At 70.1% G+C, this 115,343-nt stretch carries 84 protein-coding genes (1 of these 84 running past the window's edge); 47 read left to right on the plus strand and 37 right to left on the minus strand.

Going from position 1 to position 115,343, the window contains the following annotated elements:
* Positions 1-211: 211 nt before the first annotated feature.
* Together AB7V09_RS05850 and AB7V09_RS05855 are read left to right on the plus strand one after the other, a co-directional pair.
* The gene (locus AB7V09_RS05850; RefSeq protein WP_009407412.1) at positions 212-4,039 is read left to right on the plus strand and encodes a multifunctional oxoglutarate decarboxylase/oxoglutarate dehydrogenase thiamine pyrophosphate-binding subunit/dihydrolipoyllysine-residue succinyltransferase subunit; all 3,828 of its coding nucleotides are present in this window, start codon (positions 212-214) and stop codon (positions 4,037-4,039) included.
* 130 nt (positions 4,040-4,169) lie between these two features.
* Positions 4,170-4,763, plus strand: a complete 594-nt coding sequence (locus AB7V09_RS05855) for a GDSL-type esterase/lipase family protein (protein WP_003785741.1) — start codon at positions 4,170-4,172, stop codon at positions 4,761-4,763.
* Positions 4,764-4,781: 18 nt separating this feature from the next.
* On the opposite strand, the gene AB7V09_RS05860 is transcribed toward AB7V09_RS05855, so the two are convergent.
* The 4 genes from AB7V09_RS05860 to AB7V09_RS05875 all read right to left on the minus strand — a co-directional run bounded on the left by AB7V09_RS05860 (position 4,782) and on the right by AB7V09_RS05875 (position 7,146).
* Positions 4,782-5,516, minus strand: a complete 735-nt coding sequence (locus AB7V09_RS05860; RefSeq protein WP_009407393.1) for a YczE/YyaS/YitT family protein — start codon at positions 5,514-5,516, stop codon at positions 4,782-4,784.
* A 293-nt stretch (positions 5,517-5,809) separates the two neighbouring features.
* A complete protein-coding gene (locus tag AB7V09_RS05865; RefSeq protein WP_370538935.1) occupies positions 5,810-5,884 on the minus strand; it encodes a 50S ribosomal protein bL37 in 75 nt (24 codons plus the stop codon).
* A gap of 159 nt (positions 5,885-6,043) precedes the next feature.
* The gene (rsrA, locus tag AB7V09_RS05870) at positions 6,044-6,481 is read right to left on the minus strand and encodes a mycothiol system anti-sigma-R factor (RefSeq protein ID WP_419143205.1); all 438 of its coding nucleotides are present in this window, start codon (positions 6,479-6,481) and stop codon (positions 6,044-6,046) included.
* Positions 6,478-7,146, minus strand: a complete 669-nt coding sequence (locus AB7V09_RS05875; RefSeq protein WP_010613374.1) for a sigma-70 family RNA polymerase sigma factor — start codon at positions 7,144-7,146, stop codon at positions 6,478-6,480. Before AB7V09_RS05875 ends, rsrA begins: the two co-directional genes overlap by 4 nt.
* A gap of 368 nt (positions 7,147-7,514) precedes the next feature.
* Between AB7V09_RS05875 and AB7V09_RS05880 the strand changes: the two genes are divergently transcribed.
* The 5 genes from AB7V09_RS05880 (at position 7,515) to AB7V09_RS05900 (ending at position 14,094) form a co-directional block, all read left to right on the plus strand.
* Entirely contained in the window at positions 7,515-8,015 is a 501-nt protein-coding gene (locus tag AB7V09_RS05880; RefSeq protein ID WP_070510923.1) for a DoxX family protein, read from the plus strand.
* Positions 8,016-8,237: 222 nt separating this feature from the next.
* Positions 8,238-10,514 (plus strand): NADP-dependent isocitrate dehydrogenase, encoded by a 2,277-nt coding sequence (locus AB7V09_RS05885; protein ID WP_419143206.1) that lies wholly within the window; start codon positions 8,238-8,240, stop codon positions 10,512-10,514.
* Positions 10,511-11,983: a 3-phosphoshikimate 1-carboxyvinyltransferase gene (gene aroA / locus AB7V09_RS05890; RefSeq protein WP_419143207.1), complete on the plus strand. Its 1,473-nt coding sequence runs from the start codon at positions 10,511-10,513 to the stop codon at positions 11,981-11,983. The genes AB7V09_RS05885 and aroA overlap by 4 nt, the downstream gene beginning before the upstream one ends.
* Complete coding sequence (gene rsgA, locus AB7V09_RS05895) at positions 11,983-13,101, plus strand: ribosome small subunit-dependent GTPase A (RefSeq protein WP_419143208.1); 1,119 nt, start codon at positions 11,983-11,985, stop codon at positions 13,099-13,101. Before aroA ends, rsgA begins: the two co-directional genes overlap by 1 nt.
* Before the next feature lie 261 nt (positions 13,102-13,362).
* A complete protein-coding gene (locus tag AB7V09_RS05900; RefSeq protein WP_185988689.1) occupies positions 13,363-14,094 on the plus strand; it encodes a helix-turn-helix transcriptional regulator in 732 nt (243 codons plus the stop codon).
* A 128-nt stretch (positions 14,095-14,222) separates the two neighbouring features.
* Here the strand turns inward: AB7V09_RS05900 and AB7V09_RS05905 are convergent, their stop codons facing one another.
* From AB7V09_RS05905 to AB7V09_RS05915, 3 genes are read right to left on the minus strand one after another with little or no spacing between them, the layout of a single operon-like run.
* On the minus strand, positions 14,223-15,905 hold the full coding sequence (locus AB7V09_RS05905; protein ID WP_419143209.1) for a multicopper oxidase domain-containing protein: 1,683 nt from the start codon (positions 15,903-15,905) through the stop codon (positions 14,223-14,225).
* Positions 15,902-17,305: a hypothetical protein gene (locus tag AB7V09_RS05910; protein WP_419143210.1), complete on the minus strand. Its 1,404-nt coding sequence runs from the start codon at positions 17,303-17,305 to the stop codon at positions 15,902-15,904. Before AB7V09_RS05910 ends, AB7V09_RS05905 begins: the two co-directional genes overlap by 4 nt.
* On the minus strand, positions 17,302-18,483 hold the full coding sequence (locus tag AB7V09_RS05915; RefSeq protein ID WP_419143211.1) for a hypothetical protein: 1,182 nt from the start codon (positions 18,481-18,483) through the stop codon (positions 17,302-17,304). The genes AB7V09_RS05910 and AB7V09_RS05915 overlap by 4 nt, the downstream gene beginning before the upstream one ends.
* A gap of 236 nt (positions 18,484-18,719) precedes the next feature.
* On the opposite strand from AB7V09_RS05915, the gene AB7V09_RS05920 reads away from it, so the two are divergent.
* From AB7V09_RS05920 to AB7V09_RS05930, 3 genes are all read left to right on the plus strand, one after another.
* Positions 18,720-19,016, plus strand: coding sequence for a DUF2249 domain-containing protein (locus AB7V09_RS05920; RefSeq protein WP_003785642.1), 297 nt, complete (start codon positions 18,720-18,722; stop codon positions 19,014-19,016).
* Positions 19,017-19,143: 127 nt separating this feature from the next.
* The gene (moaA, locus tag AB7V09_RS05925) at positions 19,144-20,334 is read left to right on the plus strand and encodes a GTP 3',8-cyclase MoaA (RefSeq protein WP_314919631.1); all 1,191 of its coding nucleotides are present in this window, start codon (positions 19,144-19,146) and stop codon (positions 20,332-20,334) included.
* A 22-nt stretch (positions 20,335-20,356) separates the two neighbouring features.
* The gene (locus AB7V09_RS05930) at positions 20,357-20,668 is read left to right on the plus strand and encodes a MoaD/ThiS family protein (RefSeq protein WP_075414629.1); all 312 of its coding nucleotides are present in this window, start codon (positions 20,357-20,359) and stop codon (positions 20,666-20,668) included.
* 87 nt (positions 20,669-20,755) lie between these two features.
* Here the strand turns inward: AB7V09_RS05930 and AB7V09_RS05935 are convergent, their stop codons facing one another.
* A complete protein-coding gene (locus AB7V09_RS05935; RefSeq protein ID WP_256699545.1) occupies positions 20,756-21,223 on the minus strand; it encodes a molybdenum cofactor biosynthesis protein MoaE in 468 nt (155 codons plus the stop codon).
* Positions 21,224-21,400: 177 nt separating this feature from the next.
* Here AB7V09_RS05935 and glp point away from each other — a divergent pair, with 177 nt between their 5' ends.
* The 3 genes from glp to mobA all read left to right on the plus strand — a co-directional run bounded on the left by glp (position 21,401) and on the right by mobA (position 23,999).
* Positions 21,401-22,738, plus strand: a complete 1,338-nt coding sequence (glp, locus tag AB7V09_RS05940; protein WP_279012584.1) for a gephyrin-like molybdotransferase Glp — start codon at positions 21,401-21,403, stop codon at positions 22,736-22,738.
* 87 nt (positions 22,739-22,825) lie between these two features.
* Positions 22,826-23,347, plus strand: coding sequence for a cyclic pyranopterin monophosphate synthase MoaC (gene moaC, locus AB7V09_RS05945; RefSeq protein ID WP_419143212.1), 522 nt, complete (start codon positions 22,826-22,828; stop codon positions 23,345-23,347).
* A gap of 19 nt (positions 23,348-23,366) precedes the next feature.
* Positions 23,367-23,999 (plus strand): molybdenum cofactor guanylyltransferase, encoded by a 633-nt coding sequence (mobA, locus tag AB7V09_RS05950; protein WP_419143276.1) that lies wholly within the window; start codon positions 23,367-23,369, stop codon positions 23,997-23,999.
* A 43-nt stretch (positions 24,000-24,042) separates the two neighbouring features.
* On the opposite strand, the gene AB7V09_RS05955 is transcribed toward mobA, so the two are convergent.
* Positions 24,043-24,576, minus strand: a complete 534-nt coding sequence (locus tag AB7V09_RS05955; protein ID WP_043538155.1) for a MogA/MoaB family molybdenum cofactor biosynthesis protein — start codon at positions 24,574-24,576, stop codon at positions 24,043-24,045.
* Between the two features lie 319 nt (positions 24,577-24,895).
* Here AB7V09_RS05955 and AB7V09_RS05960 point away from each other — a divergent pair, with 319 nt between their 5' ends.
* From AB7V09_RS05960 to moeB, 8 genes are all read left to right on the plus strand, one after another.
* Entirely contained in the window at positions 24,896-26,224 is a 1,329-nt protein-coding gene (locus AB7V09_RS05960) for an MFS transporter (protein WP_419143213.1), read from the plus strand.
* A 208-nt stretch (positions 26,225-26,432) separates the two neighbouring features.
* Entirely contained in the window at positions 26,433-30,209 is a 3,777-nt protein-coding gene (locus tag AB7V09_RS05965; protein WP_419143214.1) for a nitrate reductase subunit alpha, read from the plus strand.
* A complete protein-coding gene (gene narH, locus AB7V09_RS05970) occupies positions 30,209-31,888 on the plus strand; it encodes a nitrate reductase subunit beta (RefSeq protein ID WP_060957523.1) in 1,680 nt (559 codons plus the stop codon). Before AB7V09_RS05965 ends, narH begins: the two co-directional genes overlap by 1 nt.
* A gap of 1 nt (position 31,889) precedes the next feature.
* Positions 31,890-32,657, plus strand: coding sequence for a nitrate reductase molybdenum cofactor assembly chaperone (gene narJ / locus AB7V09_RS05975; RefSeq protein ID WP_314156806.1), 768 nt, complete (start codon positions 31,890-31,892; stop codon positions 32,655-32,657).
* On the plus strand, positions 32,654-33,442 hold the full coding sequence (gene narI, locus AB7V09_RS05980) for a respiratory nitrate reductase subunit gamma (protein ID WP_419143215.1): 789 nt from the start codon (positions 32,654-32,656) through the stop codon (positions 33,440-33,442). Before narJ ends, narI begins: the two co-directional genes overlap by 4 nt.
* 31 nt (positions 33,443-33,473) lie before the next feature.
* Positions 33,474-34,445, plus strand: a complete 972-nt coding sequence (gene modA, locus AB7V09_RS05985) for a molybdate ABC transporter substrate-binding protein (RefSeq protein ID WP_419143216.1) — start codon at positions 33,474-33,476, stop codon at positions 34,443-34,445.
* Positions 34,446-34,487: 42 nt separating this feature from the next.
* A complete protein-coding gene (locus AB7V09_RS05990) occupies positions 34,488-36,626 on the plus strand; it encodes an ABC transporter permease (RefSeq protein WP_419143217.1) in 2,139 nt (712 codons plus the stop codon).
* Between the two features lie 42 nt (positions 36,627-36,668).
* Positions 36,669-37,916 (plus strand): molybdopterin-synthase adenylyltransferase MoeB, encoded by a 1,248-nt coding sequence (moeB, locus tag AB7V09_RS05995; RefSeq protein ID WP_419143218.1) that lies wholly within the window; start codon positions 36,669-36,671, stop codon positions 37,914-37,916.
* Positions 37,917-38,204: 288 nt separating this feature from the next.
* On the opposite strand, the gene AB7V09_RS06000 is transcribed toward moeB, so the two are convergent.
* The gene (locus tag AB7V09_RS06000; RefSeq protein WP_419143219.1) at positions 38,205-39,320 is read right to left on the minus strand and encodes a FecCD family ABC transporter permease; all 1,116 of its coding nucleotides are present in this window, start codon (positions 39,318-39,320) and stop codon (positions 38,205-38,207) included.
* Positions 39,317-40,312, minus strand: a complete 996-nt coding sequence (locus AB7V09_RS06005; RefSeq protein ID WP_419143277.1) for a FecCD family ABC transporter permease — start codon at positions 40,310-40,312, stop codon at positions 39,317-39,319. Before AB7V09_RS06005 ends, AB7V09_RS06000 begins: the two co-directional genes overlap by 4 nt.
* 176 nt (positions 40,313-40,488) lie before the next feature.
* Here AB7V09_RS06005 and AB7V09_RS06010 point away from each other — a divergent pair, with 176 nt between their 5' ends.
* The 4 genes from AB7V09_RS06010 (at position 40,489) to AB7V09_RS06025 (ending at position 44,330) form a co-directional block, all read left to right on the plus strand.
* Positions 40,489-41,556, plus strand: a complete 1,068-nt coding sequence (locus AB7V09_RS06010; RefSeq protein WP_419143220.1) for an ABC transporter substrate-binding protein — start codon at positions 40,489-40,491, stop codon at positions 41,554-41,556.
* A 3-nt stretch (positions 41,557-41,559) separates the two neighbouring features.
* Complete coding sequence (locus AB7V09_RS06015; protein ID WP_419143221.1) at positions 41,560-42,426, plus strand: ABC transporter ATP-binding protein; 867 nt, start codon at positions 41,560-41,562, stop codon at positions 42,424-42,426.
* Positions 42,427-42,709: 283 nt separating this feature from the next.
* Positions 42,710-43,732: a zinc-dependent alcohol dehydrogenase family protein gene (locus AB7V09_RS06020; RefSeq protein WP_051349190.1), complete on the plus strand. Its 1,023-nt coding sequence runs from the start codon at positions 42,710-42,712 to the stop codon at positions 43,730-43,732.
* Positions 43,733-43,778: 46 nt separating this feature from the next.
* Entirely contained in the window at positions 43,779-44,330 is a 552-nt protein-coding gene (locus AB7V09_RS06025; RefSeq protein ID WP_419143222.1) for an NAD(P)H-dependent oxidoreductase, read from the plus strand.
* Between the two features lie 82 nt (positions 44,331-44,412).
* Here AB7V09_RS06025 and AB7V09_RS06030 read toward each other — a convergent pair whose 3' ends face one another.
* Together AB7V09_RS06030 and AB7V09_RS06035 are read right to left on the minus strand one after the other, a co-directional pair.
* Positions 44,413-44,907, minus strand: coding sequence for a GNAT family N-acetyltransferase (locus AB7V09_RS06030; RefSeq protein ID WP_419143223.1), 495 nt, complete (start codon positions 44,905-44,907; stop codon positions 44,413-44,415).
* A gap of 93 nt (positions 44,908-45,000) precedes the next feature.
* Positions 45,001-46,323: an NAD(P)H-dependent oxidoreductase gene (locus tag AB7V09_RS06035; RefSeq protein WP_419143224.1), complete on the minus strand. Its 1,323-nt coding sequence runs from the start codon at positions 46,321-46,323 to the stop codon at positions 45,001-45,003.
* Between the two features lie 271 nt (positions 46,324-46,594).
* On the opposite strand from AB7V09_RS06035, the gene hisN reads away from it, so the two are divergent.
* The 6 genes from hisN (at position 46,595) to AB7V09_RS06065 (ending at position 59,374) form a co-directional block, all read left to right on the plus strand.
* Positions 46,595-47,488, plus strand: coding sequence for a histidinol-phosphatase (hisN, locus tag AB7V09_RS06040; RefSeq protein ID WP_003786930.1), 894 nt, complete (start codon positions 46,595-46,597; stop codon positions 47,486-47,488).
* 401 nt (positions 47,489-47,889) lie between these two features.
* Entirely contained in the window at positions 47,890-48,726 is an 837-nt protein-coding gene (locus AB7V09_RS06045) for an undecaprenyl-diphosphate phosphatase (protein WP_003786934.1), read from the plus strand.
* A 295-nt stretch (positions 48,727-49,021) separates the two neighbouring features.
* Positions 49,022-51,391 (plus strand): tetratricopeptide repeat protein, encoded by a 2,370-nt coding sequence (locus AB7V09_RS06050; protein ID WP_419143225.1) that lies wholly within the window; start codon positions 49,022-49,024, stop codon positions 51,389-51,391.
* Between the two features lie 42 nt (positions 51,392-51,433).
* Positions 51,434-54,544: a tetratricopeptide repeat protein gene (locus AB7V09_RS06055; RefSeq protein WP_419143226.1), complete on the plus strand. Its 3,111-nt coding sequence runs from the start codon at positions 51,434-51,436 to the stop codon at positions 54,542-54,544.
* Between the two features lie 52 nt (positions 54,545-54,596).
* Positions 54,597-55,922 carry a metallophosphoesterase family protein gene (locus AB7V09_RS06060; RefSeq protein ID WP_419143227.1) on the plus strand — a complete coding sequence of 442 codons (1,326 nt, stop codon included), beginning with the start codon at positions 54,597-54,599 and terminating at the stop codon, positions 55,920-55,922.
* Positions 55,919-59,374: an AAA family ATPase gene (locus tag AB7V09_RS06065; RefSeq protein WP_419143228.1), complete on the plus strand. Its 3,456-nt coding sequence runs from the start codon at positions 55,919-55,921 to the stop codon at positions 59,372-59,374. Before AB7V09_RS06060 ends, AB7V09_RS06065 begins: the two co-directional genes overlap by 4 nt.
* Before the next feature lie 66 nt (positions 59,375-59,440).
* Here AB7V09_RS06065 and AB7V09_RS06070 read toward each other — a convergent pair whose 3' ends face one another.
* The 4 genes from AB7V09_RS06070 to AB7V09_RS06085 form a co-directional block, all read right to left on the minus strand.
* Entirely contained in the window at positions 59,441-62,062 is a 2,622-nt protein-coding gene (locus AB7V09_RS06070) for a hypothetical protein (protein WP_419143229.1), read from the minus strand.
* A gap of 367 nt (positions 62,063-62,429) precedes the next feature.
* Complete coding sequence (locus AB7V09_RS06075; protein WP_419143230.1) at positions 62,430-63,488, minus strand: hypothetical protein; 1,059 nt, start codon at positions 63,486-63,488, stop codon at positions 62,430-62,432.
* A gap of 102 nt (positions 63,489-63,590) precedes the next feature.
* The gene (locus AB7V09_RS06080; RefSeq protein ID WP_419143231.1) at positions 63,591-65,804 is read right to left on the minus strand and encodes a beta-galactosidase; all 2,214 of its coding nucleotides are present in this window, start codon (positions 65,802-65,804) and stop codon (positions 63,591-63,593) included.
* A gap of 71 nt (positions 65,805-65,875) precedes the next feature.
* Entirely contained in the window at positions 65,876-68,308 is a 2,433-nt protein-coding gene (locus AB7V09_RS06085; protein WP_419143232.1) for an exo-alpha-sialidase, read from the minus strand.
* Positions 68,309-68,456: 148 nt separating this feature from the next.
* On the opposite strand from AB7V09_RS06085, the gene AB7V09_RS06090 reads away from it, so the two are divergent.
* The gene (locus AB7V09_RS06090) at positions 68,457-69,413 is read left to right on the plus strand and encodes a DUF4862 family protein (RefSeq protein WP_419143233.1); all 957 of its coding nucleotides are present in this window, start codon (positions 68,457-68,459) and stop codon (positions 69,411-69,413) included.
* 125 nt (positions 69,414-69,538) lie between these two features.
* Here the strand turns inward: AB7V09_RS06090 and AB7V09_RS06095 are convergent, their stop codons facing one another.
* Positions 69,539-73,492: a DNA-directed RNA polymerase subunit beta' gene (locus tag AB7V09_RS06095; RefSeq protein WP_009407052.1), complete on the minus strand. Its 3,954-nt coding sequence runs from the start codon at positions 73,490-73,492 to the stop codon at positions 69,539-69,541.
* A gap of 180 nt (positions 73,493-73,672) precedes the next feature.
* Positions 73,673-77,194, minus strand: a complete 3,522-nt coding sequence (gene rpoB / locus AB7V09_RS06100; RefSeq protein ID WP_009407433.1) for a DNA-directed RNA polymerase subunit beta — start codon at positions 77,192-77,194, stop codon at positions 73,673-73,675.
* A gap of 745 nt (positions 77,195-77,939) precedes the next feature.
* On the opposite strand from rpoB, the gene AB7V09_RS06105 reads away from it, so the two are divergent.
* The gene (locus AB7V09_RS06105; RefSeq protein WP_419143234.1) at positions 77,940-79,061 is read left to right on the plus strand and encodes a hypothetical protein; all 1,122 of its coding nucleotides are present in this window, start codon (positions 77,940-77,942) and stop codon (positions 79,059-79,061) included.
* Positions 79,062-79,390: 329 nt separating this feature from the next.
* Here AB7V09_RS06105 and rplL read toward each other — a convergent pair whose 3' ends face one another.
* From rplL to AB7V09_RS06130, 5 genes are all read right to left on the minus strand, one after another.
* Positions 79,391-79,780: a 50S ribosomal protein L7/L12 gene (rplL, locus tag AB7V09_RS06110; protein WP_009747839.1), complete on the minus strand. Its 390-nt coding sequence runs from the start codon at positions 79,778-79,780 to the stop codon at positions 79,391-79,393.
* A gap of 63 nt (positions 79,781-79,843) precedes the next feature.
* Positions 79,844-80,365 (minus strand): 50S ribosomal protein L10, encoded by a 522-nt coding sequence (gene rplJ, locus AB7V09_RS06115; RefSeq protein WP_009407225.1) that lies wholly within the window; start codon positions 80,363-80,365, stop codon positions 79,844-79,846.
* A 346-nt stretch (positions 80,366-80,711) separates the two neighbouring features.
* On the minus strand, positions 80,712-81,194 hold the full coding sequence (locus AB7V09_RS06120) for a DUF6912 family protein (protein ID WP_009407045.1): 483 nt from the start codon (positions 81,192-81,194) through the stop codon (positions 80,712-80,714).
* An 84-nt stretch (positions 81,195-81,278) separates the two neighbouring features.
* Positions 81,279-83,162, minus strand: coding sequence for an AAA family ATPase (locus AB7V09_RS06125; RefSeq protein WP_419143235.1), 1,884 nt, complete (start codon positions 83,160-83,162; stop codon positions 81,279-81,281).
* Positions 83,159-83,839, minus strand: a complete 681-nt coding sequence (locus tag AB7V09_RS06130) for a hypothetical protein (RefSeq protein ID WP_314156356.1) — start codon at positions 83,837-83,839, stop codon at positions 83,159-83,161. Before AB7V09_RS06130 ends, AB7V09_RS06125 begins: the two co-directional genes overlap by 4 nt.
* 200 nt (positions 83,840-84,039) lie before the next feature.
* Here AB7V09_RS06130 and AB7V09_RS06135 point away from each other — a divergent pair, with 200 nt between their 5' ends.
* Complete coding sequence (locus AB7V09_RS06135; protein ID WP_003786975.1) at positions 84,040-84,264, plus strand: helix-turn-helix domain-containing protein; 225 nt, start codon at positions 84,040-84,042, stop codon at positions 84,262-84,264.
* Positions 84,265-84,287: 23 nt separating this feature from the next.
* On the opposite strand, the gene AB7V09_RS06140 is transcribed toward AB7V09_RS06135, so the two are convergent.
* Positions 84,288-84,836, minus strand: a complete 549-nt coding sequence (locus AB7V09_RS06140; RefSeq protein WP_419143236.1) for a Fis family transcriptional regulator — start codon at positions 84,834-84,836, stop codon at positions 84,288-84,290.
* A 180-nt stretch (positions 84,837-85,016) separates the two neighbouring features.
* On the opposite strand from AB7V09_RS06140, the gene AB7V09_RS06145 reads away from it, so the two are divergent.
* A complete protein-coding gene (locus AB7V09_RS06145; protein ID WP_419143237.1) occupies positions 85,017-85,862 on the plus strand; it encodes a LysM peptidoglycan-binding domain-containing protein in 846 nt (281 codons plus the stop codon).
* A gap of 109 nt (positions 85,863-85,971) precedes the next feature.
* On the plus strand, positions 85,972-86,487 hold the full coding sequence (locus AB7V09_RS06150; protein WP_043538165.1) for an Rv3235 family protein: 516 nt from the start codon (positions 85,972-85,974) through the stop codon (positions 86,485-86,487).
* Between the two features lie 71 nt (positions 86,488-86,558).
* Here AB7V09_RS06150 and secA read toward each other — a convergent pair whose 3' ends face one another.
* Positions 86,559-89,390, minus strand: a complete 2,832-nt coding sequence (gene secA / locus AB7V09_RS06155) for a preprotein translocase subunit SecA (RefSeq protein WP_009406964.1) — start codon at positions 89,388-89,390, stop codon at positions 86,559-86,561.
* A 330-nt stretch (positions 89,391-89,720) separates the two neighbouring features.
* On the opposite strand from secA, the gene AB7V09_RS06160 reads away from it, so the two are divergent.
* Both AB7V09_RS06160 and hpf read left to right on the plus strand, forming a co-directional pair.
* A complete protein-coding gene (locus AB7V09_RS06160) occupies positions 89,721-90,650 on the plus strand; it encodes a ComF family protein (protein WP_419143238.1) in 930 nt (309 codons plus the stop codon).
* Positions 90,651-90,866: 216 nt separating this feature from the next.
* Entirely contained in the window at positions 90,867-91,517 is a 651-nt protein-coding gene (gene hpf, locus AB7V09_RS06165) for a ribosome hibernation-promoting factor, HPF/YfiA family (protein WP_009747781.1), read from the plus strand.
* A gap of 116 nt (positions 91,518-91,633) precedes the next feature.
* On the opposite strand, the gene AB7V09_RS06170 is transcribed toward hpf, so the two are convergent.
* Genes AB7V09_RS06170 through mtrA form a run of 3 tightly spaced genes read right to left on the minus strand, consistent with a single transcriptional unit; the run spans position 91,634 to position 96,025 of the window.
* On the minus strand, positions 91,634-93,430 hold the full coding sequence (locus AB7V09_RS06170; RefSeq protein WP_419143239.1) for a GerMN domain-containing protein: 1,797 nt from the start codon (positions 93,428-93,430) through the stop codon (positions 91,634-91,636).
* The gene (gene mtrB / locus AB7V09_RS06175; protein WP_419143240.1) at positions 93,427-95,310 is read right to left on the minus strand and encodes an MtrAB system histidine kinase MtrB; all 1,884 of its coding nucleotides are present in this window, start codon (positions 95,308-95,310) and stop codon (positions 93,427-93,429) included. Before mtrB ends, AB7V09_RS06170 begins: the two co-directional genes overlap by 4 nt.
* A gap of 34 nt (positions 95,311-95,344) precedes the next feature.
* On the minus strand, positions 95,345-96,025 hold the full coding sequence (mtrA, locus tag AB7V09_RS06180) for an MtrAB system response regulator MtrA (RefSeq protein ID WP_003786992.1): 681 nt from the start codon (positions 96,023-96,025) through the stop codon (positions 95,345-95,347).
* Between the two features lie 268 nt (positions 96,026-96,293).
* Here mtrA and AB7V09_RS06185 point away from each other — a divergent pair, with 268 nt between their 5' ends.
* From AB7V09_RS06185 to AB7V09_RS06205, 5 genes are all read left to right on the plus strand, one after another.
* On the plus strand, positions 96,294-97,613 hold the full coding sequence (locus tag AB7V09_RS06185; protein ID WP_419143241.1) for a hypothetical protein: 1,320 nt from the start codon (positions 96,294-96,296) through the stop codon (positions 97,611-97,613).
* Positions 97,614-97,620: 7 nt separating this feature from the next.
* Complete coding sequence (locus AB7V09_RS06190) at positions 97,621-98,307, plus strand: DUF4129 domain-containing protein (RefSeq protein WP_075414595.1); 687 nt, start codon at positions 97,621-97,623, stop codon at positions 98,305-98,307.
* Positions 98,304-99,515, plus strand: a complete 1,212-nt coding sequence (locus AB7V09_RS06195) for a DUF4350 domain-containing protein (RefSeq protein WP_419143242.1) — start codon at positions 98,304-98,306, stop codon at positions 99,513-99,515. Before AB7V09_RS06190 ends, AB7V09_RS06195 begins: the two co-directional genes overlap by 4 nt.
* Complete coding sequence (locus AB7V09_RS06200) at positions 99,512-100,615, plus strand: AAA family ATPase (protein WP_419143243.1); 1,104 nt, start codon at positions 99,512-99,514, stop codon at positions 100,613-100,615. The genes AB7V09_RS06195 and AB7V09_RS06200 overlap by 4 nt, the downstream gene beginning before the upstream one ends.
* A 65-nt stretch (positions 100,616-100,680) precedes the next feature.
* Positions 100,681-101,973: a DUF58 domain-containing protein gene (locus AB7V09_RS06205; RefSeq protein WP_314920024.1), complete on the plus strand. Its 1,293-nt coding sequence runs from the start codon at positions 100,681-100,683 to the stop codon at positions 101,971-101,973.
* 23 nt (positions 101,974-101,996) lie between these two features.
* Here AB7V09_RS06205 and AB7V09_RS06210 read toward each other — a convergent pair whose 3' ends face one another.
* Entirely contained in the window at positions 101,997-102,992 is a 996-nt protein-coding gene (locus AB7V09_RS06210) for a stage II sporulation protein M (protein ID WP_419143244.1), read from the minus strand.
* A gap of 14 nt (positions 102,993-103,006) precedes the next feature.
* Between AB7V09_RS06210 and AB7V09_RS06215 the strand changes: the two genes are divergently transcribed.
* Positions 103,007-103,888, plus strand: coding sequence for an RDD family protein (locus tag AB7V09_RS06215; RefSeq protein WP_075414590.1), 882 nt, complete (start codon positions 103,007-103,009; stop codon positions 103,886-103,888).
* A 57-nt stretch (positions 103,889-103,945) separates the two neighbouring features.
* Here AB7V09_RS06215 and AB7V09_RS06220 read toward each other — a convergent pair whose 3' ends face one another.
* Together AB7V09_RS06220 and AB7V09_RS06225 are read right to left on the minus strand one after the other, a co-directional pair.
* Positions 103,946-104,185, minus strand: a complete 240-nt coding sequence (locus tag AB7V09_RS06220) for a Trm112 family protein (RefSeq protein WP_043538168.1) — start codon at positions 104,183-104,185, stop codon at positions 103,946-103,948.
* Positions 104,182-104,616, minus strand: coding sequence for a DUF3499 domain-containing protein (locus AB7V09_RS06225; RefSeq protein ID WP_003787014.1), 435 nt, complete (start codon positions 104,614-104,616; stop codon positions 104,182-104,184). The genes AB7V09_RS06220 and AB7V09_RS06225 overlap by 4 nt, the downstream gene beginning before the upstream one ends.
* Before the next feature lie 60 nt (positions 104,617-104,676).
* Here AB7V09_RS06225 and AB7V09_RS06230 point away from each other — a divergent pair, with 60 nt between their 5' ends.
* Entirely contained in the window at positions 104,677-105,153 is a 477-nt protein-coding gene (locus AB7V09_RS06230) for a metallopeptidase family protein (protein WP_279012739.1), read from the plus strand.
* A gap of 31 nt (positions 105,154-105,184) precedes the next feature.
* Here AB7V09_RS06230 and AB7V09_RS06235 read toward each other — a convergent pair whose 3' ends face one another.
* Genes AB7V09_RS06235 through AB7V09_RS06245 form a run of 3 tightly spaced genes read right to left on the minus strand, consistent with a single transcriptional unit; the run spans position 105,185 to position 111,506 of the window.
* The gene (locus AB7V09_RS06235; protein ID WP_419143245.1) at positions 105,185-107,116 is read right to left on the minus strand and encodes a DUF5719 family protein; all 1,932 of its coding nucleotides are present in this window, start codon (positions 107,114-107,116) and stop codon (positions 105,185-105,187) included.
* Positions 107,113-111,189, minus strand: a complete 4,077-nt coding sequence (locus AB7V09_RS06240; RefSeq protein WP_419143246.1) for a glycosyltransferase family 2 protein — start codon at positions 111,187-111,189, stop codon at positions 107,113-107,115. Before AB7V09_RS06240 ends, AB7V09_RS06235 begins: the two co-directional genes overlap by 4 nt.
* Positions 111,186-111,506 (minus strand): WhiB family transcriptional regulator, encoded by a 321-nt coding sequence (locus tag AB7V09_RS06245; RefSeq protein WP_003787027.1) that lies wholly within the window; start codon positions 111,504-111,506, stop codon positions 111,186-111,188. The genes AB7V09_RS06240 and AB7V09_RS06245 overlap by 4 nt, the downstream gene beginning before the upstream one ends.
* Before the next feature lie 328 nt (positions 111,507-111,834).
* On the opposite strand from AB7V09_RS06245, the gene AB7V09_RS06250 reads away from it, so the two are divergent.
* Positions 111,835-112,626 (plus strand): TIGR03089 family protein, encoded by a 792-nt coding sequence (locus AB7V09_RS06250; RefSeq protein ID WP_419143247.1) that lies wholly within the window; start codon positions 111,835-111,837, stop codon positions 112,624-112,626.
* Positions 112,627-112,659: 33 nt separating this feature from the next.
* Here the strand turns inward: AB7V09_RS06250 and manA are convergent, their stop codons facing one another.
* Together manA and AB7V09_RS06260 are read right to left on the minus strand one after the other, a co-directional pair.
* The gene (manA, locus tag AB7V09_RS06255) at positions 112,660-113,850 is read right to left on the minus strand and encodes a mannose-6-phosphate isomerase, class I (RefSeq protein ID WP_271288394.1); all 1,191 of its coding nucleotides are present in this window, start codon (positions 113,848-113,850) and stop codon (positions 112,660-112,662) included.
* A gap of 32 nt (positions 113,851-113,882) precedes the next feature.
* Positions 113,883-114,464 carry a dTDP-4-dehydrorhamnose 3,5-epimerase family protein gene (locus tag AB7V09_RS06260; protein ID WP_101558646.1) on the minus strand — a complete coding sequence of 194 codons (582 nt, stop codon included), beginning with the start codon at positions 114,462-114,464 and terminating at the stop codon, positions 113,883-113,885.
* A 203-nt stretch (positions 114,465-114,667) separates the two neighbouring features.
* Here AB7V09_RS06260 and rfbA point away from each other — a divergent pair, with 203 nt between their 5' ends.
* Positions 114,668-115,343 carry the 5' portion of a glucose-1-phosphate thymidylyltransferase RfbA gene (gene rfbA / locus AB7V09_RS06265; RefSeq protein ID WP_279012744.1) on the plus strand. It continues 197 nt past the right edge of the window, so only the first 676 of its 873 coding nucleotides appear in the window; the start codon lies at positions 114,668-114,670; its stop codon lies beyond the right edge, outside the window.

The raw sequence follows: 115,343 nt of genomic DNA on the forward strand, positions 1-115,343 counted from the left end.
ACGACATCTCCACCATCCCAGTTGAGCCTCCTAGGTACCTCAGGGGCTCGCCATGCCCCGGACACGCATGTGTCTTTGGTCCCGTGTTTGCTCGCATGAGACGCCCTTCACCTTCTAGGATGTCCTGTGAACACCGCCGTTCCTCCCCCGGGGTCCCGCTGAGGCTCCCAGTGTCGGAACGGGAGACTGACGAGCTCCGAGGAGACCCGACGTGCCCACGCAGGACCAGATCAGCCCAGGCTTCGGTGCCAACGAGTGGATGGTGGAGGAGATGCGGGCCGCCTGGTCGGCGGATCCCTCCTCCGTGAGTCCCCAGTGGCGCGAGCTCTTCGAGACCGATCCGAGTGCTGGTCTGCACCAACCGGGCCCTGCCTCCTCCAACGGCTCTGCGTCGTCGGCCGCCGGTGGGCCGCGCCGGGCCACCATCACGCCCCAGGCCGCCTCCTCCCTGCGCCGCTCCTCCGCCGTCCAGGACGTCACGCGCTCCGACCTGCCGCCGGCCCCGCCGTCGGACACCGCGCCCCCGACCTCCCCCTACGCCCAGCGCCAGGCCGGCCACCCCGCTCACGACCAGGACGGTGACGCCTACGAGGACCGCACTACCAGACTCAAGGGTGCGGCGGCCCGCACCGCCAAGAACATGGACGACTCCCTGTCCATGCCCACGGCCACCTCCGCCCGCGCCGTGCCCGCCAAGGTCCTCATTGAGAACCGGGCCGTCATCAACACCCACCTGGCCCGTACCCGCGGCGGCAAGGTCTCCTTCACCCACCTCATCGGCTGGGCGGTGGTCGAGTCCCTGACCGAGATGCCCTCGATGAACGTCTCCTACGGGGTCGACGAGGCGGGCAAGCCGGTCCTGCACGAGCCGGCCCACGTGGCCTTCGGCCTGGCCATCGACGTGCCCGGCTCCGACGGGCAGCGCCGCCTGCTGGTGCCCTCCATCAAGCAGGCCGACCTCATGGACCTGTCCCAGTTCGTGGAGGCTTACGAGGCCCTCGTGGCCAAGGCCCGCGAGAACAAGCTGGACCTTGACGACTTCCGCGGCACCACCGTGACCCTGACCAACCCCGGCATGATCGGCACCCTGCACTCGGTGCCGCGCCTCATGCCCGGCCAGGGGCTCATCGTGGGGGTCGGCGCCATGGACTACCCGGCCGCCTTCGCCGGTGCCAGCCCCGACACCCTGGCCCGCCAGGCCATCGGCAAGGTCGTCACCCTGACCTCCACCTACGACCACCGCGTCATCCAGGGAGCCGCCTCCGGCGAGTTCCTGCGCCTGGTGGAGCGCAAGCTCCTGGGACTGGACGGCTTCTGGAACCGGGCCTTCGAGTCCCTGCGCATTCCCCTCGAGCCGGTCAAGTGGGTGCGTGACACCACCTATGACCCCGAGCTGGAGACCGGCAAGCCGGCGCGCGTGGCCGAGCTCATCCACGCCTACCGCCAGCGTGGCCATCTGGCGGCCGACAACGACCCGCTCACCTACCGACTGCGCCGCCACCCCGACCTGGACATCACCTCCTACGGGCTGAGCCTGTGGGACCTGGACCGCTCCTTCCCCACTCGGGGCCTGGGCGGGCGCGACCGGGCCACCCTGCGCGAGATCCTCAGGATGCTGCGCGACGCCTACTGCCGCACCGTGGGCGTGGAGTACATGCACATCCAGGACCCTGCCCAGCGCGCCTGGTGGCAGGAGCGCCTCGAGCGCGACTGGGAGGACATCGCCGACGAGGAGCGCCGTCGGATCCTCACCAAGCTGGAGCAGGCCGAGGCCTTCGAGACCTTCCTGCAGACCAAGTACGTGGGCCAGAAGCGCTTCAGCCTCGAGGGCGGGGAGTCCCTCATCGTGGCCCTGGACCGCCTGCTCGACGCCGCCGCCCACGACGGCCTCGACGAGGTCGTCATCGGCATGGCCCACCGCGGCCGCCTCAACGTGCTCACCAACATCGCCGGCAAGTCCTACGGCCAGGTCTTCGACGAGTTCGAGGGCAATGGCGTCATCGAGGGCGCCGGCACCGGCGACGTCAAGTACCACCTGGGCACCGTGGGCGTCTTCTCCGGGACCGACGGCGTGTCCACCCGGGTCTCCCTGGCCGCCAACCCCTCCCACCTGGAGACGGTCGACGGCGTCGTCGAGGGCATCGTGCGCGCCAAGCAGGACCGCATCGGTCTGGGCGAGAAGGGTTACACGGTCATGCCGGTCCTCGTCCACGGCGACGCCGCCTTCGCCGGCCAGGGCGTGGTCTACGAGACCCTCAACATGAGCCAGCTGCCCGCCTACCGCACCGGCGGTACCGTCCACATCGTCGTCAACAACCAGATCGGCTTCACCACCGGCTCGGCTTCGGCCCGTTCCACCATCTACGCCACCGACCTGGCCAAGGGCCTGCAGGTGCCGATCTTCCACGTCAACGCCGACGACCCCGAGACGGTGGCCCGCACCGCCCGCCACGCCTACGAGTACCGACGCACCTTCCACAAGGACGTCATCATCGACCTCATCTGCTACCGGCGGCGCGGCCACAACGAGGGCGACGACCCCTCGATGACCCAGCCGCTCATGTACCGGCTCATCGACTCCCTGGACTCCACGCGCGGCGTCTACACCGCCGCCCTCGTGGGTCGCGGCGACATCACCCCGCAGGAGGCCCAGGAGATCGCCAAGAGCTACCAGGACGAGCTGGAGCGGGTCTTCGCCGAGGCCCGCGTCCAGGTCACCGGGGGCACGGGCTCCGACGGCGCCGGGGAGGCGGCCGACACCGCCACGCAGGATCTGTCGGACCCCACGAAGGTGGGCGTGCCCCTCTCCTCCCTGGAGATCCCCTACTCCCAGCGGGCGGGCACCGGCATGATGCTGGGCTGGACCTCGGCCGTGCCCCGCGACGTCGTCGAGCGCATCGGCGACGCCCAGGTCGCCTGGCCCGAGTCCTTCACCGTCCACCCCAAGCTCCAGGCGATGCTCTCCAAGCGCCGCGAGGCCACGCGCGAGGGCGGCATCGACTGGGGGCTCGGGGAGCTCATCGCCCTGGGGAGCCTGCTCATGGAGGGCGTGCCGATCCGCCTGGCCGGCGAGGACGCCCGCCGCGCCACCTTCGCCCAGCGCCACGCCGTCCTGCACGACCACACCTCCGGGCAGGAGTGGACGCCCCTGAGCTTCCTGACCCCGGACCAGGCGCCCCTGGAGATCTACGACTCCCTGCTCAGCGAGTACGCCGCCCTGGCCTTCGAATACGGCTACTCCGTGGAGCGCCCCGAGGGACTGACCATGTGGGAGGCCCAGTTCGGCGACTTCGCCAACGGCGCCCAGTCCGTCATCGACGAGTACGTCACCTCCGCCGCCCAGAAGTGGGGGCAGCGTTCCGGTCTGGTCATGCTGCTCCCTCACGGCCAGGAGGGGCAGGGACCCGACCACTCCTCGGCCCGCATCGAGCGCTACCTGCAGATGTGCGCCCAGGACAACATGCTGGTGGCCCAGCCCTCCACGCCCGCCAGCTACTTCCACCTGCTGCGCGAGCACACCTACACCCGCCCGCGCCGCCCACTCATCGTCTTCACCCCCAAGCAGCTGCTGCGTCTGAAGGCCGCCTGCTCCCCGGTGGAGGACTTCACCTCCGGCACCTTCCAGCCGGTCATCGGGGAGACCGACGACGCCGTCCTGGCCACTGCGCGCAAGCAGGGCGTGGACCGGGTGCTGCTGTGCTCGGGGCGCGTCTACTACGACCTGCTGGCTCACCGGACCAAGACCGGGGACACGAGCACGGCCATCGTCCGCCTCGAGCAGCTCTACCCGCTGGAGAGCTCGGACATCGCCGAGGCGCTGGCCCCCTTCAGCGGAGCCGAGCTCGTGTGGGTCCAGGACGAGCCCGCCAACCAGGGCATGTGGCCCTACCTGGCGCTCAACCTGCCGACGGATCTGACCGGTGGCGTCCTGCCCACGCTGGTCTCCCGGCCGGAGGCCGCCGCCCCAGCGGTGGGCACCGCCGGCGTCCACCGCGCCCAGCAGGAGGAGATCCTCCGCCAGGCCTTCGCCCGCCACTGAAAGAAGACCGGTTCACCGGCCCGTCCTGGGGCAGCCCCGCCGAAATGCCGTCAGCCTCCACCGTTACAACGCAAGGTCACGATAATGTCAAGACAGCATGAGGGATCATGAGGCATGAGGAGGCGCTGTCATGCGTGAGACGAGGCTGAGCTTCATCGGTGACGAGCTGGTGGCCGGTCATGGTGACGGGCGCGCCCTGGGATGGACGGGCCGGGTCATGGCCCGCACGCCCCGGGACGCCGACATCCTGTGGACCTCCCTGGCGGTTCCCGGTGAGACGACGGCGCAGATGTCCGACCGCTGGGGCCCCGAGGTGGCCCGCCGCTCCACACACACCGGCATCAACCGGCTCGTCGTGGGGCTAGGCGTGGCCGACGTGCTCGCCGGCATCTCCTACGCCCGCTCACGCCTGGCCCTGGCCAATATCCTCGACACCGCCGCCTCCGACCACCGCGAGTGCTTCGTCGTCGGGCCCCCTCCCCTACCGGAGGCCGACCCCGATGCCACCGCCCAGCTGTCCCAGGCCGCCGAGGAGGTGTGCCTGCGGCGCAACGTGCCCTACGTGGACGCCTTCGAGCCGCTGCGCAACCACGAGCAGTGGACGGCGGACGTCGCCGCCGCCGGCGGCACGCACCCGGGCCAGGCCGGCTACGGTCTGCTGGCCTGGCTGGTGCTGCACCGCGGCTGGTACGAGTGGCTCGGCGTCGAGCGCCCCGAGTCCTGAGGCCTCGATACCCGCCGGTCAGGCAGGCGCTGGGGAGCCTTCGTCAGACGACGACTCGGCGACGGCGAAGATGTCGCCGCTGATCCCCACCAGGCGGTTGGAGACGTGGTTGTTGAAGAAACCGACGATGGGGCCGATGAAGAAGCCCATGATGACCGTACCCAGGGCGACGATGCCCAGCGAGAGGTCGAACCTGATCAGGAGCAGGGCCAGGAAGATTGTGACGATGTCCTGAACCAGCCGGTAGACGCGGTAGCTGTAGCGCGGGAAGTGCCGCCTGAGCGAGGGCGCGATCCCGTCATAAGGGCACTGGCCCAGGTCGCAGGTGATGTACATGGAGACTCCCAGGCAGAACAGCGGCAGCCCGATCGCCAGGTGGAGCAGCATGCTGCCGAAGGAGTACTCGACATGGAAGAAGCTGCGGTAGATCGGGCGGAAGTAGTCCACGAGGACACCCACGACGGTGAAGTTGATGACTGTCCCCAGGCCGAAGATGGACCGGTCGAAGGGGAAGACGAGGATCAGCATAATGATGTTGACGATCGGGACGATCGCCGCGAAGGAGATCCCAGAGACGTGGGAGATGCCCTGGAGGAAGGCGGTGAACGGGTCGACGCCGCTCTTGCCCTCCAGGCAGATCGCGATCCCGACCGCCGTGATCACCTCCCCCAGGAAGCACACGAGGATGCGCCGCAGGAGCGAGTTGTCAGAGAGTGTCCACTGGTCTGGTGCTGTCAGGTTCCTCAGGTTCATGTCACACCGCCGTCGTTGAGGAGGAGCCGGCAAGGCCATACCTACGAGACACCACCGGGTTCCTTGGTGAGAGGCTGGACAGTGCCCCTCACCACGAATCAGGCCGTGTTCCGCGGCTCACACCTCAGCGTCTCATCACCGTCAAGGCCGAAGGACCCAGGCTGCGAGCGCGAACCGGCGCCTGACCAGGACAGTTGCGGGACGGCTTAAGAACGACGTCGGCCGGTCACCGCTGTGGTGACCGGCCGACGTCTGCTATGTCTCAGGGCGTTGCGCCTGGCGCGCTACCCGGCTCAGGCGTTGGGACGCTTGCCGTGGTTGGCGCTGGACTTGGCGCGTGCACGACGCTTACGACCGCGCTTGCTCATCACTGCCTCCTCGTGTCTTGACTCGCCCCACGAGGGGGCACGGAACGCCGCTGATTCTCGCACACGGCGGCGCGCCTGGGCCAGTCTGGCGCCGCCGACCAGCCGGTGAAGGCGACCACACGTCGGCGCACGTCGCAGCCGGGGCCCCGGCCGCCTTCCTCAGTCGTGCTCGAAGCGGACGGTCCGGGAGGACTCGACCCGGGACTCCACGACGCGCACGACCCGCCCGGAGGCGGAGGCCTGGGTCCGAGTCGTGGTCGACGTCGTCGTCACGCTCACCGCGGTGGCGCGCAGGGCCGACAGGCGCCCCAGGACCCGGGCGCGCAGCTCGGGAGGGGCCTGCTCGGCACACCGCGAGCGCAGGATCTCCCGCAGGTGGGTCTCGGCGTCGGCGAGGCGGGAGCAGTGCGAGCAGGTGGCCACGTGCTGGGCGAGGCGCTCGGCCAGGTCGGCGGTGCACTCGCGGTCGAGGAAGGCCTCCAGGTGGGCGCGGGCCTCGGCGCAGGAGCAGTCCTGGGAGCCGTCCGCGCTCTTGGGGTCCTTGGTGGGCCCGACGCTGTTGTCGCCGGGGGTTCCCGGTTCCATGCGGTCTGTCATTTCTCCTCCTCCCCGTATCCGTACTCTCGGGCGTAGTCGGCCAGTAGCTCGCGCAGCTGGCGGCGACCTCGGTGCAGCCGGGACATGACGGTCCCGATGGGCGTATCCATGATCTCGGCGATCTCCTTGTAGGAGAAGCCCTCCACGTCCGCCAGGTAGACGGCCAGGCGTCGGTCCTCGGTGAGCTGGCCCAGGGCGTCCTTGATGTCGGAGTCCGGCAGGGCGTCCAGGGCGAGGTTCTCCGCGCTGGGCAGCCCCACCGAGTCGTGGGAGGCGGCCCGGTGCAGCTGCCAGTCCTCGACCGTCTCCGCGTCGGACTGGAGCGGCTCGCGCTGCTTCTTGCGGTAGGAGTTGATGAAGGTGTTGGTCAGGATCCGGTAGAGCCAAGCCTTGAGGTTGGTGCCGGGCCGGTACTGGTGGAAGGAGCCGAAGGCCTTGGCGTAGGCGTCCTGCACGAGGTCCTCGGCATCGGCCCGGTTACGGGTCATGCGCAGGGCGGCGCCGTAGAGCTGGTCGAGGTAGGGCAGGGCCTCGGCCTCGAAACGGGCGGCCCGGGCGGCCTCGTCCTCATCGGCCGGCGCCCGGTCCAGATCGCGCGCGCCATCGTCAGGATCGATCACCTCATCCAGGGTGATCTCATCAGTGTGGTCGTCGATGTCCGTCATCAGCCACGAGCCTAACGCGCCCGGGGAGTCTTCGGCCCAACCGACGCCACGAGCCTTGGTCATCATCTGAGTCATCGTCTCGGTCGTCGCCTCCGTCATCGTGGCGGGTCGTCCCGGCAGATCCCGGTGCAGGCGGCGACGGTCCTGTCGGCCGGGCCGCTCTCGGCGGCCGCGCGGCCCGTTCGGCGGTGCGCCCCGCAGGCGGGCGGTCCGGCTCGTCGGCGACACGATCGGCTGCTGGATGCTCATGTCCCGGCCAACACGATGGCGCCCCGATTTCATTCCCCGTCCGCCCTGAGCGAGGCACGCACCACCTTCGAGCAGCGATATCGCTGGCCCGAGCCGCCCTCGTAGGTCAGGATGGGGGCATGAACATTCTGCGCTCCTTCGCCCGCCCCATGCTCGCCGCGCCCTTCATCGTCGATGGACTCGACGCCCTGGTGCGCCCCTCGCGCCACGTGGAGAAGTTTGAGAAGGTCGCCCCGACGCTGGAGCGGGTCGGTCTGCCGCCCGTGCTGGCGTCCGACGCCCGACTGCTCACCCGCGCCTCGGGTGCCGTGAGCCTCGTGGCCGGGCTGGGGCTGGCCACCGGCCGGGCACCCCGCACGAACGCCACCATCCTGGCGGCCCTCAATGTGCCCCTCACCGTGGTCAACAACCCCGTCTGGGCGGTCAAGGGGACGCAGGCCCGCAAGGAGGCCCTCTCCGGGCTGCTGCGCGGGGCCGCCCTGGGGGCCGGGCTCGCGCTGGCCGCCGTCGACCGTCAGGGCAGGCCGTCCCTGGCCTGGCAGGTGCGCAACGCCCGTCAGCAGCGCGAGGCGATGCAGGCCGCCAACGAGGCAGTTCAGCAGCGCTACGTGACTGCCTGAGTCACTCTGGTCGACCCCGGATCGTCACCCGTTGGCTCCGAGCTCGGGTCCGACGTCAGCTCGTCACCGTCACCTTCCGGAGCGCCCCGACACATGTCACCTGGGCGTCACAGGCGGCGGCTACTCTCGCCCCGGTCCACTTCCGACCGGTCGCGGTGCCCTGACACCCCGCACCACTGACCACCACGCGCAGACACGTCATCGACACGCTAGGGAGCACTCATGACCGTCCAGTCCGCCCAGCCGGCTCAGGCAAGCCAGTCGCCCCAGTCGGAGCAGGCCGCCCAGCCCGACATCATCTACACCTGGACCGATGAGGCCCCGATGCTGGCGACCCATTCCTTCCTGCCGATCGTGCGCGGCTTCGCCCAGCGGGCGGGCGTGAGCGTGGGCACCGCGGACATCTCACTGGCGGGACGCATCCTGGCGGCATTCTCCCTGGCCGACGACGACCTGACCCGCCTGGGTGAGCTCACCCAGTCCCCGGCGGCCACGATCATCAAGCTGCCCAACATCTCGGCCTCCCTGCCCCAGCTCAAGGCCGCCATCGCCGAGCTTCAGGCCCTGGGCCACGAGATCCCCGACTACCCCGACTCCCCGGCCACGCCCGCCGAGCACGAGGCGCGCGCCGCCTACGACGCCGTCAAGGGCAGCGCCGTCAACCCCGTCCTGCGCGAGGGCAACTCGGACCGGCGAGCCCCGGCGGCCGTCAAGGCCTACGCCCGCTCCCACCCGCACTCGATGGGGGCCTGGTCGCCCCAGTCGCGCACCCGCGTGGCCACGATGGGGGCCGGGGACTTCCGGCGCAATGAGCGCAGCGTCGTCGTGCCCGAGGCCGGCACCCTGCAGATCCGGTTGCGCCCGGCCGACGGCGGCGAGCCGATCGTCCTGCGGGAGTCACTGCCGGTGACGGCCGGGGAGGTCGTGGACGCCACCTTCATGAGTGCCGCCGCGCTGGACGAGTTCCTCGCCGGGCAGGTGGCCGCCGCCAAGGACGAGGACCTGCTGCTGTCGGTGCACCTCAAAGCCACGATGATGAAGGTTTCCGACCCGATCATCTTCGGTCACGCGGTGCGCGCCGCCCTGCCGGGGGTCTTCTCCACCTATGGGCGGATCCTGGCCGATGCGGGCCTGCGCGCCGAGGACGGGCTAGCCTCGATCCTGGCGGGCCTGGACTCGCTGCCCCAGGGCGAGGAGATCCGCGCCGCCATCGAGGCCGAGCTGGCCGCCGGACCGCGCCTGTCCATGGTGGACTCCGATCGCGGCATCACGAACCTGCACGTGCCCAGTGACGTCATCATCGACGCCTCCATGCCCGCCATGATCCGGGCCGGCGGCCACCTGTGGGGGCCGGATGGCCAGACCGCGGACACGCTCGCCATCATCCCGGACTCCTCCTACGCCGGGGTCTACCAGGCCGTCATCGATGACTGCCGCGCCCACGGGGCCCTGGACCCGGCCACCATGGGCTCGGTGCCCAATGTGGGTCTCATGGCCCGCAAGGCCGAGGAGTACGGCAGCCACGACAAGACCTTCCTCATCCCGGCCGACGGCACCGTGGAGGTCGTCGTGGTCGAGGGGGCGGGCGCCGAGCCTGGTGCGGTACTGCTGTCCCACGAGGTGGCCACCGGCGACATCTGGCGGGCCTGCACCACGCAGGACGCCCCCGTGCGCGACTGGGTGCACCTGGCGGTCACGCGGGCCCGGGCCACCGGCGCCCCGGCCGTCTTCTGGCTGGACCCCGAGCGCGGGCACGACGCCGTCCTCATCGACCTGGTGAACCGCTACCTGGCCGATGAGGACACCGAGGGCCTGGACATCCGCGTCCTGGACCCGGTGGCGGCCACGCGCCTGTCCCTGGAGCGCGCCCGCCGCGGCGAGGACACGATCTCGGTGACCGGCAACGTGCTGCGCGACTACAACACCGACCTCTTCCCCATCCTCGAGCTGGGCACGAGCGCCAAGATGCTCTCGGTGGTGCCGCTGATGAACGGCGGCGGCCTCTATGAGACCGGGGCCGGGGGCTCGGCCCCCAAGCACGTGCGCCAGCTGCTCGAGGAGGACTACCTGCGCTGGGACTCCCTGGGTGAGTTCCTGGCCCTGGCCGAGGCCTTCCACCACGTGGCCCAGGTCAGCGGCAACGAGCGCGCCGAGGTCCTGGCCGGCGCCCTGGAGGCCGCCACGGCCCGCCTTCTGGAGGAGAACCGCTCCCCGGCACGCCGCCTGGGGCAGGTCGACAACCGCGGCTCGCACGCCTGGCTGGCCCTGTACTGGGCCCGCGAGCTGGCCGCGCAGGAGACCAGTCCCGAGCTCGCCGCCGCCTTCTCCCCGATCGCCCAGCAGCTCGAGGCCTTCAATGACACGATCCAGGCCGAGCTCTTGGCCGTCCAGGGCTCCCCGGTGGACATCGGCGGCTACTACCGCCCCGATGCGGCCCTGACCGACGCCGCCATGCGACCCTCGACCACCCTCAACGCGGTCATCGAGGCCATCGCATGACCGATGCCCCCGGCGCCGGCGACCCTGGCGTCCCTGCGGCCCTCTCGGCTGGCTCGGCCGGATCCGCCGGGCCGTGGCGGGCGCCGGTGGCGGCGGGGGCGCTGGAGGCCGTCGTGGAGCTGCCGGGGTCGAAGTCACTGAGTGCGCGGGCCCTGCTGCTGGCCGCGCTCGCCGACGCACCGACGACGCTCACCGGGCTTCTGCGTTCGCGCGACACCGAGCTCATGCTCGCCGCCCTGAGCGTGCTCGGCGCCCGCTTCGAGGACCTCGACGAGACCGGCACGCGGCTGCGCGTCACGCCGGCTCCCCTGCCGCTGCACGTGCAGGCCGGGCCCGATGGCGTCGGACGCATCGACGTCGGCCTGGCTGGGACCGTCATGCGCTTCGTTCCCGCCCTGGCCGCGCTGGCCGACGCCCCGGTCGTCTTCGACGGGGACGAGGCCGCCCGGCGCCGCCCCATGGCGCCTCTGCTCGACGCGCTGGCCGCCCTGGGCGCGGAGGTCACCCACCTCGGCGAGCCCGGCTTCCTGCCCTTCCGAGTCGGCCCCGGCGACGGCGCCCTCCTGCGAGCCGAGGGCGCCCGCGTGGCGGTCGATGGCTCGGCCTCCTCCCAGTTCGTCTCCGCCCTCCTGCTCCTGGGCACCATCCTGCCCGGCGGCCTGGAGCTCACCCCCACCGGGCCGGTGCCCTCACTGACGCACGTGGGCATGACGGTGGCGACGCTGCGCGAGCGGGGCATCGCCGTGGACGAGCCCGCCCCCGGGGCCGGTGACGGCGAGCGCACCTGGCGGGTCCACCCCGGTCGCCCCCGCGGCGGGGAGGTGGCCATCGAACCGGACCTGTCCAACGCCGGCCCCTTCCTGGCGGCCGCCCTCGTGGCCGGGGGCCGGGTCAGCGTCCCCCACTGGCCGGCGGCCACGCCCCAGGCCGGTGACGCCTGGCGCAAGCTCCTCCCCCGCCTGGGCGGGAAGGTGACACTCACCGACGGACTGCTCACGGCCCACGGCACCGGGCGGCTGACCGGGATCCACGCGGACCTGTCCGACGTTGGCGAGCTGGCCCCCACGGTAGCGGCCCTGGCCGCCCTCGCCGGGGCGCAGGGCCACACCAGCACCCTCACCGGCATCGCGCACCTGCGCGGGCACGAGACCGACCGCCTGGCGGCCCTGGCCACCCAGATCCGCCTCCTCGGCGGGGACGCCGAGGAGAGCGACGACGGGCTCATCATTCGCCCCGCACCGCTGCACGGCGCCGCCCTGCGCTCCTACGCCGACCACCGGATGGCGACCTTCGCCGCCATCATCGGCCTGGGCGTGGACGGGGTGAGCCTGGACGACGTCGAGTGCACCTCCAAGACGCTGCCCGGCTTCACGGACCTGTGGGCCGCCATGCTCGCCACCTCCGGTGAGGGCGGTGCCGGACCCACCGCATCGCACCGCGAGCCCGCAACCCCGGGAGATGGCGCCTGATGGCCCGCCGCGACATCGGCACCGACGACCCGCGCGTGAGGGTCCGCCCCGGCCGGGGCTCGCGCCCGCGCACCAAGCAGCGCCCCAGCCACGCCGACGCGGCCCTGGGCATGGTCACCCGCATCGACCGCGGTCACTACCGGATCCGCCTGGACGACCCAAGCCTCACCGAGGACTCCAGCGGCAACATCACCGCCATGAAGGCCCGCGAGCTGGGGCGGGGCAAGGTCGTCGTCGGCGACCGGGTCGCCGTCGTCGGGGACACCAGCGGCCGCAAGGGCACCCTGGCGCGCATGGTCCGCATCGAGGAGCGCACCACCCTGCTGCGCCGCAGCGCCGAGGACGGGGACGCCGCCGGCACCGAGAGGGCGATCGTCGCCAACGCCGCCAAGCTCGTCATCGTCACCGCCGTGGCCGACCCCGAGCCGCGCCCACGCATGATCGACCGATACCTCGTGGCCGCCTACGACGCCGGCATGGAGCCGCTCATCGTGCTCACCAAGACCGACCTGGCCGACGCCGCTCCGCTGGCGGAGCTCTACAGCCCCCTGGGCGTGCGCTGCCTGGCTACGCAGCTGCACCCCCAAGCCCCCGAGACCGGCCCCTCCCAGGCCTGCGGCGAGCGGCCCGACGACGGCGTCGAGGAGGTCCGCCAAGCGCTCGACGACGCCGTCTCAGTGCTCGTGGGCCACTCCGGGGTCGGCAAGTCCACGCTCATCAACGCACTCGTGCCCGGCGCCGACCGCGCCACCGGACACGTCAACGAGGTCACCGGCCGGGGCCGCCACACCTCCACCAGTCTTCAGGCCCTCGAGCTGCCCGGGGGCGGCTGGGTCATCGACACCCCCGGCGTGCGTTCTTTCGGGGTTTCCCACGTCGGCAGCGCCGACGTCCTGAGGGGCTTTCCGGACCTGGCCCGCGTGGCCGAGGACTGTCCGCGGGGCTGCACCCACGAGGAGGGCGTCGTCGACTGCGCCCTGGATGCGTGGGCGAGCGCGGCGGACGGGCCCGACGCCTCGGGAGCCTCGGCAGCCCGCGAGGAGCGGCGCGCGAGGGTGGAGTCCTTCCGCCGACTGCTGGCCCCCTCACTGGAGGCCGAGGACCCCACCCGCCCCTGAAGCACTCCCGATGGCGCGCGCAGAGCCCTTCCGGGCACGTCACAGTTTCGTCGACAGTAGGCCCTATAACCCTGAGAGCCGTTTGCCCTGGAACAGGGCGACGACCCGGCAAAAACGGCGTCAATACTGACTTTTTTCACGTTCCGCCAGAACCACTATTGGACACGGTGTGCTAAAAGTCACATCACGTAGCCGTTGCAGGATTCAACTACACACCGATTTTGACGGTTCCCACAAGCGAAAGCGCGTTAGTCTCAGGACATGCACAACCGTCCGACCCCTTCGCTTCCACGTCCCGCCCTGGGCGACCTGTCCGCACGCGCCAACCTCTCTGCGGCGCGCCGGCGCGTCCTGGAGGTCGTGGAGGCTTCTAACGACGCGATGACGGCCGTTCAGGTCGCCAGCGCACTCAACCTGCACCACAACACCGTCCGTGAGCACCTCGACGCCCTGGTTGACGCCGGGTTCGTCACGGTGTCCACCAAGCCGACGGGCAAGCGGGGCCGCCCGGCCCTGCGCTACGCCTCAACGGCACCCGACCCCCAGCAGATGGTCGACGCCTACCTGCTGCTGCTCGACGCGATCGCCGACACCCTGGGCGAGGGCGAGGACGCCCGCGCCACCGCTCTGGAGATCGGTCGCCGGTGGGCCGAGCTGACCCCCGGCACCATCGCTGAGCCCACGGTCGACGGCGAGCAGGTGGACCGGGTCACCGCCCTCATCCCCTACCTGGCGGTCATGGGCTTCGCCCCGGAGGTTTCCGGAGACAGCGTCGTCCTGCGCTCCTGCCCGCTCATCACCCGCAACCACCAGCCGCGCGACCTGGTGTGCACCATGCACGAGGGTTTCCTCCGGGCCGTCGTCGGCCCCGACCCGGCCGCCTACGAGCGTCTCAAGTTCCTGCCCAACGGTCCTGACGGCTGCCAGATCAGCTCGGCTCAGCCCGTCGACGAGGAGCCGGATCTCAAGATCGTCCACGCCGACGTCGCCTGAGCACGCGGCTCCAACAGCATCACTCGTCCACCACTTCTAGATCGCAAGGCTTCGGCCCCGGGCACAGTCGCCCGGGGCCGAAGCGGCATTCGGTGGTGCTGCGAGCCCTGGTCTGAGGCTCCCGCGGTTCAGGCGGTGACCTCCAGGACGCCGTGAGCTCCCTTCTCCATGTCGGCGAAGGAGTGCGTCACGAACACGTAGTGTCCCGGCTCGGAGGCGACGCACTCGACGAACCCGCCCTGAGCCGGCTGCAGGCCGAGGGCCTGGGAGCCGCCGGACCAGGCGGCCCCGATCCGGTTCGGGCCGCCCAGGGTCCAGGCCCCCTCGAAGAAGACCTGATCGAACTGTAGGCCGACGGCGTGGAACGACGTCGGAAGAGAGGGGCCGGCGGCCATGACCCAGAAGCGCACGCGCTCCCCGACCTTGGCCTTGAGCGGCTGCTGGTGGTATTGGAAGGCCACCCCGTTGAAGGTCATGAGGTCGGGGGTCTTGGCGGCGATCTTCTCCGTGTTGGGCTCGCCGCCCTCGGGGCCGAGGTAGACCTCGGAGGCGACGATGACGTACTCGCGGTCCACGGCCGTCAGCCCGGGTGGGTCGATGATGACGGCCCCGTGCATGCCGGCAGCCAGGTGCAGGCTCATCGGCGAGGTGGAGCAGTGGTAGAGCCAGATCCCCGAGTGCTGGGCCTTGAAGGTGTAGACGAGGGACTCCCCGGGGTTGATCGAGCGCATCGCCTGATCGGGCGGGGTGATCCCCGCGTGGAAGTCCAGGGAGTGGCTCATCGTGCCGTCGTTGACCAGGGTGATCTCGAAGGTGTCCCCCACCTTGCCGCGCAGGACGGGGCCGGGGACCTGCCCGTTGAAGGTCAGGCGCCGCTGGGTGACGCCGGCGCCGACCGGCATGACCTGCTCCTTGACGGTGAAGGTGTGCCGGTGGGTCATGGGGCCGCCGTCGGGACTGGTGGGGGCCGGTGGCAGGGCGGCGTCGAAGGCCTTGAAACCGGCGGGCAGCTGGGCCGAGTAGTCGGGAACCGCGTCCTTGCCGGAGCCGGCCGGCTTGCTCTGGCCACCGCCGTGCTGGTGGGCGCCGGCGGCCGCCCCGCCCGCGGTGACGTGGAAGACCATGCCCTGGGCGCGGTGGCCGGCGATGGAGCACCAGCCCTCGATCGGACCCGCGACGATGCCGGCGTCGAGGGTGCCCTTGGCTCTGGCGGCGATGCGCCCGGTGGTCTGGCCGGTGGCCAGGACGAGGTCGTGGACCTGATCGGCGGTGTTGTCCAGGGTAATGACGAGCCGGTCGCCGGGGGTGACATCGACCGTGTCCGGCACGAACCGCAGGCCCTCCACCGTGATGGTGGCGTTGACGGTGTTGCCGGTGGGCGTGACGTCCTGGGTGGTTCCGCCCTGACCCCGGTTGCCGATGACGCTGCCGACGACGACGGCCGCTCCGGCAGTGAGCAGCCCCATGAGAACGCCGCGGCGGTCGGCGGACTGGAGCAGGCCGCCCGAGGACGGTGCGGCAGTCCCGTCTCCCGCCGTCGGGCCGGCTCCGCCGGTCAGGGGGCGGCGGTTGCGGTCGATGGCGGGGGCGGTACCGGCCGTCACCGCTCGGCGGTGGGCGCCCTCGGGCTTGTTAGCGCCCGTCGCCGCGCGCCCAGCAGTGTCGCCGGGGGCCTGAGCCGCACTGTCGGCGCCGCTGCGCTCGGTCTCCTGGGAGGCAGCGTCCTGAGAAGGGGCGTTCTCGGAGCCAGCAGTCTCAGGAGCGGCGGCCTCATCAGGGGATGGTGCCTGTGCGTCGGGCGTCTTCGTCATCGGGTTCCCCTTCGGGGCTGGGCGGACCGGTGGCCCGCGGGGTCGGAGGTGGGGTCGGCGTCGGCCGGGGTGCGTGGGGTACGCGGCGGGCGCTTGCGCTGGGAGACCTCGCGCAGGCTGAGGATCATGCCCGCCAGCAGGTAGGAGGTCACCAGCGCGGCCAGGGCGCCGGCGACGACGCGCACCTGCCAGGGCGCCCCCGGGTAGAGCGCCAGCAGGAGGCAGACGTTGGCTGCAGTGACCCGGTAGGCGGCGAAGCGGTCCATGATCGCGTTGGTGGCCCGGGTGGCCGCGGGGCCGCCGCCGAGCATCACCGGAGTGAGGTAGCTCAGGGCCGCCACGAGGATCTGCAGGGCGAAGCCCGCCGCCAGGGGCAGGCGCAGGGAGTGGATGACCCCACGGGCAGCGGCGGCGTCGTCGGCCAGCGCCATGCGGGCCCCCAGGACGGCGACGCAGCCGACGAACCAGGCCACCGAGGCCGTGGCGGAGGCCGTGGCGAAGGAGGTCGGCGGGACCCGGCGGGCGGTGCGGTACGCGGGCACGAGGACTGCGCAGGCACCACCGAGGTAGACCAGCGTGCCCAGGCCCGCCAGGGGCGGCCACAGCCCGCAGGCGGCCACCAGCGCGGTGCCGCCCACGAGATAGGGCAGGCCGCGAGTGGTCCAGCGCGGCGCGACCGGCTCCATGGGAGTGCGCAGCATCGTGGGCCACAGGACCGTGAGCGTGCCCAGGACCGTGGTACCCACGAAGCCCAGCAGCATGGTGGTCGTGTGCGCCAGGTAGAAGCCGTCGGCCAGGGCGGAGCGCCCGTGGGCGTTGGACCAGGAGATGAGGAAGCCCAGCAGCGCACCGGTGGCCAGCAGGACCAGGGCGACGGCGTAGTGGAGGGCCAGGGAGGCCAGGCGCGGGGCGATGGCCCTGCGGTACTGCACGGTGATGGCCACGACGCCCGCAATGGCCTGGGCCATGACGATACCCGCCCCGACGAGCGCCACCGCCTGCTGGCCCATGGTGATGCCGGTGAGCACGACGGCGGTGCCGAGGCTGTGGGCGTAAAGGCGCGCGTCCAGGAGGGCGGCGCCGCCCAGGGCCGGGCGGTGCAGGAGGGTGTCGGCGAAGTGGGCGGACCAGATGGTGATGGCGCTGCCGATCCCGCCCAGGAGCAGGGCATGCAGGGGCAGCCAGGTTCCCCAGGAGACCAGCGGGCCCACGATGGTCAGGGCCGCCAGGACCGCGGCAATGAGCAGCCAGGCCATGACCAGGGCGTTGCGACGTACCTGGGTGGTGCGCCGGGAGGGCTTCTTGCCGGGACGGCCCGGGCCGCTTGCTCGTCCGGGGCCGGGAAGCGAGCCGGGCCGGGGGGCGGACCCGGTACCGGGAGAACCGATGGACAGGCTCATGCGCGGCTCCCTCCCGCCTGCGACGTCGTCGATCCGGATGCCGCGGCCGCATCCGGAGGTCCGACCCGGACCGGCTTGCGGATGCTGCCGGAGGTCAGGACGCGCCCCAGGGTGAGGACCATGAAGACGAGGATCGCGGCCACTCCCACGGCACCGCCGACCTTCCAGACCGCGGAGGCCTCCGCCAGCAGGCCGACGACGCGCACCACCAGGCCGGCGTGCAGCAGAACGTAGGGCAGCCACATGAGCCGGTGGTAGGGCAGGGCCCGGTGGACGATCGCGGGGATGATGACCGGCGCGTGGGCCAGGATCATGGAGAAGGCGAAGCCCACCGTGATGCAGTGGATGACGATCTCGTAGGCGGCCCCGTTCAGGCCCTGCAGGCCCCACAGCGACCAGACCGCCCCGGCGAGGGCGAGCCACACGTAGCCGGCGAGCATGGAGGCCGCCATGAAGCGCACCCCGCCGCGCAGACGGACCGTGCGCCGGGCGACGTCGTAGTAGGCCATGACGACGGCCAGTCCCAGCAGGGCCGGGCCGACCACGAGGTGGGAGCCCGGTGCGATGAGCAGCAGGCAGGCGCCCAGGACCGCCGCGCCGGAGAGCGCCTCGACGACGGTCTCCACCATCTCGTCGAGGAAGGCGATGCGGGCCAGCTCCAGGCGCTCGCCGATGATGGTGAGCGTGGGGAAGAGCAGCCACAGCGGGACGACGTCCTCCATGCCGCGCCCACCCAGCCACAGGACGTCCCCCAGCAGGAGGGCCGCCCCGCCCATGGCCTCGACATCGACGGCGGCACTGGGGGCGCGGCGGTGAACCCGCAGGTAGATGGCGCACAGGACGCCGGCGGCACCGGCCATGAGTCCCCGGCCGACGACGTCGGGGGCGCCGGCCAGGAGGGCCAGGCAGCCCGCGGCACTTCCCAGGGGGGCGAGGAAGGCCCAGGGGGTGCGGGCGGCGACCGCCCGTTCCAGGGCGATGACGGTCCCCAGGAAGCCGACGAGCATGAGGGGGCCGTGGAGCGCCGCCAGCTCGGCCCCATTGACGGGGGCCGGCAGGTTGAGGCGCAGGAGGGCGGCGTTGAGTCCCATGAGGATGCAGGCGGCGCCCAGGGCCAGGGCCACCAGGCGCGGCGCCACGCGGCTGGTCAGCGCCCGGCTGAGTCGGTCCGTCTCCACGCCCCAACCGTATCCAACGGCGCCGCAAACCCACGCACCACGCACTCACATCGACAGAAACTTCATAGACGACACGGCTCCGCGTCACTTATGAAGCTTCGGTAGGTTTGTGTGGGGCTGGCCGCGCCAGCGGAGGTGGACAGCCGTTCCACTGGAGGTGGACGGTCGTTCCAGCCGGCCCCGCGGTGGTAGTAAGGTCACGCCCACCAGTACGAAACACTCCGAAGGAGAGCCCTATGAGCGAGAGCCCCGAGCTGCTGCCCGTCACTGAGAAGAAGTCCAGCTGCGGCTGCCACGAGCACAGCGACGAGCGCCTCACCCTGGACGCGCGCGCCATCCCGCACCGTCTGCGCCACGCCGCGGTCATCGGCGCCGCCTCCTCCCTGAACCCCGGCGAGGGCTTCGACCTGGTGGCCCCGCACGTGCCCACCCCGCTGCTGGCCCAGATCGACCAGCTGCCCTTCACCTTCCAGCACACGCTGCTGGAGCAGTCCGAGGGCTTCGCCCGCGTCGAGATCCTGCGCACCGCCTGATCCGCGCCTGAGCGCGACCGGTCGGCCGGAGGCACACGCGGCCCCGAACCCCTGGCTCCGGCCACGGGCTCGGGGCCTCAGCGGGCCTGACTCCGTGCCGCCGGCGCGCTCCCGATATGCTCAACGCATGACGCCTGCACCGCTCGATGCCGCGGTCGTCGGCCCGAGCAGGAGCCGTGGAACCTCCGCGGACCTGCCCATGCCGACGACCCGGCCGGTGCTACCCGAGCTGTCCGAACGTCCCGGCCCGCCGGCCCCGGCTGCCGACGGCGTCCCCCAGCAGCTGGTCGACCGCTACGGGCGCACCGTGCGCGACCTGCGCCTGTCCATCACGGACCGCTGCAACCTGCGTTGCACCTACTGCATGCCCGCGCAGGGTCTCCAGTGGTTGCCCACCCCGGATCTGCTGACCACCGCCGAGCTCACCCGCCTGGGGCGCATCGCCGTCGAGCGCCTGGGAGTCGAGCGCATCCGCCTGACCGGTGGCGAGCCGCTCATGCGGCGCGACCTGGAGGAGATCGTCGAAGCACTGTCCGCGTTGCGGACCTTGGCCGGAGCCAAGCCGGACATCGCCCTGACTACCAACGGCCTGGGCCTGGAGAAGCGAGCCGCCGGGCTGCGGGCGGCGGGCCTGGACCGCGTCAACATCTCCATCGACTCCCTGGACCCGCAGGACTACGCCGCCATCACTCGCCGCGACCGGCTCGCCGACGTCCTGACCGGGATCGCCGGCGCCCAGGAGGCCGGCCTGGACCCCATCAAGGTCAATGCCGTGGCCGTGCCCGCCACCGTGGAGGAACGCGCGCCACGTCTCCTGGCCGAGTGCCTGCGCCGTGGCTGGCAGCTGCGGTTCATCGAGCACATGCCGCTGGGACCGCGCGAGACCTGGAGCAGCCAGGACGTCGTCGGCGTCGATCAGATCCTGGAGGTGCTGCGGGAGGCCGGATTCACCCTCACCGAGGTGGGCCGCCCGGACCGTCGTCCGGCGGCGCTGTGGCGCGTCGCCGCCGGAAGCGCGTTGGGCCAGGAGCATCCGGCCGGGACGGTGGGCGTCATCGCCTCGGTCACCGCCCCCTTCTGCTCAGACTGCGACCGCACCCGCATCACGGCCGACGGACGCCTCATGACCTGCCTGTTCTCCAGCACCGAGACCGACCTGCGCGGCCCCATGCGCGCCGGGGCCGACGACGACGAGCTCATCCGCATCTGGGCCGGCGCCACCTGGGGGAAGCCCCGCGCGCACGGCTCGGACAGTCCCCATACCGAGAGCGACGGCTTCGCTCGCCCGCAGCGCACTATGTCGGCCATCGGTGGCTGACCCGATTCCTCAGGAGCCCCCTATGACGAACCCCTCCCCCGAGCTGTCGCCCCAGGCGGGCGCGCACGCCGGTCAGGCGCAGATCTCCGTGACCCTGCGCTACTTCGCCGCGGCCACTGAGGCCGCCGGGCGCCCCGAGGAGCGCCTGGACCTGCCCGCCGGCACGACACTGGCGGCTCTACGCGAGCAGCTCTCCGGTAGAGGCCTGGAGATGGCGCGGGTCATCCCGATCTGCAGTTTCCTCGTCAACTCGGTCTCCACCCCGGCGGACTCGCTCACGCCCCTGGCCGACGGCGACGCCGTCGACGTGCTCCCGCCCTTCGCCGGCGGGTGACGACCGCATCGAGCCGGGCGGTTGTCGCACATCCCGACCGTTCTTCCGGCCGGCTGCCCGAGACGTTCCAGGCTCGGCGACAAGACGTCAGGCGATGTTGCTCCACTGGCTCGAGCCGTCGGTGAAGGTCTGGCGCTTCCACACGGGCAGGCGCTCCTTGACCTCCTCGACGATCTGGCTGCACACGGCGAAGGCCTCGGCGCGGTGGTCGGAGCTGACGGCGACCGCGAGCGCCACCTCCCCGACGCTCAGGTCGCCGACGCGGTGGACGACCCCCAGGGCCCGCACCCGCCCCTGTTGGGCCACGTCCTGGGCGATCTGCTCGACGATCTGGCCGGCCGTGGGGTGGCAGGAGTAGCCGATGCCGGTGACGGCGCGCTCGGCGTCGTGGTTGCGGACCACGCCCTCGAAGGTGACGACGGCGCCGGCGGCGGCGTCCTGAACAGCGTCGGCGAGTTCGGTGACGCTGATGGGGGCCTCGGTGACCTCGGCGCGGACCACGCGGGCCGTGGGAGCCGGGAGCGGCCGGCTGGGCTGGTCGGGACTGGGCGTCACGGGGTCTCCTCGATCGGGGCGGCGGGCTGGGAGTGATCGGATGGTCGGCCGCGAGCATACCCATGTGGGCTTCCCCGGCTGAACGGGCATGATAGGCCCCGGATGCTCGGGCACCGGCCCCGCGACCGCCCGCCCCGAGTCGCAGCCCACAGGGCGCTCGCCGAAGGAAGGACCGCTATGGCGCAGATGATTCCGCTGGAGGACTACGTCTCCCAGGTGCTGGAGGCCCTCTCTCCCCTGGAGGGCGACCGTGTGCCACTGGGGCGGGCGCACCGCCGGGTGCTGGCCGAGGACGTGACCGCCGCCGTCCCGGTGCCGCCGTGGACGAACTCGGCGATGGACGGCTACGCGGTGCGCGCGAAGGACACGACCGGCGCCTGCCCGCTCACGCCCGTGGCGCTGCCGGTGAGCGGGGACGTTCCGGCCGGCGCCGCACCGCGGCCCCTCGCGGAGGGAACCGCCCAGCGGATCATGACTGGGGCGATGCTGCCTGAGGGCGCGGACGCCGTGGTCAAGGTGGAGGACACCGACCAGGCTCCCGGCCCGCACCCGATTCCCGAGCGCGTCGAGATCCGCGCGGCAGCGACCCCGGGCCTCAGCGTGCGCCGCGCCGGGGAGGACGTGGCCGCGGGTGATCCGGTCATGGCGGCGGGGACGAGGCTGTCGGCGGCGGCCATCTCCGCCCTGGCCTCCGTGGGGCTCGGCTCAGTGCTGGTGCGGCCGCAGGTGCGCGTGGCGGTGGTGTCCACCGGGGCCGAGCTGCGTGACGCCGGCCAGGCGCTGGAGCCCGGGACGATTCCCGACTCCAACTCCCTGCTGCTGGCCGGGCTGGTCGCCGAACACGGGGCCGTGTGCACGAGCGTGGCCCGCAGCGGCGACACGGCCGAGGCCCTGGCCGAGGTGCTGCGGCAGGCCGCGGCCGGCGCCGACCTCATCGTCACCTCCGGGGGCGTGTCTGCGGGGGCCTTCGATCCTCTGACGATGCTGGCGCAGGCGCAGCGGGGCGAGGAGGCCCCAGTGCACCTGGACTTCGTCAAGGTGGCCATGCAGCCGGGCAAGCCCCAGGGGCACGGCTGGGTCCTGGCCGACGACGGCCGGCGGGTGCCGATCATCTGCCTGCCGGGCAACCCGGTGAGTGTCCTGGTCTCCTTCACCACAATCGTGGCCCCGGCGCTGGCCCGCCTGGCCGGGCAGGACGCAGAGGATGGCGGCGCAGAGCCGCTTCCGGGGCGGCCTGTCCTGACGGCGCGCGCGGCGGTGGGCTGGCGGACCCCGCCGAGGCGGCGCCAGCACGTTCCGGTGCGCTTCACCGAGGCCCCCACCGGCTCCGGAGTCCGTTCCGACCTCGGTGACGGCGCGGGCCTCCCCTGGGTCACGCCCACCCACCGGCTGGGCTCCGGCTCGCACCTGGTGGCATCGCTGCCGGCCGCGCAGGCACTGGCGGTGGTGGTCGCCGAGGTCGAGGCGGTCGAGGTCGGCGACGAGCTGCCCCTCATCCCGCTGTCCGCCTCGTAGCGCCCGCCGGCCGCCCCTGAAGGCCACCGGTGCAAGCGACGAGCCACATCCACGACGCACGATCCCACCCCCAGTGAAGGAGCCCCTATGACGACCCGCCCCGAGATCACCCTCACCCACCTGGACGAGGCGGGCGCCGCCTACATGGTGGATGTCACCGCCAAGACCCCGACCGTGCGCGAGGCCCGCGCCACCGCCTTCGTGGCCTGCTCGGAGGCGATCGTCGACGCCCTGCGCGGCGGCTCTGTCCCCAAGGGCGACGTGCTCGCCGTGGCCCGCGTGGCCGGGATCGCGGCAACGAAGAAGGTCCCCGAGCTCCTCCCCCTGGCGCATGTCATCGGCGTACACGGGGCGCGCGTGGACCTGGAGATCGTCGACGGCGGCGTGCACATTGAGACCACGGTGCGCACGGCCGACCGCACGGGCGTGGAGATGGAGGCCCTCACTGCCGCCACCGTGGCGGGACTGGCGATCGTCGACATGGTCAAGGGAGTGGACCGGGGCGTCGAGCTGAGAGAGGCCAAGGTGGTCGCCAAGTCCGGGGGACGCTCAGGGGACTGGGTGCGCGGTGACCGCGGTGACCGCGGTGACCGCGGTGACGCCGCCTGAGCAGACGGTCGGCGCCATCATGAGCACCACGGATGCGGCCGAGGTCGCCGACGTCGTCGTGCTGGCCGGCGGGACCGGCGCTCGGTTGGACGGAGCCTCCAAGCCCGACGTCGTCGCCCGGGGACTGCGCCTGCTCGACCACGTGCTGGCCGGCCTGGAGCAGCTTCGCGAACAGGGCCTTCCGCTCGGGCGCGTGTGCGTTGTCGCCCCGGCAGAGGTCGCTCTGCCCGGAGGCGTCCTACGGGCGCTGGAGGACCCTCCCCTGGGAGGACCCGTCGCCGGGATCGGAGCCGGGCTGGATGTCCTAGGACGGAGCGCCCCGGTTGCGGGACTCACCGGGATTCTCACCTGCGACGCGCCCTTGTCCTGGAGGGCGCTGCCGGCCCTGCACCGGGCGCTGGCGCAGGCCGGGCCGGAGCTGGACGGCGTCTGCGCCCGCGACGGCGAGCACACCCAGTACCTGCTGGGCCTCTACCGTCGCCGAGCACTGGCCGCGGCCGTCGCCCCGGACGGCGCGCCTCTGCGGGACACGGCTGTGCGCCGGGCCCTCGGGACGCTCCGCGTCAGGGCCATCCCCACGGCTCGCGATGTCGTGCGGGATCTGGACACCTGGGCCGAGGTCCATTCCTGGGACTCGGGCCGCTCCGAGTAGCAGCCCGGCTCAATCCGAATCGCTCAGTAGTGCTCGAGCGTGCTCAGTGGTCGCCGCCGCCGAGCTGCTCCAGGACATGGGGCACCAGGGGGCCGACGACGGCGACGGTGTCCTTGACCCCGCCGCGTGAGCCGGGGGCGTTGACGACCAGGGCGCCGTCGTCGCCGCGAGAGGTCACGCCTACCAGCCCGCGGGACAGTCCCGCCAGCGGTGTCTTGGTCAGCCCGTGGGCGCGGATCTGCGCCTCGATGCCCTCGATGCGGGTCTCCAGCAGTGGTGCCGTCGCCTCCGGGGTGAGGTCCCGAGGGGTCACCCCGGTACCGCCGGTGGTCAGGACCACCCGGGCGCCGCCGGCCACCGCCCGCCTGATCGCCTCACGCACCGGCTCAACACCGTCGGGCACGAGGTCCACCTTCTCGACGACGACGTCGTGCTCAGCCAGGAGGCGCTGGGCCAGCGGGCCGGAGAGGTCCTCTCTCTCACCGCTGACGCAGCGGTCGGAGACGGTGATGACGGCGCCCTTGACGGGCTCGGGCAGGGCCGCCAGGCCCTTCTGGACGATGGGGGTCTCACTCATGGACCCACCGTAGTCCGCATACACCCCGCGCGACTCCTCCGTCTCCCACCCGGAGTTTCAAGGGCAACACGTCCCGATCCAACCGGCAACCTCAATTAGGCAACTAATAATGAACCTAATTCACCGCCCTTAGTCACCTCTGAGATGTCGGTTTCGCCTCGTATTGCTCAGACATTCGTCCCTTGCATGAAGATCTGACCAGTTCATTGCATCATTGAGCGCGGTGTGAGTCCGCAGGCTTTCACCGACTCTCTCCAAACAGTCTCAGGTCCAGGGCGCTGTCGCCCAGCGGACCGAGCCCCACAACAGCAGGAGCCCTATGTCCACGCTCGACACCTCCGGTCGTGTCCTCACAGGCTGGAACCCCGAGGAGCCGGAGAACTGGTCCGCGAAGATCGCCTGGACCACCCTGGCCATCACCACCTTCTCCCTCATGCTCGGCTTCACCGTCTGGTTTCTGCCCAGCGCGGTGGCCCCCAGGCTCAACGACATCGGCTTCCACCTGACCAAGAACCAGATCTACTGGATCACCTCGATGCCGGGCCTGTCCTGCGCCGCCCTGCGCCTGATCTACATGTTCCTGCCCGCCACCATCGGCGCCCGCAAGATGATCGGCTGGTCCTCGCTGCTCTACATCCTGCCGATGCTCGGCTGGTTCGTCGCGGTGCAGAACCACAACACCTCCTTCGGTGTCCTGCTCGCCCTGTCCTTCGCCTGCGGTATCGGGGCCGCCACCTTCTCCGGCTACATGCCCTCGACCGGCTTCTACTTCCCCAAGCGTCTGGCCGGCACCGCCCTGGGCCTGCAGGGAGGCCTGGGCAACATGGGCATGAGCATCATCCAGCTCGCCGCCCCCTTCCTCATGAGCATCAGCCTGTTCGGGCTGACCTGGGTCGCCCCCCACCACGAGGGCGCCCCCTTGGTCGTCAACGCCACCGTCTTCTTCCTGCCCTGGTCCCTCATCGCGGCCTTCCTGACCTTCCGTTACATCAAGGACGTCCCGCTCAAGGCCAACATCAAGGAGCAGATGGACATCTTCGGCAACCTGGACACCTGGCTCATGACGGTCCTGTACATCATGACCTTCGGCGTCTTCTCAGGCTTCGCCGCCCAGACCGCCAACATCATCAACAACAACTACGGCGCCGCCTCCGACCTGGCCGACCACTTTGCCAAGGGCGACCTGCCCCAGGGAGCCTCCTACGCCTTCATCGGCACCCTCATCGGCTCCTTCCTGCGCTTCGCCTGGGGCCCTTTGTGCGACCGCTTCGGCGGAGCCATTTGGACCTTCGTCTCCGCCATCGGTATGGCCATCACGATGGCCTGGTGCGGCTACCTGGTGGCCGCCGCGGACGACCCGGCCGACTTCACCATCTTCATGGTGGCGCTGCTGGCGATGTTCTTCTTCGCCGGCGTCGGTAACGCCTCGACCTTCAAGCAGATGCCGATGATCATGCCCAAGCGCCAGGCCGGCGGCGCCATCGGCTTCACCGCCGCCGTGGCCTCCCTCGGCCCCTTCCTGGTCGGCATCGCCCTGACCCTCATGCCGACGCACGTCTTCTTCTACAGCTGCGCCGTCTTCTGCGTCCTGTGCGCCGTCATCTGCTGGGTCCGCTACGCCAAGCCGGGCGCCAAGCGTCCGGGCTGATCCGCCCCTCCGGCCCCGGTCGGGATCACCCCGCCGGGGCCACCATCCGCAACCGACTGACCAGCTCGACGGCGGACGCGACCAGCATCGTGGTCGCGTCCGCCGGGAGCAGCCGGAGCCACTCAGGGCCCACGCCCACGGGCTCCTGGCCACCATTCGTCACCAACCACCGCAACAACCATCAGCTTTACGGACCGAAGGACCATTGATGAGCACCACCGGCTCCCAGACCACCGGCCCCGGGATCGTTCCTGGACCCGACCAGCAGGTCGAGAACGCACCCGGACTGCTCACGCTGGGCTCGTACCTGCGTCGAGGACAAGCCTCTGCCGACGCCCGCCGCCTGTTCCTCACCGGAGGGCGCGAGGCCGACACCTTCTACCGCCACCGGTGGAGCCACGACAAGATGGTCCACTCCACCCACGGGGTCAACTGCACCGGGTCGTGCGCCTGGGAGGTCTACGTCTCCGACGGCATCATCACCTGGGAGAAGCAGATCACCGACTACCCCACCACGGGGCCGGACATGCCCGAGTACGAGCCCCGCGGCTGCCCGCGTGGCGCGGCCTTCTCCTGGTACACCTACTCCCCCACGCGCATCCGTTACCCCTACGTGCGCTCGGTCCTGCTGGATGCCTTCCGCGCCGCGAAGGCCGACAACGACGGCGACCCGGTCGCCGCCTGGGCGCAGGTCACCGGTGACCCCGCCACCGCCAAGGCATACAAGTCCGCCCGAGGCAAGGGCGGCATGGTCCGCGTGGGCTGGGACGAGGCCATGGAGATCGTCGCGGCCGCCTACGTCCACACCATCCGCGCCTGGGGTCCGGACCGGATCGCCGGCTTCAGCGTCATCCCGGCCATGTCCCAGGTCTCCTACGGAGCCGGCGGCCGCCTCCACGAGCTCATCGGCGGCACGATGCTCTCCTTCTACGACTGGTACGCCGACCTGCCGCCGGCCTCACCCCAGGTCTTCGGGGACCAGACCGACGTCCCCGAGGCCGGCGACTGGTACAACGCCCAGTACCTCATGATGTGGGGCTCCAACCTGCCGCTGACCCGCACCCCGGACGCCCACTTCATGACCGAGGCCCGCTACCACGGGCAGAAGGTCGTGGCCGTCTCCCCCGACTACGCCGACAACACCAAGTTCGCCGACCAGTGGCTGCGCGTGGCCCCGGGCACCGACGGCGCCCTGGCCCAGGCAATGGGTCACGTCATCCTCTCGGAGTTCCACGTCAAGCGCGAGGAGTCCTTCTTCCTGGACTACATGCGCCGTCACACCGACTCCCCCTTCCTCATCAGTCTGGACCCCTCCCCCGACGGCACCGGATACGTGCCCGGGCGCTTCGTGACGGCCTCCGACGTCAACGGCGTAGCCACCGGCGCCCCGAAGAACGAGTTCCGCCCCCTCGTGTGGGACCGCGAGCGGGGCCCGGCCGACCCCGGCGGCACCCTGGCCGACCGCTTCACCCCCGAGGGTGAGGGCAAGTGGAACCTGCTCATGGAGGGTGTCGACCCGGTCATGAGCATCCTGGACCTGCACGGCCAGGGCCCCCAGGTTCAGGCCGCCGAGGTGCTCCTGCCCCGCTTCGACCTGCCCGGCTCATCCACCCCCGAGGGCTCCGTGGGCGGTGGCGTCGTGCGCCGCGGCGTGCCGGTCACCCGCATCGGGGACCGCATGGTCACCACCGTCTACGACCTGCTCCTGGCCCAGTACGCCGTCGAGCGCCCGTCCATGCCGGGCGAGTGGCCCGCGGACTACCAGGACGCCACCGTCCCGGGCACTCCCGCCTGGGCCAGCGAGATCACCGGCGTTCCCGGCCCCGCCATCATCCAGGTGGCGCGCGACTTCGCACTCAACGCCGTGGAGTCCGGCGGCCGCTCCCAGATCGTCATGGGCGCGGGCATCAACCACTACTACCACGCCGACCAGATCTACCGGACGATCCTGGCGCTGACCTCGATGTGCGCCACCCAGGGCGTCAACGGCGGCGGCTGGGCCCATTACGTGGGTCAGGAGAAGGTCCGCCCGCTCAGCGGCTTCCAGCAGTACGCCTTCGCCCTGGACTGGCACCGCCCGGCCCGGCAGATGATCTCCACGGGCTTCTGGTACCTCACCACCGACCAGTGGCGCTACGACACCACCTCCGCCGAGCGCCTGGCCTCCCCGCTGGGGTCCGGTACCCTGGCGGGCAAGACCACGACCGACGCCATGGTCGAGGCCATGAAGCGCGGGTGGACGCCGTCCTACCCGACCTTCAACCGCAGCCCGCTGCTCCTGGGACAGCAGGCCGCCGAGGCGGGCATGGACCCCAAGGACTACATCGTTGAGCAGCTGCGCTCCGGTGAGCTGCGCTTCGCCTGCGAGGACCCCGACGCCCCCGAGAACTTCCCGCGCATCCTGTGCTCGTGGCGCACGAACCTGCTGGGCAGCTCGGCCAAGGGCACGGAGTTCTTCCTGCGCCACATGGTGGGTGCGGATAACGACGTCAACGCCGTCGAGACCCCGGCCGAGCAGCGGCCCGCCTCGGTGACCTGGCGCGACGAGGCCCCCGTGGGCAAGCTCGACCTCATGTGGACCGCGGACTTCCGCAACACCTCCACCACCCTGCACTCCGACGTCGTCCTGCCGGCGGCCACCTGGTACGAGAAGCACGACATCTCCTCGACCGACATGCACCCCTTCGTGCACTCCTTCAACGCGGCCATCGACCCACCCTGGGAGGCGCGCACCGACTTCCAGGTCTTCCAGACCCTGGCCGGGCTCATCTCCGCCTGGGCGCCGCGCTACCTGGGCACCCAGACCGACGTCGTCGCCGCGCCCCTGACGCACGACACCCCCGACGCCCTGACGATGGCGCACGGTGACGTGTCCTCCCTGCCCCAGGAGTGGGTGCCGGGAGTGACGATGCCCAAGCTGGTGCCCACCGAGCGCGACTACACCCAGATCCGGGCCAAGTTCGATGCCCTGGGCCCCCTGGCCGAGAAGCTGGGGCTGCCCTGCAAGGGCATCATGCTCAAGCCGGGTCCGGAGGTGGAGCGCCTGGCCCGCAACCACGGGGTCTCCTCCGACGGCGTGGCCGCCGGCCGGCCGCTGCTCGACACCGACATCCGCGCCGCCGACGCCATCTTCACACTGTCGGGCACCACCAACGGGCGCATCGCCACCGAGGGCTGGGACACGCTGTCCAAGCGCACCGGCACCACGTTGGTCGAGCTCAGCGAGGAGGAGGCAGGCAAGCACATCTCCTTCGCCGACACCCAGGTCAAGCCCCAGGGAGTCATCACCTCCCCGGAGTGGTCCGGCTCCGAGCACGGCGGACGGCGCTACTCGGCCTTCGTGGTCAACGTGGAGCACGCCAAGCCCTGGCACACCCTGACCGGGCGCATGCACTACTACCTCGACCACGACTGGATGCGAGACATGGGCGAGTCCCTGCCGGTCTTCCGGCCGCCACTGGACTTCCACGCCCTGTACGGGGAGGCCGCACCGGGCTCGGTGTCCACGAGCCAGGCGGGCACGGCGGAGGTCGCGGTGCGCTACATCACCGCGCACAACAAGTGGGCGATCCACTCGCAGTACTTCGACAACCTGCACATGCTCACGCTGGGACGCGGGGGTCAGACCATCTGGATGAGCCCCCAGGACGCCGACAAGATCGGCGTCAAGGATAACGAGTGGGTTGAGGCCTACAACCGCAACGGCATCGTGGCGGCGCGCGCCATCGTCTCCCACCGCATCCCCGAGGGCATGGTCTTCATGCACCACGCCCAGGAGCGCACCATGAACACCCCGCTGACTGAGACCAGCGGCAGGCGAGGCGGGACGCACAACTCCCTGACCCGGATCGTGCTCAAGCCCAGCCACTTCGCAGGCGGCTACGGGCAGCTGTCCTACGCCTTCAACTACATCGGCCCCACGGGCAACAACCGCGACGAGGTCACGCTTATCCGTCGCCGCAGCAACCAGGAGGTGACTTTCTGATGAAGGTCATGGCCCAGATCGCAATGGTGATGAACCTCGACAAGTGCATCGGCTGCCACACCTGTTCAGTGACCTGCAAGCAGGCCTGGACCAACCGCGAGGGCACCGAGTACATGTGGTTCAACAACGTCGAGACCCGCCCTGGTGTCGGCTATCCCAAGGGTTGGGAGGACCAGGACACCTGGCGCGGCGGCTGGGAGCGCACGGCCTCGGGTCGCCTGCGGCCCCGCTCGGGCGGGCGCCTGCGCCGATTGGTCAACATCTTCGCCAACCCGGAGATGCCCACGGTCGAGGACTACTACGAGCCGTGGACCTACGAGTACGACAAGCTGCTCTCGGCCCCCAAGGACTCCCCGGCGATTCCGGTGGCGCGCGCCAAGAGCCAGCTGACCGGCGAGTACATGCCCACCATCAAGTGGGGTCCCAACTGGGATGACGACCTGGGCGGCTCCATGGAGACCCTCCAGCAGGACCCGATCATCGAGGCGATGAGCACGAAGGTGCGCACCGACATCGAGTCGGCCTTCATGTTCTACCTGCCTCGCATCTGCGAGCACTGCCTCAACCCCACCTGCGTGTCCGCCTGCCCGTCGGGCGCCATGTACAAGCGCACCGAGGACGGCATCGTCCTGGTGGACCAGGACGCCTGCCGCGGCTGGCGCATGTGTGTGTCCTCCTGCCCTTACAAGAAGGTCTACTTCAACCACGCCACCGGCAAGGCCGAGAAGTGCACCCTGTGCTACCCGCGCCTGGAGATCGGCCAGCCCACCGTGTGCTCGGAGACCTGCGTGGGCCGCCTGCGCTACCTGGGCGTCCTCCTCTACGACGCCGATCGCGTCTCGCAGGCCGCCGCCGTCAAGGACCCGCAGGACCTGTACATGGCCCAGCGCGAGATCCTCCTCAACCCCCACGACCCGGAGGTCGTGGCGGGCGCGCGCGCCGAGGGCGTGCCGGACAACTGGATCGAGGCGGCTCAGGCCTCCCCCATCTGGGACCTCATCGACACCTACGAGGTGGCCCTGCCCCTGCACCCCGAGTACCGCACCATGCCGATGGTCTGGTACATCCCGCCGCTCTCCCCGGTCGTCGACGAGGTCGCGGCCGCAGGCCTGGACGGTGAGAACTACAAGGTGCTGCTCACGGCCGTCTCCGACATGCGCATTCCGCTGGAGTACCTGGCGGGCCTGTTCACGGCCGGTGACACCAACACGGTCGAGCTCGTGCTGCGGCGCCTGGCCGCGATGCGCTCCCACATGCGCGACGTGCGCCTGGGCCGCGAGCCCGACCCGGCCATCGCCGCCGCCGTGGGCCTGGACGGCAAGAAGCTGGAGGCCATGTACCGCCTGCTGGCCATCGCCAAGTACGACGACCGCTACGTCATCCCCACCGCCAAGCCCGAGGTCCCCCGCGGCATGGAGTCCATGGGCAACGACGTCATGACCCTTCTGGGTGAGGGGGCCCCGGCCGGCTGCCACCCCGACGTCGCCTCCTTCCACGGCCAGGGCGGCGGCGCCATGAACGGCGGCCCGGTGAGCCTGCCACTGCCGACCGTGCGCCGCGAGCCGGTGCCGGCCGCCGGCCCGGGCATGCCGCAGGTCGGTGTTCCTGAGCCGGTGGGTCAGGCCCCGGCGGCCGACTCCTCGACCGGCCCCGCGGTCGCAGCCCCCAGGGACCTCTGAGATGGTCTCCTTCGTCCGCGCCCCCCGGGTTCTTGAGAAACCCGCCGAGGTGCAGCTGACACCCTCCCAGCGAGCCACCGTGCACATGGCGGCCTCGCTGCTGCTGGACTACCCGGCCGAGGGGACTCTGGAGACGCGCCTGAACGCCGTCGAGGCCGAGCTGGCCACACTGCCGGCGGAGGTGGCCGTCCTCCTGGAGGAGTTCATCGCTCAGGCGCGGCGCCGCGGCGAGCGGGCCATGGCCGAGCACTACGTGGAGGTCTTCGACCGCCGTCGGCGCTGTTGCCTGTACCTGACGTACTACACGGTGGGCGACACCCGGCACCGGGGCGCCGCGCTGCTGGCCTTCAAGCAGGCGCTGGCGGCGGCCGGCTACGAGATGGCTGCCGACGAGCTGCCCGACTACCTGCCGGTGGTCCTCGAGCTGTCCGCGCGCAGCGGCGACGAGGTGGCCAGTGCGCTCCTGTCCTCCCACCGCGAGGGCATCGAGGTGCTGCGCAGCGCCCTGGCCGACGCCGCCTCCCCCTACGCGGGGCTGGTGGAGGCCGTCTCGATGACTCTGCCGCAGATCGACGAGGCCACCGCCGAGCGCGTGCGCGCCCTCGTGGCGGCCGGACCACCCACCGAGACCGTCGGTGTCACCAATACCCTGCCCTTCCCGACCATTCCCGTGCGCAACCCGAGCCTGTCCGGTGCACCCGCCGTGCCGGGCTCGGCACCAGTCGCCGATCCTTCCCCCTTCACGAGCAGCCAGGAGAGCATGACATGAGCCCGATTCAGCAGAACCTCATGTGGGTGGCCCTGCCCTACGCCAGCCTGGTGCTGCTGGTGGCAGGCATGATCTGGCGGTGGCGCACCGACCAGTTCGGCTGGACCTCCCGCTCCTCGCAGTGGAACGAGTCCCGCATCCTGCGCCTGGCCTCCCCCCTGTTCCACCTGGGCTTCCTCATGGTGATGGGCGGTCACGTCGTCGGGCTGCTGGTGCCCAAGGACGTCACCGAGATGCTGGGCGTCTCCCAGCACATGTACCACCTGGGCGCCACCTACCTGGGAACCTTGGCGGCCATCCTGACGATCGTGGGCCTGGTCGGGCTGATCTACCGGCGCATCGTCGTCAAGAGCGTGCGCCTGGCCACCACCCGCAACGACCTGGTCATGTACTGCTTCCTCATCGTGCCGATCCTGCTGGGCTCGGCGGCCACGGTCCTCAACCAGCTCGCCGACGCCCACGGCTACGACTACCGCGAGACGATCAGCCCCTGGCTGCGCTCGGTACTGGTGCTCCAGCCGCGCCCCGAGCTCATGGCCGACGTGCCGGTCTCCTTCAAGCTCCACGTCATCGCGGGCTTCCTGCTCCTGGCGATCTGGCCCTTCACCCGCCTGGTCCACGTGGTCTCCGCGCCCGTGGGCTACGTGACCCGCCCCTATGTGGTCTACCGTTCGCGTGAGGGGGCCACCTCCACCGCTCAGACCTCACGCGGCTGGACCCCGGTGCGGACCCAGGGCACCGGCAACCAAGGAACCAACGACGTCACCCCTTCTCAGGGCGCCTGATCCCGGCTGCCCTACCCCGAAAGGACAACGTATGGGTATCACTCGTCGCGCGGCCATCGCCGCCGTCAGCCTGCTCTCCGCCGTCTCTCTGGCCGCCTGCGGCGGCTCCGCCTCCAACAGCTCCACCGGCGCCGCTTCGAGCGCCGCCTCCGCAAGCGGCTCAAGTGCCCCACAGAAGGCCACCGGCGAACTCAAGGTCCTGGCCGCCGCCTCCCTCAAGGCGTCTTTCACGGAGATCGGGACCCAGTTGGAGAAGGACAACCCCGGCCTCCACGTCACCTTCGACTTCCAGGGCTCCCAGACCCTCGTCAGCTCGCTGTCCGAGGGCAACGAGGCCGACATCCTGGCCACGGCCGACGAGCCCACCATGAATAAGGCCGTGGAGCAGAAGCTGGTCGGTGAGCGCACCGAGTTCGCCACCAACGTCCCGACTCTCATCGTCCCCAAGGGCAATCCCGCCAACGTCAAGGGCATCGACTCCTCCCTCGACAACGCCAAGCTCGTGGTCTGCGTGGATACCGCCCCGTGCGGCCATGCCGCCAAGGAGCTGGCCAAGGCCTACAACGTCACCCTCAACCCGGTCTCCGAGGAGCAGAAGGTGACGGACGTGCGTACCAAGGTCGAGTCCGGTGAGGCCGACGCGGGCGTGGTCTACAAGACTGATGCCGTGGCCGCCAAGGACAAGGTCGATGAGATCACCATCGACAACAAGGGCGTCGTGAACCACTACCCGGTCGCCCAGACCGCCAAGCCCTCCAACCCCGAGGCCGCTCAGGTCTTCATCAACGCCATCACCAGTAAGTCCGGTCAGGACATCCTGGCCAAGTACGGCTTCGGGAAGCCCGGCGACGCCACTAGTGCGAGTGCCGGGGCGAGCCCCAGCGCCGGGGGCGCCGCTACGGCCAGTACCGCGGCCAGCGCCGCCCCGTCCCAGGCCGCGACCGCTGAGGGGTCCTCCGCCCCGGAGGCGAACAAGCCCACCGCGCAGACGACTGCTCCGTGATGGAGTACAGGCCTGACTCGCCGGCCTGGTACACATGATTCTGTGAACCAGATGTCCCCCACTGAGCGCTTCGCGCAGCAGTCAGCACAGCGGCCCGCCCACGCCCTCCTGGGGCGTGGGCGGGCCGCTCGTTCCCCCCTGCCGGTGCTCGTCACCGCCCTGGCGATCCTGGGAGGTTGCGCGATCGTCCTGCCCCTGGTGGGCATGGGGACGCGTGTGTCCTGGGGGCAGCTGCCCCAGCTGTTGGCGACGCCGTCGGCGCAGGCCGCCCTGTGGCTCTCGATCCGCACCTGCTTGATTGCCACGCTGGTCTGCGTGGTACTGGGCATACCGCTGGCACTGCTCCTGTCCCGCAGCTGGCCGGGGGTGAGGTTCGCACGGGTTCTCGCGATTCTGCCGATGACGATGCCGCCGGTGGTGGCCGGTATCGCGCTGCTGGCGACCTTCGGACGTCGGGGCGTGTTCGGTGCCTACCTGGAGGCGTGGGATACTCCGATCGCCTTCACGACGACCGCCGTCGTGCTCGCTCAGGTGTTCGTTGCCATGCCTTACCTGGTAGTCACTCTGGAGGCGGCATTGCGCAGCCGCGACACTCATGCCGAGACCACGGCTCGCACACTGGGGGCGGGGCCCTGGCGGGTGCTGACACAGGTCACGCTGCCGTTGGCGGCGCCTGCGATGGCCCGGGGCACCGCTCTGGCTCTGGGCCGGAGCCTGGGAGAGTTCGGGGCGACCATTGCCTTCGCGGGTTCCCGAGAGGGCGTCACCCGCACCATGCCGCTGGCCATCTACCTGGAGAAGGAGAGCGACACGGCCACGGCCCTGGCCCTCGCAGTGGTGCTCATCGGGTTGTCGTTCATCATCGTCGGGGCCACGACCGTGGACTGGTCCGGTCTGATCGGTGCACTGCTGACTGCTCGCCAGAAGCGGGGCGGGCAGGAGGTCGTCCCGCCGTCCGAGCTCTCCTCTGACGAGGAGTCCGACGGCGACGTGCCCTCTTCCGCGGGTACCGCGTCCGCCAAGGCGCCCCAGGAGAGCATCGGGCGCGGCCAGGACCTGCACGTCGCCTTCGAGCTGCCGCAGCGCGATGTCGTGGTCGACCTGGAGGTGGAGGCGGGGCGCACGACGGCGCTCGTCGGTCCCAATGGCTCGGGCAAGTCAACGGTCTGCTCTGTGGTGGCCGGCCTGCTGGACGCCGAGAACGGTCAGGTGGTGCTCGGCGGGCGAGTCCTGGACGGCACCGGGGGCTTCGTGCGGGCGGGGCGGCGCCGGGTGGCGCTGCTCAGCCAGGAGCCGGGCGTCTTCACCCACATGTCCGTGCTGGGCAACGTGGTCTTCGCGCTGCGCTGCCAGGGGGTGAGCCAGGCGGAGGCGACGCGTCGGGCCAGAGCCGAACTGGCTGCCGTCGGGGCCGAACACCTGGCCTCCCGCCCGGGAGGAACGCTCTCGGGAGGGCAGGCGGCCCGCGTGGCCTTGGCCCGGGCGCTGGCGACGGGGCCCCGCCTGCTGGTCCTGGATGAGCCGATGGCCGCCCTGGACGTGACCGCCCGCCAGGAGATGCGCCGCCTGGTGGCACGCCGATGCGCCGAGGAGGGGCTGACACTGCTGCTGGTGACCCATGACGTCCTGGACCTGACGGCGCTGGCCGAGGACGTCGTCGTCCTGGACCGGGGCCGAGTGGTGGAGCAGGGGCCGACGGCGCGGGTCCTGTCCGCGCCGCGTTCGGACTTCGTCGCCCACCTGACGGGGACGGCCGTGCTCACTGGGGTCGTTGACGGCGCCGCCGAGGCTCCGGGGCTGCGGCTGCCGTCGGGGCGGGTCGTTCATGGCCGCCCCCGGGAGGACGCCGCTGACGGGCATGTCGGCGAGCAGGTTCACAGGGACGACCGCGACGAGGTGCTGCGCCCCGGAGCGCCGGGGATTGCGCTGGTGCCGCCCGACGCCGTCGCCCTCTACCGACAGGCGCCGCACGGCAGTCCCCGCAACGTCCTGACCGGCCGGGTGACGGGGCTGGAGCGCTCGGGGGCGCTGGTGAGTGTGCGCCTGGAGCTCGAGGAGGGGCAGCGGCTGTCGGCGGCGGTCACCGCGGGTGCCGTTGCCGAGCTCGGCATCACCGAGGGCCGGGAGGTCTGCTGCGTCATCAAGGCGGTGCAGGTGCGTATCCTGGCTCGCCGGGGTTAAGGACTTGCAGCACTGAGACGTTGAGAGAAGGACCGGGTGTAGATGAGGGAGGGCGACGTGAGCGCTGTTGAGGGAAGCGAGCGCGATGGGGTCTGTGGATCGGTGATTGCTGAGGAGCGTCTGCGGCCGCTGAGCCGCGATGAGCTGGAGCGCTACCACCGCAATGCGCTCGTGCCGCAGGTGGGGCTCGTGGGGCAGCAGCGCATCCGCGCGTCCCGGGTCCTGCTCATCGGTGCCGGTGGGCTCGGGGCGCCGGCGGCCCTGTACCTGGCGGCCGCCGGGGTGGGGACGATCGGGCTCATTGACGACGACGAGGTCGACGTGTCCAACCTGCAACGTCAGGTCATCCACGCCACAGCCGCGGTGGGGCGTCCGAAGGTGGACTCGGCGGCCGAGGCGATCAGGGCGCTCAATCCTGACGTTGAGGTCGTTGCCCACCGGAGGCGGTTGACGGCCGATAACGCCCGGGGCCTTCTGGGCGGCTGGGACGTGGTCATTGACGGCACGGACAACTTCCCCACGCGGTATCTGGTCAATGACGCCGCCGTCATGCTGGGGCTGCCGCTGGTGCACGGGGCGGTACTGGGGTTCAACGGGCAGGTGGGGGTTTTCGATGCGCGCCGGGGCCCGTGCTACCGGTGCTTGCATCCTGCCCCGCCGCCCGCAGGTTCGGTGCCCTCCTGCGCGGAGGCGGGGGTGCTGGGGGTGCTGCCCGGCATCATCGGGACGATGCAGGCCGCTGAGGCGCTCAAGCTGGTGATCGGTGGCGGGCAGCCGCTGCTGGGCAGGTTGGCGTTGCTCGACGCCTGGGGGGCGCACCTGCGGGAGATTCCGGTGGCGAAGAACCCGGACTGCCCGGTGTGCGGTGAGAACCCGAGTATCACCGGGCTGGTCACGGAGGCTGATGCCTGCGTGATTCCCCGGACTCCCAAGGCCGACACGCAGCCGCAGGAGCCCGGCTCCGGGGGTGAGGCCTTGGGGGCAGGAGTGGGGGGTGTCTCTGCAGCCGAGCTGAGGAGGCTCCTGGAGGGCGATGTGCCGCCGGCGCTGCTGGATGTGCGTGAGGACATCGAGGTGGCGCTCGAGCCGATGGAGGGCGCGCTGCACATTCCGTTGCGTGAGGTCGTGGCACGGATGGACGAGCTCGACCCGGGCCGGCTGACGGTGGTGGTGTGCGCCGCTGGGGTGCGCTCGGCCCGCGCCATCGAGGCACTGAAGGCTGCGGGCTACCCCGGCCGGCTCCTCAACCTTGAGGGCGGCATGAGGGCCTGGGTCTCTCGCCGACCTTGACCGCGGCATCAGCGGGCCTTGGTGTCACGATTGGCGACTTTTAGGCTGTCCATCGGCTGACGCGCCCGGGCCTGTAGGGCTCTGACCTGCGCATACGTGTCAGAGCTCGACTGTCATCGACCAAACGTGCTCTTAAAAGTCGCCGATTGTGACACCGCTTGTGGAGTGAGCCTGGCGGTCTGTGGTGTGAGCGCGTGCTGGGGGTTAGTGGCACTGGGCTTCTTCGGCGTCGTCGGTGAGGTAGGTGACGATACGGACCAAGTCGTACTCTGCCTCTCTGCCACAACCTCAGCCGGCCCGTTCCGCACGCCCCAAAGGAGCCATGAGCAGCCAGACGAGGTAGAGCCCGCCCAGCGCCGCACTGACCAGGCCCACCGGAATCTGGAAGGGACTGAGCAGCCGCTGCGCCAGGAAATCAGCCCCGCCCAACAGCAGCGCCCCCATGGCCGCCGACGCGATCAGCGTCATCCCCGCCGACCGGCTCAGCCGACGCGCCAGCTGCGGTGCGGCCAGGGCGATGAAACCGATCGGGCCCGCCGTTGCGACGCAGATCGCCGCCAGCATGACGCCGTAGCCGAGCATCGCGCCGCGCACTCTGCCGACCCGCAGTCCCAGGCTGGTTGCGGCGTCGTCGCCCATCTCCAGCAGACTCGCAGGCCGCACGAGCCACACCACCTGAATCAGCAGCACCGCGGCAGCCAGAGCCAGGGGCTTGACCTGTCCCCAGGAAATCGCGTTGAAGGAACCGTACTGCCAGGCCTTGGCGGTCTCGGCGCTGGGAAGACTGGCTTGGGAGATGAGGTAGCTGTTGGCCGCCGAGAGCATCTCGGAGATGGCGACCCCGGTCAGGATCAGGTTGTCGCCGCCCACGCCACCGCGCCGCGAGATGAGAGCGACCACCGTCGCGGTCGCAAATCCTCCGAGGACCGCCCCCACCGAGACCTGGAGATCACTCGCCGACGCCGCCAGCAGAAGCATGAGCAACCCGCCGCTGGAGGCGCCGGTCGTGAACCCCACAATGTCGGGGCTGCCCAGGGGATTTCGTGACAGGCTCTGGAAGACCGCACCCGACAGCGCCAGCATCGCCCCCACCAGCGCCGCCGCGACCGCGCGCGGAAGCCGCTGGTTGAGCACGAAGAAGCGATCCATCCTGCTTCCAGATCCCGTCAGCAGTGTGTGCAGCGCGTCGGCCCCGGAGATGTTGTAAGCACCGAACAGCACCGAGACAGCCACCACGGCCAGCGCCGCAGCAAGCGCCAGCACCGTCACCACAGCGGCCCGCCGGTGGACGAGGAAAGCCCTGCGACGTCCAACGGGGCATCGCAGCTGAGAGGCCGGGGCCCCGAGGCGGGGCCCTTCGGTCTCCGACTCCGAGCTACCGGCCACGTCCCGAACCCGCTTCACCGCCCTGTCACCCCCATCCGCTGGATGACCATGACCAGCAGCACCGGACCGCCGATGAATGCGGTCACGACCCCCGCCTCCATCTCACCGGAGTCCAGGATGACCCGCCCGACGACGTCGGCGGCCAGCAGCAGGACCGGTCCGGCGACGAGGGAGACCGCCAGCAGCCTGCGCTGGTCAGCCCCTAGGGCCAGCCGCAGCACCTGCGGGACCACCAGCCCAACGAAGGAGATCGGCCCGACCGCCGCCGTCGACGCCCCACACAGCAGAGTGATCGAGGTCAGTGCCAGCGCCCGAGCGCGCCTCGGGCTGACACCCAGCGCCTTGGCCTGCTCCTCCCCCAACGCCAGGGCGTTGAGCGTAAGCCCCGAGGCCAGGGCCAGCACCAGCCCGACGGCGAGGAAGGGCGCCACCCACACCAGCAACGCGGCATCCCGGTCCGCCAGCGAACCCAGAACCCAGAAACGATAGGAGTCGAAGGTGACGGAGTCATACATCGTGATGGTCCCGGTGATCGACCGCAGACTCGCCCCCAGGGCCACCCCGGCCAGCACGAGCCTGGCAGGTCCGGCGTCGGCGCTGCGCACCGACATGAGATGGACGAGAAAGGCGGCCAGGGCGGCCCCTGCGAAGGCGAACCAGAGGAAGTCACTCACATCTGTCAGCCCCAGCAGAGACATCGACAGGACCACCGACAGGGACGCACCTGCATTGACACCGAGGATGCTCGGCTCGGCCAGGGGATTGCGGGTCAGCCCCTGCATGACGACTCCCGCCACGGCCAGCGAGGCTCCCACCATGACCGCCAGGACGGTCCGCGGCATCCGCAGCTGCCAGACAATGACCGAGGCGACCGTTGTCCTCCCCGGCACGAAGGCACCGGCCACTTCCTCCAGCGTCAGACTGTGCGACCCAACGGCCAGGCTCACCAGGCACAGAAGCACCGACAGTACCCCGAGAACAAGGACGGTCCCACCCACCGGGACCGCCACTGACGTAGGGGCGGACGTCCCGGCAGACTTCTCACCAGAGCCACGGCGGCGCTCCCACCACCGGGCGATCACGCCAGAGCTCCCGGCTGCGACTGACGAGCGACCTCCGCCACGTCCCCACCTTTCCTCAGGATGATTCTTGATAAAAACGCTATGACTTAGGTTAGCCTAAGCCCATGACATCCCACTACAGCCGCCGCAGCGCTCTCGTCTTCGCAGGGTTGGTCACCGCCATCCCCGTCCTCGCCGCTTGCTCCAGCAAGAAGGCGGACTCCAGCGCCTCCTCGACCGCCAAGGCCAAGCCCACCTCATCGGTGCCCACCGGCATGCCCGAGGGCAAGGGCTCAGGCAAGGCCGACGACGTCTTCCCCCGCAAGGTCGTCCACTTCAAGGGCACCACCGAGATCAAGAAGGCCCCCACCAAGGTCGTCATCCTGTCCACCGGGCAGCTCGACGTCGCCCTGACCCTGGGCATCGTGCCGATCGGCTCAACCAAGGGCGACGGCGCCGCAACGGTCCCGGAGTACCTCAAGAAGGCCTTCCCCAAGCAGGCCGACAAGCTGGGCGCGATCAAGGACGTCGGCTCGCGCAAGTCCCCCAGTGTCGAGGACATCGGCAACCTGTCCCCGGACCTCATCCTTGTCAACCAGGCGGGCAAGGACGATATCGACACCCTCTACAAGTCCCTGTCCGAGGTGGCGCCCACCGTCGTCACCCAGGGCAAGAGTGAGGCGTGGAAGCAGGACTTCCTCCTCGTGGCCGACGCCCTGGGCAAGCCGGAGACCGCCAAGAAGTGGATGGAGACCTATCAGGTCGACGCCGAGAAGGCCGGCTCCGCCATTGACGGCAACCCCACCGTCTCCCTGCTGCGCAAGACCAGCGACAAGCTCCGCACCTTCGGGGCGGTCTCGCTGGCCGGCTCGGTCCTGTCCGATATGGGCGTCGCCCGCCCCAGCACCCAGACCTTCACCGACAACGGCAACAAGGACATCAGCTCCGAGACGCTGGCTGAGGCAGAAGCCGACTGGATCCTCTACGGGGCGCAGAAGACCCCGAAGGACGAGAAGGACAAGGACAAGAACAACACCGAGCTGACCGCCATGCCCCTGTGGACGGGGCTCAAGGCCGTCAACGACAAGCACGCCGTGCGGGTCGACGACGACGCCTTCTTCCTCAACGCCGGCCCCACCGCGGCACGGCTCGTCATGACCACGGTGGCGGACACGCTGCCGAAGAAGAAGTAGTCCGTGCCCGCTCCGGTCTCATCGGAGGCTCCTTCAGACGCCCAGGCCCCCACCACGGGCCTGGGCGTTCGGGGCATCTCCCTGGCCTACTATCCCAGCCATCCGGTCATCGAGGACCTGAGCACGGCCATCACCCCGGGCGCGGTGACAATGATCGTGGGCCCAAATGCCTGCGGGAAGTCCACACTGCTGCGCGCCATGAGCCGGGTCCTCTCCCCGAGCTCCGGGCAGGTGGTCCTCGACGGCCGCGACATCGCCACCCTGGCCCCCAAGAAGCTGGCCCGGCGAGTGGGCATGCTGGCCCAGTCCTCCATCGCCCCGCCCGGGATCACCGTCCACGAGCTGGTGGCGCGCGGGCGCTACCCGTATCAGTCGCTCCTGCGTCAGTGGTCGGCCGACGACGACGCGGCCGTCACCGAGGCCATGGAGCGCACCGACGTCGTTGGCCTGGCCAACCGGCACGTGTCCGCACTCTCCGGCGGGCAGCGTCAGCGGGTGTGGGTGGCGATGGCCCTGGCCCAGCGCACCGACATCCTCCTGCTCGACGAGCCGACCACCTACCTGGACCTGGCCCACCAGGTGGACCTCCTCGAGCTGTGCCGGGACCTGAACGCCGAGCTGGGCACCACGATCGTGGCGGTGCTCCACGATCTCAACCAGGCCTGTCGTTACGGGGACGAGGTGATCGCCATGCGCGCCGGCAGCATCCTGGCCCATGGCCGCCCCGAGGATGTCGTCACCGCGGAGATGGTTGAGGAGGTCTTCGGCCTGAAGGTCCAGGTCATTGCCGACCCACTCACCGGGACCCCGCTGGTTCTGCCTCTTCCGCGCAAGACCCGGGACACGGCGTCGGGCAGCAAGGCCGGGTAGGGAACGGCGCTGCCCGCGCCCCGGCTTCGGCCGAGCGCGATCATCTGCGACCGCCTGCGAGCCTGAATGCCCGCTCGCCGGCACCGGTCTTCGCCTGCTCTCGGGCCGATACACACCAACCTCACCTACCAGGACCGGTCCCCCACGGCCCCGCAGGGTTGCCCTGACACAACCTGCTGGGCGGTGGACCCGCACCAAGGCCCGCACCTAGTCTTCACATATCAACCAGAACTGATGTGAGAACATACCTGTGACTGCTTCTGCTCCCACCCTGCCCACCACCATGCGCGGCGTCGTCATGCACGCCGCCGGTGACGTCCGTGTCGAGGACCGCGATGTCCCCCACGTCATCGAGCCCACCGACGCCGTTATCAAGCTCGAGGCCGCCTGCGTGTGCGGCTCGGACCTGTGGCGTTACCGGGGTATCTCCCCGGTGGAGGAGGCACGCCCCATGGGCCACGAGTACGTGGGCACCGTCGTCGAGGTCGGCGACGACGTCACCAGCGTCAAGGTCGGCGACTTCGTCGTCGGTTCCTTCTGCATCAGCGACAACACCTGCGAGATCTGCGAGGACGGCTTCCAGTCCCGCTGCGCCAACGGTGGCTTCATGGGCGACACCCAGGCCGAGTACACCCGTGTCCCCCAGGCCGACGGCACTCTCGTCGTCGTTCCCGGCGGCAAGCCCGATGACCCCGAGATCATCGCCTCACTGCTGGCCGCCTCCGACGTCCTGGGAACCGGCTGGTTCGGGGCCGTCGCAGCCCAGGCCGGCCCCGGCAAGACCATCGCGGTGGTCGGCGACGGCGCCGTGGGCCTGTCCGCCGTCCTGGCCGCCAAGGCCTTGGGGGCTGAGAAGGTCATCGCGTTCTCCCGTCACGAGGACCGGGCGGCGCTCGCCCGCGAGTTCGGCGCCGACATCGTCATCGCCGAGCGCGGCGACGAGGGCGCCGCGAAGGTCAAGGAGGTCACCGGCGGCTACGGTGCTCACGGCGTCGTCGAGGCCGTGGGCAACCAGACCTCGATGATGCAGGCCATCGCCTCCTGCCGCCCCGGCGGGCACCTGGGCTACGTGGGCGTCGCCCACGGCGTCTCCCTGCCCGGCGACCAGCTCTTCTTCGCCGAGATCCACATGCTGGGCGGCCCCGCACCCGTGCGCCGCTTCCTGCCCGACCTCATCGACCGCATCCTCAAGCGCGAGATCAACCCCGGCAAGGTCTTCACCCTGCGCCTGCCTCTGGAGGAGGCCGCAGAGGCCTACAAGGCCATGGACGAGCGCCGCGCCATCAAGGTGCTCCTGGAGCCCTGAGCCGATCCGCACACCCCACCATCATCGTCTGACAACAGGAGCATTCATGAAGACCCTCGTTCTCGTCTTCCACCCCGACATGTCCACCTCGCGCGCCAACCGACCCCTGGCGGCCAAGGCCGAGGCCCTCGGTAACGACGTCACCGTGCGCTACATGTACGACCTCTACCCCGACCATAAGGTCGACGTCGCCGCCGAGCAGACGGCCCTGGAGGCCGCCGACAGGGTCGTCCTCCAGTTCCCCATGTACTGGTACTCCACCCCCGCCCTGCTCAAGCAGTGGCAGGACGACGTGCTCCTCTACGGCTGGGCCTACGGCTCAACCGGTAAGGCCCTGGCCGGCAAGGAGCTGCTGGTGGCTGTGAGCACCGGTGGCCCCGGCGACGCCTACAGCCACGAGTCCTCTTACGGCTACACGCTCACCGAGCTGCTGCGGCCCCTCCAGGCGACGGCGAACATGGTCCAGATGACCTACCTCGAGCCCTTTACCACCACCGGGACCCTCACCATCACCGATGAGGCCCTGGCTCAGCGGGCTGAGGACTACGCCGCCACCCTGCAGTCCACGGACCTGCCGGTTCTGGACCTCCGCGGCTGAGTCCGCCAGCAGGCAGCGTCCACATGCCCGGGGGCCCAGGCCGGTTCGCCGGTCTGGGCCCCCGGGGCGTCTCACGGGTGTCTCAGTCGCCGTCGGCCAGGTCCTTGAAGTAGCGCGCCACCGGCCAGCGCTGGAAGCCGAGTCCCTCGTAGGTGGCGCGGGCCGGGGCGTGCCCCAGGTCCCCGCCGGTCTCCACCATCACCATGGCCATCCCGGCGGCCCGGGCCCGCTCCATGGAGTGGTTCATGAGGGCACGGCCAATGCCGTGACGCTGGTAGTCGGGGTCGACCACGACGATATAGACCTCCCCCATCCTGTCCTCGGGATGCAGACGGGTGCACACCCAGCCCACCGGGCGACCGTCGAGGACGGCGACGTCGACGCCGTCGGGCTCGCCGTCGAGGACCTCGGCAAGATCGGAGAACTGTCGCTGCCGCCAGCCCTCGGGGTAGAAGGAGCGGTAGACGAAGGCGGGCACGTCCTGCTCCATGAGTGGGAAGACTGGAGCCCAGGCGCGCAGGGACAGGTCCAGCAGCACCTGACGCTGCTCCGGCCGGTACGCAACGATCTCAACCATGCCGAGATCCTACGGCGCTCCCCATAGTTACACCGGGTCCCCGCCGGTCATTACGCCGACGGGGACCCAGTAGCTCAGGACCGCTGAAGGACCTCAGCCGAAGATGTCGAGCAGCGGGAGCTCGGGGGTCTGAAGGACCGCGGCGTAGTCCTGCGCCCGGCGGGCGATGGCCTCATCAGTGATCTCCAGGGCGCCCACCGACAGGAAGGGCACCGCGTACTTGGTGCCGATGACTCGCGAGGTTCCCTGCATGGGCCGCAGGAACTCGTGGATCGTGTAGATGTGTGCACCCTCGCGGCCGTAGGCGCTGCCGGCGCCGCCGACGCTGACGGCCAGGAGCAGCTCCTTGCCGTGCAGGGCCGTGCCGGTCGAGCCGTAGGCCCAGCCGAAGGTGAGGACGTCGTCGAGCCACTTCTTGAGCAGGGGCGGGCAGGAGAGCCAGTACATGGGGTACTGCAGCACGATGCGGTCGGCGCCCAGCAGAGCCGCCTGCTCGGTGGCCACATCGATGTTGAAGTCGGGGTAGAGGTCGTACATGTAGCGCACGGTGATGTTGCCGCCGAGCGACTCCGCCGCGGCCCCGAGGGCCTTGTTGACCCGGGACTCGGAGATGTTGGGGTGGAAGACGAGAACGAGAGTGTTCACGGAGGACTCCCTGGTGTCGTTGGACTGTGAAGCGGGGGATGGCCCCCGTGAGGCGCCGGGGCTCCCGGCGCCGGACAGGACGTCGCTCAGGCTGGAGAAGCCGCCGATGATGACCTCCAGCTTGGGAGCCATCGCACCGCGATCCAGCCAGGACTCCTTGGGGCGGAAGGGGACGCGATCGGCGTCGTCGCCACTGTGCAGCTCATTGGGTCCGCCCATGCCCAGGGCGGCGTTCGAGTCGCCGAAGCGCTCGTCCCACATGCGGGTGGCGACGTCGATGCCGCGCTTGCTCCGGCCCGGCTGACGGTCGGACTCGACGGTCTCGGCCATGGCGACCGCCTGCTGGTGGGCGGTCAGAACCGTCGAGAGGGTGTAGTTGAGCGCCAGGTAGGCGTCCTCGCTGCGCAGACCCCCGGAGACGAGGGCGTTGTGGGCGCGCTTGGCCACGGACATGAAGGGCACGTAGGCCCAGGCCAGGTTGATGAGAGTGTGGTCCAGGCCGGGATGGGCGTCGAGCACGTCCCACAGCGAGTCGGAGAGCCGGCGCAGGTAGTCCTGCCAGCTCAGGCCGGTGGGGGGCAGTGTGGCGTCGGCGGACACACGCTCCAGGCAAGCCACGAGCAGGTCGTCGCGCGAGCTGACGGTGCGTCCCAGATCAGCAGTACTCACCCCGAGCCGACGCGCCACCTTGCCCATCGTGAACCGGTCCACACCGATCTCAAGGGCCGCTGTGACGACGTCATCCCTGGTAAAACCGGCATTATGCTGCATTGAGCCTCCCGGGTTGGGTCATACTCGTCAGCGTAACGAACCAATAACGGCCCGCCAAATCGAAGGCTCCTATCCTCACGATGACCGACGCCGTTCTTCCGCAATATAACGGGAAATAAACCACCTCTCCCCCACACCTCTCTCGCACCTCTGACGTCACCTGGAATCTCACGGCGAGGTAACGGCTCGACGCACGCCGGGCGGCCTGCCGGGTGGCGCGCCCGACGACGGTGGGGTCTCGCCGAGCCCGCTCCCCCGTTACCGTGGTGCCATGAGCGAGACTCCCCGCCCACAGCGCCCCGTCTTTCCGGAACCGCCCGCGGCGCCCTCACCGGCAGCGGCGCAGCCCGCGCTGACGGCTCCTCCGGCCAAGCAGCGGCGCTGGCGCGATGACCTGCACCTGGCGCACACGATCGCCAACAAGGTGGACAGCCTCACCCTGGCCCGCTTCGACGCCGGCAACTTCACCGTGGAGACCAAGTCGGACCTCACGCCGGTCACCGAGGCCGACAAGGAGGCCGAGCGCGTCATCCGCGAGCAGCTGGGGCGGGCGCGCGGGCGCGACTCCGTCCTGGGTGAGGAGCTGCCCACCACCGGGCACTCCTCGCGCCAGTGGGTCATCGACCCGATCGACGGGACCAAGAACTTCGTGCGGGGCGTGCCGGTGTGGGCCACGCTCATCGGCCTCATCGAGGACGGCCAGTGCGTCGTCGGGCTGGTCTCGGCCCCCGCGCTGGGGAGGCGCTGGTGGGCCGTGTCCGGCGGCGGGGCATGGACCGGGCGGTCCCTGAGCTCGGCGCGGCGGCTGTCGGTGTCGGGCGTCGACGACCTCACCCGGGCCTCGATGTCCTACTCCTCGCTGTCGGGGTGGGCTCAGACCAAGCGGCTGCGCGGGATGCTGGGGCTCATGCAGTCGTGCTGGCGCACCCGTGCCTACGGGGACTTCTGGTCCTACATGCTCGTGGCCGAGGGCGCCGTGGACCTGGCCGCCGAGCCCGAACTCGAGCTCTATGACATGGCGGCGCTCGTGCCGGTGGTCACCGAGGCGGGCGGGCGCTTCACCTCCCTGGACGGCGAGCCCGGGCCCTTCGGGGGCAACGCGGTGGCCACGAACTCGCTGCTGCACGACGTCGCCCTGCACCACCTGAGCGCCGAGACGGACTGAGCAGGCCCGCTTGAGCCGCAACCCCATCTGCTGGACATCAGTGCGCCCCGAAGTTATAAAAGATCTAAAAGATCTAAAACGCGCAAAAGTGAGCCAAGACACTTTGGGTAAGGGGTAGCCCACACTGTACGAGGGCGGGGCGCTACTGGACACCGCATGGCGGAAGCAGCCGCTCCTCGGGGCCACACGCCGAGGTCGCACGGGCTGGACTTGTCACGCATCCAACGTTATAAAAGGGATACAAACTGATATGCGGCCGCAGAGTTGGGCCTTTGCCCCGGTGTCGCCGCGCGGCTGAACCGCCACCGCTGCGGCGGGTACCACAGTGACCCGGCCGTTTCCCCACCCCGTGCGCCGGTAACCTGCCGTGAGTCCACCATCCATCCACCCCAGGAGTCCCTTTGAACTGGCTGCACGCCATCCTCCTCGGCATCGTCGAGGGCATCACCGAGTTCCTCCCGGTGTCCTCCACCGGTCACCTCAACATCGTCGAGAAGCTCCTCGGCTACGAGATCAACTCCGCCGGCATGACCGCCTTCACCGCCGTCATCCAGGTCGGTGCGATCATCGCCGCCATCATCTACTTCTGGGCCGACATCGTCCGCATCGTCACCGCCTGGTTCAGGGGACTGAGCAACCAGCAGGCCCGCCAGGACCCCGACTACACGCTCGGCTGGGGCATCATCCTGGGATCGATCCCGGTGGCCGCCGTCGGACTGCTGTTCAAGGACTTCATCGAGGGGCCGGTCCGCTCCCTGTGGGTGATCGCCGGAGCCCTCATCATCTGGTCGGGGGCCATGTGGCTGGCCGACCACCAGCAGAACCTCACCAAGGGCATGAAGGACGTGACCGTCAAGGACGCCCTCATCATTGGCGCATTCCAGGCCCTGGCCCCGGTGTTCCCCGGCATCTCCCGCTCCGGGGCGACGATCTCCGCCGGCCTGTTCCTCAAGTTCGACCGGGTCACGGCCACGCGCCTGTCCTTCTACATGGGCATCCCATCCCTGGTCGCGGCCGGACTGCTGGAGGCCGCAACGGAGGCCAGCACCATCAGCAACACCGTGGGCTGGACGCCCACCATTGTCGCGACCGTCGTCTCCGGCGTCGTCGCCTACGCGACCATCGCCTGGCTGCTGCGCTTCGTGTCCTCCAACAAGTTCACATCCTTCCTCGTATACCGCGTGCTGCTGGGCCTCATCATCATCGCCCTGGTAGCCGCCGGCACCATCGCCGCCTGACGGAGTTCTTGCCGCCGATCTCAATTCACCTTCGCCGGCATTCTTCACGTGGGGCAACGGATCTTTCCGTTGCCCCACGTGTTTTCTGTGCTCCTCAGCGTCGGGCTCCGGCGCCGTACGAATCCTGTTCCGGCATCGTCGTCCGCTTGTACGATAAGCGCCATGGCCACCCCTGGGGTACGCGCAGACTCACGAGCCACTGAGGACGACGACGAAGGACATCGGGGAGGTCCACAGCATGACCACACGCCACCCGTCCGTTTCTCCCACGCGAATTCGCTTCGGATGTCGCCCGATGGTTGCCGCAGGTTTCGTCAAGCGGCAGGGGCAGGATGAGCTCTTCGACGCCGTCTTCACTCACTCCGAGCCTCGCACGGTTCTGATGGGGATGCGGGGAAGCGGCAAGACTCAGCTAGCCGCTGCGGTTGCGGCCAGGTGCGAGGAGGACGGCTGGCCCCTTGTCGCCTGGATTCATGCGGCCTCACGTAAGGAGATCCTTGCCGGTCTTTACGAGCTCGCACTGCGGATCGGTATCGACGCGCCGAAGAACATCCCTCTGGAGGTCATTGTTCAGCGCCTCCTGGATCGGCTGCGCTCAGCAGAGGCGGCGGACCGTCTCTTCGTTTTCGACAACGTGGAGAATCCGGACCACCTGAGAGACCTCATCCCCAAGGGAACTGGAGTCCGGACCCTCATCACCACCACGCGCCACCTCGACTGGGACGGCCTGGGGTGGCTGCGGTTGGCGGTGGGCGCCTTCGAACGGGAGCAGTCGATCACCCTCCTGTGCGAGCGCACCGGCGACACTCACCGCGAAGCTGCTGACCGGATCGCGGATGCGCTCGGCGACGTGCCCGTCGCCATCACCCAAGCCGCCGCGACAGCACAACAGGGTGGATACTCCCTATCCGGCTACATCGACAGGCTCAGTCATCACCCGCTCGAGTCAAGCATCAGTCGCCTCAAGGGTGCCGACTACCCCGACGCCGTCGGCATCGCACTGCTCATGGCATATGAACAGGTCTTGGAGCAGCTCAGAACCACGCACCCTCAGCGGGAGAGGATCGCCGTGTCACTCCTCGACGCGCTGTCCCTCCTGGCTGCTTCCGGACTGCCGACTCACTGGCTTTTGAGGCTCGACGGCGACTCCGACGCAGTACGTGACACTCTGTCTGTTCTGAAGAGTGCTTCCGTCATCCAAGAATCCAGCGACGGCACCAAGACCATTATTCACAGGCTCCAGGGACACGTGTACCGGGAGACCTACCTGAATGACCAGAAGAAGCTCGATGAGGCGAGTGCGCGCACAGCAGCACTTCTCAGCGGGATTGACGTAGACCGCCTAGAGAATCCTGAACAGCGGCGACACGAGACCCAACATCTCATCGAGCAGCTGCTCTCAGTCACATCACAGGACTACTCTCATTCACTGTTTTCTGAGCCACAGGTGTCTTCAAAGCTCGCCGAGACACTGCACGACGCGACCAGCCTTGGGATGTCGCAGCCGGCCCTTTGCCTCACTGACTCCGTGACCCGGGCCTGCGACGCCTTGGGCCCCCACCACCCCGACACCCTGGCTTCACGCAACAGCCTCGCCGGCGCCTACCGGCCGAGCGGCCGGCTCGACAAGGCCATCGCCCTGTACGAGCAGACCCTTGAGGACTCCATCCGCGGCCTGGGCACCGACCATCCCAGCACCCTGACCTCACGTTTCAACCTCGCCGGCGCCTACAGAGCGAGCGGCAGGCTCGAGGAGGCCATCACCCTGTACGAACAGACCCTCGAGGACCGCACCCGCATCCTGGGCCCCGACCATCGCAGCACCCTCATGTCACGCGACGAACTGGCCGGAGCCTACCGGGAGGCGGGCAGATTCGACGAGGCCATCACCCTGAAGAAGCAGATCCTCGCAGACGCCATGCGCATCATGGGTCCCGACAGCCCCGGCGCCTCGGCCGTACGTCTCAACCTCGCCGCTACCTACCGGGATGCGGGCAGGCTCGACGAAGCCATCACCCTGTACCAGGAGAACCTCGACAACGTCACTCGCACCCTGGGCCTCGACCATCTTGAAACCTTGGCCTCACGCCACCGCCTCGCTGGCGCCTACCGGGACGCGGGCAGACTCGACGAAGCCACCCCCCTGTACAAGGAGAACCTCGAGGAATTCACCCGTCTCGCAGGTCCCGACCACCCCCACACCCTCACCGCACGCAACCGACTCGCCGGCATCTACCGGGATGCGGACAGACTCGACGAGGCCATTCCCCTGTTCGAGCAGAACCTCGCCGACGTCGCCCGCACCCTGGGCCTCGACCACCCTGGAATCTTGGCTTCACGCCACAGCCTCGCCGGCGCCTACCAGGCAGCCGGCAGGCTCGAAGAGGCCATCCCCCTGTTCGAGCAGAACCTCGCCGACTTCATCCGCATCCTGGGTCCCGACCGCCCCGACACCTCCACCTCACGTAGCACCCTCGCCGGCGCCTACCAGGCAGCCGGCAGGCTCGAAGAGGCCACCCCCCTGTTCGAGCAGACCCTCAAAGACCGCACCCGCACCCTGGGACCCGCTCACCCTGTCACTCTCACCGCGCGCAATAACCTCGCCGGCGCCTATCGCGCCGCTGGAAGAATGGAGGATGCGGAGAAGCTCTTCGGGACGCCGTAAGAATTCTGCTTCGACGCCACTGACCGCCTGTACGATAGCGGCATGGCCGACCCCCTCTCCTTCGCCGTCCTATCCATGACCACCAGCCTTGCCGGGCTGGTGATGCGTGGAGCCGCTGTGGCCGTTGATCCTTCGTGGGGCAGCGCGGCGTCGCTGCCTGGCGAGGCTCTCAACGCGTGGCGCAGCCTGAGACGTCTGCAACAGGGGCGAGGTGGGCAGGAGAATCCGCTGGAGGCGTCCATCAAGTCTCGACTTCAGAAGCAGGTGGATGCCGCCAGCGAACGGTACGAACGGACCAGCGTCACTCAATCTGCCCTGGCTGGAGCCGTCACCGAGATGGAGGTGGCGCTCAAGGAGATCAGCGGGGACGACGCCGCAGTTCTGGAGGCGGTGCGGCACCCGGACAACTTCGAGACCTACCTCCGACGGCGTGCGGCCGGCCGCCGCCAGAACGTCGAGGCAGCAGCCGAGCCCTTCTTCGACGACCTGACCCGCATCGTCGCCGACGAGTTCATCCGTCTCACGCCAGGCTCACGGGGCTTCGACATCGCCGCACTCAAGCAGCTGCTCGCAGGCCAGGAACAACTACGTGCCGGCCAGGAGCAACTGCTGGAGGGGCAGGCAGAGACTCACGAACTGCTGGGGACGATGGCGACGGATATCAAGGATATCCATAGCGCGATCCCGCAGAGCCAACCTGCCTCACCCACGCGGATTCGCTTCGGTAGCCGCCCCAGGGTCACTGCAGGCTTCGTCAAACGGGAGGGGCAGGACGAGCTCTTCGAAGCCGTCTTCACCCACGCCGAGCCTCGTACAGTACTGACGGGGATGCGAGGAAGCGGCAAGACTCAGCTGGCAGCCGCAGTTGCCGCCAAGTGTGAAGACGAGGGCTGGTCTATCGTCGCATGGATCAATGCAGGCTCACGTAAGGAACTCATTGCCGATCTCTACGAGCTCGCACTGCGCATCGGTATCGATGCACCGAAGGATATCCCTCCGGAGACTATTATTCGACGCTTCTTGGATCAGCTACACTCAGCAGATGCGGAGGACCGCCTTGTCGTCTTCGACAACGTGGAGAACCTCGACGACTTGAAGGATCTCACTCCCGAGGGCAAAGGCATCCGGGCGATCATCACCACAACGCGCCACCTTGACTGGGAAAGTTTGGGGTGGTTGCCAATAACGATCGGCATCTTCGAACGGGAGCAGTCAATCACCCTCCTCTGCAAACGCAGTGGCGACACTGATCGCGATGCGGCAGACCAGATCGCAGAGGCGCTTGGCGACCTACCTGTCGCCGTAACCCAAGCCGCGGCAACAGCCATGTGGGGACACTACTCCCTTTCAGAGTATTTCATAAGATTGAGCACCCACTCGCTCGAGTCAAGCATCAGTCGCCTCGAGGGCGATGACTACCCAGACGCCGTCGGTATTACGCTATTCATGGCGCACGAGCAGGCTTTGGAGAAACTCAAGAACAAGCGCCCTCGACAGGAAAATATCGCCATATCGATCCTCGACGCAATATCCCTCCTCGCCCCTTCCGGAGTACCAACTCACTGGCTTCTAAACCTCGACAATGACTCCGACGCAGTCCGAGACACCTTATCCTTCCTGAAGGGCAGTTCAATCCTGCAAGAATCTACTGACGGCGACAAGACCATCATTCACCGCCTCCAAAGGCAGGTTTACCGCGAAACCCACCTGAACAACCAGAAGAAATTCTGCGAAGCGTACACGCATACAACAACCCTTCTCAACGAGATCAACGTGGATCGGCTAGAAAATTTTGAACAGCAGCGACAAGAAACACGAAATCTCGTCGAACAAATAGGTGCCGTCACATCTCAAGACCACTCTCGCCCATTATTCTCCGATCCGATTTTTGTTTCAATTCTTGCAACGACACTATGGCATGCAACCGATCTTGGAATGCCGCACCTGGCCCTCACCCTCGCCGAGTCTGCCACGCAGGCAGGCGAAGCCTTGGGGCCCGACCACCCCAAAACCTTCACTTTACGGCACAACCTCGCCTACGCCTACCAGACAGCTGGCAGGCTCGATGAGGCCATCTCTCTCTTCGAGCAGACCCTCGACGACTTCACCCGCATCTTAGGACCGGACAACCCCGGTACCTTGGCCACACGCAACAACCTCGCCAACGCCTACCGGGCCGCTGGCAGGCTCGATGAGGCCATCACCCTGCACCAACAGACTCTTATCGACCGCACCCGCATCCTAGGGCCCGACCACCCCGACACCCTCACCACACGCAACAACCTCGCCTACGCCCACCAGGACGCTGGCAGGCTCGACGAGGCCATCGCCCTGTTCGAGCAGACCCTCAAAGACCGCACCCGCACCCTAGGACCCGATCATCCCGACACCCTGGCCTCACGCCACAACCTCGCCTGCGCCTACCAGACAGCGGGCAGGCTCGACGAGGCCATCACCCTGCACGAGCAGAACCTCGCCGACGTCGCCCGCATCCTAGGACCCAACCACCCCCACACCCTGACCGTACGCGACGCCCTCATCGACACCTACGTGACCACGGGCAGGCTCAATGAGGCCATCACCCTGCACGAGCAGAACCTCGAAGAAACCACCCACACCCACATCTCAAACCCCGGCACCCTCACTGGCAGCAACAAACTCGCCCGCACATACTTAACAGCGGGCAGATTCCAGGAGGCCATTGCCCTGTTCGAGTATAACCTCGATAGCAGCATCCGCACCCTAGGACCCGACCACCCCCACACCCTCACTGTCTGCAGTAACCTCGGCAATGCTTACCGGAGCGCGGGCAGGCTCGACGACGCCATCACCCTGCACCAACAGACTCTTATCGACCGCACCCGCATCCTAGGCCGAAACCACCATAGCACCCGCATTTCTCGCAAAATCCTTGCCTATACTTTCCAAAAAGCCGGAAAACTCGGGGAAGCCATAGCCCTATACGAAGAGATCTTCGAAGAATACGAGGCCTCCCTGGGTCCCAATCACTTTCAGACCCGAACCTTACGTGAAAAACTTGCCAGCCTTTACCACGATTTTGGCCTCTTCGAAGAAGCCAAGCAACTTCTCGAGGAACCATCAGAATCGGGAGATGCCGCACAGGACGCCACCGACCAAAAGACCGACGACTGAACCGCCGCAGGGCGCCGTCATTGATGTCGGTGGTCTGTGAGACAGTGTCGGCATGCGGATCCTCCACACCTCCGACTGGCACCTGGGGCGTACCTTCCATGGGCGCGTGCTCGATGACGTGCACGCCGCCTTCGCCGATCACCTCGTCGAGCTCGTCGCCGCCGAATCAGTCGATGCCGTCCTCGTCGCCGGGGACGTCTACGACCGCGCCATCCCGCCCAATGACGCCGTCGCCCTCCTCGATGAGACGCTGCGCCGCCTGACCGAGCGCACCCGGGTGGTCCTGACCCCCGGCAACCACGACTCCGCCCGCCGACTCGGCTTCGCCGCCGATCTCATGCGCGAGGGCCTCATCATCCGGGCCCGCACCGCTGGCCTCGACCGCGGCATCATCCTGCCCGATGCCGACGGCAACGATGCCGCCATCGTCCACGCCTTGCCCTACCTCGACCCCGATGCCGCCCGTGAGATCCTCCCGCCCCTCCTCGCCGAGCGCCTCGGCGAGGAGCTCCCCGCGAAGCACACAGCAGGAGAAGACCAGGCCGAGAGCGGGGATACCGCCTCCCAGCCCGACCCGCCGGAGCGCCCGCGCCTGCCTCGCTCCCATGAGGCCGTTGTCTCCGCCGCCCTGCGCCTCGTCGCGGCGGACCTGGACCGCCTGCGCTCAGCCCGCAACCGGCTCCTGCCGAGCCTGCTCATGGCCCACGCCTTCGTCGTCGGAGGTGAGGCCTGCGAGTCCGAGCGGGACATTCGCGTCGGCGGCGTCGACTCCGTGCCCTCCGGCGTCTTCACCACCCTGGGCGGCTCGCCCCTGGCCGAGCGCAGCGGCGGCCTCGACTACGTGGCCCTCGGCCACCTCCACCGGCCCCAGGAACTCACCCGGCCAGCCGGCCCGCGCCTGGTCTACTCCGGCTCGCCCCTGCCCTTCTCCTTCGACGAGGCCGAAGGCGCCCGCAACGCCGCCACCAAGTCGTCCGTCCTGCTGGACCTCAGCGCCGACGGCGTCACCGGTCTGGAGCGTATCCCCACCCCGGTCCTGCACCAGGTGCGCACCCTGACCGGCACCATGCCCGAGCTCCTCTCCCCCGCCTTCGACGACGCCACCGGCGCCTGGGTACGCGTCATCCTCCAGGGCGAGCGGCCACCCGGCGCCCTGGCCACCCTCAAGGAGAGATTCCCCAGCCTCCTGGCCTTCCAGCACGAGGCCCCCACGCGCACCGCCCGCGAGCGCATCGCCGTCACCGCCGCGGCCGACCCGCTGCGCATTACCGAGGACTTCTTCGACGACGTCTGCGGGCGCGCCCCCGAGCCCTCCGAGCGCAGCGTCCTGCGCAGCGCGTACGAGTCCGCCCTGGCGAGTGCGAGGAGCGAGCGATGAGGATCCACTCCCTGACCATGACCGGCATCGGCCCCTACGCGGGGCGGGAGCACATCGACTTCGACGCGGTGGGAGCCTCGGGCCGATTCCTGCTCACCGGCCCCACCGGCTCGGGCAAGACCACCATCATCGACGCGATCGTCTTCGCCCTCTACGGGGACGTGGCCGACTCGGCCGACTCCTCCAAGGAGCGCATCCGCTCCACCCTCGTGGGCCCGCACACCGAGAGCGTCATCGAGCTCGTCTTCTCCACCGGCGCCGGCGTCTACCGGGTGCGCCGCACCCCCACCTACGAGCGGGCCAAGCGGCGCGGGCAGGGCACCACCACCCAGAACGGCACCGTCAAGCTCTGGCACCTGGCCGAGGTCGGCGGGGAACCGCTCGACGAGCCCGTCACCCGCGTGGGCGACGCCGACGCGGAGATCACGCGCGCCGTGGGCTTAAGCCGGGAGCAGTTCACGCAGACGGTCGTCCTTCCGCAGGGTAAGTTCGCCCGGTTCCTGCGCGCCGACTCCTCCGAGCGCCAGCACCTCCTCAAGGACGTCTTCGGCACCGGCATCTACGACGCCATCCAGGACGCCCTCATCCAGGCCTCCCGGGACGGGGCCCGGCGGGTCGAGCAGGCCGCAGCCGACCTGCGCGGGCAGGTCACCTCCCTGGGACGGCACCCCCTCCTCACCGAGGCCCCCTCCCCCACTGAGGCCACAGGTACCGGTGAGGAGACCGCCGACGCCAATCAGGCGGTTCACTCGGAGGCCTCGTCACCGGAGAACTCGTCACAGGAGGCCCCGTCCGGGGGAACCCAGGAGGCGCTGCCGCTGCCCATGGATGACACCGACCGCGCGGAGCCTCAGGAGGCCGACGCCGGCCTGGCTCCAACACCGGCCCAGGCCTTGGAGGCGGCGATGGCGGGCGCCGCCCCGGACCTGGCGGCTCTTCGCCGCATCAGCGCTGAGGCGCTCAAGGCCTCCCGCAACCGGGTCGCGTTGGCCGACGCCCGCTCTGAGGCCGCGGGGGCGGCCCTCACCCGGGCGCAGTCGGCGCGCGAGGAAGCCCAGAGCCTCCACGACCTCCTGGAGCGGCGCCGGGCCCTCATTGAGGAGAAGGAGCGGCTGGCTGAGCGCGCTGAGCAAGAAGCCGACGACGCCCAGCGACTCCAGGACGCCGAGCGCGCCTCCCGGGTGCGGCCCTACCTGGTCGCCGAGCAGGCCGCCCATCACCGCGCCCAGCAGGCCGTCGCTGCACTGGCCGCCCGCGCCGACCAGAGCGGCCTGGCCCACCTGGCCGAGCGGGCCGGAGTCACCAGTGCCGACAGCGCAGAGGAGGCCACCGGCAGCGACGCTGACGGTCTCGATGCGGCGGTGACGCCCGCCGCCCTCGTCGAGCCCCTGGTCCGTGAGGCGCAGCGCCAGCTCGCCGCCCTCGAGGCCGAACCCAGCGAGGCCAGGACCGGCACAACCGCAGCGGACGCGGCCCCGCATGACTCCGACGCCGCAGAGACCCCCGTGGCGGCCAAAGCGTCCGAGAAGACCCAAGCCGAGGCCCTGAGCCCCCGCAATCTCGACGACCTGGCGCACCACTGCCGTCGCGAGCACGGGCAGCTCGAGGCCCTCGTGAACCTCGAGGCCGGCCTCCCCGAGCGCGAAAGCGCCTCGCAGCAGCGGGAGGCGGAACTACAGCGCGCCGCCGCCGACCTGGAGCAGCGCGCGGAGAAGCTCGCCGAGCGCCCCACGCAGCGCACCGCCCTGGTGGAGAACCTGGAGGCGGCGCGCGCCGCCCACGAGCGCCTCGACGGCCTTCAAGACCGCCGCACCCGGGCCGAGGAGCACCACCGGGCGGCCCTGGCCGTCGAGCAGCTCAGCGCCCGGCTCACCCAGCGAGACGCCGCCTGTGCTCAGGCAGCGGCGCTCGCGCGGGAGGCGACCGAACGGGTACGCGCCACCCGCCTGGCCTGGATCTCCGGGACCGCCGGGGCGCTCGCCGGTGAGCTCACCGAAGGCGAGCCCTGCCCCGTGTGCGGCTCAACCACCCACCCCTCCCCCGCCACCGCCGGCACCGATGGCGCCACCCGTCAGCAGGTCGAGGCCGCCGAGGAGCAGCAGCGGCAGGCCGACGAGGCGCTCAACAGCGCCGTCCGGGAACGGGACACCTGTGCCACCCGGCTTGAGGAGGCCCAGCGTGCCAGTGACGGCATGGATGCGCCCGCCGCCAAGGAGGCGCTGGAGGCTGCCGCCACCGCCCTGGCCACGGCGCAGGCAACAGCCGACGGTGTCGAGGACCTGGCCGGGCGCCTCGAGGCCTTCGATGCCGGCACCGAGCAGGAGCGCGCCGCGCTCGATGCCGCCCGCTCCACCCAGGAGTCCGCCCGCAGCCGCCTGGAAGCCGAGCGCGAGGTCCTCGCCCAGGACCAGCGGCGCTGCCTCGAGGCGCGCGGGGCCTGGCCGAGCGTCACCGCCCGCGCCGCGGCCCTCCTCGTGCGGGCCAAGGAGGCCGAGGACGCCTCACAGGACATCGACACAGCCCGCACCGCCCTGGCCCAGGCCCGCAGCGCCCTGGCCGACCTGGCCGCCGCACTGACGGAGGAGGGCTTCACCAGTGCGGCCCAGGCAACGGCGGCACTCATGGAGCGCGGTGCCATCGAGGCCCTGGCGGCCAGCGTGCGCGCCGCCGCCACCGCCCGGGAGCGGGTCCGCCTGGGGCTCGAGGACCCGCAGATCGCCGCCCTGAGCGGCCAGGAGGAGGACCTCCTCGAGGCCGCCACCGCCGAGCTCGCCCAGGCGGACGCCACCGCCAGGCAGGCCGCATCCGCTCAAGCGCGCACCGCCGAGTCCCACGAGCACCTGCGCCGGGCCATCGACGGCGTCGAGCAGGCGGCCACCGCCTATGAGGAGGCGGCCGGCTCCAGCGCCGACCTCATCCGGGTGGCGAACCTCGCCCGCGGGGAGAACCAGGCCGGCACGCCCCTGGCCACCTGGGTGCTGCAGGCCCGCTTCGAGGAGGTCCTCGTCTTCGCCAACGAGCGCCTGTCCCAGATGTCCTCCGGACGCTACGAGCTCATCCGGGTCGCCGAGGAGACCAGCCAACGCCGGCGCCGCAAAGGACTGGGCCTAGCCGTCGTCGACCACCTCGGTGACGAGCGCACCCGCGACCCCCGGACCCTCTCGGGCGGGGAGACCTTCTACGTCTCCCTGTCACTGGCCCTCGCCCTGGCCGACGTCGTCTCGGCCGAGTCCGGGGGCGTGAGCCTGGAGACCCTCTTCATCGACGAGGGCTTCGGCACCCTGGACGCCGACACCCTCCAGGCGGTCATGGCCCAGATCGACCACCTGCGCGCCGGCGGGCGCACCGTCGGCATCGTCTCCCACGTGGCCGAGCTGCGCGACCAGATCGCCGAGCGCATCGCAGTGCGGCGCGTCGCCTCGGGCGGCTCCACCCTGAAGGTGACCGCCTGAGACGACGCGCCGCGAACGCATCCTGCTGGCCGGTGCCGACCCAGCGGCCGGCACCGGCCAGTGGCCCTAGAAGACGCTGCTGCTGGACTCGATGGTGATGGTGGGATCGCCGCCGCCCTCCGGCAGCTCCACCTTCCCGGAGAAGGTGAACTTCGCCTTGCGGGGGCTGGGGTTCTTGTCGAAGGTCGTCGGCTTAGGAGATCCGGAGATGCTGATCTCGTCGGAGGTGAAGGACAGGTCATTGCTGATGTCCTTGGAGAACTCCACCTTCGTGGCGTCCTTCTCCACCGACAACGAGGTCATGTCCGTGGTGAGCTGGAAGGGGCAGGGCTTGTCCGAGTTCGTCGGGACGGTCGCGCAGGTCTTCGTCTGCTCCTTGACCTTCGCCAACGCCTTGGTCTTGAGCTCGTCAGTGGGAGTGGCATTCACCGTCTGGGTGCCCACCGACTCCGCCTCCGCGCTCGCACCCTCACCCGTAGGAATCAGCGTGAAGGACGTCTCCTTGGCAGTGAGGTACTTGCTGACAGAGTCCGGCGCCGCCACCGGGTAGACACCGGGGTAGGCGACCTGGGTCGAGCGATACCCACTCAACCCGTCTTTATCCTTGGCCATGTCGATGGCAACCCCTGCGACCTTCAGCCCCGGGAGCGCGGAGGAGCTGAAGTCCGCGGAGACCACGAGGGGCTTATCCACCTTCCAGCTGTCCAGCCCGAAAGAGCCCGACGTCTTCGAGGCGGTGAAGTCGTACTCGAAGGCCTTCCCATCCAGGGACAGGTGAGCCTTGATCGTGGCGGTGTCACCAGTGATGGTGGGCTCCTCGATCTTGGTGACCTTGATCCTCGCTTTGGCGGCCTTGAGGGCGTCGTCGGTCAACAGCTTGCGCTGGTCGTTGGGGACACCGGGGTCCACCATCTTGGTGGCCTCAGTGGCCTTCCCCTCCGACAGGAGCGTCAGGTAGCTCTCGACCGCCTTGTCGGGGCCACGCATGCCGTTGACGACGTTGAGCGCGACGACGCCGGCCACCACCAGTGCCACCACGACTCCGAAGGCAGACAGTCCCAGAATGACCTTCTTGCGCGAGGCCGCACTCATCGGGGCGGGCTCGGGCAGCTGGCCCGAAGCAGGCGCACCTGCGGCCGCACCGCCGAAGCCGGGAGCCGGGGCCTGTGAGGCCGGCGTGGTCTCCACCCACTGGCCGGTCGCCGGGTCCATGGAGAAAACGGCACCGGTGGCCGGATCCGTGGCGATGCTGGCCCCGGTGGCCGGGTCGGTGCTGTACGCCCACTGCTGGGCCGACGACGTCGGAGCCACGCCGGAGGTGCCCGCACGCCAGGCCGCACTGGCCTTCTTCCCACCGGCCAGCTGCAGCACTGCCGGGAAGGAGGAGTAGGCCCATAGGGGGAGCATCTCCGCCAGCACCGAGATGATCGCCGCGACGACCCCAACCAGGAGGAAGGTCAGGGCGTTGGGCTGCAGGCTCACAGACATGTAGTGGCCGGATCCACCGCCCGAGGAACGCATCGGGGTGTCAGCGCCTGAGAAACGCAACGGAAGCAGCCCGTAGAAGACGATCGCCCCCAGGGCCAGCGCCACGAGCGGAAGCAGCCAGACGCGCTGCCACTCGGTCCGCCCCGTGCGGGAACGCCTGACGCCCACGCGCAGCGCCGCCGCCACGATGGCCACGATCATGGCCGCGAACAGCAGGATCGACCAGCTGCCGAACCAGGTCCAGGCGTAGGCGTCGCCGCCGTCCTTACCGCCCAAGGACGGCAGGAAGTAGGCCAGGGCCGCTGCGGCCTCACTCTTGTCCAGGGTGATACCTCCCAGGGATCCCATGCCCAGGGCAAGCAGCACCAGGTTCGGCAGGAGCACCGGCAACAGAAGAATCGAGGCGAAACCCGACCCCTGGATCAGTACCGCAGCGATGTAGGCGACGATGATGAAGATCCCCAGGACCACGCCCAGTGCGGTGCTCAAGGCGCCCAGCTCACGGCTGATCTGCACCACCGGGCTCGGCAGGCGCTCGAGCAGCGACCCGCCGCTGCGAGCCACCACCAGCGCCACGAAGACCACCACAGTCACCAACAGGATCGTCATCAGCGCGGAGGAGGACACCGTCATGACCTTCAGCCCCATCATCGTGGCGGTCATGGAGAACGGTGCCGTCACCAAGCAGGCCACCAGGGCCACAGCCAGAGCCTCGGCTCCGGCCCGCGCCATGGTCGGGACCAGCGGGGCTGCCGACCCGTCAACCGCGGCTCGGCGGCGCGCCAGCCAGAAGACCCCGATGCCGGCGGCGGTCAGCGCCCCCATGGGCAGCAGCGTGAAGGTCAGGGTGACGGTCTCGTAAGAGTTCGACCCTGACATGACGAACTGCCCGCCCAGGCTCCAGCCCATGAGCAGCGGCAGCGTGGAGAAGGTCGTCGGGAACATCTTCGTCGAGTCCATGGTCGACATGGCCACCATCGTGAGGATCGCGCTGATGGCTGCGGATCCGAGCACGATCGCCAGGCTCAGGGCCGTGGAGGTCAGGCCCGGGCCGCGGAACCAGGCGGTGAAGGTCTGCGCCAGGGGCGAGGCCTGAGCCACCTGCCCGGGCTGCACGAACCCGCCCTGGACCTGAGGTGCCGGCGCACCAGGTGCGGAGCCGGCGGCGACCGGGACGCCCATCGTGTTCGGGGCGGCCACAGCTTCTCCTCCAGGGGCGGGCACCGGAGGCGGCGGAGGAGCCTCGGCGGCGTTGGGCACCTGGGGCGCGGGGGCGCTCGGCGGAGGAGGCACAGGTACAGCGGGAAAGCTGCCGGTCTCCGGCCCCGACGTCATCGGGGGCGCGGGGACAGGAGCCTCACCAGTGCCATGCGAAGGATCAGGAGGAAAACTGCTGGTAGACACAGGGCTGCCTTCGATAGGGAATCAAACACGGCAGTTCTACCCCATGGAAACCGGCCGTGCACCAGTTTCGTCACCCAGTCTTGACATGCGATCCGCGCGGTCCGCGGATGAGCACGGGCAGAGCCGCCTTCGGTGCGCCCAACGTCCTACCGCAGCTGAGGCTCTAGCCCTCGCCGCCCGCCGAGTCGCCCTCGCCCTGCTGGCCGTCGCCGCCTTCCTGACCGCTTCCGTCCTGGGAGCCGTCCTGCTGGTCCCCGGACTGGTCGGTCCCCTGCGAGTCCGTGTCCGGCGAGGTGACACCCTGCTCAGCGGCCTTCTCCTTGACCGTGTTGAGGATGCTGATGAGGTCGTCGCGTCCGGGGAAGGAGACTCCGGACTGCAGCGCCTTGAGGGCCTGGTCGACATTGCCGACCTTGAGCTGGCCGGAGAAGCTCTCCGCCTCGGCCAGCGTATGCGTCTTAAGCACGCCCGCCCCGTAGTAGACGCCCGCTCCTGTGGCCACCAGGGGCAGGAACAGTGCCGCCAGGACCAGCAGGGCGGCAGGCCCCTTCGGCTTGGCTCTGGCCAGCGCCGAGCAGGACACGAGGAAGGCGAAGAAGGCCAGCACCGCGCCACCGCCGACGGCGCCGATCGCAGCCCAGTTGGGCGTCCAGCTCTGAGTCGAGAGGATCTCGAAGACGTGCAGCGTGCTCAGCAGCGTGTAGGTCCCCCAGCCCAGGGCCCCGCAGGCCACGAGCACCATGATCGTCCCCAACGGCAGGGCGGCCGTACGACGGCGCTCAGGCGGGCGCGGAAGCTCCACCGGGGGCTCCGGCTCGGGCTCGCCCCAGGTCTCACGCACTGGCACCTGGGAGACCATGGGCCGTGCGGGCTCGGGGGTGGCGTAGACCGGCTGGACCGGCTCAGCCGGGTAGACCGGCGGCGTCTCCATGGCCATCGTCTGCGGCGCCGCGGGCATGGGTTGGAGGACCTGGGTGTACTGGCTGCGCTGGTCCGGGGAGGCGGCCAGCTGCGGGGTCGACGTCGACGGCGGCAGGTACCCCCATCCCTCGTCCCCCGGCGGCATGGCGATGGCCTCCGTTGCCCCCGACTGCGCCTCCATCTGGGCCAGGTCGATCCGCTCGGTGGGCCGACCGCGGTCGATGTGCTCGGTGCGCTCGACAGCCGCGTCCGTCGCTGCGTCGTCGTCGAACTGCGGCCCACGGGAGAGAGGACGGGACACGATGAGGCTCCTTGCCAGAGGGGTAACGATGGGGTCTCTACGACCACGAGGCTACGCCACCGAGGCTACCGGCACGAGGTGCCTCGGCCCCGGAAGGAGGACTCACCGAGTGTTCTCGTGCACCACGAGCGCTGAGCGTGGGGGCACGATCACGTGGCCCGTGCAGGACTGGCCGCTCAGCAGGTCGGTGCCCACGACTCCGGCCACCTCGGCGGCCCGGTCGGAGTGGTTGAGCAGGAAGAGGACGTCCCCGCGCCGCTGGGCCTCGACGCCGTCGGGCAGGTCGGCGACCACCGGTCGCAGCCGGGCGTGCGCGCACACCAGTGTCAGCAGTGCGGCGCGGCTGAGGGCGTCGAGGTCGGCGGCCACGTACCAGCCCGCTCCTGCCCCGCTCATAGACCGCCGGGTGATGGCGGGCCGACCGGCCAGATCCACTCCCCCGCCGCGCCCGTCGAAGACCGCGACGACCTCCACCGGCTGCCGGCCCTGACCAGCCTGAGCATTCTCAGCCGCCTCCTCGGGCGCCTCGTCGGCACGGAGCTCCTCGGCCCAGCCGCCGGCGCGCAGATCGGGGGCGGGCGTTCCCATCCGGTCCAGGACCCGGCGCAGCGGCTCACTGACGGCCTCCAGTCCCGTCCAGGTCTCGGCGGCGGGAGTCCCGACGGCGCGGCTGAGGCGGTTGACGAGCGCGCCTCGGGGATCAGCCTGCCCGACTGGGCCGGTCAGGGCGGCATGATCGGTCACCCGCACCCCCAGCAGCGGCCGCAGGGATCCCAGGTAGCCGCCCAGGACGGCTCCCGCGTTGGCGTCGACGACCCCGGTGGGGCCGGCCACCACGACCTGGGCGCCTGCGGCGACCGCCCGCTCCAGGTGCTCAGCGAGCTCGGGGCGGTCGATGAACACGGCCGGGACCACGATGAGGCGGTAGCCCTCCAGGCTCCGGCCCACCGGGACGATGTCGGTGGCGATCCCGGCCTCCCACAGGCTGCGGTGCCAGGCGCGGGCCGTCTCGAAGCGCTCGCCGACCTCGACCGGGCCGATGGCGGTACTCAGGGCCCACTGGCTCTCCCAGTCCAGGACGAGGGCCGCCTCGGCCCGTACCGACTCCCCCAGGACCGGCCCGAGACGCCTGAGCGCCTGCCCGGTGGCCACGGTCTCCTCCCAGGTGCGGCTGTCTCGCCCGGCGTGGGGAACCATGCCGGAGTGGAAGGTTTCTGCCCCCTGGCGGGACTGGCGCCACTGGAACTGCAGGACGCCGTCGGCGCCGTGGGCCACGCGGGCCAGGGACCACAGGAGGAACTGGCCGGGGCGCTTGGGCGAGTTGCGTCTGCGCCACTGGATGGCGCTGGGCGCCTGCTCCATGAGGATCCAGGGGCGTCCTCCGGCCAGGCCCCGCATGAGGTCACCGGCCCAGGCGACCTCGTGGGCGGCGGCCGGGTCGGCGGGGTCGGGGTAGGAGTCGTCGGAGATGATGTCGAGGGACTCGGCCCAGCGCCAGTAGTCGGTCGCCGGGAAGTCGCCCATGAAGTTGGTGGTCACCGGTCGCGTCGAGCGCTGCCGCAGGATGCGGGCCTCGGCCTCCATGAGGCTGCGCAGCTGGTGGTCGCTGAAGCGCCTCCAGTCCAGCATCTGGGCGGGGTTGGGGAAGGTGGGCATGGCACCGGGCGGGGCGACCTGCTCCAGGCTCGTGTAGCGCTGGGACCAGAAGTCGGTGCCCCAGGCGGCGTTGAGGCGCTCGACGTCGCCGTAGCGGTCAGCCAGCCAGGCCCGGAAGGCCTGGGCGCAGGCGGGGCAGAAGCACTCGGCGGTGTGGCAGCCGTACTCGTTGCCGATGTGCCACATGACGACACCCGGGTGGTCGCCCAGGCGCTCGGCCAGCGCCGCGGCCAGGGCGGCGGAGCGCTCCCGGTAGACAGTGGAGCTGGGGCAGTACTGCTGGCGCGAGCCCATGCCCAGGCGCACGCCGTCAGCGTTCATCGGCAGGGACTCGGGGTGGTCGGTGGCCATCCAGGCGGGCGGGGAGGCGGTGGCGGTGGCCAGGTCGACGGCGATGCCCGCCTCGTGGAGACGGTCAACGATCTCCACCAGCCAGTCGAGCTCGTAGACGCCCTCGCGCGGCTCAAGGCGCGCCCAGGAGAAGATGCCGAGGGAGACCAGGTTGACGCCGGCCTCGGCCATGAGCTCGAGGTCCTCGGCGAAGGTGGCCTCGTCCCACTGCTCGGGGTTGTAGTCGCCGCCGTAGGCGGGGCTGGTCAGTCCCAGCAGCTCGTGCGGGGCGCGGCGGGGTGTGGAGGCTGAGGGCGAGGGACTCGTCATGGGGCGATTCTCCCCCACCTCTCCCCCGCCCCGTGCACGCCGGGCACCCGGGTCGGCGGGGCCGGTCGGGCTCAGCTGATGGTCGAGCGCGAGCTCGTCAGCCAGGCCAGCGGCACGGTGGTCAGGAACAGCCCCTGCCACTCGCGCTCCCACAGCAGGGCGATGTCACCGCTGGGCAGCTGGGCCATGCACTGGTAGACGTAGTGGCGCGGGTTGACGACTCGGTTGTGGCGCCAGGTGGCGCCGTCGTCGTCGCTCAGGCGCAGGACGCCGCAGCCGCGGAAGGGCAGCATCCGGGAGGCGTTGGCGAAGACGATCCCCCGGCCGACCGCACCCTTGACGCCATCGCCGTCCCCCACGGCCGCTGCGCCCTCCAGGCCGGTGATGGCGATGGCGTTGGGCTGGGAGAAGATCTCGGGGAGCTGCGCGTCGTAGTCGACCTCCCCCCAGGTGACGCCCCCGTCGTGGGAGACGGCGTGGGCGACTCTGCCCAAGGGGTGCTGGTTACGGGCCCACACGTGTACGGCGCCGTCGGTTCCTTCGACGAGGACGGACTCGTACAGGCTGGCCCGCTCGTCGGCCAGGTCCCGGGAGTGGACGACGGCGCCCAGCACCTCGCGTCCGTCATTGGGTGAGGCGCCCAGGGTCCAGGTGGTCCCGCCGTCGTCGGAGTAGATGGCGGCGCAGGACAGGTAGGCGGTGCCGCCGGCCTCGTGGCTGTAGTAGACGGGTGCGAGGATGCGTCCGGCGTGCTCCGGCGCGGTCAGCTGGATGGCGTTGCCGGGGCCGGTTCCCAGGAAGCACATCCAGTCGGCCTTGACCTGGGCGGTGATGTCGATCGGCTCGGACCAGGTGGCGCCGTCGTCGTCGGAGGTGAGCATGAGCAGGTGGGAGCCGCGGTGCTGGAAGAGGCAGTCCTCGGGAGCATGCTCGTGGGCGAGGTAGATGCTGCCGGCCGCCCGGCCGCCCCGGAGCACGTCGCCAGCTCGGGTCCCGGCGGCATCGTCGCCGCTGAGGATGATGCGGTAGTCGGTGGCCTCGCCGATCTCCGTGACGACGCTGCCGTCGGGCTCGACGGCGAAGAGCTCGCCGGCGCGGTTGTGCAGCACGCGGCGCCCCAGCTCATCGAAGCCGGTACCGACGGCTGCGTTGGGTTGGCCGATACCGCCGGGGAACTGGTCGACCAGGCAGATGACGCGCCCGGTGGAGCGGTCCTGGACCAGGACGGAGTCGATGAGGCTGGCCCCCAGTGCCCCGGTGCCCGGGAGGCTGAGCAGGGTGCGCATCTCCTCCCAGGTGGCGCCGCCGTCGAGACTGCGGCGCATGACGAGGTTGATGTCGTTGGGGGCGTCGTTGGGGATGGAGACGCGCTGGTCGGCGCCGGCCAGGATGACGCCGCTGTCCAGGGTGAGCAGGGAGGGGATCCGGTAGGACCGGGCCCCGTGGTAGCCGGTGTCGAACAAGGCGCGCGTGGACAGTGGGGCGGCCCCGGCCAGGCGCTTGACCTGAGCGTCGGTGAGGGCGGCGTCATAGATCATGGCGGTCTGCGCCTCGCCGAAGAGGCGCCTGCCGTCCAGGTCGGCGCCCACCACGACGCGCGTCACCGGCGCGATGTCGGCCAGGAAGGCGCCGCCGGGGGCGAGGGCCACCTGGTAGCCGTCGACGTGGATCTCCACCGCGCCGCGCCCCGAGGTGACCACGACGTCGTGCCAGGTCCCGTCGTCCCAGTGGCCCGGGGCTCGCGCCTCAATGAGGGGCTCGGTCTCCGGCGAGTCCTCACCGGGGAGCACCCGGTAGCTCAGACCTCCCGCGTCGATGTCGAGGTGCAAGGTGCCGCCCTGGCCGCTCGCGGCGATGATGGTGCCTCCCTGGCCACGGCCCCGGGTGCGCAGCAGCGCCCGGATGGAACCGGTGGCCAGGGCTCCGGTGCGGCGGGCGTCGCGGTCGGAGAGCTCACTGGCTGCGAACTGGACCAGTGGGGTGGCGGCCAGGGACTGGGCCATGACGGCGCGATCGCTGAGCGGCTCGTCCCAGGCGGCCAGGCGGGTGACCGCGGCGATCCCGTCGGGGTCGATACGCACCTCGGTCAGCCCGATCTGGGCGAGGAAGGCGGTCAGCGTCGTGGAGAAGCACTCGTAGCCGTCGGCGTAGAGGTGGGTGCCGGTCTCGTTGACGGTGACGGCGATCGTGTGGGGGCGGCCGTCGTCCAGGCCCAGGGCGTCCTCGGCGTCGAGGACCCGGCGCTGGATACCGCTCTCACTCCCGGCTCCGGAGGGCCCCTCCGGACGGCCGACCGCGCCGAGGACCTGCTCGCCGTCGAGACGGCCGGCGCGAAGCGACAGGGTGATCCGCCCGTTGGTGCCAGTGAGAGCGATGAGGGTGGCGTCGGCGCGGGCGGCGACGTCGAAAAGGATCGTGCCGCGCCCGCAGGCGGCCAGGGCGGCGACATCCTGCTCGCTGAGGCTCAGGGGGGAGGTCTCGGATGCGCTGAGGTCGAAGAGCATGGGGAGTTCCTTCGTGCCGGCAACGGCTGCCCGCCGGCGTTGAACGACCGGCGGTGCCGTGCGCGACGGTGCGCCACCGCACATCCAGTCATATGATGTCTGACGTATCGCGCACTGTAGCACGATCCCTGCACCTCAAGGAGACCCCATGTCCGCCACCTCAGAGAATCGGACTGGCACACCCGCCCAGCCCCGCACCGTGCCCTTCGTCGTCGGCGCCTACCCCATGCTTCCGCCCGACGACGAGGACCGCAGCGGTGCCGCCACCCTGTACGCCGCGCTGGCCGACCTCGGCTGGGTCGACGGCATCGAACTGCCCTTCCGGGAGGCCCTGGACGCCCCCGAGCCGTGGCTGGCCGAGCAGCTGGCCGGGCGCTTCGACCAGTGCGTCATCACGGCGATCCCGGGCACCATGGGGCGCGCCGGAGCCGACCCCGTCTTCGGACTGGCCTCCCCCGACGATGGCGGACGCGCTCAGGCACTGGCCTACACCCGCTCGCTGCTGGAGGCCGTCGACCGCCTGCACGAGGCTGCGGGCGAGCGGCTCGTCGCCCGGGTGGAGCTGCACTCGGCGCCGCACCACCAGGCCACCCCCGAGGCCTTCCACGCCTCCTTGAGCGAGCTGAGCGAGGACTTCGCCTCCCGCGGCCTGGGGATGATCGTGGAGCACTGCGATGCCGAGGGCGGCGTGGGCCCCTCGGAGAAGGCCTTCCTGACGCTGGCCCAGGAGATCGCCGCCTGCCGGGACACCGCGGCTCTCATCACCGTCAACTGGGGGCGCTCCGTCATCGAGACCCATGACCCGTCCACCCCGGAGAGCCACGTGCGCGAGCTCGTGGAGGCGGGCCTGCTGGGCGGAGTCATGATCTCGGGCGCCGGACCGGAGGAGACGCAGTGGGCCTGGGCGTGGGCCGACGCCCACCTGCCGCTGGCCGAGCACGAGCCGACCAGCTGGCTCACCCCGGAGAGGGTGGCCGCCACGATGCGGGCCGCCGACGGCGTCCAGGTCTACGAGGGCCTCAAGATCAACACCCCGGCGAGCGCATCACTGGAGGACAAGCTCACCTGGGTCGGCCGTGTCCGCGAGACCATGCGCAGTGCCTGAGCCCCATTCCTCCGAGCCCGGCTCCTCCAGGCCCGGTCTCTGACGGCGTTCGGCCCGCTCCCCTGCTGGGGAGCGGGCCGAACGCTATGCGAGCCTCAGGTTCCGTGGACCCGGTGAAGGCTCGATCAGAACTCGACGTCCTCGCTGCTGGAGAAGCCGGTGCGGAAGTCGTCGGAGAAGTCCGCACGCAGGTCCCCACCGAAGTGGAAGTCGTCCAGGGCGACGGACTCGCCGAAGACGCCGTCTCCCAGGTCCACGCGGGAGAAGACCTCCGCCTTGACCTCCTCGGTGGGCTCGACCTCGATGTCCGAGTAGCGGGCCAGGCCCGTACCGGCGGGGATGAGCTTACCGAGGATGACGTTCTCCTTGAGGCCCAGCAGCGGGTCGGACTTGCCGTTCATAGCGGCCTCGGTGAGCACGCGCGTGGTCTCCTGGAAGGAGGCGGCACTCAGCCAGGAGTCCGTGGCCAGCGAGGCCTTGGTGATTCCCATGAGCTCGGTACGGCCGGTGGCGGTCTTGCCGCCCTCGGCCATGACCCGACGGTTCTCGGCGCGGTAGTGCATGACGTCCACGAGGTCTCCCTGGAGGAGGCGGGTGTCCCCGGAGTCCAGCACGGTCACGCGGCGCAGCATCTGACGCACGATGACCTCGATGTGCTTGGAGTGGATGTCCACGCCCTGGGAGCGGTAGACCTCCTGGACCTCCTCGACGAGGTGGCGCTGGGTGGCGGCCACCGAGCGCAGGCGCAGGACCTTCTTGGGGTCGACCGGGCCCTCGGTGAGGGCCTGGCCGGGCTCGACGTGGTCCCCGTCGTTCACCAGCAGGCGCTGACGGCGCGAGACCGGGACGATGACGTCCTCCTCGCCGTCGTCGCGGGTGATGACCAGGCGCTTGCCGTCGGCGTCGTCCTCGATCTTGAGGGTGCCGGCGGCCTCGGCCACCGCGGCCTCACCCTTGGGGGTGCGGGCCTCGAAGAGCTCCTGCACACGGGGCAGACCCTGGGTGATGTCAGCGGCACCGGCCGCACCACCGGTGTGGAAGGTACGCATGGTCAGCTGCGTACCGGGCTCACCGATGGACTGGGCGGCGATGATGCCGACGGCCTCACCGATGTCGACGCGCTTACCGGTGGCCAGCGAGCGGCCGTAGCAGGCGGCGCAGGTGCCGACGTTGGAGTCGCAGGTGAGCACGGAGCGCACCGTGATCTCCTCGATGCCCGCGTCGATGGCGGCCCGGATCTCGGCGTCACCCAGGTCGGCGCCGGCCTCGATGATGAGGTTGCCCTCGGCGTCGATGGCGTCGCGCGCCAGGGTGGTGCCGAACACGGTGGTACCCAGGATCTCCGAGGGCTCCTTGATGCGCTCGTCACCGGCGTCGATCCAGGAGAAGATCCGCTTGGTCAGGCCCTTGCGGGTGCCGCAGTCCTCCTCACGGACGATGACGTCCTGGGAGACGTCGACCAGACGACGCGTGAGGTAGCCGGAGTCGGCGGTACGCAGCGCCGTGTCCGCCAGGCCCTTACGGGCGCCGTGGGTGGCGATGAAGTACTCCAGGACGCTCAGGCCCTCGCGGTAGTTCGACTTGATCGGACGCTCGATGAGGCGCTGCTTGGGGTCGGCCACCAGGCCGCGCATACCGGCGAGCTGGCGGATCTGGTCCCAGTTGCCTCGGGCCCCGGAGACCACCATCTGGTAGACGGTGTTGCGCTGCGGGAAGTTCTCGCGCATCGCCTCGGCGACCTCGGCGGTGGCCTTGGTCCAGATGTCGATGAGGGAGGCGTAGCGGTCGTCCTCGGTGAGGGCACCGAGCTCGAACTGCTCCTCGATCTCAGCGGCCTCGTTCTCGTAGCGAACAAGGATCTCCTGCTTGGCCTCCGGGGAGACGACGTCGGCGAAGGCGACGGTGATACCGGACCAGGTGGACCAGTAGAAGCCGTTGGCCTTGAGGGCGTCCAGGGAGGCGGCGACCTCAACGCGTGAGTAGTTCTCCGCCAGGGCGTTGACGATGTTGCCCAGCTGCTTCTTGTCAACGATGTAGTTGACGTAGGGGAAGGTCTCGGGCAGCGAGGTGTTGAACAGGGCCCGACCCAGCGAGGTGCGCAGGGTGATCGGGTCGCCCTCGCTCCAGCCCTCGGGCGGCTGCCAGCCCTCGGGAGCGGCGATGCCCTCCTCGAAGCGGATGTCGCAGGCGGCGTTGACGTGGAGCTTGCCGAAGTCGTAGGCCATGACCGCCTCCGCGAAGGAGGAGAAGGCCGGGACGATCTCGTTGCCCTCGGCGTCGCGCTCGACCTCGACCGCCGGGTCGGGGTCGGAGGTGAGGTAGTAGGTGCCGATGATCATGTCCTGACTGGGCATGGTCACGGGGCGCCCGTCGGAGGGCTTGAGGATGTTGTTCGAGGACAGCATGAGGATGCGGGCCTCGGCCTGCGCCTCGGCGCCCAGCGGGAGGTGGACGGCCATCTGGTCGCCGTCGAAGTCGGCGTTGAAGGCGCCGCACACGAGCGGGTGCAGCTGGATGGCCTTGCCCTCGATGAGCTGGGGCTCGAAGGCCTGGATGCCCAGGCGGTGCAGGGTGGGGGCGCGGTTGAGCAGCACGGGGTGCTCGCGGATGACCTCGGCCAGGACGTCCCAGACCTTGGGGTTGGCGCGCTCGACCATGCGCTTGGCGGCCTTGACGTTCTGGGCCTCCTTGAGCTCGACGAGCCGCTTCATGACGAAGGGCTTGAACAGCTCCAGGGCCATCTGGCTGGGCAGACCGCACTGGTGGAGCTTGAGCTGGGGGCCGACGACGATGACGCTACGGCCGGAGTAGTCCACGCGCTTGCCCAGGAGGTTCTGGCGGAAGCGGCCCTGCTTGCCCTTGAGCATGTCGGACAGGGACTTCAGCGGACGGTTGCCCACGCCGGTGACCGGACGGCCGCGGCGGCCGTTGTCGAACAGGGCGTCGACGGCGTCCTGAAGCATGCGCTTCTCGTTGTTGACGATGATCGTCGGGGCGCCCAGGTCCATGAGCCGCTTGAGGCGGTTGTTGCGGTTGATGACGCGGCGGTAGAGGTCGTTGAGGTCGGACGTGGCGAAGCGGCCACCGTCGAGCTGGACCATGGGGCGCAGGTCCGGCGGGATGACCGGAATGTTGTCCAGGACCATCGACTCCGGGGCGGTGCCGGTCATGCGGAAGGCGTTGACGACCTTGAGGCGCTTGATGGCGCGGGTCTTGCGCTGGCCGGTGCCGTTCTCGACGATCTCGGCCAGGGCGGAGGCCTCGGCCTCGAGGTCGAAGCTGCGCAGGCGGGCCTGGATGGCCTCGGCGCCCATGGAGCCCTTGAAGTAGATGCCGTAGTCGGCGACCATGTCGCGGTAGAGGACCTCGTCACCCTCCAGGTCACCGACCTTGAGGCTCACGAAGCGGTCCCACACCTTGTCCATGTGCTCCAGGGCGCGCTGGTTGCGGCGGCGCATGGCCGTGATCTCGCGCTCGGCGGTCTTGCGGAGCTTGTCGCGCTGGGAGGCCTCGGCGCCCTCGGACTCGAGCTGGGCGAGGTCCTCCTCGAGGCGCTGCTGGCGCGCCTCGACCTCGGCCTGGCCGGACTCCTCGAGGTGCTTCTTCTTGACCTCCAGCTCGTTGCGCAGCGAGGGCAGGTCGTCGTGGCGGCCCTCCTCATCCACCTCGGTGACCATGTAGGCCGCGAAGTAGATGACCTTCTCCAGGTCCTTGGGCGCGAGGTTGAGCAGGTAGCCCAGGCGCGAGGGCACGCCCTTGAAGTACCAGATGTGGGTGACCGGCGCGGCGAGCTTGATGTGGGCCATGCGCTCGCGACGCACCTTGGAGCGAGTGACCTCGACTCCGCAGCGCTCGCAGACGATCCCCTTGTAGCGCACGCGCTTGTACTTGCCGCAGGCGCACTCCCAGTCCCGGGTGGGGCCGAAGATCTTCTCGCAGAAGAGGCCGTCCTTCTCGGGCTTGAGGGTGCGGTAGTTGATGGTCTCGGGCTTCTTGACCTCGCCGTGGGACCACGAGCGAATGTCCTCCGCGGTGGCGAGGCCGAGCTGGATCCTGTCGAACACGTTGGCGTCGAGCACAGTTCCTACTTCCGATGGTGAAATCTCATCAGGTGGTGGTCTGGGGGCGTTCCGTCGTCGTTGTTCCATGACTCCGACGGCGCCTGCGAGCCTGGTGGGAGGGCGGGCGGCGGGTGGGCCACCCGCCCTCAACCGGGGCTCGATGAAGTTGTCACGAAGTCGTCACCAGGCGGTGGCCACTCAGATCTCGTCAACCGTGGAGGCCATGGCCCCGCCCGGACGCCGGCCCAGGTCGAAGCCGAGCTCATCGGCGGCGCGCGAGCCGTCGTCGTCGGTGTCGTCCAGGGCGATGGCAACGCCCTCGGCGTCCAGGGCCTCGACGTTCAGGCACAGCGACTGCATCTCCTTCATGAGCACCTTGAAGGACTCGGGGATGCCGGGCTCGGGGATGTCCTCGCCCTTGACGATGGCCTCGTAGACCTTGACACGGCCGTTGACGTCGTCGGACTTGACGGTGAGGAGCTCCTGGAGGGCGTGGGCGGCGCCGTACGCCTCCATGGCCCACACCTCCATCTCACCGAAGCGCTGACCACCGAACTGGGCCTTACCACCCAGCGGCTGCTGGGTGATCATGGAGTACGGACCCGTGGAGCGGGCGTGGATCTTGTCGTCCACGAGGTGGTGGAGCTTGAGGATGTACATGTAGCCCACCGAGATGGGGTACGGGAAGGGCTCACCGGAGCGGCCGTCGAACAGGCGGGCCTTGCCGTTGGACTCGACCAGCTGCAGGCCGTCGGAGGTCGGCAGCGTGGAGCCCAGCAGCCCCATGAGCTCGTTGTCCCGCACACCGTCGAAGACGGGCGTGGCCACGGGCGTGCGGGGCTCGGCCTTGATGCCGTTCTCGGGCAGGTTGGCGGTCCAGGCCTCGCCGGCCTCGCGGGCGGCGGTGGCGTCCCAGCCGCGGGATGCGACCCATCCCAGGTGCAGCTCGAGGACCTGTCCGACGTTCATACGGCTGGGCACGCCCAGCGGGTTGAGGATGACGTCGACCGGGGTGCCGTCGGCCAGGAAGGGCATGTCCTCCACGGGCAGGATCTTGGAGATGACGCCCTTGTTGCCGTGACGGCCGGAGAGCTTGTCACCGACGGTGATCTTGCGGCGCTGGGCGATGTAGACGCGCACCATGCGGTTGACGCCCGCGGGCAGCTCGGCGTCGTCGGAGGCGGCGTCGATCTCGCGCACGCCGGTGACGATGCCGTACTCGCCGTGGGGCACGCGCAGGGAGGTGTCGCGCACCTCGCGGGCCTTCTCGCCGAAGATGGCGCGCAGGAGGCGCTCCTCGCTGGTCAGCTCGGTCTCCCCCTTGGGGGTCACCTTGCCCACGAGGATGTCGCCGCTGCGGACCTCGGCACCGATGCGGATGATGCCGCGCTCGTCGAGGTTGGCCAGGGTCTCCTCGCTGACGTTGGGAATGTCGCGGGTGATCTCCTCGGCGCCCAGCTTGGTGTCGCGGGCGTCGACCTCGTGCTCCTCGATGTGGATCGAGGTGAGCATGTCCTCGGCGACCACACGCTGGGAGATGATGATGGCGTCCTCATAGTTGAGGCCCTCCCAGGTCATGAAGGCGACCAGGAGGTTCTGGCCCAGGGCCAGGTCGCCCTCGTTGGTGGCGGGGCCGTCGGCCAGGACCGTGCCGACCTCGACTCGCTCACCCTCGGTGGCCACGACCCGCTGGTTGTAGCAGTTGCCCTGGTTGGAGCGGCGGAACTTGGCGACCTTGTAGACGTTCTCGGTGCCGTCGTCGTTGGCCACGCGCACGAAGTCCGCGCAGACCTCGGTGACGACACCGGCCTTGTCGGCCACGAGGACGTCACCGGCGTCGACGGCGGTGCGCCGCTCCATGCCCGTGCCCACCAGCGGGGCGTCGGGGCGGATGAGCGGCACGGCCTGGCGCTGCATGTTGGCGCCCATGAGGGCGCGGTTGGCGTCGTCGTGCTCGAGGAAGGGGATGAGGGAGGTACCCACCGACACCATCTGGCGCGGGGAGACGTCCATGAGGTCCACCTGCGAGGAGGGCACGAGGGCCGGCTCACCGCCGGTGACGCGGCACAGGACGTGGTCCTCGGCGAAGTGGCCGTCCTCGGTGAGGGCGACGTTGGCCTGGGCGATGACGTGGCGGTCCTCGTCGTCGGCCGTCAGGTAGTGGGTCTCGTCGGTGACCCGGCCGTCAACGACGACACGGTAGGGGGTCTCGACGAAGCCGAAGGGGTTGATGCGCCCGAAGGTTGCCAGCGAGCCGATGAGGCCGATGTTGGGGCCCTCGGGGGACTCGATGGGGCACATGCGCCCGTAGTGCGAGGTGTGGACGTCGCGGACCTCCATGGAGGCGCGCTCACGGGACAGACCGCCGGGGCCCAGGGCACTCAGGCGGCGCTTGTGGGTCAGGCCCGCCAGCGGGTTGTTCTGGTCCATGAACTGGCTGAGCTGGGAGGTGCCGAAGAACTCCTTGATCGCGGCCGTCACGGGCCGGATGTTGATGAGGGTGTTCGGCGTGATGGCCTCGACGTCCTGGGTGGTCATGCGCTCGCGCACCTGACGCTCCATACGGCTCATACCGGTGCGCACCTGCGCCTGGATGAGCTCGCCCACCGCACGGATGCGGCGGTTGCCCAGGTGGTCGATGTCGTCGTACTCGACGGCGATCTCGGTGATCTCGCCGTCACGCACGCCCTCGACGGTCTCGGCGCCGGAGTGCAGGGCCAGCAGGTAGCGCAGGGCCGCGACGATGTCCTCGATGCGCAGGGTGGACTCGGTCAGGTCCGAGGCCAGGCCCAGCTTCTTGTTGATCTTGTAGCGGCCGACCTTGGCCAGGTCGTAGCGCTTGGGGTTGAAGTAGAAGTTCTCCAGCAGGGTGCGTCCGGCCTCGACGCTCGGCGGCTCACCGGGGCGGATCTTCTTGTAGATGTCCAGGAGCGCCTCGTCCTGGGTGGTGATCTTGCGGTCCTCGTCCAGGGCTGAGGTCAGGGCCGGGTAGTCGGCGAACTCCTTGCGGATCTCCGACTCGTCCATGCCCAGGGCCAGCAGGAAGACGGTGACGTCCTGCTTGCGCTTGCGGTCGATGCGCACCGCGACGCGGTCGGACTTGTCAATCTCGAACTCGAGCCAGGCACCGCGCGAAGGGATGAACTTGACGTTGTAGACGTACTTGTCCGTGGCCTTCTCGGTGGTGCGCTCGAAGTACACGCCCGGCGAGCGCACGAGCTGGGAGACGACGACGCGCTCAGAGCCGTTGACGATGAAGGTGCCCTTGTCGGTCATGAGCGGGAAGTCGCCCATGAAGACCGTCTGAGACTTGATCTCACCGGTGGAGAAGTTCTCGAAGTCCGCCACCACGTAGAGAGGGGCGGAGTAGGTGAGGTCCTTCTCCTGGCACTCCTCGGCCGTGTACTTCGGCTCCTCGAAGCGGTGGTCGTGGAAGGACAGGGCCATGGTCTCGCCGAAGTCCTCGATCGGGGAGATCTCGTCGAAGATCTCCTCCAGACCGGAGGTCTCGGGCAGGGAGCCCGGGTGTGCCTTGTTGGCGGCGGTCATCCGCTCGCGCCACCTCTCGTTACCGACGAGCCAGTCGAAGCTCTCGGTCTGGAGGGCGAGCAGATTCGGAGCCTGCATGGGCTCGGCGATCTTGGCAAAGTTGATACGACGCGACGCGGTACGAGCGGCGATGTCAGCAGCAGTGGGTGCGGAGGTGCGCGAGGCAGCCAAAGGGGGATCCTTCCCTCAGATCGGGGATCACACAACGCGCACTGCGAGCACCGGGTTGAGTAGAATCTCCGTTGCCGGGCTCACGCCCGCCAGGGTTCCGACGGGCCGAAGCCCGTGCGGAGGGCAGATACTCCTCGCACCAATACACACAATGCACGCAAAGCGCTAGCGTACACGGCCGACGTCAAGGACTCCACGCCGATCCGCCCTGGTTCCTTGCGATTCCCACCACAGTCGCGCATACTGCCCCACCCGTGTCCACCGCGTGACCTGAGTCCCTCAGTGGGCGCCTCTCGCTGAGCGGCTGCCGGCCGGCTCGCGCCCGGCACGCCCAGCCGCCCACTCCCCCGGCTCTGACAGCCCTGGACGTCCCCGACCCCCGCAGCCTCTGCGCCCGCCCGAGCCCTTCCGGCCGACGGCGTCGGGAACGTACTTTCCGATCGGCGACTGCGTTCTCCCCCAGACCACTGGGGACGGACCTCAGTGACCTGGAGGACATCGCAGTCCTCGGCGCACATGTACGTCCCCGATCCCCCACCGCCCCTCCAACCCGTCCACCTGCTGGCCGTCCCAACCCGACGACGTCGCGACGAGCACGTCGCTCCCGCCTCTCGTCCGGGAAGCGGGCTTTCAGTGGTCACTGCGGGATCCACAGCGAAGCACTCCTGCCTTCAGACTCCGGCGAGTCCACACCCACGGGGCTCTGCACTCGCCATGCCCCGAAACTCTTGAGAAGACTCGCTGCATGAGCCCCGTCGCTACCACTGCCAGCCGCCCCACTCCCATCTGCCCGATCCCGGCGCACCTTCGGCCGACCATCATCTACTCAGGCGGCCGCAAGCGCTTCCACGCGTCGCGCAATCCTGATCTGCTGCGACTCATGCCGGGCGCCTACCTGCACGCAGTCCCGGGCAGGCGACGCTGGGAGCAGCGGTTCATGGTGTCCTTAGCGCGTGCGATTGCCGCGCAACAACTCCTCCCCTCCGCCACCTGTCTGTCTCACACATCGGCAGCCCTGATTCATGGCCTGGCGATGTGGACAGGTGAGCCGGACGTCTACCTCGCCGTCTCCGGTAACCCACGTCTGACCACAACGACACTGCCCGCCTTCCGGTACCCGTCGTCGGGAGTACCCGCTCCTATCGATCCCGTGCACCCCGAGGCCACCCCGATCCGAATGCACCGTCGCCAGCTTCAGCTGCGCGACGAGGAGATCGAGACGGTTGGAGGGGTTCCCGTCACGTCCGTGCTGCGCACCGCCTTCGACTGCGCCTGCGACGAGCCCCCGTTCAACGCGCTCTCCATCGCCGATGCGGCTCTGAACCGGCACTGCCGACCCGATCCGTGGCACCGAGATTCCTGCGCCACGCGGCTGCGCTCGGCTCACGCCTGCTGGGAGGAGCTCGTGGCACGTCATCGGGGGCGGCGAGGGATAGCGCAGGCGCGTGCGGTACTGGCCGCCGCCACCCCTTGGGCGGTCTCGCCCGGGGAGAGTGTGCTGCGGTGGATGACGCTCGTGGTGGGGCTGCCTCGGGCCATTGCCCAGTTCCCGGTTCCGGGGCTGTGCAAGGACCGCTTCCTGGACCTGGGCTGGCCCGATCACCATGTCGTCGCGGAGTTCGACGGCCGAACCAAGTACCACACCGAGGAGGACGTCTTCCTCGAGAAGCTCCGCCAGGACGCGCTCGAGTCGCTGGGGTGGAGGTTCTTCCGGGCGACGTGGTCCTCGCTCAGCGACATGCGCACCCAGGCGGACCGGTTGCTGTCGATGTTCCCCCTGGAGGTGGTCTCCCACCTCTCGCCGGTGGCCGGGCTTCAAGGTGGCGGACTGTGGGGCGAGCGTCCACCCGGAGTGCTGGTGCCATGAGGTCGCGGTTCCCGACGCCGCACCCTGACTCATCGAACGCGCCCACCGGCGTCGGGAACGTACTTTCCGATCGGCGACTGCGTTCTCCCCCAGACCACTGGGGACGGACCTCAGTGACCTAGAGGACATCGCAGTCCTCGGCGCACATGTACGTCCCCGATCCCCCACCGCCCCGAGCCCGACGACGTCGAAGCACACAGGGGCCGGACAGCACCAGGCCCCCGGAACACGACCGGGTCCCGCCCACCTCATGGTGGACGGGACCCGGTGAAGATGGGCTTCCCCGGCCCTCTGCGACCCTCAGGCCGCCTCAGGCAGCGGGGAGAGACTCACTTGAGGGTGACGGTGGCGCCGGCGCCCTCGAGCTGCTCCTTGGCCTTCTCGGCGGCCTCCTTGTTGGCGCCCTCGAGGACGGGCTTAGGAGCGCCGTCGACGAGCTCCTTGGCCTCCTTCAGGCCGAGGGAGGTCAGGGCGCGCACCTCCTTGATGACCTGGATCTTCTTGTCGCCGGCGGCCTCGAGAATGACGTCGAACTCGTCCTTCTCCTCGGCGGCGGCGTCGCCACCGGCAGCGCCGGGGGCGGCGGCAACGGCCACGGCGGCCGGAGCGGCGGCGGTAACGTCGAAGGTCTCCTCGAAGGCCTTGACGAACTCGGACAGCTCGATGAGGGTGAGCTCCTTGAACTGCTCGATGAGCTCTTCGGTGGTCAGCTTCGCCATGATGGGCGTTCCTTCCTTATCAGGTTCCTGCGCGCGCAGGGTTGGTGGATGACGCGTGCGGCCTCAGGCCGCGGTCTCCTGCTTCTCGCGCAGGGCGTCGACGGTGCGCACGGCCTTGGAGGCCGGTGCGGCGAAGAGGTACGCAGCCTTGGACAGGGACGCCTTGATGGCGCCCGCGGTCTTGGCGAGCAGCACCTCGCGGGACTCGAGAGAGGCAAGCTTGTCAACGCCGTCGGCGGACAGCACGGCGCCGTCCATGACACCGCCCTTGATGACGAGCTGCTGGTTGTCCTTGGCGAAGTCACGCAGAGCCTTGGCGGCCTCGACCGGCTCACCGGTGACGAACGTCAGGGCGGAGGGGCCCGTAAGGTCGTCGGCGAAGTCCTCGAGCCCGACCTGGCGGGCGGCGATCGCAGCAAGCGTGTTCTTCACCACGGTGTACTCGGCGTTACCGGCGAGGGAACGACGCAGCTCCTTGAGCTGGGCGACGCTCAGTCCCCGGTACTCAGTCAGCAGGACCGCGTCAGCCTGGCGGAACTTGTCCGCCAGTGCAGCAACGGCTGCTTCCTTGTCAGGCCGTGCCATGGGCCCTCCTTCCGTGGTATGCCGCAGGGGTCCATTCACTGGAAAAGCCCCGCGCCGGTGGGCACGGGGCTTGAATTCGGGCATGCCCGAAGAAGTCTCGTTCTCACCTGCGCCGGCCCCACCTGATGTGGACTTGGTCCCGCCGGAGCGGGCGACCTGCGGTCTTTGGCAGAGAGCACCTTACCCAGCAGCGACCTCCGCGGCGCAAGGCAGGCGGCCGTGGAACTGGTCACGTCACCGCGAATGCTGGACGAAAGCATCCCCCGGTCGGCCTGGGTTCGGGGGCAGCGGGCAGTCCGACGTCGGACGCGGGCGCGCCCCGCACTGACCTGCGCTGCCGGCCCAGTCAGACGCCGAGACTCTCGGCCAGCGCCTCTCGCTCCGTGACGTCGTACCAGAGCAGGTCGGCGTCGGCAGCGCGCTCGAAGGCGTCCTCGTCACCGAGTCTGGCGGCTCGTACATCGTCCTGCGCCTCGGGCTCGTCCACGAGCAGGGCGGCGACGTCCTCCCAGGAGATCTCACCGGTGACCTCGATCGTGCCGGGCAGGACATCGCCCTCCACGGGAAGCTCACGCACGTTCTCGGCGTCGACGTCGGCCGCGATGACGATGCGCCGGTCGGCCAGGCCCACGGCCTCGGGCTCGGCCAGCAGGACGACGGAGGCGTCGGCGGCGCACAGCGAGGCGGAGACCTCCAGCCCCTCCTCATCCTCCTCGGGCAGGGCCTGGGCGAGGGCCGGGGTGGCGGCGTGAGCCGTGAGCGGCTGGTGTGAGGACCCCAGGACGCTTGCGCGCAGGTGGGCGGCGGTGGCGGGGAGGTAGATGCGCATGTGCCCAGTCTGCCCTACCTCCGCACTCACCCCCTTCCACGAAGCAGCCGGGCGGCCCGCCCGGCACCGCACGCGCTCCGGTTCTCAGTAGCGGTGTCGACCAGTTCCCGGCGGCGCCGACCCCGGGGGCGTTCCCGTACTCGACTCTGTCCCGGGTTGGTGCGGCGAGCCGAGGACCGGCCTCTGCGGCTGGTTCACTGGCTGGCTCGCCGGCTGGATCGATGGTGGCAGGCACGGGGGCGACTGCGGCGGCGCCTGGATGAGTCCGCTGGGCGCCTGGGGAGCCGGCGGTCGTTCACCGACCGCCTGTCCCCCGTCCCCGTCTCGGCGGCGGCGCCTCGCACCCGCGCTGCGCACGTTCGAGCGGCTCCTGCTTCTGACGGTTGCGGCCTGGGCTGCGGAGCTCCTGCGGTCCCGGCGCCCACCGCGCCGCTTGGAGCGCCACAGCCGGGAACGACGCGGGGAGGCGGCCCTGCGTACCGCTGCGACCTGCGGGTCGATCCGGTCGACCAGTGCACTGAGGGCCTTGCCCAGTGCACTGGCGGGCGCCTGCTCCAGAACAGTGCACCCCTGAAGCAGGCAGGCGTCGGCCGTTGCCGCATCATCGGGCAGGAGCACAATGTCCTCCAGCCCACCGAAACGCGCCAGGGCCTCTCGCAGAGCCTGCTGGGGAGAAGGTCCTGCGGCCGAGGCCCGCACCCGGTTGATGACGACCTCGACCCGGCCTGCGGGGTTCATGGAGGCCCCCATCTCATCGAGGAGCTGGAGCAGCCGGCGCACCCCGACGGGGTCGGCCCCGCCGACGACCAGGATGACGTCGGCGTGCGACACCAGGTCGGCCGTCACAGCCCCGCGCCCGGGCTCAAGGGTGAAGTCGTCGACGTCGTCATCGGCGGGCCCGCCGGCGACGTCGACGACGGTCCAGGCCGCGGCCCGGCGGCACTGCGCCCACACCTCGGTCATCGAGGCCGGTGGCAGCTCCCGCCAGCGCCCGGACCTGCCCAGGCCGCCCAGCAGGAAGAGCCCATCGCCCACCGGAGCCAGGATTCGTCGAAAGCTCTCCGCGTCAAGGCGGCCATGGGTGGCCAGACGGGCGGCCCCGGCCAGGGCCGAGGAGTCCTCCGGCATGCCGAGGAGCTGGACGAGGCTGGGAGCCTCGACGTCGGCGTCCACGAGGATCGCGCCGCCGCAGGCGGCCAGGCCGTGAGCGACGGAGACAGCGACCGTCGAGCGCCCGGGAGCACCATGAGGCCCCCACACCAGGACAACCCTCCCTCCACGCTCGTCACCCGCCGGGCTCGCCGCGACCGGCAGCACAGGCTCCGGCGTATCCGCGGCGGCCGGCTCCCGGCCGCACCTCCGGTTCTGCCCCGCGTCTTCCTCGGCTCCGGCGTCGTTGGAGAGCCGGTGCAGCTGCGACGGCGCCGTCCCGCCCTCAGGGGAGCCGGGCGACTGGCGCCACAGCTCTTCGAGCCAGGCGGTCTCCTGGGCGGCAGTGTTCGATTCCGTGTGCGGTTCCGTGTTCGGTTCCGTCGAAGCGGGGGTGGCGGCGCTCAGCCAGTCGGCGCCGTCAGCTGCCGGCCCGCTCCCGGTGGGGGCCACGCCGGAGACCCCACCACGACGCACGAGGTCCTGCAGCGCCGCGCAGATCCGGCCGGGCTCCGTGTCGCGCCGGAGAATCGGCCACCCCGCACTACGCCAGCGCTCCTCCTCGTGGGCCTCCACCAGGAGCATTCCGCTCAGGCCCGCGCGCGCGAGCCGGTCCAGGACGGTGCGGTCGATCTCGTCGAAACCGGTGTCCAGCAGGGCGAAGCCCGCCAGTCCGGCCATCCCCGCTGAGAGCAGCTCTGGCAGGTCGGCGCATCGGCGCACGACGCACAGCCCGCTTCCCGCCTGGCTCAGCGCCCGCAGAATCTCGGCGTCGTCGCCGCTGAGAGCCAGGAGGACTCCGGCACCCGGGGCGCTCACGAGGCCTTCTCCGCCGGCGCTTCCTGGCCGGTGGGAACCAGGACGAGCGCCCCCTCCTGACCGACGGCGCTGAGAACGTCGGCGAGGGAGGCCTCGGGAACCTTGACCTCCACCCCGGTGCCGGGTCCGGAGATCAGCCCCTTGCTGGTCTCACCGACTGAGGCGATGACCAGCCCTGTGGCCACGCGGCGGGCTCCAGTCCCCCCGGCCTGCCCCGACTGGTCACCTTGGCCTCCTTGTCCGCCCTGTCCGCTCTGCCCGGTCTGCCCGGCGGCAGGCGCCTGGACTGCGGGCCGGCCCGCCACGCCCTCCTTGGGCACGATCCACAGATCGACGTAGTCGCCGACCTTGGTCGAGGCCGGCAGGTTGGAGGCGACAGTGAGGACCACCGGCCGCAGCTCCTGCTCCCGGCCGCTGTTGACGGCCGCCGCAGCCAGCAGCTCTCCCTTGCGCATGGAGCGCGTGGACACGGCGCCGTCCGGCAGGTGCCCGGCCTCGACGTAGGCATCGGTGCCGGGATGGGCCTCGACCACCGTAAGAATGCCGTCGGCAGTCAGGTCCGTCCCGGGAGCGACGTCCTGGGAGAGGACGTAGACGCGAGTGGTATCAGCGGCCGCGTCGACCGCCCAGGCCCCCAGGGCCACGGCCCCGGCCACCAGCACCACTCCCCCGGCCATACGCGGATCCTTCCAGGCAGGCCGGCGCCAACGACCGCGGGGACGCTCAGGACCGGTCAGGGTTCGACTGCGGCGAGATGACATCACGGGAATCCTCCTTGATCTCCTGCAATCATCGTTGGGATAAAATAGTACCTCAAGGTTATCCACAAGTGTCTTTAAGAATTGTGGAGCGGATCCAGCAGTGGGATCATCGTGGTATGAGCACACGATTCCTGACCATCGCCGACGTCGCCGAGCAGCTTCAGCTCTCCGCCCAGGCCGTGCGCGCTCTCATCCGCACCGGCGACCTTCCCGCCATTCAGGTCGGCGCCCGCAAGCTCTGGCGCATCGAGGACCAGGCCCTGGAGGACTACATCCAGCGCCAGCTCGCCTCCACCAGGGCCATGGTCGCCGCGGGCTGGAACGAGGACGGGGCGCCCTGAACCTCTCTGCCCGCTAGCCGACGTCAGCGACTGCGCAGCACCTCGATCGCAGCGGTCATGACGCTGACAACCCCTGCGCCGCCCACCCCGGGAGCGCGACGCGAGCGGATGCCGCCCTCAGGGTCGACGGCGACATCGACATGGTCCGCTCCCACCCGGACCAGCCGCCCCACCACTTCTCCAGAGCCCAGCACCAGGCGCACCCGCGCTCCGCGTCGGGCGATCTCACGCATCAGGGCCGTCAGCGTGGGCCGACGGCGGCCGTCCCGGGGCGCCGAACCGGCCAGTGACGCTACTGTGGCCACCGCGCTCACCGGGACGACGGCCTGCAGCCCCTCCCCCTCATCGACGAGGACGTAGGAGGGCTCCACCCGGCAGGCCACACCATCGACGGGGACACCGCCGCGAGTCCGCAGGTGGATGAGTCGGCCCACCGAGCCTCGCAGACGGTCGACGAGCTCGATGGAGGCGTGCTCAGCCTCCGCGAGCTCGACGCTCTGAGCCACCAGGTCCGCACGGCGCTCAGCATCGAAGCTGCTCTCCAGGTCGGCAATCATCGCGTCCCAGTCCATAGGCCCACCTCACCACAGTACGCACGCCGAGGAAAGCACTCCGAGGCGGCTCAGGCCGTGCGCCTTCAGCACCACTCCCGCCCCGTTACCACGAATCAGCGCACAGCAAGTCATATCGTCACTATTGACATCATCACACCATAGGAGTACACCTAACATCATCAAACGACACCATCGGCGATGGAGGGTGACATGGGAGCTCGTCAACGACTGACGCTCCTGGCCACAGCGTCAGGGGCCGTCCTGATAGTTCTGGGACGCACGGCCCACGGCGCCGCGGAGCAGCTCGTGCAGGTCCCGCCACAGGCCTGGGGACTGAGCGACCTGTCGAACGCCGTGGTGGCCGGCACCTGCACATGCGGGGCCCTGGGGGCCCTGTGGCACGCGGTCTCGGCCCTCCTGGCACTCATGACGTGCCCCGGGGCGAACGACCCCGACAAGCGCTGTCGCGGCGGCGCCTATGCGCTGGCAGCCAGAGCCCTCGAGGCCTGGGGAGCGCCAGCGGTGAGACGCATCGTCGCCTCCGCGCTGCTCGTCTCCCTGTCCTCGGCGCCGGCGCTGGCCAGCGAGGAGGCCAGTGGCGGGGATGACCTGGGATGGCGCCCCACCAGCTCGGTGCCCGCCTCACCTCCGTCGCAGTCCTCGACGCCGTCGACGCCGGCCGATCAGTCCCCGTCGAGCGCTTCGACCGGTTCGAGCGACTCGGAGGGCGCAAGCCAGTCAGCAGACTCGACACCGCCGGGCAGCCAGGCGGCGCAGCCCCCTACCGGCCCCGACGCCCCACCCTCCTCGAGCCCCACTCATACCGTCGCGCCCGGCGAGAGCCTGTGGTCCATCACTGCTCATCTCCTGCCCACCGGCTCCGCCCCCGCACAGATCGCACAGGACTGGCCGGCCCTGTACCGCGCCAACTCCGAGGCCATCGGCGCCGACCCCTCGTTGATCCGGCCCGGCACGGTCCTGAGCGTCCCGGACTCCTTGTCCGCACCGAGCACACCGACAGGAGGTCAGGCGCCATCACGATGAACCGCAACGCACCAGCGCCGGCGGCCCCCACCGCAGGCCCCGAACACCTTCCCCATTCCACTTCGCACTCCGTGCCCACGGGGCACCCTCCCACTCCCAGGAGCCCACCATGACCGCGACCACCACTGCCCAAGCCACCCGCCCCGCACGCCGCACGACCGACGCTCAACGTCGTAGCCGCCCCACACCGAGCCACCCGACGCCGACTCGTGCGGTTCCGCACAAACCCTCCAAGCCCGTGAACGACGCAGGCTCCGTCACGCGGGGTGCGCCCCTGACGCAGTGGCCCGCCGCCGGCACTGACGCCTCGCGCACCGCCGCCATCGTGGTGACGGCCGCCAGCGAGGTCCTGGCCGGGCTGCGCCCGGTGGACCACCTGGTCCGTTGGACCAGCCCCTCCCTGTTCGAGGCCCTCGCCCGTCGGGCGGGGCTGGCCGCCCGGATCCTGGGAGGCCAGTCCAGCCCACGACGTCCGCGCATCCGTAGCGTGCGCACCGAGCTGACCATGTCGGGAGCCTGCGAGGCCACTGTCCTGCTGGAGGAGGGCAACCGGGTCCGAGCCGCGGCAGCACGCCTGGAGCTGCTGCGCGAACGCTGGATCCTCACCGGCCTGGAGATGGCGTGATCCCGCCGAACCCCGGTTGGTTGCCGGGTTCCGACGGGATCATCGACAGTCGTGTCAGCTCGCGCTGAGCCTCAGTGCCGGCGCTTCTTCCTGGAGCGACGACGCTCGGCCCGGTTGCCGCCGGAGTCGGCACCGGAACGGGAGGCCCTGCGCGAGGAGGCCCCGGAGGTCTCCTCCTCGCCGGACTCGCTGGGGCCGGAGTAGGTGACCCGCTGCTCCATAGACGCCTGCCCGGTGTCCCCCAGAACCGTACCGCGCCCCTGGCCGCCGGCCTGGCCCACGCGGATGCCGGCCGCTGCGGTGGCGTTGGCCTTGGCGACCGCCTGGGCGGCCTCGACGGTGCCGTCCTCGGCGGCGCGCTGGGCGGCGGCGTCGAAGCGGGCGACGTTGGCGAAGATCTGCTCAACGGTCTCCTCGCGGATCCCCTCCATCATCGCCCGGAACATGCGGGCGCCCTCGTTGGCGTACTCCACGAGGGGGTCGCGCTGGGCCATGGCCCGCAGACCGATACCCTCCTTGAGGTAGTCCATCTCGTAGAGGTGCTCCCGCCAGCGCTTGTCCACCACGGCCAGCAGGATGCGGCGCTCCAGGGTGCGCATGGGGTCCTCGCCGAGCTGGACATGGGCCAGGGCGTTGGCCTCGATGCGGGCCTCAGCGTCCTCGTAGGCGACAGCGACGTCCTCAGTGAGCTCCTCGATGAGGCGCTCCGAGGTCAGTGCGTTCTTGCCGCCCAGCGCCTCGACGACCTCGTCCTGGGTCAGGCCCACCGGGTAGAGGCGGCCGAGCTCGCCCCACAGGGCGTCCAGGTCCCACTCGTCGGGGCGGCCCTCGGCCGTGCCGGCCTCGACGATGGAGGTGACGGCCTGGGCTCGGAAGGCCTCGATCTGGGGCTCGAGGTCCTCACCGTCCAGGACCTGACGGCGCTCGGAGTAGACCTTCTCGCGCTGCTCGGTCATGACGTCGTCGTACTTGAGGACGTTCTTGCGGATCTCGTAGTTGCGCGACTCCACCTGGCGCTGGGCCCCGGCGATGCCGCGAGTGACCATCTTGGACTCCAGGGGGACGTCGTCGGGGTAGGCGCCCGAGGACATGATGCGCTGGGCGAGCCCGGAGGCGAACATGCGCATGAGGTCGTCCTCCATGGACAGGTAGAAACGGGACTCGCCCGGGTCCCCCTGACGGCCGGAGCGGCCGCGCAGCTGGTTGTCGATACGCCGCGACTCGTGACGCTCGGTGCCCAGCACGTAGAGGCCACCGAGCTCGACGACCTCGTCATGCTCGGCCCGGCAGGCCTCCTTGGCGGCGGCCAGGGCCTGAGGCCAGGCCTTCTCGTACTCCTCGGCGTTCTCCTCGGGGTCCAGACCGGCCTCCTTGAGGGCGGAGACCGCGATGTGCTCGGCGTTGCCGCCCAGCATGATGTCGGTTCCGCGTCCGGCCATGTTGGTGGCGACGGTGACGGCGCCCTTGCGGCCGGCCATGGCCACGACGGCGGCCTCGCGGGCGTGCTGCTTGGCGTTGAGGACCTCGTGAGGGATGCCCTGCTCGCGCAGACGCTCGGAGAGGATCTCCGACTTCTCCACGCTGGTGGTTCCCACCAGGACCGGCTGGCCGAGCTCGTGGCGCTCGGCGATGTCGTCGACGACGGCGTCGAGCTTGGCCTCGACGGTGGTGTAGACGAGGTCGGGCTGGTCCTGACGGATCATGGGCTTGTTGGTGGGGATCGGGACGACGCCGATCTTGTAGGTGCCGGCGAACTCGGCGGCCTCGGTCTCGGCGGTACCGGTCATGCCCGAGCGCGAGCCCTCGGGGTAGAGGCGGAAGTAGTTCTGGAGAGTGATGGTGGCCAGAGTCTGGTTCTCGGCCTTGATCTCCACACGCTCCTTGGCCTCGATGGCCTGGTGCATGCCCTCGTTGTAGCGGCGGCCGGGCAGGACGCGGCCGGTGTGCTCGTCGACGATGAGGACCTCACCGTCGCGCACGATGTAGTCCTTGTCCCGGTGGAAGAGCTCCTTGGCCTTGATGGCGTTGTTGAGGAAGCCGATCAGGGGGGTGTTCTCCGACTCGTAGAGGTTGTCCACCCCGAGGTAGTCCTCCACCCGCTCGATGCCGGTGGCGAGCACACCCACGGTGCGCTTCTTCTCGTCGACCTCGTAGTCCTTGCCCGCGCGCAGGCGCTCGGAGATCGTGGCGAACTCCTTGTACCACTTGTTCACGTCGCCGCTGGCCGGCCCGGAGATGATAAGCGGGGTACGGGCCTCGTCGATGAGGATGGAGTCGACCTCGTCGACGATGACGAAGGCGTGGCCGCGCTGGACCAGGTCCTCGGGGCGCTGGGCCATGTTGTCGCGCAGGTAGTCGAAGCCGAACTCGTTGTTGGTGCCGTAGGTGATGTCGCAGGCGTACTGCTCCCGGCGCTCGGCGGGCGTCTGGCCCACGAGGATGCAGCCGGTGGTCAGCCCCAGGAAGCGGTGGACGCGCCCCATGAGGTCGGACTGGTACTCGGCGAGGTAGTCGTTCACGGTCACGACGTGGACGCCCTTGCCGGTCAGGGCCCGCAGGTAGGAGGGCATCGTGGCCACGAGGGTCTTGCCCTCACCGGTCTTCATCTCGGCGATGTTGCCGCGGTGGAGGGCCGCCCCACCCATGATCTGGACGTGGTAGGGGCGCATGCCCAGGACGCGGTCGGCCGCCTCCACGACCGTGGCGAAGGCCTCGGGCAGCAGGTCATCGAGGGTCTCCCCGTCCTGGTAGCGCTCCTTGAGCTCATCAGTCATTTCGCGCAGCTCGGCGTCGGAGAGCTCGCTGTACTCGTCGGCGAGAGCCTCCACCTGATCGGCGATGGCATCAAGCTTCTTCAGGGTGCGGCCCTCGCCAATGCGAAGGATCCGGTCCACGATCGACACGCTGCATTCTCCCTTGGGACGTCAGATTGCGAAGAGCGACGATGAGACGCAGGCCGTATCGGTCGAGTCGGCCGACTCGGAATCAACTCGACATCGACGCGGAATCGGCTCAGGATCGGCTCGGTATCGGCTCAGGTCTCACCGGCTACCTGCCTCCGTACTCTAGTGGACCTCGCTGGGCGGCGGTCTTTCCAGCACCGAGATTCTTCCCACCGAGGACACAGGTGGGGCACGGGGCCACAGGGGACGACGACGACGGCCGTCCCCTCGTGGTGTGGACCGCGAGCGCCGCCAGGAGCGGGAAGGTTCCGCCTGCGTCACAGTGGGGATATGGCGCATCACCGGCACAAGCCCCGCCGCCCCGCCGCACGGCACCCGCCGCTGGGACTGTCGGCGGATTTCTCCCCGGCCCTGTCGCTGGGGCTGCCGACGAGCTGTGCGGGCTGTGGGCGCTGGGAGACAGCGCTGTGCCCGCGGTGCCGAGAGCTGCTCGAGGACAAACCCTTCGCCGTGGAGCACGCCGACGCCGCCGGTGACCTGGACATCTGGGCCCTGGCCTCCTACACCGGCCCGGTGCGCGCCATGGTTCTGGGCTGGAAGAACGGCGCGCGCGAGGACCTGTCGGAGGTGATGGCCCGATCCGGCAGGCGCCTGGGACGCTGGTGGGCGCTCACGCACCCGCCGGAGGAGGTCTGGGAGAGCTCGCCCCGGGGCGCGCGGGCGCTGCTGGTGGTCCCCGCGCCCTCCGGGATCGTGCGCCGTCTGCGCGGCCGCCTGGTGGCGGCCCACCTGGCCGACGCCATCACCCGGGGGATCTGCGAGCAGTGGGCCGGACAGGAACCCGCAGCGCTCGTGCTGAGCACGGACCTGCTGCGCCGTCGGGGCGGTGGGGCGCACCAGGCGGGCCGATCCGCCCGTCAGCGACGGGGCAACCGCGCCCAGGCTCCGCGCCTGCTGGCCGCCGTCACCGGCCTGCCGATCCTGCTGGTCGACGACGTCGTGACCACCGGGGCCACTCTGGGGGCCTGCGCCCGGGCGCTGCGGGCGGGAGGTGGGCGGGTCCTGGGCGCCCTGGTGCTGAGCGCCGCCCCGCCCCCGGCCCATGCGCGTGCCGCGGTGCCGGCCGGCCCTGAGGTGGTCACCGCAGGCAGCCGTTTCCCTGGCCGCATGGATCCGGGAGCCTCCGCCTTGTCCGCCTTGTCCGCCTGCGGCGATCAGGAGGCTTCTTCCGGGCGTGGCACGCACGAAAGGGAGGCGTGAACAGCCCCACATGGTGTACCTTATGTGGCACAACACACAGGCGGCTCCCGACACCGACAAGGACAGTCGACCGGATCCCCGCCTCGGTGCCTGAGGGCCCTCACGAGGTGACCAGGAGGTGATGACACCAGTCCCGAACCCGCCGTGAGACGTGGCGGGTACTTGTCGCACACGGCCCGTCAGGGCCGGCCCACGAGCCTAGAAAGAGGTTCCACCATGGATATCACCGTCGTCGGTCGTAACGCTGAGATCAGCTCTCGCCTGCGCGACTACGTCGAGGACAAGGCCGTCAAGGTTGAGCAGTTCGACCCCCGGGTCCAGCGCGTCGAGGTTGAGGTCACCCACGAGCGCAACCCGCGCCAGGCCGACACCGCCGAGAGAGTGGAGATCACTGTCGTCTCCAAGGGCCCGATCATCCGGGCGGAGGCCTCCTCCTCGGACCGCTTCGCCGCTTTTGATATCGCCATGGGCAAGCTGACCGAGCGCCTTCGCCGGGCCCGGGACCGCAAGAAGGACCACCATCGCCGTCACACCGTGGCCGCACCGAATGAGGACCTCCAGGCAGCTCCCGGCGTGGAGGAGCCCCTGCTCCCCGACACCGGTGACGCACCGATCGAGGACTCCCCCTCCGCCCCCACCGAGCCGGGTGTCGCCGTTGAGGCGCAGCTCGGCGACTCCCCGGTGATCGTGCGTCAGAAGCTGCACGAGGCCAAGCCGATGACCGTTGACGAGGCCCTCTACCAGATGGAGCTCGTGGGGCACCCCTTCTACCTGTTCATCGAGAAGTCCTCCAAGCAGCCCTGTGCCGTCTATCACCGTCACGGGTGGACCTACGGCGTCATCCGCCTGGACGCCCAGGTGCTGTAGCCCCATCCGGACCCGCGGCGCGGGGTTGACCCCTGATATCCGGGTGTCCCACGGTCCTGACCGACCGGGGGCACCCGGAGTCGCGTGTCAGAGGCGCGCGTGTCAGAGGCGTCGGCTCAGGGCAGGGGGAAGGAGGGATCAGTGACCTCGGCGGTGAGCACCCGCCACATCGCCCCGCGACGCTGCCAGGTCTGCCCATCCTCGTCGACGATGAGGAGGGACTCCTCGGAGCGGTCGGAGATGACCGAACGGGCCCGACGCACCCCCACCAGCGTGTTGACCGCCCCGCCGACCTGGACCAGACGCACTTCCGGCACGCCCCCGCCCTCGCTGCCGGCAGCGGCCAGGACGCACACGGCGTTGGGGGCGCACCAGGACAGCCCCCGCGTGCCCGTCCCACTGGCGCGGGGCATCTCCAGGGCCGGCCCCAGCCCGGTGGGACGGCCGTCCTGGTCCCTGATGATGATGGCCACGGCGACCCGCCCGTCGGTTCGCCGCACGGCGATCCGCTCGGACTCCACGGACAGGTCGAAGGCCGCGACCGTGCCGTCCTGCAGCCAGGAGGACTCCAGGGTGGCGCGCTGCCCGGAGCCGTTGACGGCGGTCAGACGCCCCTCGGCCAGCAACCAGGCCCAGCCGTGCCGGTCACCCATCGGAGCTCCCAGCCCACCGGCGCCCGCGGAGGGATCCCCCACCGAGAGGATGACGCTGGCGGAGCCCTGCCCCCGGGGCAGGCGCAGCAGGCTGGAGGCCGACAGTGCGTAGACGGCCCCGTCGGCCCCCAGGCTCGGGCTACGCGCGTCACTGGTCCCCAGGACCCGGTCACTGGCCAGGGTGACGCGCCTGGCCCCCGTGCCGCGCACGACCGAACCCTCCGACATCCCCACGATGCCTCCGACCTCGGGGGCCATCGGTGTCAGCTGGGCAGCGGCGCCGAGGTCGACGGTGCCGGCGAGCACGCGCACGTGGTCGATGCCGCTGATCTGGATGAGGCTCTGCTCGATCTGGGCCACCATGAGCCCGCGGGCGTCCTCCGAGGCGGGGTCGGAGTCCGCGCTCAGGTGGACGGTGGCGGTGCCGCCCTCGACGACGACCCCCCGCCCCGCCCGCTCGGCGTTGCGCGGGATGAGGCTGGAGGCCCCCTTCGCAAGCCAGTCCGAGGGCCCGGCCAGCAGCCCGGAGACCAGGGAGTCGGCCTGCGAGCTGCGCGGGTACCAGCGCAGCTCGGGGACGAACCTGGACCGGTCCCGGGACAGGAAGGCCAGGGAGCTGACCGCGAAGTTCTGCATGAGTCGGGACAAGGGCAGCAGGATGCCGTGAGGCAGGCCGACGATGCGCCACTGGCCGGTGGAGTTGGTGGCCAGGGAGAACTCGCCGGTATAGGTGCTCCCCTCCGGGGCGGGGGTGAAGACACCCAGGGAGTTGAGCACCCCCACCTGTCCGGAGGTCACCGTGAAGGAGCCGTTGGCCGCCACCGAGACCTGCGGCTCGGTCGACCCGCTGTAGGCGCTCACCGTCTCCAGGGGCTTCCACTGCGCGACGGCGTGATCGCTGAGGAACTGCTTGGCGGTGGCGAAGTCGTCGGAGAACCCCGCGATGGTGGCGCGCAGGAAACCGTTGACGATGTCCTCGGCCGAGTCCCCCTCTCCTGGTCCGGGAGCGGTCTCGATGAGGGCGTTGGTGTCGGAGGCGGCCACCCCGGAGCGGGTGACGCGGCTGGAGCTCGGAAGCGCCGTGCAGCCGGCCAGCACTCCGGCGGCCGTGGCCGAGAGCAGCCCCAGCGCGCCGCGTCGCGACAATCCGGCCGGAGCCGTTCCGAGGATCCCGGTGGGCTCAGTGGGCCCGGTGGGCTCTGCAGCCTCTGCGGATCTGCGCCCCTGAGTGGGCGCGTCGCGGTTCATCGGCTGCGTCATCGGCGCCACCCCTCTTCCTCGGTCTCCTCGGGTGTGCGGGTGGCGGGCTCCTGACCGGGAAGGACGACGACGACTCGGCCGACGTCCTCGGTGACCGCGTCGTGGCTCTCCCCGGCCAGGGGGATGTCGCCCAGGACGACGCTCTGGCGGGCCCTGCGGGTGGCGGGAGCGGGCCCCAGGGGGCCGACCGGGGAGAAGGAGGACTCCTCGTCGATGGGGATGCCGGCGCGGGCCACCGCGGGCGCGTCCTGCGGGACGAGCTCGAGGGGGCCGGGGCCGCGGAGCCGGCCGGGACCGCCGTCGGCCCCCTGGGTGCGGGGCAGGACCAGCAGGAAGGAGGAGCCGTCGGCCGGCCACCCCCAGGCCGAGAGGCGGCCGCCGTGCAGACGGGCATCCTCCATGGCGATGGACAGCCCCAGTCCGGTGCCTCCAAGGCTGCGCTTGCGCGAGGGGTCGGCGCGGTAGAAGCGGTCGAAGACCTTGGTGACGACGTCGGGGCTCATGCCGATGCCGTGGTCGCGCACCCGCACCGCCACCGCATCGGCATCCACGGCGACGGTGACGTCCATCGGCTTGCCCTCACCGTGCTCGAGCGCGTTGACCACGAGGTTGCGGATGATGCGCTCGACCCTGGTGACGTCGATCTCCGCGGTGGCCGGCTCCTCGGGGAGGTGGAGGCGCAGCTCGGTGCCGGTGGCGTCGAAGTGGAACTGGGTGGTCTCGATGACGGTGTCGACCACCTGGGCGAGGTCGATCTCCTCCAGCCGGAGCTTGACGTTCCCGGAGTCGATGCGGGAGATGTCCAGCAGGTCGGTGAGCATGGTCTCGAAGCGGTCCACCGAGCTGGACAGGACCTGGATGCTGCGCAGGGCGAAGGGATCGGAGATCTCCTCGCGCGCGTCCTGGATCTGCTCCGTGGCCAGGCGGATCGAGGCCAGCGGGGTGCGCAGCTCGTGGGAGACGTCGGAGACGAAGAGGCGCTGCACCTTGGACAGGGACTCCAGGCGCTCGATCTGGTCCTCCAGCGAGGTCGCCATGTGGTTGAAGGATCTGGCCAGGGTGGATATCTCGTCCTCCCCCTGGATGCTCAGCCGCTCGGCCAGCAGTCCGGAGGCCAGACGCTCAGCGGCCCGGGCGGTGTGCCGCACGGGGCTGAGCACCCACCTGGTGAAGGCCCACACCACGACGATGAGGATGGCCAGGAAGCCCAGCCCCCCGATGGTGATGTTGCGCGAGGCCAGGGAGACGATGCGCTGCTCGCTGGCCAGGCTGTAGACGAGGTAGAGGTCGTACTCCCCTGCCAGGGGTAGGCTCACCCGGGTCCCCACGATGAGCCCCGGATCCGTGCCCCCCTCATCGTTGGGAACCGCCACCGACTGCCAGTACTGGGCGCGCGCCCCGCCCTCATCGAGGGCCCGGGTCATCTCAGGGGTGATGAGGGAGCGCAGACGGGTGTCGGTCTCCAGGTCGTTGACGACCGTCGTCGAGGTCTCCTCCTCGTTGCGCAGCATGAGGACCCCCACTCCCCCGGAGGAGGAGATCGAGTCCTTGGCGCCGTTGACCTGCCGCTCGGCGGCGGCCGAGACCTCGTCGACAGTGACTGCCGTGGTCGAGTCGAACTCGGCCTGAGCGACGCTGGCGCGCAACGCGGCATCGGCGAGGATGACGTCACGCTGATCGGCGAACACCTCGGAGCGTATCCGGTCGGTCACGAAGGTCAGCAGCAGCACAATGAGAAGCAGACCGATGACGGTGGCGGTGCACACCATGCGCACCTCGAGGCTGCGGCGCAGCAGCCCCGGCAGAGGCAGACGCCGAACCAGCCGCTCCTCCGCGGTGCCCACCGATGACCCCATCGACGTGCCCCCTGAATTACGCATCGGGTTCATTGTATGGCGCCCGATGCGCCGTCGCTCACGCGGATTCGCCGACCCTGTAGCCGACACCGCGCACCGTCACCACGATCGAGGGACGCTCGGGGTCCTTCTCGATCTTGGCCCGCAGGCGCTGAACGTGAACATTGACCAGTCGGGTGTCGGCCGGGTGCTGATAACCCCACACCTGGCTGAGGAGCTCCTCACGGGTGAAGACCTTCCACGGCGACCGGGCCAGAGTCACCAGCAGCTCGAACTCCAGCGGCGTCAGGGAGATGACCGACTCGCCGCGCTTGACCTGGTGACCGGCGACATCGATGTCGAGGTCCCCGGCACGCACGTGCTCGGCCGCACCGGGGTTGGTGCGACGCAGGCGGGTGGAGACGCGGGCCAGCAGCTCCTTGGACTTGAAGGGCTTGGTCACATAGTCGTCCGCACCGGCCTCAAGACCGGCGACGACGTCCTGGGTGTCGGTGCGCGCGGTCAGCATGATGATCGGCACGTCGGACTCGGAGCGGATGAGCCGGCAGATCTCGACGCCGTCGAGCCCGGGAAGCATGAGGTCGAGCAGGACCAGATCGGGGTTGACCTCGTGGAAGGCGTCCAGGGCCTTGGCCCCGTCATGACAAAGTGTGGGCGTGTAGCTCTCCGACTCCAGCATGATGCCGATCATCTCGGCCAGGGATGCATCGTCGTCGACGACCAGAATGCGCGTGCTCATAGCCCGTATCTTGGCATGAGCCCCAGGACCCGAGGGACACCCGGACCACCGAGGTGGCGCCCACAGTTTCCCCAGGAAATTAAGAGAATCCCCTCAGTTACGGGAAAAACCGGCGTCAGCGCGCCCAGAAGCCGGGATTATTGCGGCCGAACCGTGATCTTCGCTGCGCCCCCTGATCCTGGCTCAGGGCACACGCGGAGCTCCAGGGGCACGATTTCCTCCTCCAGGGGGAGGGCCAGATGACGACCGGACATGACAGCATGGGCTTATGAGTACCGACTTCCCCCCTGACGGCAGCGGTCCGAGCGGAGAGCCGGACCGCGAGGCTCACGGCACCTCCGGCAGCGACTTCGTCGGAGGCGATCAGGACGGATGGCAGGCCCCTGACGCCGGCGCCTTCACAGGAGCTCCCCCCTACCCGGCTCCGGGCTCAGCAGCGGGACCCCAGTACCCCGGCTACGGCGGCTACCAGACGCCACCGGTGGGTCAGCCGGGCTACCCAGGCGGCTCAGTCCCCGGAAGCGCCCCCTATCCCGGAGCACCGGGGTATCCGGGAGCTCCCGGCGGCCCCGGATACCCGGGCTACGGCGGCTACACGTCGGCACTGGCCCCCAAGCCCTCGATCATTCCGCTACGGCCACTGTCCATCGGGGAGATCCTCGGGGGAGCCTTCGAGTCCCTGCGCGCCAACCCCAAGGCGATGTTCATACCCTCACTGGTAGTGATGGGCATTACAGGACTCTTGTCCGCCGGGAGCGTCGCCCTGTTCATGTCCCGGCTCGGCCTGACGGACCTGACATCCGGAAAGGTTGAGTTCTCAGAGACCGACCTGGACAGCATCGGGTCATCGTTGGTGGGTCTGCTCATCCAGCTCGGCGTGACCGGCGTGCTGAGCATGATGGCCACCTCGATCATCATCGGCCTGATCATCGTGACCGTCTCACGCACCATTCTTGGCCGTAAGGCGTCCTTGAGCGACGTGTGGCGGCGCACCCGGCCGAGAATGTGGGCGCTCATCGGCCAGACGCTCCTCATCGAGCTCATCCTCGCCGTCATCACCGCCGTCGTCGCAGCGATCGCCTTCGGCATCGGCTGGGCTCTCCTGGGGAACATCATCGCCTACGGGGCCGATGAGGACTCCGCCGGGACCATCATCCTCGCCATCCTGGCGATTCTGGCGGTGATCGCCGTGCTCGGGCTGTTGACCTTCGCCCTGATATGCAAGCTGTCCCTGGCACCGGCGGCACTGGTCCTGGAGAACATCGGCGTCCTTGAGGGGATCTCCCGCTCCTGGACCCTCACACGGGGCTACTTCTGGCGGATCGTCGGCATCCGCCTACTCTCCTTCATCCTCGTCTTCGTCGCCGTCCAGATCGTGTCTCAGGGCGTGTCCATCGTCATGCAGGGGCTCGTCTACGCCGCCCCGGACATGACCATCGCGATCTTGGTGGCATCGACGCTGCTCAACAGCCTCATCCAGGCCGCGATTCAGCCCTTCGACTCCGCCGTGGTCGCGCTCATGTACACCGACCTGCGGATGCGCTCCGAGGGCCTGGACGTCGAGCTGCGTCACGCCGCCGGGGTATGAGCCAGTCGTGACACCCCTCAGGACGATCAGCGCGCAGGCCCCGGCGACCCCCGACGCCGACGAGGCACGGCGCGCCGCGGGCAGGGAGCTCTCCCGACCGATCTACCACGATCATCACGATCTGTGGGACCGGCTCTGGAGCTGGATCAGGGGGCTCTTCGATGCCGACGGCATGGTCCCCGGGGCTCCTCCCTGGGTGTCGACGCTCATCGTGGTCCTCGTCGTCGCCGCCGGCATCGCGCTGCTGATCCTCCTGCTGACCAGGTTCTCCTCGGCTCGCCGGGTAGCGACGCCGCCGTCGTTGTTGGTGCTCACCGACGACCGCGATGCCGACACCCTGACCCGAGCCGCGGATGCGGCGGCCGTACAGGCCGATTTCGCCACCGCCGTCGTCGAACGCTTCCGCGCCATCATCCGTTCCCTCGACGAACGCGGGATCATCGACGAGTACCCGGGTATGACGGCGCTGGAGGCGGCCACGCTCACCCACCGGGCCCTCGGTGAGCACCGGGTGGTGTCCCCGCTGTACGAGGCCGCCCACCTGTTCGATGCCGTCCTCTACGGTCGGGTCGTCTCCACCAGCACCCAGGACCAGCAGATGCGCGAGCTCGCCGATCAGATGGCCAGGGTCTCCCTCCCCTCTGGACGTGCCCTCGTCGGCGCCTCGGCCCAGGCCCCGGGGACACCGGCATGAGCAGCTCCACGACGACGTCGCAGCCCTCCGCTCCCCCGCCCTCCCCGGCCGAGGCCTCCCAGGCCCGGGGGACGGCACCACACTGGTCCCGGCGCTGGCGCCGGTGGCGCCCAGGTGTCATCGCGGTGGCCCTCATGCTCATCCCCGTCCTGGTGACTGTGTGGACTCGGACCGTCACCTCCACCACGCCCCTGGCCATCGACAACCCCAAGGACCGGGGAACCATGGCGCTCGCCGAGCTGCTGCGCCACGAGGGGATCTCCGTGAGCAAGGCGGGCAGCCTCTCCGAGGCCGTGGAGGCCAGCCGCCAGGGCGCGACCATCGCCGTGGTCAACGCCGACCGGCTCAGCGACCAGAACAGGCGGGCCCTGGCCGAGGCGGGCGGCGACGTCGTTGTCATCGGCGCCAAGGGCGGCAGCGACGCCCTGAAAGGACTGACGGGCATGACCGCCAAGGGCACCGCGGCAGCGCCCTCCTCCACCCGGGCGCCGCAGTGCGACGACGCCGATGCCCAGGCCGCCCGGAGCCTGGCCGGCACGCGCGCCTCGGTGTCCCTGCAGGGCGATGGCGACGCCGTCGGCTGCTTCCCGGTGGGCGAGGACCGCTACGCCTATGCCACCGACTCCCTGCCCAGCGGTGCCACGCTGCGGGTCCTGCCCGATCCCGCGCCGGTGACCAACGTTCACCTGGCCCAGGAGGGGCACGCAGCCCTGGGAGTGCGCGCACTGGGCCACCACAGCCGCGTGCTGTGGTTGGACGGGGAGCACATGGAGGCGCCCTCCGTGTGGAACTCCTCCTCCACTCCCCCCTGGCTTCCGGTTCTCATCTTCCAGCTCCTCGTCATCGCCGGCGTGCTGGCGATCGTCCAGGGGCGTCGCTTCGGCGGCATCGTGAGCGAGGACCTGCCCGTCGTCGTGCGCTCCATCGAGACCACGGTGGCCCGCGGGCGTCTCTACCGTCAGGGCTCGGACCGGCCCCGTGCGGCCCAGGCCCTGCGCTCGGGTGCCGCGCTGCGTCTGGGGGCCACCCTGGGCCTGCCCCCCGGGACCTCGCGCCGTGACGTCATCGCCGCCGTCTCCCTGGCCTCGGGCATCGCCCCGGCCACGGTGGACTCTCTTCTTTACGGCCCGCCGCCCACCAGCGACAACGCCCTGGCCACCCTGGCAGTTCAGCTCGACCAACTCGAGAGCGAGGTTCACTCCACATGAGCACGGACAGCACCGACCCCACCCGCACCCCGGGCATCGCAGGTGACGCGGATACCGGCGCACCCCACTCCCAGGCCCCCGAGGGCCCGGACGCCTCGGGAACCCACAGCGCCCCACAGGTCTCACCGTCCTCCCCCCGCGGGGAGGACGGCTCCGACCCGCGCAGGCGCCTGGTGGCCGTGCGCAGCGAGGTGGGCAAGGCCGTCGTCGGTCAGGAGGCGGCTGTGACCGGGCTGGTCATCGCCCTGCTCGCCGGCGGGCACGTCCTGCTCGAGGGGGTTCCCGGCGTGGCCAAGACCCTCCTGGTGCGGTCGCTGGCCACCGCGCTGGATCTGGAGACCAAACGCATCCAGTTCACCCCCGACCTCATGCCCGGGGACGTCACCGGCTCACTCATCTACGACTCCCGCAGCGCCCAGTTCTCCTTCCGGGCCGGTCCCGTCTTCACCAACCTCCTGCTGGCCGACGAGATCAACCGCACCCCGCCCAAGACGCAGTCGGCGCTGTTGGAGGCCATGGAGGAGCGTCAGGTCTCCATCGACGGCGAGCCCCGGGCCCTGCCGGATCCGTTCATGGTGATCGCCACCCAGAACCCGGTGGAGTACGAGGGGACCTACCCGCTGCCCGAGGCCCAGCTGGACCGTTTCCTGCTCAAGCTGGTGCTGCCCCTGCCCGAGCGGGCCCAGGAGATCGAGGTGCTCTCCCGCCACACCTCAGGATTCGATCCGCGCGACCTGCTCTCGGCAGGGCTGCGGGCCGTCGCCGGGGTCCAGGAACTGGCTCAGGCCCGGGCCCAGGTGAGCACGGTCGGAGTCACGCCGGAGGTGCTGGCCTACGCGGTGGATCTCGTGCGCGCCACCCGCTCCATGCCCTCGGTGGCCCTGGGGGTCTCGCCGCGTGGGGCCACGGCGCTCCTGGCCGCGTCACGGGCCTGGGCCTGGCTCGCCGGCAGGTCCTTCGTCACTCCCGATGACATCAAGGCACTGGCGCTGCCGGCTCTGCGCCATCGCATCAAGCTGCACGCCGAGGCCGAGATGGAGGGCATCACCCCTCAGTCCGTCATCGAGGCCGTGCTGCGAACCGTGCCGGTCCCGCGCTGAGGCATCGGCCGCCGAAGACCACGAGCACAGAACCGATCAGCTGACCGACTCACGACAGGAGTGGCATGTTCCTGACGATGCGCGCCGTATGGGCGATGCTTGCGGGGATCGCCCTGGTCCTCATCGCGCCGCGCCCGGCCACCGTGCTGGCCTGGGCCGGCGTGGTCATGGTCCTCGTCGTGATCGACGTGGTGAGCGCCCCCTCGCCCGCAGTGCTGCGGGCCTCGCGCTCCGTGAGCCACGGCGTGCGGCTGGGCGAGTCGATCACTGCGACACTGACGCTCACCAACACCGGTCGGCGCACGGCCCGCCTCCTGCTGCGCGATGCCTGGCCCCCCAGCGCCGGGGCGACCCACGATCGCGGGGCGATGACGATCCCCCCGGCACAGCGCCGTCGTCATTCCACGGTGCTCACGCCCCAACGCCGGGGGGAGCGCCAGGCGGGGCCACTGACTGTCAGGGTGATGGGTCCCCTGGGCATCGCGGGGCGGCAGGCGTCATTGGACGTCCCTGCCTCCGTCCGGGTCCTGCCGGCCTTCCGCTCGCGCCGCCACCTGCACTCGCGCCTGGCCCGGCTGCGGGAGATGGACGGACGCAGCGCCGTCATGGTGCGCGGGGAGGGGACCGAGTTCGACTCCCTGCGCGAGTACGTCGTCGGAGACGACGTGCGCTCCATCGACTGGCGCTCCACTGCCCGCCGGGGCGAGGTGCTGGTACGCACCTGGCGCCCGGAGCGCGATCGGAGGGTTCTCATTATCATCGACTCGGGTCGACTGTCCGCTGCCCGGCTGGGGGACGCCCCCAGGCTCGACGCCCAGATCGAGGCCACCCTGCTGCTGGCGGCCCTGGCCTCCCGCGCCGGCGACCGGGTCGACGTCCTGGCCATGGACGACGCCGTGCGCGCACAGGTGCGGGGCAGCGCCGGACCGGTGCTCATGACCGAGCTGGCCGAGCACCTGACCGACGTGGAGCCGCGCCTGACCGAGCTCGACTGGACCCTCGTGGCCTCTCTGGTGCGCACCACGCTCTCGCAGCGCGCACTGGTGGTGGTCATCTCCGCCCTGGACGGCAGCGCCGGGGACGCGACGATGATTCGGACGCTGGCGGCTCTGGCCCGGGAGCACACGGTTGTTCTCGCCTCGGCCCTGGACCCCGAGCTGGAGGAGCTCAGGTCGACGCGTGACGACACCGACTCGGTGTACGTGGCCGCCTCCGCGGAGAAGGACCTGGTGGAGATGCACGCCGTGCGCCGCCGCCTGAGTCGCGGCGGGGTGGAGGTCGTGGAGGCACCCGACCAGGGGCTTGCTCCGGCACTGGCCGACTGCTACCTGGACCTCAAGGCCGCGGGGCGTCTATGAGGCGCACAGCGACGACGCCCGGTTCAGCCGGCCTCGGGCTGGACGTAGCCGGCCTCATCCTCCTCGAGGTCACCCGTGGACCCTGCGGCGACGGCGGAGCGGCCCAGGATGAGGGTGTAGGCCCACAGCAGTGCCAACGCACCGGCTCCGATGGCGATCTTGACCAACCAGGGGATGGGGGCCGGCGTCACGAAGGCCTCAATGAGTCCGGCGACGGCCAGGGCGACGGTCAGGCCCACGGCCACCGTGATGAGGGCCCGTCCCTCAGCGGCCAGCGCGGCCGGGCGGCTGCGCCGGCCGGGGACCAGCATGGTCCAGAAGAGCTTGAGTCCGGCCGCGCCGGCGATGAAGATGCAGGTCAGCTCCAGCAGGCCGTGCGGCGAGATGAGCGAGAGGAACACGCCGAGCATGTCGTGGTCGGCCATGATCGCCCCGGACTGTCCCACGGCGACGGCGTTCTGGTACAGCATGTAGAGCGGCAGGAACCCCGTGATCCCTCCGGCCACGCAGATCGCTGCGATACGGGCGTTATTCGTCCACACCGCAGCGGCGAAGTCGGGGGCGGAGTACGTGGAGTAGTAGGACTCGAAGGCCTCATGGGCGTAGGTGTCCAGCTTCTCGGGGGTGCCCAGAGCGGCCATGGCCTCCGGACTGCGCAGGGTCCACGCCCCCACCACCAGCGCCAAGGCGATCTCGGCAACCATGACCCCGCAGGTCCACCACCGGATGCGGTACAGGGCCGCCGGCACGGACTGGAGAGTGAAGCGGCGCACCGAACGGCTCCTCACCTCCCGTGTTCCGGTCAGGCGGCCGCGGGCCGCGGCCACTCGGGAGGACAGCTCGGCGATGAGCTGAGGATCCGGCGCGGCCGAGCGCACCCGCGACAGATGACGGGCGCAGGTGCGGTAGAGAGCCACGAGCTCATCGGTCTCAGCCCCGCTGAGGTGGCCGCGCCCCACGAGCACATCGAGACGTTCCCACTGATCGCGGTGCGCCGCGGAGAAAGCATCAAGATCCACGCAAGGAGTCTGTCATGACGGCCGCATCCCCCACATCCTCCGAGCGGATGATCGAGCCCGAGCTGCTCATCACCGGGGAGGCGGTCGCCCTGGAGATCACCCCGGCGACGGTCGCCAATCGCATCACCTCGGGACTCATCGACTACGCCGTCTATGCCCTGGGGGCAGGACTGTCCGTGGTCGTGGTGATGGTGCTGGCCATCTCCACGGGCTCGGAGTTCCAAGAGAATCTCGCGTTGACCCGGGCGATGCTGTCCCTGGCCCTCCTCGCCTGGATGGTCGTCATCCCTCTGCTCGTCGAGCTCCTCAGCGGGGGCCGGAGCCTGGGCCGCATGGTGACCGGGGCCCGGGTGGTGCGCGACGACGGCGGTACCGTCAGGCTGCGCCACTGCCTGGTGCGCACGCTGCTGGCCGTCGTCGAGATCTGGGGCACCTGGGCCGTGCCGGCCCTGTGCGCCAGCATCGTCTCCAAGCGGGGGAAGCGGTTCGGGGACATGCTGGCCGGCACCTACGTGGTTCGAGAGCATCACCGCTCCCACATGGCGCCACCGCTGCTGATGCCCCCCGAGCTGGCTCAGTGGGCGGCGGGCACGGACCTGCGCGCCCTGCCCGGGAACCTGAGCCTGACGGCGCGCACCTTCCTGCAGCGCGCCTCCTCTCTCGTGCCCTCCTCCCGCCACCAGCTGGGACTCGAGCTGGCCTCTCAGGTCCAGGGATACGTCTCTCCCCCGCCTCCCGCCGGCACGCACCCCGAACGGTTCCTTGCCGCGGTTCTCACCGAGCGCCGTAACCGTGAGCTGGTGCTGGAGAGCCGCGACCGCCGGCTGGAGGAGGACGTGCTGCGGGACATGGCCCGCCCGCCCTATGGGGTGGGCGGGGAGACCCGACGGCGTTGAGCCACCCCGGGCTCGGCCCCACGATGGGCCACCCGGGTCGCAGCGGGGCGCGGCGCCTCAGCCCTGAGGGTCGGGACCGGGAGCGGGCACGCGTGATGCCTCGTGCACCAGGAGGATCGGAACGCCGTCGCGCACCGGGTAGGCCAGGCCCGTGCCCCGGGAGACGAGTGCGGGGCGACCGGCCTCGTCGAGGCCGTCAACGAGCTCCTCGCCGCTGAGCGGGCAGCGCAGGGCGGACCTCAGTGAGGAGGGGAGGACCGCTCGCTGCTCAGGCACGGGAACGTCCGACCGGCTCATGCGTCTCCCTTCTGTCCGCGCAGGACCCGCAGGTGCCCGCGCCGCAGGATCTCGTCCTCGGCGATCTCCGGCGGGGGCGGCAGCGGGGCCGTCAGGGAGGCCGGCATGATCCCGCCGGGGCGGGGCCGGTGCTCAGCCGGCGAGGCGACCGGGCGTGGGGCGCGGGAGGCCTCGCGCACGGCGTCGGCCAGGGCTAAGAGGTCGTCCTCACTGGGGGGAGCCGGCTCGAACTCGGTGGCCAGGCGGATGATCTGCCAGCCGCGGGGGGCCGTGAAGGAGGAGACGTGCTTGTCGCACAGGTCATAGGCCTCGGGCTGGGCCTCGGTGGCCAGTGGCCCCAGCACGATGGTGGAGTCCGCGTAGACGGAAGTCAGGGTGGCCACGGCTGGGCGCTCGCAGCCGGGCTTGCGGCAGTGTCGGACTCTTCTCACGCTCGCAGGTTACCGTGCCGTTGCCCGCCGGTCATCCACACGCCGCCTAGGCTGGCCGATGTGACCGACCTGTTCCCCTTCTCGCCCGGGCGGATCCCCCCGCGCTCCGCCGCGGCACCGGGGCAGCGCCCGAGCAGTCGTCGTGACCGCCACGGCCGGGGGCTGCGCGGTCCACTCCTGCCGCCGCATCTGCCGGCCTGGCGCACTCGCGCCGAGCGCTTCGACGAGCTCGTCGTGGACGCGGCCCAGAACCTGGCCAGACGCTGGCCGTCGGTGGATCAGATCCAGTTCGCCGTCGAGGAGGTCCCGCCCTCGGATCCGGCGCCCTGGGAGCGTTCGGTGGTGCTGGGACGCGGCTTCACCGCTGAGCCCCGTGCGGGACTGCCGGCGCGCGTCGTCATCTACCGCCGACCGGTGGCCTCCCGGGCCACGAACGATGCCGAGCTGGCCGACCTGGTGCACCGTGTCGTCGTCGAGCAGGTGGCCCTCATGCTGGGGCGCCGCCCCGAGGAAATCGATCCCGGCTCGGCCCTGTGAGACGGACTCCCCCGCCCGGGGCCCGGTGTCGTCAGTCCAGCAGGATGCGGCGCTGGGCCTGAACGGTGGCGTCGGGCTGAGCCGGCACGGTGGAGATGAGCGTGCCGGCCAGGTCCCCACCGGCCTGCGCGGTCACGATGGTTGCGGCGGCCAGTCCACTGGGGGCGTGCGAGGTCCCCGATGAGCCCTTCCGACCGGCCGCGTTCAGGCGGACGGCGGAGACCTTGGCCGGCACCTCGACGACGCTGGAACTGCCCTTGGCGACCTTGACGTCCTGCTTCCAGGAGCCGTCGAGGGAGGACAGGGTCACCGAGGTGGTCTCACCGCTGTTGGCCACGGTGACCGCCGAGCTCAGGGAGGACGCGCGCGGCACCGCCAGCAGGCCGGAGTCCGCGGCACCGGGCAGCGCGGCCTGCGCCCAGGCCTGGTCGTGGACGAGGGCCTTGGAGCGCGCGGGGTACTCGCCGCCGCTGCGCACCATGCGGACAGCGGCTCCCACTGGCGTGTTCGAGGTGACCTGCGCCCCGTAGGTGCCCGCGGGCACGCCGGCCAGCTGGATGTCGAAGACGGAGCCTGCGTCGATGGTCACGGACTGCGCCCCGCTCAGCGGGCGGGCACCGTCCTTGCCGAGCATGGTCACCGACACGGTCGCCGGGGCGGCACCGGGGTTGACGATGCGCACGGCCGGGGTGTCGGAGGAGTCCGCACCGGTCTTGGCGTCGGGCACCTCACCCTGTGTGGCCGGCTCGGTGATCTCCACGCCGGGGATCACGAGGTCGGTGGCCGGGGCGGCTCCCGGGGTGATGACGTCGGTGCCGGCGGGGGTCTCCCCGTCGAGGGACTCGGTGATGAGGGTGGGCACCACGGAGCCGCCGTCGGCCTCGACGGATACGGCGATGCGCGGGTCCTGGCTGCCCTTCGTCTCCAGGGCCAGGGAGGAGGAGCCGCCCGCCGGCACGGTGATCTCCCCGTTGCTGGGCAGGCTGAGCCGGCCGATGGAACCGTAGAGGGTGACCTTCGCGGTGGCGGGGGTGACGCCGGGGTTGACCAGTCGCAGCTCGGCCGAGGAGCCCGCCGCGATGGAGCCGCCCACGATCCAGGACATGGCGGACGGCTGGGTGCAGGGGGCGGCGGTGAGCCCCCGCAAGTCACCGCTCTTGGTCAAAGTCGTTACCGCCCCGACGGCGTTGGCCACCCGGCCGTCCGCGGGCGCGAGGGTGAGGATGCCGCCCTCGGCGGTACTCATGGAGGTGGCCGTGTCGGTGGGGATGCTCCGACCGGCATAGGTGGCCGACTTGGCGGCCCCGTCCCCCTTGGCCGGGACGATGGCGGTGGCGGACTCCATGGCGCCCACGTCGGTGCCCCGCAATGTATTGGTGGGCGCGTGCGGGCAGACGTAGGTGGTGGTGCCTCCGGGCTGGGCCAGGCTCAGGGCCTGCAGCTGCGGGGTCGGTGTGGTCGGTGCGGTGTACCCCCACCAGGCGACGCCTCCGACGGCTGCGGCCAGCGCGAGGGAAGTCAGGACACCGACGCCGCGGGAGACCGTCTGCCCCAGTGACCGGCGGTGCCGCCTGGTGCTGGCGGGGCTCCTCCGCCGCTTCGTGGAGGGGCTGGTGGAGGGAGTGTCAGTCTCATCCTCCGTCTCGGCATCGGTGTCATCCGACGCCTCGGCATCGGTGTGGGGGGCGTCGTCAGCGGCCTCGTCGGTGGAGGCACTGCCTGAGCCCTGGTCCCGGCCGGCAGGGCTGTCATCGCCTTCCTCCGCCTGCGTGTCCGCCTCCTTGTTCACCGCCTCGTCCGCGATCTCATCCGCGGTCTCGTCGTCGGTCTTCTCCGCGGAGGCGGTGCCGCCGTCGGCCTGCTGCGGGTCCGGCCTGGTCGACCTGTGCTGCGGGGGCTGGGTCTCGGCCTTCTCCTCCGACTCCTGCTGGCTGTCGGCGTCGTCCTGACGGGGCTGCGTCATGAGGCCATCTCCTTTCCGCGTCGCAGGGGCAGTGCCGCCACCAGGGTCAGGGCCCAGACGGCCCAGATCGTGTAGGTCGCGGCGGCCGTGGACCTGCGGGTGTGGGTGACCACCAGCTCCCCGCCTTCAGAGCCGACGGTGAAGCCCTGCTTCCAGCTGCCGTCCTGGGCGCGAACCGTGGTGGCCTCAAGGCGCCGGCCATCGAGGGTGGCGCTCCAGCCGGCGTCGGAGCGCTCCACCATGACGAGGGTGCGGGGGCCGGCTCCGGCCGGGATCTCGGTGCGAGTCCCTGAGCCGGTACCGGTGGAGGCGACCGGGGTGACCACACCTCCGGCGTCCAGGAGGCTCAGGCGGGCCGAGTCGGGGTGAGCCGAGGACGTGACCCTCCAGGAGTTGCCCGAGGCGGTCTGGGCGAGCTGCTCCAGTCCCGGCGTTGAGGCCAGGCCCACGCGGGCCTCGGCGGTGACGGCGTCGCCCTCCTGATGATCGAGCACGACGACGGCGATGCCGTGGGCCGCCAGGGCGTCGGCGGCCCCCTTGTCCTGTCCGGCGGTGGCGCGGGTGACGATCTGGGCGAGCTCGACGTCGGCGGGGTCGTCCAGGACGAGTGCCTGACCTGAGGCTCCGCTGTTGGGCCTGGCCGGCTGAGCGTCCTTGCCGGGCTTGAGCCCGGGGTCGGCCAGTGCCGCGGCGGCACGGGTGCGCGCCTCGACGTTGACCGCTCCGGGCAGGACGTCGCTGATCTGGGTGCCGGGCCCGCGCCAGATGGTGGCCTGGAGCCCCTGCGGCGTGGAGGTGAGTCTGAGAACTCGTCCGGCCGCCTCCGAGCCCTGGAACTGCTCAGCGATGAGCGGGATCTGCTGAGGCGTGGAGTGCAGCGCCAGGACCCGCGGGTTACTGGCGCGGTGAGCCTGGTAGGACCAGATGCCACCGACCACCACCGGGGCGAACAGAACGAAGCAGGCCGCGGTCGTGAAGGCCGCCTTGAGGCGGCGCGATCGCTTCCGCCTCACCGTCAGGTCTGCGGCCGAGGAGGAGGCCACGTCGGTATCCTTCCGGCTCCTGCGCTCCAGCGCTCGACGGCCGCCTCTGGACCGCTGCCCAAGCAGGTCCCAGATGGTCTCGCCGGCGGTCAGGGCCGCCGCGAGGAAACCGCTCAGCGCCAGGGACAGACCGGCCCCGGACCATCCGTTGACGGGAGCCAGGCCGCTTCCGGCAACGTCCGGTCCCAGCCCGGTCGGGGTGCGCAGGCAGAGCCCGGCCAGGATGAGGCCGCCCAGGGCCAGGAGGATGCCGGTGCGGGCCACCCGGACGCGCCGGGAGACGAAGAGCCCGACGACGCCCAGGACCGGGATCAGCGCCAGCAGCACTCGCAGCAGGACACTCAGAGCCCCGGAGGAGACCAGGGCGTCCAGGTCCATCGGGGAACCGACCAGCAGGTCGAGACTGCTCGGCGCCGGCACGGAGACGGGCAGGCCGATGTCGGTCAGCAGCAGCCGGACCCCCTCGGCCCAGCCCGCCCGGTGGCCCAGGAGCCAGGCGCCCCACCAGGCCGGGGCGGCGGTGACCAGCATGGGGACCAGGGTGAGGACCAGCTTGAAGCCGCGTCGCGTGGTCACCGACAGCAGCAGGATAATGACGGCCAGCACGGCGGCGGTGGCCGGGACGGCCGCGACGACGACGCTCAGCAGCAACCCTGCGACTGCGGCAGCAGTCGCCGACCCGTAGCCGTACTTCTCCGTGGGGGACAGGTCGATCTCGGGCTCGCGAGCGGCCGGGGCGCGGACAGCAGGGCCGGTCTCCGCCTCGTCCTCACCGCGGTCATGATCCTCATCGTCCGAGGCATCCTCCCGGGCGGGGGTCGTGTCGGCCTCCCCGACCTGGGCGGGTTCGGCATCACCCGCAGTATCACCCTCAACATCCACTGCATGCACTGCATCCGTAGCATCCTCGGCGGCCGCGGCGTCGTCAGTGTCCTCGGTGTCCTCGGTGTCCTTGGTGTCCTCGGTCTTCGACTCGGCCTGTGCCTCCTCATCCAGGTGGGCGAGGTCGGTGACCTTCTCGGTGGAGAATCGGTCGAGCTCGGCGCGCTCCTCGTCGGTGAGCAGGTGGGCACCCACCAGTCCGGACAGGACGAGGTCCCGCCGGTCGGCGCCCACTGCGCGGGCCAGGGCCAGCAGCGCCCAGGGAAGGACGAGGTGGACCAGGAGGGCACCGAGGCGCCCTTGGCCCAGGGCGAGCAGGAGGCTGGGAGACAGGGCCCACACGAGTGCCGCCCAGGCCCGCAGCACTACCTTTCGGGTCATCGTGCCGGCGGCGAACCATGCCCCCAGCGCTGCCAGGGGCACGGCCAGGAGCACCAGAGCGCTGATGAGCGCGCTGGTCTCCAGACCGACCAGTCTTCCCAGGGCCGCCGGTAGGGCCAGGATGCCCAGCAATGGGGTGACGCCGCCCGGGTAGCCGTCCGCGGTGGCGATCCAGGTGCTCCAGGCGCTGTCCCACATCTGACGCCAGCCGCCGCTGAACAGGGGCAGGGCCCCACCGGTGATCGAGCGGGTCAGCAGCAGCCGGGACAGGCCGTAGGTGCTCAGTGCCAGCACCAGCACCATGACCGCGCTCAGGGTGCGGCGCCGGCTACGGGCCAGTGCGGCGAGCTCGCGCAGCTCAAGCTCACTGGGGGCCGCCGCACGGGCGCGACGCTCGCGCTCCTGGCGGCTGCGATCACGGCGCACTCCGCGGATCTCGGCCGCCGTGGCGTACAGGCGCCCCAGTGCGGATGCGGGCACCTTGGTGTGCTGGGCGAGCCGGCGTCTGGCGGCCCTGACCCGTCGGCCACGGCCGGCCACGGCCAGAGCCGCACCGAGCTCGTCGCGGGCCAGCGCCGGAGCCTTGGAGGCCAGGCGCCACACGAACCGCATCAGTCCGAGGATGACGAACCAGGTCAGCAGCAGACCGATGGGACGGGTGGAGAAGGCCGCCCAGTTGGTGAGCTGGGCGCTGCGCCGAGCCCGGAAGGATCGCTCCGGGTCGGGCTCGGGAAGGGCGACCTCGATGGCCTCGGCATCGGTGCGGGGCGGCGCGTCGGAGGAGTGGGAGACGGATGCGGGGCGACGAAGCCCCTGGTAGGAGGCTCGTCGGTGGCGGATGACAGCGGTGGGTTCGACGATGACGCGGTATCCGGCCAGGCGCGCGGCGCGCGAGAGCTCCAGGCCGTCGCCGAAGGGGCCGAGCCACGGGGCAATGCCGCCGATCTCCTCCCACACGGCCCGGTCGATGAGGGCTCCGGCTGTTCCTACGGCCAGGACGTCACTGCGATCATCGTGCTGGCCCTGGTCGACCTCGCCGGGGACGATGTCATTGGCACGGCGGGCCGAGGCGGTGGCGCGCAGCCCGACCTCCAGGAGCAGCTCGGGGTTGTCCCAGCCCACCTGCTTGGGTCCGACGATTCCCACGGAGCGGGCGTTGGTCGCGGCGGTGAGCAGCCGCTCGAGGCAGTCCTCGGCGGGCGCGGAGTCATCATGGAGCAGCCAGAACCACACCTGGTGCTCCGGCATCTCCGGGGTGGCCTCGGTGGGGGCCACGAGCCGCTGCTCGTAGGCGGTGATCGGCGAAAGCGCGCCGGTGGGACCGGTGATGGGACCCGAGCCCGACAGCAGCAGGTCCCGCACCGAGGTGCGCGGCCCGCTCGCGGTGGTGTCAGCATCTGAGCCCTCTGCGCCGTCGAGGGCCTCGGAGCTGCGGCGCTTGCGGTTGCCTGCGGCGACGAGCCCGGCATAGGCGGTCAACCCCCGGGAGACGGCGTCGCCGAAGTTCTTGGCCTCCTTGGCCCTGACGACGCGCACGGCGGTGACGGCGTCCAGCCCCGACCTCTCCACGAGCTCCTCGATCGGGGTTCCGTCCCCCAGCCCGTTGGCTCGCGAGGCGACGTCGACGACGAGGACGACGTCGGGCGCGCAGGTCTGTGAAGTGATCGCGGACAGTGTCTGCGCCAGAAACGGGCTCGCCCCGGCCGACACGACGACGGCCAGGGCTCCTACCCGACTGGCTCCCTGTGTGGAGCCGGCGGGGGTCATACTGCGCGACGCTTGAGCTTGCGCCGCTCGCGCTCCGACATGCCGCCCCAGATTCCGAAGCGCTCGTCGTTGGCGAGGGCGTACTCGAGGCACTCCTCACGAACCTCGCAAGTCGCACAGACCCGCTTGGCCTCGCGTGTGGAACCGCCCTTCTCAGGGAAGAAGGCCTCAGGGTCCGTCTGGGCGCACAGAGCGCGCTCCTGCCAAGCCAGAGGACCTTCATCGACGTCGTCACCGCCACCGAAGAGGAGCGACAGTACCTCTGCGTCAGGCTCCTCTGGGTGCTTCAGTGGGCCGTCGCCGAGGATGTTCCACATGCCGGCCTCCCTTCGATCCGAGCTTCTTGCCAGTAAGAATTACATGCGTGTGAGACAAGGCCAGTCAAGCCAGCGAGGGAAAGTTCACCCTCTCGTGACCGTCGACATCATTCCTTGATGTATCAAGGAAAATCCCCATCTGGGTGGAACCATATGTCGACTTCCTACAAAACCCCTGAGAGGCTCCCACTGCCTGGCTGACAGTGGAAATACCCACGGCACTGCAGAGGATTTCAGGACGCCTGACGCACGTTCACATCATGCCCCTACCGACTGGACACCACCAGGGAAGTTCCTGAAAGCCATAGGATCTGCTTCAATCGGGGTCATGCCAGATCCCCTGCTCCCACTGCTCCCCGGTCCTCAGGACGCCGACAGGCCATGGCTCGTTTGTTATGGAATCGACGAACGAGTCGAGCTGACAGGGCACGTCCTGTCCATGTGGCTGGCGAAGATCGCGGGATTCGTCACATCGGAGTCGACGCCCGGTGACGGAGTCCATGTGGGCCTCCCTCCGCACTGGCGGAGCGTCGCCTGGGCCTGCGGTACGTGGCTGGCGGGGCGCAGCGTGCTCCTGGGAAGCAGCGCGCACATCCACGCCGCCGGCCTCCTCCCCGAGCTGAGCGTGGCCTTCGCCCCGGAGAGCCTCTTCGATGAGGCCGAGGCGCAGGCACTGGTCCCGCCCGCCTCGCTGGCGCTGCGCTGGCCAGGTGAGCTGCCTGCCCTCGTACTCGACGGCGCCGCCGACCTCATGCACTATCCCGACCGCTTCACACCGGTGAGCACTGCGGCTGATTCGGTGTGCCTCAGGGATCTCGCCGCCGAGGGGGCAGCGCCTGCGGCTCCGGGCACCACTGCGGCCACCGTCCCCTCAGGCGAGCGGCCCTCCACCCTGACGCGCGCCCAGCTGACAGCCCGGGTCGAGGCGGCAGGCGCATCCACAGGGGCCGGCTATCGCTCTACCTCACGTGCGGTCCTGGTGCGCAGCCCCGACACGGCCCAGATGCTCCAGGAGGTGCTGGTCGCCTGGCGCGCCGGGCGCACCGCGGTGGTTCTCACCCCCGAGGCGGATGACGACGTCGCCGCGGCCGCCATCCGGCAGGAGGGCATCACGGCCTGAGTCGGCGGGGCTCCAGTCCCGCCACCCCCGGGATTAGGGGACGTCGGCCTGGACGAGGGTGCCCTCCCCTTCGACGGACAGGCTGCGTTCGTCGGCACCGACGAATACGGCCTCGCCCTGGGCGAGCGTCTGGGTGTCGGCCTGGGTCACCAGGGTCATGGCTCCCTCGACGGCCAGGAGGATGCGCGGCCCCCGTCCGGGGACCGGCAGGCGCCCGTCAGCGGCCACCACGGTGGTGACCATGAGCTCGAAGTCATCCACCGGCGCGTAGTAGGCGCGGGTGGCGCGAGAGAGGTACTCGGGGGCGGGGCGCACCGGCGGCGCCGCCACGTAGTCGACGCAGGCCAGCATCTCGGGGACATCAATGTGCTTGGCGCTCAGTCCGGCACGCAGCACGTTGTCCGAGGAGGCCATGACCTCCACGCCCAGACCGGAGATGTAGGCGTGCACGCTTCCCGCCGGTACGAACAGCGCCTCACCGGGCTGCAGGGTGACGGGGTTGAGCAGGAGCGCGGCGGCGATGCCGGGGTCCCCGGGGAAGGTGTCGGCCATCTTCACGACGTTGGAGTCCACTCGCAGCGACGGGGATGTCCCGGCCTCGAACCTGGCGGCGATCTCAGTGACGAGGGCGTCGATCTCCTGAGGGCTGGGACGCGTGGCGGCCGAGACGACGTCGGAGAAGACCTGCCGGATGCCGTAACGGGTGGGGTTGAGGCGCAGGGTGCGACGCATCCGGCGGGCCAGAGGGCTGTCCAGGCCGGCCAGGACCTCGACGGCGCGGCGCGGGGCCCGGAACCCGGCGACGGCCTGGAAGCGGGTGAGGGCCAGGACCATCTCCGGCTTGTGGTTCGTGTCCTTGTAGTTGCGGCAGGGGTGATCCAGGGCGATGCCGGCCTCGTCCTCCAGGGCGTAGCCCTCGGCGGCCTGGGCCTGACTGGGGTGAACCTGGAGGGACAGGGGCTGCTCGGGCGCGATGAGCTTGAGGAGGAAGGGCAGCCGGCGCCCGAAGCGCCAGATGATGTCCTCACCCAGGAGGCGCTCCGGCTCGGCGTCGATGAGCTCGGAGAGCACGCCGCCCTCGGCGACCTGGGCGGGACCGGCCGGGTGGGATCCGTACCAGGCCTCGGCCCAGGGGTCGCCGTCGTCAGCCCTGCCCAGGAGGGCTGGGATGGCGGAGGTCGACCCCCAGGCGTACCGCTGGCGCGCCGGCTCAAGTCGTCTCATGGCGCCTCACCGTACCGGTGCGCAGGCACGTCCTAGGCCTCGGCTCCGGGAGCCGGGAAAGGGGTGACCTCGGCCAGACGGGGGTGCGCCTTGTCCTTGTCGGAGAGGATCGCCTCATTCAGCGCGATCGGCCAGGGCACGTTCACCGTCTCATCGGCCAGGTTGAGGAAGGTGTACCGGGCGTCGGCCGACCAGTGGTCGTTGACCAGGTAGGTGTAGGCGGTGTTGGGCTCCAGCGTCTGATAGGAGTTGCCCACGCCTCGAGGCACGAACACCGCCACCGACGGGTCGATCTCGCAGGTGTAGACGGCTCCGAAGGAGGGTCCCTCGCGCAGGTCCACCCAGGCGCCGAAGACGCGGCCGGTGGCCACCGAGACGAACTTGTCCCAGGGCTCGGCGTGGATGCCGCGGGTGACTCCGACCTCGTTGTTGAAGGAGATGTTGTTCTGCACCGGCCCGAAGTCGGGCAGCCCCAGGGCCAGCATCTTCTCCCGCTGCCAGTTCTCCTTGAACCAGCCGCGGTTGTCCCCGTGAACAGTCAGGTCGATCCGCAGGAATCCCGGAATCGGCGTCTCCTCGATGGCAAGCGGCTTGCCCAGCTCGATCTGCCCCATTGATGGCCCCTTCTGTGCGCACAGGTCTTGGTCTCAGCGCCCCGTATCCGCCAGGCGCCATTGCCCGAGTCTATCGGTGTGGCCCATCGACACCCCGAAGGACGAGGCCACCAGGGGCGGAACGTGCCGGGAAACACGAACATGAGCTCCCGATCCGCCCGATCCTGGCGCCATTGAGGGCCTCAATAGGTCATGCTTGGAGCATGCGAGGAATCATTCTGGCCGGAGGCTCCGGCACGCGACTCAACCCGATCACCCTGGGGACCTCCAAGCAGCTGGTGCCCGTCTACGACAAGCCGATGATCTACTACCCGCTGAGCACCCTCATGCTCGCCGGGATCCAGGACGTCCTGGTCATCACCACCCCCCACGACGCCCCCTCCTTCCACCGTCTCCTGGGCGACGGCTCCCAGCTCGGCGTCAACCTGTCCTACACGGTTCAGCAGGAGCCCAACGGCCTGGCTCAGGCCTTCGTCCTGGGCGCCGACTTCATCGGTGACGACAGCGCCGCCCTGGTCCTGGGCGACAACATCTTCTACGGCCCCGGCATGGGCACCCAGCTGCGCCGTCACACCAGCCCCGACGGCGGCGTCGTCTACGCCTACCAGGTCGCCGACCCCACGGCCTACGGCGTGGTCGAGTTCGATGAGGGCTTCAAGGCCATCTCCATCGAGGAGAAGCCGGCCCAGCCCCGCTCCAACTACGCCGTGCCCGGCCTGTACTTCTATGACAACGACGTCGTCGAGATCGCCAAGAACCTCCAGCCCTCCGCCCGCGGCGAGTACGAGATCACCGACGTCAACCGCACCTACCTGGAGGCCGGCCGGCTGACCGTGGAGGTCCTGCCCCGCGGCACCGCCTGGCTCGACACCGGCACCT

Source organism: Actinomyces sp. SKVG-SVH-4(1), from assembly GCF_048514265.1.
Lineage (GTDB): Bacteria > Actinomycetota > Actinomycetes > Actinomycetales > Actinomycetaceae > Actinomyces > Actinomyces oris.

Bases quoted from the DNA above. Each gene is read 5' to 3' on its own strand.
- AB7V09_RS06205 (WP_314920024.1), top strand. From the start codon at position 100,681: ATGTTCCTGACGATGCGCGCCGTATGGGCGATGCTTGCGGGGATCGCC.
- mtrA (WP_003786992.1), bottom strand. From the start codon at position 96,025: ATGAGCACGCGCATTCTGGTCGTCGACGACGATGCATCCCTGGCCGAG.
- AB7V09_RS05905 (WP_419143209.1), bottom strand. From the start codon at position 15,905: ATGACGAAGACGCCCGACGCACAGGCACCATCCCCTGATGAGGCCGCC.
- AB7V09_RS06090 (WP_419143233.1), top strand. From the start codon at position 68,457: ATGTCCGCCACCTCAGAGAATCGGACTGGCACACCCGCCCAGCCCCGC.
- AB7V09_RS06185 (WP_419143241.1), top strand. From the start codon at position 96,294: ATGAGTACCGACTTCCCCCCTGACGGCAGCGGTCCGAGCGGAGAGCCG.
- AB7V09_RS06160 (WP_419143238.1), top strand. From the start codon at position 89,721: ATGGCGCATCACCGGCACAAGCCCCGCCGCCCCGCCGCACGGCACCCG.
- AB7V09_RS06245 (WP_003787027.1), bottom strand. From the start codon at position 111,506: ATGTGGAACATCCTCGGCGACGGCCCACTGAAGCACCCAGAGGAGCCT.
- AB7V09_RS06020 (WP_051349190.1), top strand. From the start codon at position 42,710: ATGCGCGGCGTCGTCATGCACGCCGCCGGTGACGTCCGTGTCGAGGAC.
- AB7V09_RS05910 (WP_419143210.1), bottom strand. From the start codon at position 17,305: ATGAGCCTGTCCATCGGTTCTCCCGGTACCGGGTCCGCCCCCCGGCCC.
- AB7V09_RS05880 (WP_070510923.1), top strand. From the start codon at position 7,515: ATGAACATTCTGCGCTCCTTCGCCCGCCCCATGCTCGCCGCGCCCTTC.
- AB7V09_RS06055 (WP_419143226.1), top strand. From the start codon at position 51,434: ATGGCCGACCCCCTCTCCTTCGCCGTCCTATCCATGACCACCAGCCTT.
- AB7V09_RS06010 (WP_419143220.1), top strand. From the start codon at position 40,489: ATGACATCCCACTACAGCCGCCGCAGCGCTCTCGTCTTCGCAGGGTTG.
- hpf (WP_009747781.1), top strand. From the start codon at position 90,867: ATGGATATCACCGTCGTCGGTCGTAACGCTGAGATCAGCTCTCGCCTG.
- mobA (WP_419143276.1), top strand. From the start codon at position 23,367: ATGAGCACCACGGATGCGGCCGAGGTCGCCGACGTCGTCGTGCTGGCC.
- narJ (WP_314156806.1), top strand. From the start codon at position 31,890: ATGGTCTCCTTCGTCCGCGCCCCCCGGGTTCTTGAGAAACCCGCCGAG.
- rsrA (WP_419143205.1), bottom strand. From the start codon at position 6,481: ATGACAGACCGCATGGAACCGGGAACCCCCGGCGACAACAGCGTCGGG.
- AB7V09_RS06240 (WP_419143246.1), bottom strand. From the start codon at position 111,189: ATGACCCCCGCCGGCTCCACACAGGGAGCCAGTCGGGTAGGAGCCCTG.
- rplL (WP_009747839.1), bottom strand. From the start codon at position 79,780: ATGGCGAAGCTGACCACCGAAGAGCTCATCGAGCAGTTCAAGGAGCTC.
- AB7V09_RS06235 (WP_419143245.1), bottom strand. From the start codon at position 107,116: ATGACGCAGCCCCGTCAGGACGACGCCGACAGCCAGCAGGAGTCGGAG.
- AB7V09_RS05920 (WP_003785642.1), top strand. From the start codon at position 18,720: ATGAGCGAGAGCCCCGAGCTGCTGCCCGTCACTGAGAAGAAGTCCAGC.
- AB7V09_RS06170 (WP_419143239.1), bottom strand. From the start codon at position 93,430: ATGACGCAGCCGATGAACCGCGACGCGCCCACTCAGGGGCGCAGATCC.
- hisN (WP_003786930.1), top strand. From the start codon at position 46,595: ATGAGCGAGACTCCCCGCCCACAGCGCCCCGTCTTTCCGGAACCGCCC.
- AB7V09_RS06025 (WP_419143222.1), top strand. From the start codon at position 43,779: ATGAAGACCCTCGTTCTCGTCTTCCACCCCGACATGTCCACCTCGCGC.
- glp (WP_279012584.1), top strand. From the start codon at position 21,401: ATGGCGCAGATGATTCCGCTGGAGGACTACGTCTCCCAGGTGCTGGAG.
- AB7V09_RS06060 (WP_419143227.1), top strand. From the start codon at position 54,597: ATGCGGATCCTCCACACCTCCGACTGGCACCTGGGGCGTACCTTCCAT.
- mtrB (WP_419143240.1), bottom strand. From the start codon at position 95,310: ATGCGTAATTCAGGGGGCACGTCGATGGGGTCATCGGTGGGCACCGCG.
- AB7V09_RS05900 (WP_185988689.1), top strand. From the start codon at position 13,363: ATGCACAACCGTCCGACCCCTTCGCTTCCACGTCCCGCCCTGGGCGAC.
- AB7V09_RS05875 (WP_010613374.1), bottom strand. From the start codon at position 7,146: ATGACGGACATCGACGACCACACTGATGAGATCACCCTGGATGAGGTG.
- narI (WP_419143215.1), top strand. From the start codon at position 32,654: ATGAGCCCGATTCAGCAGAACCTCATGTGGGTGGCCCTGCCCTACGCC.
- narH (WP_060957523.1), top strand. From the start codon at position 30,209: ATGAAGGTCATGGCCCAGATCGCAATGGTGATGAACCTCGACAAGTGC.
- AB7V09_RS06065 (WP_419143228.1), top strand. From the start codon at position 55,919: ATGAGGATCCACTCCCTGACCATGACCGGCATCGGCCCCTACGCGGGG.
- AB7V09_RS06215 (WP_075414590.1), top strand. From the start codon at position 103,007: ATGACGGCCGCATCCCCCACATCCTCCGAGCGGATGATCGAGCCCGAG.
- moeB (WP_419143218.1), top strand. From the start codon at position 36,669: ATGAGGGAGGGCGACGTGAGCGCTGTTGAGGGAAGCGAGCGCGATGGG.
- AB7V09_RS05855 (WP_003785741.1), top strand. From the start codon at position 4,170: ATGCGTGAGACGAGGCTGAGCTTCATCGGTGACGAGCTGGTGGCCGGT.
- AB7V09_RS06195 (WP_419143242.1), top strand. From the start codon at position 98,304: ATGAGCAGCTCCACGACGACGTCGCAGCCCTCCGCTCCCCCGCCCTCC.
- AB7V09_RS06050 (WP_419143225.1), top strand. From the start codon at position 49,022: ATGGTTGCCGCAGGTTTCGTCAAGCGGCAGGGGCAGGATGAGCTCTTC.
- AB7V09_RS06140 (WP_419143236.1), bottom strand. From the start codon at position 84,836: ATGGACTGGGACGCGATGATTGCCGACCTGGAGAGCAGCTTCGATGCT.
- AB7V09_RS05860 (WP_009407393.1), bottom strand. From the start codon at position 5,516: ATGAACCTGAGGAACCTGACAGCACCAGACCAGTGGACACTCTCTGAC.
- moaC (WP_419143212.1), top strand. From the start codon at position 22,826: ATGACGACCCGCCCCGAGATCACCCTCACCCACCTGGACGAGGCGGGC.
- AB7V09_RS05885 (WP_419143206.1), top strand. From the start codon at position 8,238: ATGACCGTCCAGTCCGCCCAGCCGGCTCAGGCAAGCCAGTCGCCCCAG.
- AB7V09_RS06085 (WP_419143232.1), bottom strand. From the start codon at position 68,308: ATGCTCTTCGACCTCAGCGCATCCGAGACCTCCCCCCTGAGCCTCAGC.
- manA (WP_271288394.1), bottom strand. From the start codon at position 113,850: ATGAGACGACTTGAGCCGGCGCGCCAGCGGTACGCCTGGGGGTCGACC.
- AB7V09_RS06145 (WP_419143237.1), top strand. From the start codon at position 85,017: ATGGAGGGTGACATGGGAGCTCGTCAACGACTGACGCTCCTGGCCACA.
- AB7V09_RS06200 (WP_419143243.1), top strand. From the start codon at position 99,512: ATGAGCACGGACAGCACCGACCCCACCCGCACCCCGGGCATCGCAGGT.
- AB7V09_RS06080 (WP_419143231.1), bottom strand. From the start codon at position 65,804: ATGACGAGTCCCTCGCCCTCAGCCTCCACACCCCGCCGCGCCCCGCAC.
- AB7V09_RS06220 (WP_043538168.1), bottom strand. From the start codon at position 104,185: ATGAGCCGGTCGGACGTTCCCGTGCCTGAGCAGCGAGCGGTCCTCCCC.
- AB7V09_RS06150 (WP_043538165.1), top strand. From the start codon at position 85,972: ATGACCGCGACCACCACTGCCCAAGCCACCCGCCCCGCACGCCGCACG.
- AB7V09_RS05955 (WP_043538155.1), bottom strand. From the start codon at position 24,576: ATGAGTGAGACCCCCATCGTCCAGAAGGGCCTGGCGGCCCTGCCCGAG.
- AB7V09_RS06035 (WP_419143224.1), bottom strand. From the start codon at position 46,323: ATGCAGCATAATGCCGGTTTTACCAGGGATGACGTCGTCACAGCGGCC.
- AB7V09_RS06120 (WP_009407045.1), bottom strand. From the start codon at position 81,194: ATGCGCATCTACCTCCCCGCCACCGCCGCCCACCTGCGCGCAAGCGTC.
- AB7V09_RS05965 (WP_419143214.1), top strand. From the start codon at position 26,433: ATGAGCACCACCGGCTCCCAGACCACCGGCCCCGGGATCGTTCCTGGA.
- moaA (WP_314919631.1), top strand. From the start codon at position 19,144: ATGACGCCTGCACCGCTCGATGCCGCGGTCGTCGGCCCGAGCAGGAGC.
- AB7V09_RS06135 (WP_003786975.1), top strand. From the start codon at position 84,040: ATGAGCACACGATTCCTGACCATCGCCGACGTCGCCGAGCAGCTTCAG.
- AB7V09_RS06030 (WP_419143223.1), bottom strand. From the start codon at position 44,907: ATGGTTGAGATCGTTGCGTACCGGCCGGAGCAGCGTCAGGTGCTGCTG.
- rplJ (WP_009407225.1), bottom strand. From the start codon at position 80,365: ATGGCACGGCCTGACAAGGAAGCAGCCGTTGCTGCACTGGCGGACAAG.
- AB7V09_RS06260 (WP_101558646.1), bottom strand. From the start codon at position 114,464: ATGGGGCAGATCGAGCTGGGCAAGCCGCTTGCCATCGAGGAGACGCCG.
- AB7V09_RS05930 (WP_075414629.1), top strand. From the start codon at position 20,357: ATGACGAACCCCTCCCCCGAGCTGTCGCCCCAGGCGGGCGCGCACGCC.
- AB7V09_RS05960 (WP_419143213.1), top strand. From the start codon at position 24,896: ATGTCCACGCTCGACACCTCCGGTCGTGTCCTCACAGGCTGGAACCCC.
- modA (WP_419143216.1), top strand. From the start codon at position 33,474: ATGGGTATCACTCGTCGCGCGGCCATCGCCGCCGTCAGCCTGCTCTCC.
- rsgA (WP_419143208.1), top strand. From the start codon at position 11,983: ATGGCCCGCCGCGACATCGGCACCGACGACCCGCGCGTGAGGGTCCGC.
- aroA (WP_419143207.1), top strand. From the start codon at position 10,511: ATGACCGATGCCCCCGGCGCCGGCGACCCTGGCGTCCCTGCGGCCCTC.
- AB7V09_RS06250 (WP_419143247.1), top strand. From the start codon at position 111,835: ATGCCAGATCCCCTGCTCCCACTGCTCCCCGGTCCTCAGGACGCCGAC.
- AB7V09_RS06130 (WP_314156356.1), bottom strand. From the start codon at position 83,839: ATGGCCGGGGGAGTGGTGCTGGTGGCCGGGGCCGTGGCCCTGGGGGCC.
- AB7V09_RS06105 (WP_419143234.1), top strand. From the start codon at position 77,940: ATGAGCCCCGTCGCTACCACTGCCAGCCGCCCCACTCCCATCTGCCCG.